The organism is Mesorhizobium sp. WSM4898 (assembly GCF_029625845.1).
GTDB lineage: Bacteria > Pseudomonadota > Alphaproteobacteria > Rhizobiales > Rhizobiaceae > Mesorhizobium.
The window spans coordinates 737820-852188 of sequence record NZ_JARTVQ010000002.1 but is presented as its reverse complement, the minus strand read 5'-3'; the positions used below and the strand labels follow the sequence as shown (position 1 = coordinate 852188).

At 62.1% G+C, this 114369-nt stretch carries 106 protein-coding genes, 1 tRNA gene, 4 pseudogenes and 1 riboswitch (2 of these 112 running past the window's edge); of the genes and pseudogenes, 54 read left to right on the top strand and 57 right to left on the bottom strand.

Annotation, left to right across the window (positions count from 1 at the left end):
- A protein-coding gene (locus tag P9228_RS11520; protein ID WP_278053494.1) for a PLP-dependent aminotransferase family protein crosses the window boundary here: on the top strand, positions 1-241 show its 3' portion. It extends 1100 nt beyond the left edge of the window; 241 of the gene's 1341 nt are visible here — the last part of the coding sequence; the start codon falls outside the window, past its left edge; the stop codon is at positions 239-241.
- Positions 242-266: 25 nt separating this feature from the next.
- On the opposite strand, the gene P9228_RS11515 is transcribed toward P9228_RS11520, so the two are convergent.
- Both P9228_RS11515 and P9228_RS11510 read right to left on the bottom strand, forming a co-directional pair.
- Positions 267-1448, bottom strand: coding sequence for an MFS transporter (locus P9228_RS11515; RefSeq protein ID WP_278053493.1), 1182 nt, complete (start codon positions 1446-1448; stop codon positions 267-269).
- Between the two features lie 256 nt (positions 1449-1704).
- Positions 1705-3369, bottom strand: coding sequence for a Na/Pi cotransporter family protein (locus P9228_RS11510; protein WP_095801609.1), 1665 nt, complete (start codon positions 3367-3369; stop codon positions 1705-1707).
- 362 nt (positions 3370-3731) lie between these two features.
- Between P9228_RS11510 and P9228_RS11505 the strand changes: the two genes are divergently transcribed.
- The 7 genes from P9228_RS11505 to P9228_RS11475 all read left to right on the top strand — a co-directional run bounded on the left by P9228_RS11505 (position 3732) and on the right by P9228_RS11475 (position 10874).
- A complete protein-coding gene (locus tag P9228_RS11505; RefSeq protein ID WP_278053492.1) occupies positions 3732-4094 on the top strand; it encodes an RcnB family protein in 363 nt (120 codons plus the stop codon).
- Between the two features lie 138 nt (positions 4095-4232).
- Positions 4233-6185 (top strand): DNA primase, encoded by a 1953-nt coding sequence (gene dnaG / locus P9228_RS11500; RefSeq protein ID WP_278053491.1) that lies wholly within the window; start codon positions 4233-4235, stop codon positions 6183-6185.
- A 422-nt stretch (positions 6186-6607) separates the two neighbouring features.
- On the top strand, positions 6608-8638 hold the full coding sequence (rpoD, locus tag P9228_RS11495) for an RNA polymerase sigma factor RpoD (RefSeq protein WP_066994612.1): 2031 nt from the start codon (positions 6608-6610) through the stop codon (positions 8636-8638).
- A gap of 203 nt (positions 8639-8841) precedes the next feature.
- Positions 8842-9135 (top strand): GYD domain-containing protein, encoded by a 294-nt coding sequence (locus P9228_RS11490; RefSeq protein ID WP_066994615.1) that lies wholly within the window; start codon positions 8842-8844, stop codon positions 9133-9135.
- 67 nt (positions 9136-9202) lie between these two features.
- Positions 9203-9583, top strand: coding sequence for a DCC1-like thiol-disulfide oxidoreductase family protein (locus tag P9228_RS11485; protein ID WP_278053489.1), 381 nt, complete (start codon positions 9203-9205; stop codon positions 9581-9583).
- Positions 9584-9729: 146 nt separating this feature from the next.
- On the top strand, positions 9730-10410 hold the full coding sequence (locus P9228_RS11480) for a PadR family transcriptional regulator (protein WP_127216050.1): 681 nt from the start codon (positions 9730-9732) through the stop codon (positions 10408-10410).
- A 170-nt stretch (positions 10411-10580) separates the two neighbouring features.
- Positions 10581-10874 (top strand): HlyU family transcriptional regulator, encoded by a 294-nt coding sequence (locus P9228_RS11475; protein ID WP_067326794.1) that lies wholly within the window; start codon positions 10581-10583, stop codon positions 10872-10874.
- A 26-nt stretch (positions 10875-10900) separates the two neighbouring features.
- On the opposite strand, the gene P9228_RS11470 is transcribed toward P9228_RS11475, so the two are convergent.
- On the bottom strand, positions 10901-11833 hold the full coding sequence (locus tag P9228_RS11470) for a 3-keto-5-aminohexanoate cleavage protein (protein WP_095801822.1): 933 nt from the start codon (positions 11831-11833) through the stop codon (positions 10901-10903).
- 363 nt (positions 11834-12196) lie between these two features.
- On the bottom strand, positions 12197-12841 hold the full coding sequence (locus P9228_RS11465) for an FMN-dependent NADH-azoreductase (protein ID WP_095801606.1): 645 nt from the start codon (positions 12839-12841) through the stop codon (positions 12197-12199).
- Positions 12842-12951: 110 nt separating this feature from the next.
- Between P9228_RS11465 and P9228_RS11460 the strand changes: the two genes are divergently transcribed.
- The gene (locus tag P9228_RS11460; RefSeq protein ID WP_067326806.1) at positions 12952-13899 is read left to right on the top strand and encodes a LysR family transcriptional regulator; all 948 of its coding nucleotides are present in this window, start codon (positions 12952-12954) and stop codon (positions 13897-13899) included.
- Here P9228_RS11460 and P9228_RS11455 read toward each other — a convergent pair.
- Positions 13841-14467 carry a TetR/AcrR family transcriptional regulator gene (locus tag P9228_RS11455; RefSeq protein WP_127216855.1) on the bottom strand — a complete coding sequence of 209 codons (627 nt, stop codon included), beginning with the start codon at positions 14465-14467 and terminating at the stop codon, positions 13841-13843. The genes P9228_RS11460 and P9228_RS11455 overlap by 59 nt on opposite strands.
- A 66-nt stretch (positions 14468-14533) precedes the next feature.
- Here P9228_RS11455 and P9228_RS11450 point away from each other — a divergent pair, with 66 nt between their 5' ends.
- On the top strand, positions 14534-14959 hold the full coding sequence (locus P9228_RS11450; RefSeq protein WP_095801821.1) for a VOC family protein: 426 nt from the start codon (positions 14534-14536) through the stop codon (positions 14957-14959).
- 15 nt (positions 14960-14974) lie between these two features.
- On the opposite strand, the gene P9228_RS11445 is transcribed toward P9228_RS11450, so the two are convergent.
- Positions 14975-15922 carry a trypsin-like peptidase domain-containing protein gene (locus tag P9228_RS11445; RefSeq protein WP_278053486.1) on the bottom strand — a complete coding sequence of 316 codons (948 nt, stop codon included), beginning with the start codon at positions 15920-15922 and terminating at the stop codon, positions 14975-14977.
- A 171-nt stretch (positions 15923-16093) separates the two neighbouring features.
- On the opposite strand from P9228_RS11445, the gene P9228_RS11440 reads away from it, so the two are divergent.
- The 3 genes from P9228_RS11440 (at position 16094) to P9228_RS11430 (ending at position 18592) form a co-directional block, all read left to right on the top strand.
- Positions 16094-16966, top strand: a complete 873-nt coding sequence (locus P9228_RS11440) for a S1C family serine protease (RefSeq protein ID WP_067326816.1) — start codon at positions 16094-16096, stop codon at positions 16964-16966.
- A gap of 7 nt (positions 16967-16973) precedes the next feature.
- Positions 16974-17621, top strand: coding sequence for a helix-turn-helix transcriptional regulator (locus tag P9228_RS11435; protein ID WP_278053483.1), 648 nt, complete (start codon positions 16974-16976; stop codon positions 17619-17621).
- Between the two features lie 104 nt (positions 17622-17725).
- On the top strand, positions 17726-18592 hold the full coding sequence (locus tag P9228_RS11430; protein ID WP_278053482.1) for an NAD(P)-dependent oxidoreductase: 867 nt from the start codon (positions 17726-17728) through the stop codon (positions 18590-18592).
- A 422-nt stretch (positions 18593-19014) separates the two neighbouring features.
- On the opposite strand, the gene P9228_RS11425 is transcribed toward P9228_RS11430, so the two are convergent.
- Positions 19015-21234: an OmpA family protein gene (locus tag P9228_RS11425; RefSeq protein ID WP_278053481.1), complete on the bottom strand. Its 2220-nt coding sequence runs from the start codon at positions 21232-21234 to the stop codon at positions 19015-19017.
- Between the two features lie 194 nt (positions 21235-21428).
- On the opposite strand from P9228_RS11425, the gene P9228_RS11420 reads away from it, so the two are divergent.
- On the top strand, positions 21429-21875 hold the full coding sequence (locus P9228_RS11420; RefSeq protein ID WP_066994651.1) for a YcgN family cysteine cluster protein: 447 nt from the start codon (positions 21429-21431) through the stop codon (positions 21873-21875).
- Positions 21876-22096: 221 nt separating this feature from the next.
- A complete protein-coding gene (locus tag P9228_RS11415) occupies positions 22097-22447 on the top strand; it encodes a hypothetical protein (protein ID WP_067326832.1) in 351 nt (116 codons plus the stop codon).
- Positions 22448-22658: 211 nt separating this feature from the next.
- Here the strand turns inward: P9228_RS11415 and P9228_RS11410 are convergent, their stop codons facing one another.
- Positions 22659-23369, bottom strand: a complete 711-nt coding sequence (locus tag P9228_RS11410; RefSeq protein WP_278053478.1) for an SIMPL domain-containing protein — start codon at positions 23367-23369, stop codon at positions 22659-22661.
- A 213-nt stretch (positions 23370-23582) separates the two neighbouring features.
- Between P9228_RS11410 and P9228_RS11405 the strand changes: the two genes are divergently transcribed.
- Positions 23583-23658: transfer RNA gene (locus tag P9228_RS11405), tRNA-Ile, on the top strand.
- A 191-nt stretch (positions 23659-23849) separates the two neighbouring features.
- Here the strand turns inward: P9228_RS11405 and P9228_RS11400 are convergent.
- Positions 23850-24233: pseudogene (locus P9228_RS11400) on the bottom strand (tyrosine-type recombinase/integrase); the annotation flags it as partial.
- On the opposite strand from P9228_RS11400, the gene P9228_RS11395 reads away from it, so the two are divergent.
- A complete protein-coding gene (locus P9228_RS11395; protein WP_278053477.1) occupies positions 24135-24920 on the top strand; it encodes a hypothetical protein in 786 nt (261 codons plus the stop codon). The pseudogene P9228_RS11400 and the gene P9228_RS11395 sit on opposite strands and share 99 nt — an antisense overlap.
- Here the strand turns inward: P9228_RS11395 and P9228_RS11390 are convergent.
- The 5 genes from P9228_RS11390 to P9228_RS11370 form a co-directional block, all read right to left on the bottom strand.
- Positions 24855-25100, bottom strand: a complete 246-nt coding sequence (locus tag P9228_RS11390; protein WP_278053475.1) for a hypothetical protein — start codon at positions 25098-25100, stop codon at positions 24855-24857. The genes P9228_RS11395 and P9228_RS11390 overlap by 66 nt on opposite strands.
- A 350-nt stretch (positions 25101-25450) precedes the next feature.
- The gene (locus P9228_RS11385; protein ID WP_278054054.1) at positions 25451-26731 is read right to left on the bottom strand and encodes a D-tagatose-bisphosphate aldolase, class II, non-catalytic subunit; all 1281 of its coding nucleotides are present in this window, start codon (positions 26729-26731) and stop codon (positions 25451-25453) included.
- Between the two features lie 55 nt (positions 26732-26786).
- Positions 26787-27740: an SIS domain-containing protein gene (locus P9228_RS11380; protein ID WP_278053473.1), complete on the bottom strand. Its 954-nt coding sequence runs from the start codon at positions 27738-27740 to the stop codon at positions 26787-26789.
- Positions 27741-27801: 61 nt separating this feature from the next.
- Entirely contained in the window at positions 27802-28755 is a 954-nt protein-coding gene (locus P9228_RS11375) for a BadF/BadG/BcrA/BcrD ATPase family protein (RefSeq protein WP_278053472.1), read from the bottom strand.
- Positions 28755-29546, bottom strand: a complete 792-nt coding sequence (locus tag P9228_RS11370) for a DeoR/GlpR family DNA-binding transcription regulator (protein WP_278053470.1) — start codon at positions 29544-29546, stop codon at positions 28755-28757. The genes P9228_RS11375 and P9228_RS11370 overlap by 1 nt, the downstream gene beginning before the upstream one ends.
- A 262-nt stretch (positions 29547-29808) precedes the next feature.
- Here P9228_RS11370 and P9228_RS11365 point away from each other — a divergent pair.
- From P9228_RS11365 to P9228_RS11350, 4 genes and pseudogenes are all read left to right on the top strand, one after another.
- Positions 29809-30981: pseudogene (locus P9228_RS11365) on the top strand (M20/M25/M40 family metallo-hydrolase); the annotation flags it as partial.
- 7 nt (positions 30982-30988) lie between these two features.
- Positions 30989-32617, top strand: a complete 1629-nt coding sequence (locus P9228_RS11360; protein ID WP_278053469.1) for a GMC family oxidoreductase N-terminal domain-containing protein — start codon at positions 30989-30991, stop codon at positions 32615-32617.
- A gap of 941 nt (positions 32618-33558) precedes the next feature.
- Positions 33559-33837, top strand: coding sequence for a hypothetical protein (locus tag P9228_RS11355; protein ID WP_245456985.1), 279 nt, complete (start codon positions 33559-33561; stop codon positions 33835-33837).
- 135 nt (positions 33838-33972) lie between these two features.
- A complete protein-coding gene (locus P9228_RS11350) occupies positions 33973-34095 on the top strand; it encodes a hypothetical protein (protein ID WP_259979830.1) in 123 nt (40 codons plus the stop codon).
- A 362-nt stretch (positions 34096-34457) separates the two neighbouring features.
- Here P9228_RS11350 and P9228_RS11345 read toward each other — a convergent pair whose 3' ends face one another.
- From P9228_RS11345 to P9228_RS11330, 4 genes and pseudogenes are all read right to left on the bottom strand, one after another.
- Positions 34458-34709 carry a hypothetical protein gene (locus P9228_RS11345; RefSeq protein ID WP_127215392.1) on the bottom strand — a complete coding sequence of 84 codons (252 nt, stop codon included), beginning with the start codon at positions 34707-34709 and terminating at the stop codon, positions 34458-34460.
- Positions 34710-35325: 616 nt separating this feature from the next.
- Positions 35326-36156 carry an alpha/beta hydrolase gene (locus P9228_RS11340; RefSeq protein ID WP_278054052.1) on the bottom strand — a complete coding sequence of 277 codons (831 nt, stop codon included), beginning with the start codon at positions 36154-36156 and terminating at the stop codon, positions 35326-35328.
- A gap of 16 nt (positions 36157-36172) precedes the next feature.
- Positions 36173-36381 (bottom strand): annotated as a pseudogene (locus P9228_RS11335) (aldehyde dehydrogenase family protein); the annotation flags it as partial.
- Between the two features lie 49 nt (positions 36382-36430).
- Positions 36431-37762 (bottom strand): sorbosone dehydrogenase family protein, encoded by a 1332-nt coding sequence (locus P9228_RS11330; RefSeq protein WP_278053468.1) that lies wholly within the window; start codon positions 37760-37762, stop codon positions 36431-36433.
- Between the two features lie 482 nt (positions 37763-38244).
- On the opposite strand from P9228_RS11330, the gene P9228_RS11325 reads away from it, so the two are divergent.
- From P9228_RS11325 to P9228_RS11310, 4 genes are all read left to right on the top strand, one after another.
- Positions 38245-38463, top strand: a complete 219-nt coding sequence (locus tag P9228_RS11325; RefSeq protein ID WP_127215396.1) for a hypothetical protein — start codon at positions 38245-38247, stop codon at positions 38461-38463.
- 543 nt (positions 38464-39006) lie between these two features.
- A complete protein-coding gene (locus P9228_RS11320) occupies positions 39007-39522 on the top strand; it encodes an Hsp20/alpha crystallin family protein (RefSeq protein WP_278053465.1) in 516 nt (171 codons plus the stop codon).
- 12 nt (positions 39523-39534) lie between these two features.
- Positions 39535-39939, top strand: a complete 405-nt coding sequence (locus tag P9228_RS11315; RefSeq protein ID WP_278053464.1) for an Hsp20/alpha crystallin family protein — start codon at positions 39535-39537, stop codon at positions 39937-39939.
- 427 nt (positions 39940-40366) lie between these two features.
- A complete protein-coding gene (locus P9228_RS11310; RefSeq protein ID WP_245322562.1) occupies positions 40367-40552 on the top strand; it encodes a hypothetical protein in 186 nt (61 codons plus the stop codon).
- 1087 nt (positions 40553-41639) lie between these two features.
- Here the strand turns inward: P9228_RS11310 and P9228_RS11305 are convergent.
- Together P9228_RS11305 and P9228_RS11300 are read right to left on the bottom strand one after the other, a co-directional pair.
- Positions 41640-43673: an RTX toxin gene (locus tag P9228_RS11305; protein WP_278053463.1), complete on the bottom strand. Its 2034-nt coding sequence runs from the start codon at positions 43671-43673 to the stop codon at positions 41640-41642.
- A gap of 1298 nt (positions 43674-44971) precedes the next feature.
- A complete protein-coding gene (locus tag P9228_RS11300) occupies positions 44972-45937 on the bottom strand; it encodes an HWE histidine kinase domain-containing protein (RefSeq protein WP_278053461.1) in 966 nt (321 codons plus the stop codon).
- A 571-nt stretch (positions 45938-46508) separates the two neighbouring features.
- Here P9228_RS11300 and P9228_RS11295 point away from each other — a divergent pair.
- Complete coding sequence (locus P9228_RS11295; RefSeq protein WP_095802744.1) at positions 46509-46889, top strand: cytochrome c family protein; 381 nt, start codon at positions 46509-46511, stop codon at positions 46887-46889.
- 1501 nt (positions 46890-48390) lie between these two features.
- Here P9228_RS11295 and P9228_RS11290 read toward each other — a convergent pair.
- Together P9228_RS11290 and P9228_RS11285 are read right to left on the bottom strand one after the other, a co-directional pair.
- Positions 48391-48528 carry a hypothetical protein gene (locus P9228_RS11290; RefSeq protein WP_278053460.1) on the bottom strand — a complete coding sequence of 46 codons (138 nt, stop codon included), beginning with the start codon at positions 48526-48528 and terminating at the stop codon, positions 48391-48393.
- A 297-nt stretch (positions 48529-48825) separates the two neighbouring features.
- A complete protein-coding gene (locus P9228_RS11285) occupies positions 48826-49116 on the bottom strand; it encodes a hypothetical protein (protein ID WP_128294375.1) in 291 nt (96 codons plus the stop codon).
- A gap of 370 nt (positions 49117-49486) precedes the next feature.
- Between P9228_RS11285 and P9228_RS11280 the strand changes: the two genes are divergently transcribed.
- Positions 49487-49666, top strand: a complete 180-nt coding sequence (locus tag P9228_RS11280; RefSeq protein ID WP_278053459.1) for a hypothetical protein — start codon at positions 49487-49489, stop codon at positions 49664-49666.
- A 370-nt stretch (positions 49667-50036) separates the two neighbouring features.
- Here P9228_RS11280 and P9228_RS11275 read toward each other — a convergent pair whose 3' ends face one another.
- From P9228_RS11275 to P9228_RS11260, 4 genes and pseudogenes are all read right to left on the bottom strand, one after another.
- Positions 50037-50417, bottom strand: coding sequence for a MucR family transcriptional regulator (locus P9228_RS11275; RefSeq protein WP_095802741.1), 381 nt, complete (start codon positions 50415-50417; stop codon positions 50037-50039).
- 281 nt (positions 50418-50698) lie between these two features.
- A pseudogene (locus tag P9228_RS11270) lies at positions 50699-50977 on the bottom strand (DUF763 domain-containing protein); the annotation flags it as partial.
- 77 nt (positions 50978-51054) lie between these two features.
- Complete coding sequence (locus P9228_RS11265; RefSeq protein ID WP_278053456.1) at positions 51055-51420, bottom strand: hypothetical protein; 366 nt, start codon at positions 51418-51420, stop codon at positions 51055-51057.
- Positions 51421-51588: 168 nt separating this feature from the next.
- Complete coding sequence (locus P9228_RS11260) at positions 51589-51906, bottom strand: hypothetical protein (protein ID WP_066999538.1); 318 nt, start codon at positions 51904-51906, stop codon at positions 51589-51591.
- A gap of 654 nt (positions 51907-52560) precedes the next feature.
- Here P9228_RS11260 and P9228_RS11255 point away from each other — a divergent pair.
- Positions 52561-52926, top strand: a complete 366-nt coding sequence (locus P9228_RS11255; protein ID WP_278053453.1) for a hypothetical protein — start codon at positions 52561-52563, stop codon at positions 52924-52926.
- Here P9228_RS11255 and P9228_RS11250 read toward each other — a convergent pair.
- From P9228_RS11250 to P9228_RS11240, 3 genes are all read right to left on the bottom strand, one after another.
- Positions 52869-54041, bottom strand: a complete 1173-nt coding sequence (locus P9228_RS11250; protein WP_278054051.1) for an MFS transporter — start codon at positions 54039-54041, stop codon at positions 52869-52871. The genes P9228_RS11255 and P9228_RS11250 overlap by 58 nt on opposite strands.
- Before the next feature lie 618 nt (positions 54042-54659).
- Entirely contained in the window at positions 54660-55778 is a 1119-nt protein-coding gene (locus P9228_RS11245; protein ID WP_127216139.1) for a DUF1501 domain-containing protein, read from the bottom strand.
- Positions 55769-57118, bottom strand: coding sequence for a S8 family serine peptidase (locus tag P9228_RS11240; RefSeq protein ID WP_278053451.1), 1350 nt, complete (start codon positions 57116-57118; stop codon positions 55769-55771). The genes P9228_RS11245 and P9228_RS11240 overlap by 10 nt, the downstream gene beginning before the upstream one ends.
- Positions 57119-57283: 165 nt before the next feature.
- On the opposite strand from P9228_RS11240, the gene P9228_RS11235 reads away from it, so the two are divergent.
- Positions 57284-57862 carry a hypothetical protein gene (locus tag P9228_RS11235; RefSeq protein WP_127403287.1) on the top strand — a complete coding sequence of 193 codons (579 nt, stop codon included), beginning with the start codon at positions 57284-57286 and terminating at the stop codon, positions 57860-57862.
- 12 nt (positions 57863-57874) lie between these two features.
- On the opposite strand, the gene P9228_RS11230 is transcribed toward P9228_RS11235, so the two are convergent.
- A complete protein-coding gene (locus P9228_RS11230; RefSeq protein ID WP_127403288.1) occupies positions 57875-59608 on the bottom strand; it encodes an adenylate/guanylate cyclase domain-containing protein in 1734 nt (577 codons plus the stop codon).
- Positions 59609-59760: 152 nt separating this feature from the next.
- Here P9228_RS11230 and P9228_RS11225 point away from each other — a divergent pair, with 152 nt between their 5' ends.
- Entirely contained in the window at positions 59761-60999 is a 1239-nt protein-coding gene (locus P9228_RS11225; protein ID WP_206618056.1) for a YcaO-like family protein, read from the top strand.
- 201 nt (positions 61000-61200) lie between these two features.
- Here P9228_RS11225 and P9228_RS11220 read toward each other — a convergent pair whose 3' ends face one another.
- Both P9228_RS11220 and ligD read right to left on the bottom strand, forming a co-directional pair.
- Positions 61201-62907, bottom strand: coding sequence for a DNA polymerase/3'-5' exonuclease PolX (locus P9228_RS11220; RefSeq protein WP_278053449.1), 1707 nt, complete (start codon positions 62905-62907; stop codon positions 61201-61203).
- 92 nt (positions 62908-62999) lie between these two features.
- Complete coding sequence (ligD, locus tag P9228_RS11215; RefSeq protein ID WP_278054049.1) at positions 63000-64994, bottom strand: DNA ligase D; 1995 nt, start codon at positions 64992-64994, stop codon at positions 63000-63002.
- Positions 64995-65300: 306 nt separating this feature from the next.
- Between ligD and P9228_RS11210 the strand changes: the two genes are divergently transcribed.
- Positions 65301-65522, top strand: coding sequence for a DUF768 domain-containing protein (locus tag P9228_RS11210; RefSeq protein ID WP_127847222.1), 222 nt, complete (start codon positions 65301-65303; stop codon positions 65520-65522).
- A gap of 1514 nt (positions 65523-67036) precedes the next feature.
- Here the strand turns inward: P9228_RS11210 and P9228_RS11205 are convergent.
- From P9228_RS11205 to P9228_RS11155, 11 genes are all read right to left on the bottom strand, one after another.
- On the bottom strand, positions 67037-67786 hold the full coding sequence (locus P9228_RS11205; protein ID WP_278054048.1) for a hydroxymethylpyrimidine/phosphomethylpyrimidine kinase: 750 nt from the start codon (positions 67784-67786) through the stop codon (positions 67037-67039).
- Positions 67777-68382, bottom strand: a complete 606-nt coding sequence (locus tag P9228_RS11200) for a thiamine phosphate synthase (protein ID WP_278053448.1) — start codon at positions 68380-68382, stop codon at positions 67777-67779. Before P9228_RS11200 ends, P9228_RS11205 begins: the two co-directional genes overlap by 10 nt.
- Positions 68379-69152 (bottom strand): thiazole synthase, encoded by a 774-nt coding sequence (locus P9228_RS11195; RefSeq protein WP_095802715.1) that lies wholly within the window; start codon positions 69150-69152, stop codon positions 68379-68381. Before P9228_RS11195 ends, P9228_RS11200 begins: the two co-directional genes overlap by 4 nt.
- Positions 69153-69156: 4 nt before the next feature.
- The gene (gene thiS, locus P9228_RS11190) at positions 69157-69354 is read right to left on the bottom strand and encodes a sulfur carrier protein ThiS (RefSeq protein ID WP_095802716.1); all 198 of its coding nucleotides are present in this window, start codon (positions 69352-69354) and stop codon (positions 69157-69159) included.
- Positions 69338-70321 carry a glycine oxidase ThiO gene (thiO, locus tag P9228_RS11185; RefSeq protein ID WP_278053445.1) on the bottom strand — a complete coding sequence of 328 codons (984 nt, stop codon included), beginning with the start codon at positions 70319-70321 and terminating at the stop codon, positions 69338-69340. Before thiO ends, thiS begins: the two co-directional genes overlap by 17 nt.
- Positions 70318-72138: a phosphomethylpyrimidine synthase ThiC gene (gene thiC, locus P9228_RS11180; protein ID WP_278053443.1), complete on the bottom strand. Its 1821-nt coding sequence runs from the start codon at positions 72136-72138 to the stop codon at positions 70318-70320. Before thiC ends, thiO begins: the two co-directional genes overlap by 4 nt.
- Positions 72139-72249: 111 nt before the next feature.
- Positions 72250-72362, bottom strand: a riboswitch (TPP riboswitch).
- A 281-nt stretch (positions 72363-72643) separates the two neighbouring features.
- Positions 72644-74779: a beta-galactosidase gene (locus P9228_RS11175; RefSeq protein WP_278053442.1), complete on the bottom strand. Its 2136-nt coding sequence runs from the start codon at positions 74777-74779 to the stop codon at positions 72644-72646.
- Between the two features lie 28 nt (positions 74780-74807).
- Positions 74808-75953 carry an ABC transporter ATP-binding protein gene (locus tag P9228_RS11170; RefSeq protein ID WP_067320467.1) on the bottom strand — a complete coding sequence of 382 codons (1146 nt, stop codon included), beginning with the start codon at positions 75951-75953 and terminating at the stop codon, positions 74808-74810.
- A 49-nt stretch (positions 75954-76002) separates the two neighbouring features.
- On the bottom strand, positions 76003-76854 hold the full coding sequence (locus P9228_RS11165) for a carbohydrate ABC transporter permease (RefSeq protein WP_127245915.1): 852 nt from the start codon (positions 76852-76854) through the stop codon (positions 76003-76005).
- Positions 76854-77738, bottom strand: coding sequence for a sugar ABC transporter permease (locus P9228_RS11160; protein WP_278053440.1), 885 nt, complete (start codon positions 77736-77738; stop codon positions 76854-76856). The genes P9228_RS11165 and P9228_RS11160 overlap by 1 nt, the downstream gene beginning before the upstream one ends.
- Positions 77739-77803: 65 nt before the next feature.
- Positions 77804-79072, bottom strand: a complete 1269-nt coding sequence (locus tag P9228_RS11155) for an ABC transporter substrate-binding protein (RefSeq protein WP_278053439.1) — start codon at positions 79070-79072, stop codon at positions 77804-77806.
- A gap of 114 nt (positions 79073-79186) precedes the next feature.
- On the opposite strand from P9228_RS11155, the gene P9228_RS11150 reads away from it, so the two are divergent.
- On the top strand, positions 79187-80386 hold the full coding sequence (locus P9228_RS11150; RefSeq protein ID WP_067320474.1) for an ROK family protein: 1200 nt from the start codon (positions 79187-79189) through the stop codon (positions 80384-80386).
- Positions 80387-80604: 218 nt separating this feature from the next.
- Here the strand turns inward: P9228_RS11150 and P9228_RS11145 are convergent, their stop codons facing one another.
- The 5 genes from P9228_RS11145 to P9228_RS11125 all read right to left on the bottom strand — a co-directional run bounded on the left by P9228_RS11145 (position 80605) and on the right by P9228_RS11125 (position 85810).
- On the bottom strand, positions 80605-81066 hold the full coding sequence (locus P9228_RS11145; RefSeq protein ID WP_278053438.1) for a phasin: 462 nt from the start codon (positions 81064-81066) through the stop codon (positions 80605-80607).
- A 326-nt stretch (positions 81067-81392) separates the two neighbouring features.
- Positions 81393-82670, bottom strand: coding sequence for a 3-oxo-tetronate kinase (otnK, locus tag P9228_RS11140; RefSeq protein ID WP_278053436.1), 1278 nt, complete (start codon positions 82668-82670; stop codon positions 81393-81395).
- On the bottom strand, positions 82667-83476 hold the full coding sequence (gene otnI / locus P9228_RS11135; protein WP_278053435.1) for a 2-oxo-tetronate isomerase: 810 nt from the start codon (positions 83474-83476) through the stop codon (positions 82667-82669). The genes otnK and otnI overlap by 4 nt, the downstream gene beginning before the upstream one ends.
- A gap of 16 nt (positions 83477-83492) precedes the next feature.
- Positions 83493-84464: an L-threonate dehydrogenase gene (gene ltnD, locus P9228_RS11130; RefSeq protein ID WP_095826164.1), complete on the bottom strand. Its 972-nt coding sequence runs from the start codon at positions 84462-84464 to the stop codon at positions 83493-83495.
- 32 nt (positions 84465-84496) lie between these two features.
- Positions 84497-85810 (bottom strand): MFS transporter, encoded by a 1314-nt coding sequence (locus tag P9228_RS11125; protein WP_067320488.1) that lies wholly within the window; start codon positions 85808-85810, stop codon positions 84497-84499.
- A gap of 220 nt (positions 85811-86030) precedes the next feature.
- On the opposite strand from P9228_RS11125, the gene P9228_RS11120 reads away from it, so the two are divergent.
- Together P9228_RS11120 and P9228_RS11115 are read left to right on the top strand one after the other, a co-directional pair.
- Complete coding sequence (locus P9228_RS11120; RefSeq protein WP_245322509.1) at positions 86031-87044, top strand: LacI family DNA-binding transcriptional regulator; 1014 nt, start codon at positions 86031-86033, stop codon at positions 87042-87044.
- Positions 87041-87706 (top strand): aldolase, encoded by a 666-nt coding sequence (locus P9228_RS11115; RefSeq protein ID WP_095826166.1) that lies wholly within the window; start codon positions 87041-87043, stop codon positions 87704-87706. The genes P9228_RS11120 and P9228_RS11115 overlap by 4 nt, the downstream gene beginning before the upstream one ends.
- 181 nt (positions 87707-87887) lie before the next feature.
- Here the strand turns inward: P9228_RS11115 and P9228_RS11110 are convergent, their stop codons facing one another.
- Positions 87888-88406 (bottom strand): MarR family transcriptional regulator, encoded by a 519-nt coding sequence (locus P9228_RS11110; protein ID WP_067320497.1) that lies wholly within the window; start codon positions 88404-88406, stop codon positions 87888-87890.
- A 92-nt stretch (positions 88407-88498) separates the two neighbouring features.
- Here P9228_RS11110 and P9228_RS11105 point away from each other — a divergent pair, with 92 nt between their 5' ends.
- The 3 genes from P9228_RS11105 to P9228_RS11095 all read left to right on the top strand — a co-directional run bounded on the left by P9228_RS11105 (position 88499) and on the right by P9228_RS11095 (position 91261).
- Complete coding sequence (locus P9228_RS11105; RefSeq protein WP_278053427.1) at positions 88499-89206, top strand: MFS transporter; 708 nt, start codon at positions 88499-88501, stop codon at positions 89204-89206.
- A 41-nt stretch (positions 89207-89247) separates the two neighbouring features.
- Complete coding sequence (locus P9228_RS11100; RefSeq protein ID WP_278053426.1) at positions 89248-89967, top strand: MFS transporter; 720 nt, start codon at positions 89248-89250, stop codon at positions 89965-89967.
- Between the two features lie 292 nt (positions 89968-90259).
- Positions 90260-91261 carry an MBL fold metallo-hydrolase gene (locus P9228_RS11095; RefSeq protein ID WP_278053424.1) on the top strand — a complete coding sequence of 334 codons (1002 nt, stop codon included), beginning with the start codon at positions 90260-90262 and terminating at the stop codon, positions 91259-91261.
- A gap of 72 nt (positions 91262-91333) precedes the next feature.
- Here the strand turns inward: P9228_RS11095 and P9228_RS11090 are convergent, their stop codons facing one another.
- A complete protein-coding gene (locus tag P9228_RS11090; protein ID WP_278053422.1) occupies positions 91334-92281 on the bottom strand; it encodes a LysR family transcriptional regulator in 948 nt (315 codons plus the stop codon).
- Positions 92282-92375: 94 nt separating this feature from the next.
- Here P9228_RS11090 and P9228_RS11085 point away from each other — a divergent pair, with 94 nt between their 5' ends.
- The 5 genes from P9228_RS11085 to P9228_RS11065 all read left to right on the top strand — a co-directional run bounded on the left by P9228_RS11085 (position 92376) and on the right by P9228_RS11065 (position 96739).
- Positions 92376-93122, top strand: coding sequence for an RraA family protein (locus tag P9228_RS11085; RefSeq protein ID WP_095802639.1), 747 nt, complete (start codon positions 92376-92378; stop codon positions 93120-93122).
- 58 nt (positions 93123-93180) lie between these two features.
- The gene (locus P9228_RS11080) at positions 93181-94125 is read left to right on the top strand and encodes a D-2-hydroxyacid dehydrogenase family protein (RefSeq protein ID WP_347404274.1); all 945 of its coding nucleotides are present in this window, start codon (positions 93181-93183) and stop codon (positions 94123-94125) included.
- 1 nt (position 94126) lies between these two features.
- Positions 94127-94915, top strand: a complete 789-nt coding sequence (locus tag P9228_RS11075; protein ID WP_278053420.1) for an SDR family oxidoreductase — start codon at positions 94127-94129, stop codon at positions 94913-94915.
- A gap of 32 nt (positions 94916-94947) precedes the next feature.
- Positions 94948-96264, top strand: a complete 1317-nt coding sequence (locus P9228_RS11070) for an MFS transporter (RefSeq protein ID WP_278053418.1) — start codon at positions 94948-94950, stop codon at positions 96262-96264.
- Positions 96265-96358: 94 nt separating this feature from the next.
- A complete protein-coding gene (locus P9228_RS11065; RefSeq protein WP_095802636.1) occupies positions 96359-96739 on the top strand; it encodes a RidA family protein in 381 nt (126 codons plus the stop codon).
- A 196-nt stretch (positions 96740-96935) separates the two neighbouring features.
- On the opposite strand, the gene nanR is transcribed toward P9228_RS11065, so the two are convergent.
- A complete protein-coding gene (gene nanR / locus P9228_RS11060; RefSeq protein ID WP_095779524.1) occupies positions 96936-97649 on the bottom strand; it encodes a transcriptional regulator NanR in 714 nt (237 codons plus the stop codon).
- A gap of 183 nt (positions 97650-97832) precedes the next feature.
- Between nanR and P9228_RS11055 the strand changes: the two genes are divergently transcribed.
- From P9228_RS11055 to P9228_RS11000, 12 genes are all read left to right on the top strand, one after another.
- Positions 97833-98768 (top strand): 2-dehydropantoate 2-reductase, encoded by a 936-nt coding sequence (locus tag P9228_RS11055; RefSeq protein WP_278053413.1) that lies wholly within the window; start codon positions 97833-97835, stop codon positions 98766-98768.
- A 36-nt stretch (positions 98769-98804) separates the two neighbouring features.
- Complete coding sequence (locus tag P9228_RS11050) at positions 98805-99665, top strand: ATP-binding cassette domain-containing protein (RefSeq protein WP_278053412.1); 861 nt, start codon at positions 98805-98807, stop codon at positions 99663-99665.
- Positions 99629-100330 carry an ATP-binding cassette domain-containing protein gene (locus P9228_RS11045; RefSeq protein WP_278053411.1) on the top strand — a complete coding sequence of 234 codons (702 nt, stop codon included), beginning with the start codon at positions 99629-99631 and terminating at the stop codon, positions 100328-100330. Before P9228_RS11050 ends, P9228_RS11045 begins: the two co-directional genes overlap by 37 nt.
- 2 nt (positions 100331-100332) lie before the next feature.
- Positions 100333-101346 (top strand): ABC transporter permease, encoded by a 1014-nt coding sequence (locus P9228_RS11040; RefSeq protein WP_245433337.1) that lies wholly within the window; start codon positions 100333-100335, stop codon positions 101344-101346.
- A gap of 81 nt (positions 101347-101427) precedes the next feature.
- A complete protein-coding gene (locus P9228_RS11035) occupies positions 101428-102447 on the top strand; it encodes a substrate-binding domain-containing protein (RefSeq protein ID WP_278053409.1) in 1020 nt (339 codons plus the stop codon).
- Positions 102448-102546: 99 nt separating this feature from the next.
- Positions 102547-103761, top strand: a complete 1215-nt coding sequence (locus tag P9228_RS11030) for a cytochrome P450 (protein WP_278053408.1) — start codon at positions 102547-102549, stop codon at positions 103759-103761.
- A gap of 2 nt (positions 103762-103763) precedes the next feature.
- Complete coding sequence (locus P9228_RS11025; RefSeq protein WP_095802630.1) at positions 103764-104579, top strand: MBL fold metallo-hydrolase; 816 nt, start codon at positions 103764-103766, stop codon at positions 104577-104579.
- Positions 104576-105598 (top strand): zinc-binding alcohol dehydrogenase family protein, encoded by a 1023-nt coding sequence (locus P9228_RS11020; RefSeq protein WP_245433335.1) that lies wholly within the window; start codon positions 104576-104578, stop codon positions 105596-105598. Before P9228_RS11025 ends, P9228_RS11020 begins: the two co-directional genes overlap by 4 nt.
- The gene (locus P9228_RS11015) at positions 105595-106449 is read left to right on the top strand and encodes a fumarylacetoacetate hydrolase family protein (RefSeq protein WP_278053407.1); all 855 of its coding nucleotides are present in this window, start codon (positions 105595-105597) and stop codon (positions 106447-106449) included. Before P9228_RS11020 ends, P9228_RS11015 begins: the two co-directional genes overlap by 4 nt.
- A 5-nt stretch (positions 106450-106454) precedes the next feature.
- On the top strand, positions 106455-107522 hold the full coding sequence (locus P9228_RS11010; RefSeq protein WP_278053406.1) for a Gfo/Idh/MocA family oxidoreductase: 1068 nt from the start codon (positions 106455-106457) through the stop codon (positions 107520-107522).
- Positions 107519-107857: an antibiotic biosynthesis monooxygenase gene (locus P9228_RS11005; RefSeq protein WP_278053405.1), complete on the top strand. Its 339-nt coding sequence runs from the start codon at positions 107519-107521 to the stop codon at positions 107855-107857. Before P9228_RS11010 ends, P9228_RS11005 begins: the two co-directional genes overlap by 4 nt.
- Complete coding sequence (locus P9228_RS11000) at positions 107854-109746, top strand: hypothetical protein (protein ID WP_278053404.1); 1893 nt, start codon at positions 107854-107856, stop codon at positions 109744-109746. Before P9228_RS11005 ends, P9228_RS11000 begins: the two co-directional genes overlap by 4 nt.
- A 194-nt stretch (positions 109747-109940) precedes the next feature.
- On the opposite strand, the gene P9228_RS10995 is transcribed toward P9228_RS11000, so the two are convergent.
- The 6 genes from P9228_RS10995 to P9228_RS10970 all read right to left on the bottom strand — a co-directional run.
- Complete coding sequence (locus P9228_RS10995; protein WP_278053403.1) at positions 109941-111311, bottom strand: TRAP transporter large permease subunit; 1371 nt, start codon at positions 111309-111311, stop codon at positions 109941-109943.
- Between the two features lie 3 nt (positions 111312-111314).
- Entirely contained in the window at positions 111315-112415 is a 1101-nt protein-coding gene (locus tag P9228_RS10990; RefSeq protein ID WP_278053402.1) for a TRAP transporter small permease subunit, read from the bottom strand.
- A gap of 60 nt (positions 112416-112475) precedes the next feature.
- The gene (dctP, locus tag P9228_RS10985) at positions 112476-113150 is read right to left on the bottom strand and encodes a TRAP transporter substrate-binding protein DctP (protein WP_278053401.1); all 675 of its coding nucleotides are present in this window, start codon (positions 113148-113150) and stop codon (positions 112476-112478) included.
- Positions 113056-113592: a twin-arginine translocation signal domain-containing protein gene (locus P9228_RS10980; RefSeq protein WP_278053399.1), complete on the bottom strand. Its 537-nt coding sequence runs from the start codon at positions 113590-113592 to the stop codon at positions 113056-113058. The genes dctP and P9228_RS10980 overlap by 95 nt, the downstream gene beginning before the upstream one ends.
- Positions 113593-113643: 51 nt before the next feature.
- Positions 113644-114018 (bottom strand): hypothetical protein, encoded by a 375-nt coding sequence (locus P9228_RS10975; protein ID WP_127323781.1) that lies wholly within the window; start codon positions 114016-114018, stop codon positions 113644-113646.
- A 212-nt stretch (positions 114019-114230) separates the two neighbouring features.
- Positions 114231-114369: the 3' portion of a DUF1003 domain-containing protein gene (locus P9228_RS10970; RefSeq protein WP_095827618.1), read on the bottom strand. 434 nt of this gene lie beyond the right edge of the window; the window shows 139 of its 573 coding nt (coding positions 435-573); the start codon falls outside the window, past its right edge; its stop codon occupies positions 114231-114233.

Genomic DNA, 114369 nt, shown 5'->3' with positions numbered 1-114369 from the left:
AAGCCTGCATCTTTGGTATCCGCTGGATGCGCGATTGCGTTCATCGGATATCGCCGAGATCGCACGCCGTCGCGGATTGGCCCTCAGCCCGGCGGAAGAGTTCTCCGTCGTGCCCAGTGCCGCTGATGGCTTGCGGCTGGCGTTGGGTGCCGCATCCAGCCACGAAAGGCTGGAGGAGGGGCTTCACAGTTTGGTGTCGATCCTGTCGGGCGGCTCTGGCTCCTTGCGTCCTCACGTCTGAGGCGGCAGAGCGGCACGCCAAGGCTCTATTCCGCCGCAGCCGGCAACGGCGGCGTCGCCCGGCTGCGCCATTCCCAAGCCTGCGAGGCAAGCGCGACCGCCAGGGCCACCAGCATGGCAAGCGCGCCGGCGACCGGCAGGCTGCGATAGCCAAGACCGGCATTGAGCATCGCAGCGCCCAGCGAGGCAGCGAGCGCGATGCCGACATTGAAGCCCGAGGGAATCAGCGACGAGGCAAGGTTCGAGGCGTCTGCCGTCCAGGCCAGGATCCGGGTCTGGATCGGCGCGCCGATGGCGAAGTTGAGGCCGCCCCATATGACGATCGCGACGATCATCGGCACCGGGTAGGGACTGACCGCATAGATGACGCCAAGCATTACCGCCTGCAGGAAAAGCATGGCGATCAGCGACGGCATCAGCTTCCAGTCGGCAAGCTTGCCGCCCAAGAGAACGCCGATCGTCGCGCCGACGCCGTTGAGCAGCAGCACAAACGGGATCAGGCTTTCGTGGAGGCCGGTGACTTCGAGCAGCGTCGGCGTGATGTAGGTGAAGAGGCCGAACTGGCCGATCATCAACATCAGCATCAGGATGAGCGAGGTCCAGACCTGCTGGCGCCCCAACACGCGCACCTCGCGCGCGAGGCCGGCGGGCCGGTTGGCGGCGCCTGCCGTGCGGGGCAGCAGCGCAAGCATGGCAACGATCGCGACGACGCCCAGCGCGCACATCACCCAGAAGGTCGCCCGCCAGCCCCAGAGACCGCCGATCGCGGTGCCGGCCGGAACGCCGATAACGTTGGAGACGGTCAATCCAGAGAGGATGACCGCGACCGCCCGGCCGCGCTGGTCCTCGCGCACCAGGCCGACCGCGACCACCATGGCGACGCCGAAATAGCAGCCATGCGCCACTGCGGTGGCAATGCGCAGGAGAAGCATCGAGGTGAAATCGGGCGCCAGCGCGCATGTGGCCTGGCCAAGAGTGAAGGCAACGGTCAGGGCGATGAGCAGCGACTTTCGCGAGACCCTGCTGGTTGCGAGCGCCAGGAGCGGACCACCAACGGCGATGCCGCAGGCATAGCCGGAGACGAGATAGCCGGCGGTGGGCACGGAAACACTCAGACCCTGCGCTACCTCCGGCAGCACGCCGGCGATGACGAATTCAGTCGTGCCGAAAGCGAAGGCGGCAATGAACAGGGCAATGAGGGGCAGCATGGCGCGGACAGCGATCCTGAATGAGCTGGCCTCAAACCATGGATGGACGCTACGGGCAATGCAGAAATTGTCGATGCCGCTTTAGGTTTTCTTGACCGGGTTGGGCAGTGGTCTCGACTGGCCCTCTTCGTGCCGTACGGGCGCTCAGTCGGAGCCGTCATCAATCTCACCGTCACCTAGCCGACGGATGCGAGGATTGAACGAAGGCTAATTGTGTGCGGGCCGGTCGGTCGATGCTAGCTCGCCTTCAGCGATGCTAGCTCGCCTTCAGCCGCGAGCCGCCGAGCAGCCCGCGCTCCTCCAGCACCGGGTAGGCCATGGAGGCGAGCAGCGAATTGATCTGCTTGAGGTCGCGGATGGTGTCGAGATGGATCGAACTGGTCTCGACGCTTTTCGCGGTCCCGTCGCGCAGCCGCACGAAGTGGCTGGCGCTGGTCTCTTTCTCGCGCTCGCGCAGCAGGTCCTTCTCGAGCACCAACTGGCGGGCGGTTTCCGGGTCGCGCGAGACCAGCACGTTGAAGGCAAGCCGCGCATTGGCCAGAACCGAGGCATGGAAAGCGCAAAGCTCGCGCCAGCCCTCGGGCGTGAATTCCAGCCCGCGCTCCAGCTTCTTCCTGACATGCACAAGCATGTTGCGCACGATGATGTCGCCGACCTGCTCCAGCTTAACGCAGGCGCCGATCAGTTCCTGGCAGCGCAGCGCCTCGTCCTCGCTCAGGGGGTTCTTGGTGACCTTGGCCAGATAGAGCTTGATCGCGGCGTGCTTCTGGTCGACCCGGTCGTCGAGCGCGGCCAGCGCCTTGATCTTGCCGGCGTCGGCGCTCTCATAGAGCTCGATGATCCGCTTCAGCATGATCTCGACCGTCTCGCAGACCCGGACCACCTCGCGCGTGGCGTTGGCCAAGGCCTGGCTTGGCGTGTCGAGCGCGCTCTCGTTCAGCGCGGACAATTCGACCACGTCGAGCGCTGCCGCCGGTTCGGGCTTAGTACCGAGCGCCACGATCTTCTCCGAAGCGCGATAGACGAGGCCGGCGAGTGGCAGCCCGGCAAGCAGGATGATCACGTTGAACAGGATGTGGGCGTTGACGATCTGGCCGGAGGCCGTCGTGCCGAGGAAGGAGAAGTGCGGCCTGAAAATCATGAACAGGATCAGCATCACGAGCGAGCCAAGCCCGCGCATCAGAAGATTGCCGATCGGCACGATGCGGACTTCCGCCGCTGCCGAGCGGGTGAGCATCGGCGCGATGATCGAGGAACCGAGATTGACGCCCAGGATCAGGACGACGCCGAGCTCCGGAGTGATCAAACCCCGGCCGGCTAGCGTGGCCATGAGCAGGACCGCCGCGATGCTCGACTGGAACAGCCAGGTGATCAGTGCCGCCAGCAGGTAGGAGCTGATCGCATCGCCGGAGAAGTAGTCGATGATGACCGGCATGAGCTGGCTGTCGCGCAACGGCTCGGAAGCTTGGCCGATCATCTCCAGCGAAAGGATCAGAAGGCCGATGCCGACAAGGATGCGGCCGGTCTGACGCCAATCGCGGCGCTCGGTGGCCATGAACATGATGGTTCCTGCGACCAGGCACAACGGCACCACGAGCGACAGATCAAAGGTAAGAAGCTTCGCGACCAAGGCCGAGCCGATCTCGGCGCCGCGCACGGCAAGCTGCCCGGCGGCGCCCGACACGATGCCGGCGCCGGCGAAGGAGCCGACCAGCAGCGTGACGGCGGTTGAACTCTGCAGCGCGATCGCGAGGCCACAGCCGGCCAGCACCGCCATCAGCGGCTTGCGCATGGTGGCGCGCAGCCTGTGACGCAGCACATCGCCATAGGCGCGCTCGACACCGGTTTTTACCATGCGGGTGGCGAACAGCATCAGCGCCACTGCGCCGGCAAGGTGCAGAAGGACAACGGATCCGCTCATGCCGAGCCTCGCAACGAGGCGGCCAGGAAGCGGAAAAAGGTGCGAATCGCAAGCATTTCGAAGGTCGAGACTAAAGCAGTTTACATTAGCCGGATAATAAATTTTACCCGATTCGGCCGACATTCGGCACACGACGGCGTGTGTCGGAAATGGATAGAAGGTGCTTTGGTTGCAGATCGCGGTCGGACAGGCGGCAAATGTCGCGTCGACGCGAAGCCTGGGCTTGAACCGGTTTCTGTAAATTGGTGAAGCTGCTTGCGTAACCAACGGAAATCATTACGGAATTGTAACCAAGGTGTTCAGTTTCGGTTCATGCCAGCCGGAATATCTCCTTGCCTATCGACAACCAAGGAGCACTGACCATGAAGCGTCTCATACTTTCCACCGTGACCGCCGCGATGCTGACCGCTTCGGCCTTTTCGGGCCAGGCCGCGCCGCTCGTTCAGCCGAGCCCGCCGCAGTCGACCTACACACAGGTCGACTGGCAGAAGCCGGGCCGGCATGTCGAGAAGCGCGTCGTGAAGAAGAAGGTCGTGGTGAAGCGCAGCCATTGGCGCAATGGGCAGAAGTATTCCAGCTGGAAGCGCCATCAGGCGGTTCGCGACTGGCACCGTTATGGGCTGCGCCGTCCCGGCCCCGGCCAGGAGTGGATTCGCGTCGGCAACGACTACCTTTTGGTCAGCATCGTCTCCGGTATCATCTTCGGCGCGATCGCCGCGCACTGAGCGGGGAATGGTCCGAAAGACGGGAAGGCGGCCGCGCGGCCGCCTTCTTTTTGTCTGTGAAAAGCGGGTACGATCGGGCTTATCGAGTCGTCGCGCCCAAGCGGCTTGATTATATGGAGGGTAAACGAGCCTTTCCCGATGCGCTTTCCACCCGCCTTCCTCGACGAGATACGCGACCGCGTGCCGATTTCTTCGGTGATCGGTCAACGCGTTTCCTGGGATAGGAAGAAGTCCAACGCATCGCGCGGCGATTATTGGGCGTGCTGCCCGTTTCACGGCGAAAAGAGCCCGTCGTTCCATTGCGAGGACAAGAAGGGGCGCTATCACTGTTTCGGCTGTTCGGTCTCGGGTGATCATTTCAAGTTCCTGACCGAGCTCGACGGCATGAGCTTTCCCGAAGCGGTCGAAAGGATCGCAGAGATGGCCGGCGTGCCGATGCCGGTGCGCGACGCCCAAGAAGAAAAGCGCGAGAAGGAACGCGCCAGCCTGACCGACGTCATGGAGATGGCGACGGTCTTCTTCCAGGAGCGCCTGCAGGGACCGGAAGGCGCCAAGGCCCGCGCCTATCTGCGCGACCGCGGTCTGACGCCGGCGACGCAGCAGTCCTTCCGGCTCGGCTATGCGCCGGACAGCCGCAACGCGCTCAAGGAATACCTCGCCGCCAAGGGGGTGCCGAAGGCCGATATCGAAGCCTGCGGACTGGTCCGGCATGGCGACGACATCCCGGTCTCCTATGACTGGTTCCGCGACCGCATCATGTTCCCGATCCCGGATTCGCGCGGCAGGATCATCGCCTTCGGCGGTCGGGCGCTGGCGCCGGACGCTTTGGCGAAATACATGAACTCGCCGGAGACCGAGCTCTTCCACAAGGGCAACGTGCTCTACAATTTCGCCCGCGCCCGCAAAGCGGTGGCCAAGGGCGGCACGGTGATCGCCGTCGAAGGCTATATGGATGTGATCGCGCTGGCACAGGCCGGCTTCGAGAATGCCGTGGCGCCTCTCGGCACGGCGCTCACCGAAAACCAGCTCGAGCTTTTGTGGCGCATGGCGCCGGAGCCGGTGCTTTGCTTCGACGGCGACCAGGCCGGGCTGAAGGCCGCCTGGCGCGCCGCCGACCTCGCGCTGCCGTCGGTGCAGCCCGGGCGCTCGGCACGCTTCGCGCTGCTGCCCGAAGGCAAGGACCCCGACGATCTGGTCAAAGCGGATGGGCCGGACGCGTTCCGCGCGGTGCTTTCGGAAGCGCGGCCGCTCGCCGATCTTCTGTGGATGCGCGAGACGGCCGGCGGCGTGTTCGATACGCCGGAGCGGCGGGCGGAGCTCGAGAAGACGCTGCGCGAGCTTACCGGCCGCATCCGCGACGAAAGCCTGCGCTACCACTATCAGCAGGAGATGCGCGAGCGCGTCCTAATCTTCTTCGGCTCGCAGCGCGGCGCGCGGCAAGGCCTACACGGGGGACGCCAGGACGGCCGGCCAGGCGAGCGCGGCAGAGGTTCGGCGCCAGGCGGGGCGTTTGGCCGGAGCGCTGCGGGCGCGCGCACCGCCATCACCGAAAGCCTCGGCCGCTCGGCGCTGGTCAAGCGCACGGGCGAGGCCATGTCGGTACGCGAGGCGACGATCATCGTGGCGCTGGTCAACCATCCGCCGCTGATCGACGAGAATTTCGCGCATGTCGAATTCCTCGATCTTGCCAATTCGGATCTCAGGCGGCTGCATGCAGCCATCCTCGACGCGATGGCGCATGACGCGGCCGACGACCGCGACGCAGTCATCGCCACCATCGAGCGCGCCGGATGCGGCGACATCTGGGAACGCGCGGTGGCGCTGATCAAGCGGGCGCGGCAGTGGCCGGCGCTCGAAACCGCGGGACTTGACGATGCCCGGGACGCCTTCAACCAAGCGCTGCACTTGCAGCGCAGCGCGCGCACCTTACATAGGGAGCTGAAACAGGCGCAGGCGGCGCTCGATGCAGACCCGTCGGACGAAAACTTTCGGCATCTCGTCGAGATTCAAGCGCAATTCAACGATGTACAGGCAACGGAAGCGCTGATCGAAGGGTTCGGCGTTTCGTCGGGCAGGGCTGGGCGTGCTTAGGCCCAGGTCGGCCCGAAATGAAGTGGAAATGCTCAAGGCGCGTCGATTCGACGCCTCTAAGTCGGGCAATTGATTCGCTTTTTTCATGCGAATCATGCCAGAGGCGCTTGACCTTCTGGCAGATTGGCGGAATCAGGACGATTCGAAACGTTAACCGTGCCCGGCGTCGGTGGGAAATTTTGAGCGATGTAAGGTTCTGGCGACTGGACAGGCAAGAGGCCTGCCACAGATACCAGGGTTAATCTGGACTTAATGCATGTCGCCCAAAAGTGGAACCGGTTTTGGGGCAACGACAGGCAGCAAACAAAAGAGATGATGCGGTCACTGGCCCGGTAAGAAGCGTTCTGGGGCGAGCGCATCCGGTTTGACCGGTCCGGCAGCTTACGCGGCTTCGATATTCGGCCGCTTGGAGACGACAAAGAATGGCGACAAAGGAAAAGGAAGAGGTCGAGACCGAACGTGAAGGCGCCACCGATGGCCCGCTGCTCGACCTTTCCGATGATGCTGTCAAGAAGATGATCAAGGCCGCCAAGAAGCGCGGCTATGTGACCATGGACGAACTGAACTCGGTGCTGCCCTCGGAGGAAGTGACATCCGAGCAGATCGAGGACACGATGGCCATGCTGTCCGACATGGGCATCAACGTCGTCGAGGACGACGAGCAGGGCGAGGAGGCGGAAGGCGGCGACGCGGGCGCCGACTCCGAGGAAGACGCCAACGAGCTTGCCGAGCAGACCGGCACCGCCGTTGCCACCACGACCACCAAGAAAGAGCCGACCGACCGCACCGACGACCCGGTGCGCATGTATCTGCGCGAGATGGGCTCGGTCGAGCTTCTGTCGCGCGAGGGCGAAATCGCGATCGCCAAGCGCATCGAGGCCGGCCGCGAGACGATGATCGCGGGCCTGTGCGAGAGCCCGCTCACCTTCCAGGCGATCATCATCTGGCGCGACGAGCTCAACGAATCGAAGATCCTGCTCCGCGAGATCATCGACCTCGAGGCGACCTATGCCGGCCCCGAGGCCAAGCAGGCGCCCGTTGTCGAACGCGTCGAGGAAGCGCCCAAGGCCGAAGAGAAGCCGCGCGGCCGCTCGGCGGCGCGCGAGGAAGAAGACGACATCACCAATGTCGGCGGCGACACGCGCGGGCTGGAAGAAGAGGAAGACGACGAGGACGAGGCAAGCCTGTCGCTGGCCGCGATGGAAGCGGAACTGCGCCCGCAGGTGATGGAGACGCTCGACGTCATCGCCGACACTTACAAGAAGCTTCGCAAGCTGCAGGACCAGCAGGTCGAGAACCGGCTGGCGGCTGCCGGCACGCTTTCGCCCAGCCAGGATCGCCGGCTGAAGGAGCTCAAGGAGCAGCTCATCAAGGCGGTGAAGTCGCTGTCGCTCAACACCGCGCGCATCGAAGCGCTGGTCGAGCAGCTCTACGACATCAACAAGCGCCTGGTGCAGAACGAGGGCAAGCTGCTTCGGCTCGCCGAAAGCTACGGCGTGCGCCGCGAGGAGTTCCTCAAGGAGTATCAGGGCTCGGAGCTCGATCCGAACTGGACCCGCTCGATCGCGAATCTCACCTCGCGCGGCTGGAAGGAGTTCACCAAGAACGAGAAGGACGCGATCAAGGAACTGCGCGCCGAGATCCAGAACCTCGCCACCGAGACGGCGATCTCGATTCTGGAATTCCGCAGGATCGTCAACCAGGTGCAGAAGGGCGAGCGCGAGGCCGCGATCGCCAAGAAGGAAATGGTGGAAGCGAACCTTCGGCTCGTCATCTCCATCGCCAAGAAATACACCAATCGCGGCCTGCAGTTCCTGGACCTGATCCAGGAAGGCAATATCGGCCTGATGAAGGCGGTCGACAAATTCGAGTATCGCCGCGGCTACAAGTTCTCGACCTACGCGACATGGTGGATCCGGCAGGCGATCACCCGCTCGATCGCCGATCAGGCGCGCACCATCCGCATTCCGGTGCACATGATCGAGACGATCAACAAGATCGTGCGTACCTCGCGCCAGATGCTGCATGAGATCGGCCGCGAGCCGACGCCGGAAGAGCTGGCAGAGAAGCTCGCAATGCCGCTCGAGAAAGTGCGCAAGGTGCTGAAGATCGCCAAGGAGCCGATCTCGCTCGAAACGCCGGTCGGCGACGAGGAGGATTCGCATCTCGGCGACTTCATCGAGGACAAGATGGCGATCCTGCCGATCGACGCGGCGATCCAGGCCAATCTGCGCGAGACAACCACGCGCGTGCTGGCTTCGCTCACCCCGCGCGAGGAGCGTGTTCTGCGCATGCGCTTCGGCATCGGCATGAACACCGACCACACGCTGGAAGAGGTCGGCCAGCAGTTCTCGGTCACCCGCGAGCGTATCCGTCAGATCGAGGCCAAGGCGCTGCGCAAGCTCAAGCACCCGAGCCGCTCGCGGAAGCTGAGAAGCTTCCTGGACAGCTGAGCGGAAACGCAACATACGAAAACGGGCGCCTCGGCGTCCTTTTTCATTTCCACCTATTTGTTATGCCGCCTTGCCGGGCTTGCTCAACAGGAGGATAATTTCAGGGTCGGATGCATTTGTGGGCGACAAGCCGGATGCCCGCCCCGGACGCCGGCCGCAACTGCCAGGCGTTGCGCTCCGTGGCTCCCGGTGGGAGGTGTGCCATGACAACCTACATCGTGCTTATCAACTGGACCGAATTGGGCGCCAAGAACGTGCGGGAGTCGCCGAAGCGGCTCGATGCCGCCAAGAAGCTGCTCGGTGAAATGGGCGGATCGTTCAAGGCATTCTATCTGACGATGGGCGAATGCGACATGGTCGCCATTGTCGAAGCGCCGGACGATGCCGTGCTTGCCCGTTTCGCGCTGATGTTGTCGTCGGGCGGCAATGTCAGGACGCGGACGATGAAGGCGTTTCCGGAATTCGCCTACCGCGAGATCATCAGTTCGCTGGGGTAGAGCGCCGGAAACAGCCCGGCTCGATGCTGATATTGCGGTGCCGCGCTCGGTCGCCGATAGTCGCGCGATGCCTGAGCCGTTGCTGACTGTCTGGTACAACACACGCTGCCCGGTCTGCGATGCCGGCATCAACCGCCAGAAACGGCGGCTGATTGAAGCGGTCAAGTCCGGCCGCGTCGAATTCCGCGACATTAATTTCGAACCGCAAGCGCTTTCAGCCTTCGGCGCCTCGCTCGAGGATGTCCGCCGGCGGCTGCATGCGACCGATGCCGAGGGCAAGCTGCTGGTCGGTGCCGATGTGGCGATCGCCGTCTGGCGGCTCACGCCTGGCGAGGGATGGCTCGCCACCCTGTTCGGCAATTCGGTCGTGCTGCGGCTGACGCGCTCTGTCTATGATCGGTTTGCCGATCTTCTCTACGCCTGGAACCGCCGCAAAGGCCGCTGGTAGCCGGTTTTCGCAGGGCGTGGCGTCGCATTTCGACCGCCTGGCGAGTTCACTTGGCGTGAACTAGATACATCGTAAGATATATCTTAACTTGACCCGAGCCGCCGCCTACTTAAGATATATCGTAAGATAGAACTCAAGGAGTCATGATGCACAAGCACAATCCCTTCGGGCACAACCATTTCGGTCAGCGCATGTTCATGCACATGGCCGGTCGTTTCGGCGGTCGCGGCGGCGGCTTTGGTCCCTTCGGGCAGGGCATGCGCGGCGGCGGCGGCGGCGGCCGCGGCGGTCCGGGCGACATGTTCCGCGCCGGCCGCATGCTGGCCGACGGCGATCTCAAGCTGATCACGCTGTCGCTTCTGGCCGAGGTGCCGCGGCACGGCTACGACATCATCAAGGCGCTGGAGGAACGCACCAGCGGCATCTACAGCCCGAGCCCGGGCGTGGTCTATCCGACGCTCACCTTTCTCGAGGAGGCCGGCTATGCCGTCTCGTCAAGCGAAGGCAACAAGAAGGTGTTCTCGATCACCGAGGCGGGCAGGGCGCATCTTGAGCAAAATCGCGAGATGATCGATCACGTGCTCGACCATCTCGAGCGGTTCGGCCGCAAGATGGCCAAGGCTCGCGACTGGTTCGGCTGGAACGACGAGGGCGAGGACGGCGGCCGGCGCGGCCGTCACGAAAAGCGCGACCGGTTCCGCGCGCTGCGCCACCGCCTACGTGCCGCGCTCAGCGATATCGTCGATGCGCCGGAGGACAAGCAGGCCGAGGCGATCAGCATTCTGGAAGACGCCGCCGCAGCGCTCGAAGCCCTCTCGCGTCGCTGAGCCGCCCTGGCACTGAAGGAGCTATTGCTGGCTCGATCGATGACCGTTTATCTTTGTGTGAGCATGATCTGCCTGAAAACCGCTGCACAGTTTTCGGGATCATGCTGTAGTGAAAATCGTCCTGCGGCACGCTATGTGATGCAGCACGATTTGCCGCTGGAGGATGCGCTATGTCTTTTCTGAAACGTCTTTTCGGCGGCGGCGGTGGTGAGGCGACGGACACCGGAGCCGCGAAGCCGGCAAAGCAGGTCGAGCACAAGGGATTCCTGATCAGCGCCACGCCCTACAAGGCGGATGGCCAGTACCAGACCTGCGGCGTCGTCTCCAAGGAAGTGGACGGCGTGATGAAGGAGCACCGCTTCATCCGCGCCGACCGTTTCGCCGGGCTGGACGATGCGGTCGACATCTCGATCAAAAAGGGCATCCAGCTCGTCGACGAGCAGGGCGAGCGGATGTTTGGATAGGGGCTACCGCAGTTCTTTTGCCGGGATCAGAACGCGACCTTATCACCGCCCTTGAGCTGCAGGATCTGCCGCGCCTCGTCGGGAGTGGCGATCGAGGCGCCGAGGCCCTCGATGATCTGGCGGACCTTCGTTACTTGTTCGGCGCTCGAGCGGGCAAGCTTGCCCTTGCCGATCCATAACGAGTCCTCCAGGCCAACCCGCACATTGCCGCCCAGCGCGATCGCCTGCGTGGCGATCGGCAGTTGGTGGCGGCCGGCGCCCAGCACCGACCAGTGATAGTCGTTGCCGAACAGCCGGTCGGCCGTGCGCTTCATATGGGCGACGTCCTCCGGATGCGTGCCGATGCCGCCGAGGATGCCGAACACGCTCTGGACGAAGAACGGTGCCTTCACCAGCCCGCGCTCGACGAAATGCGCCAGGGTATAGAGATGGCTGATGTCGTAGCACTCGATCTCGAAGCGAGTGCCGTTGTCGGCGCAGGTGCGCAATATGTGCTCGATATCGCCGAAAGTGTTGCGGAAGATCCGGTCGCGCGACGATTCGAGATAGGGCCGCTCCCACTCATGCTCGAACGTCTTGAAGCGCTCCAGCATCGGAAACAGCGCGAAGTTCATCGAGCCCATGTTGAGTGAAGCGATCTCGGGCGCGAAGACTTTCGCGGGCCTGACGCGTTCCTCCACGCTCATCGTCGCCGCACCACCGGTGGTGATGTTGACGACGCAGTTGGAGCGCTGCTTGATGACCTGCAGGAAAGGGGCGAACGCCTCGATCGACTGGTCGGGGCGTCCGTCGACCGGATTGCGGGCATGAAGGTGGACGATCGCGGCACCCGCCTCTGCCGCCTCGATAGCGGCGGTCGCGATCTCCTCGGCCGTGACCGGCAAGTGCGGCGACATTGACGGCGTGTGGATCGAGCCTGTGACCGCGCAGGTGATGATGATCTTGTTCTGACTTGCCACTTTTTGATGTCCTGATCTGATCTCTTCGCTGTTCGAGCGCGCCCTGTTCGAGCGCGCCCTGTCGACCGCGCCCTGTCGACCGCTTTGAGTGATGCCGGAAATGAACCGCTTCGACAGCACGACATAGAACAGGGTACTCGGCAGCGCCGCCAGTGTCAGCCCGGTGAACAGCTGGTCGGCGGTGAATCCGACGAACACCGTCAGCCCCTCGGGCAGTTTCCTCAAATTGTCGAAGGTGATCAGCACCAGCGGGAAGAAACAGTCGTTCCAGATCGGCACGGCTTGACGAACATGCAAAAAAGGCAGGCGCCGATCGGCGCCCGCCTTTTCATTCTCAGGGTTTCCTCATTCTCAGCGCAATGATTACGCGGCCACGGCGATCCCGTCCGCGTTAGCAGCCGCGGCCGCGATCGCATCCACCTTGGCAGTCGCCTTGGCAAGCGCGGCGGTAACCGCGTCGGCGCCCATGCCGACGCCTTCGACGCGGATCACTTCGACGTCCGTCATGCCTAGGAAGGCAAGCACGCCGCGCAGGTAGGGGATGGCGTGATCCATCTGCACCGCGGCACCCTCGGAATAGATGCCGCCCGAAGCAAGCACGATATAGACCTTTTTGCCGGTGACCAGGCCCTTCGGGCCATTCTCACCATAAGCAAAGGTCCTGCCCGAGCGTGCGACGTGGTCGATCCACGACTTCAGCGTCGAGGAAATGTTGAAGTTGATGAAACCGGTGGCGAGGATAATTTTGTCGGCCGCGAACAGCTCGTCCAGCACTGCATCGGACACGCCGACCACCTCGGCCTGACGCGGGCTGCGCGCCTCGGCCGGGGTGTAGATGCCGGTGGCATAGTCAGGATCGATATGCGGCAGCGGATCGGCGACCAAGTCGCGCACGACAAGTGTGTTGGACGGATCGGCGGCAACCAGCTTCTGAGCAAGATCGGTGGCGACTCGGGTCGAGTGCGAGGCGGCGCCGCGCGGGCTGGAGGTAACAAGCAGTATGGACATGGCGGTATCCCCTTTGGGTTGGATTGACTTTCCCGTCCAATATGGGGTTGCCGCTCTATCCGGAAAACTGGTATTATTTGCATAGTATCCATCGAGAATGTGGATTGATCATGCAGCCAAATCCGACGCTCGACCAATTGCAGATCCTGGTGGCGGTGGCCGACACCGGCAGCTTCTCGGCCGCGGGGCGCAAGCTAAACAGGGCGCAGTCGGTGGTGAGCTACGGCATCGCCAACCTGGAAGCGCAACTGGGCCTGAAACTGTTCGAGCGCGAAGGCCTGCGCGAGCCGCAACTGACCGATGTCGGAAAGGCCATGCTGGAGGACGCGCGGCGCATGATCGGTGTGCTGCAGCGCATCCGCTCGCGCGCCGACGGCTACAGGCAAGGGCTGGAGGCGGAAGTAAACCTGTCGGTCGACGTGGCGCTGCCTTCGCCGGCGCTCGTGCGGGTGCTCAAGGCCTTCGAGGCTCAGTTCCCGGCGGTGATGCTGCGCCTCTATATCGGTTCGCTCGGCCTGATCGTCGATCAGGTCGTCAACGGCCAGTCGGACCTCGGCTTTGGCGGCCTGCAAGGCGATGCGGACGTCAATCTGCTGCGCATCGGCTTCATCTCGCTGGTGCCGGCTGCCGCACCCGACCATCCGCTGGCGAAACTGCCGAAGCCAATTGCGATCGAAGATCTGCGCGACCACATCCAGCTTGTCGTCTCCGACCAGTCGGAGCGGACGCGGGGCCGCGACTATGGCGTGTTTGCCTATCGCACCTGGCGGCTGACGGACGTGCGCACCAAGCATGCCCTGATGCGTGAGGGTCTCGGCTGGGGAGGCTTGCCGCGCTGGCTGATTGCCGACGACATCGCCAGCGGGCGGCTGGTCGAGCTCGATCTCGAGCCTTATCGCGAGGTGCGTGCGCCGATGTACGCGATGCACCGCAACGACCGAAGCCCCAAGCCGGCGGCGTCGTGGCTCATCGACGAGTTCAAGCGGCAGCTCGGCTGCTTCAACGAGCTGGAGCCGGGCGTTTGGACGGAGGAGGAGCCGGAGACAAGCCGTCCATGAGCGCCATCAGCACGGCGCGATACTCCTCGGCCGATGCGCCGGCCTCGATGGCCAAAGCCGCGCGATCGAAGGCGGCGGCCAGCACCGCGGTCAGCGCCTCGGCCGGCAGCTTGACCATCGAGCGCGCGCGCATGGCTGCGATCAGGCCTTCGCGCAGCGAGCGGTTGCCGTGGCGGTTGTCGATCTCGTCCATCGCCGCGCGGCCAAGCACGGCCGGCCCATCGAGCAGCAAAAGCCGCGTGCGGCCGGGCGCGCGCATCGCGGCGAGATAGGCGCCGGAGCCGGAGATCAAGGCATCGCGGGCCGAGAGCGAGGCGGGCGAGGCGCGGTCGATCTCCGCTGCGACGGTCGCTGCCTCCTGTTCGACGACCGCGGCGAGCAACGCCTGCTTGTCGGCAAAATGATGATAGAGCGCCCCACGCGTCACGCCGGCGGCGGCCACGATCTCCGGCGTGCCCGTCTCCGCATAGGATTTTTCCGTGAACAATTTTCGCGCCGCGCGGATCAGATCGGCGCGCGTTGCCTCGGTGCGGTCGCGGTTGGAGCGGCGTCCAGACTCTGGTTGCATACATACAGCCTGTATGTTAATTGCACTTACATACAGACTGTATGTTGGATGGCAGGAGAAAGAAAGATGAAGACGACCAGCTATTATCCGGTGCTGATGACCGGCGACGTCGCCGCCACGGCGGCCTTTTATGTCGAGCATTTCCGCTTCAAGGCGGTGTTCGACAGCGACTGGTACGTCCATCTGCAGTCGGCCGAGGATCGCCGCGTCAATCTCGGCATCGTCGACGGGGACCATGAGACGATCCCTGAGGAGGGCCGGGGACGCACGTCCGGCCTGCTGATCAATTTCGAGGTCCGCGATCCCGACGCCGTCTATGAGCGCATCGTGGCCGCAGGCCTGCCGATCCTGCGCACCTTGCGCGACGAGCCCTTCGGCCAGCGCCATTTCATCACCAAGGACCCCAACGGCGTGCTGATCGACGTGATCAAGCCTATTGCGCCGAGCGAAGAATTCCTGGCGCAATACGCCAAAGGTGCGGCCGGGAGCTAGGCCGGACAGCGGGTCTCAGTTCGTCCGCGCCACCGGCGTCACGGCGACCTGGCTGACGCCGGTGCGGCGCACGACGGTGCAGAGCGTCTCGCGACCGATACGTTCGGCGTCGAGCATGCGCACGAGATCATCGACGCCGGTGACCGGTCGGCCGTCGAGAGCGGCGATGATGTCGCCTTCCTTCAGGCCAGCCCTCGCGGCGGGGCCGTTCTTCTCGACACTGCGCAGGCGCACGGCCGTGTTGGTCGTGACCTGCGAGAGAAGTGCGGCACGGCGCGGCAGGTTGGTCGTATCGGCAGAGACGCCGATGAAGGCGCGGCGCACGCGGCCGAAGCGGATGATCTCGGAAATGACGAAATTGGCGGTGTTGGAGGCGACCGCGAAGGCAATGCCTTGCGCGCCGTGGATCATGGCGGTGTTGACACCGACGACTTCGCCAGCCGACGACACCAGCGGTCCGCCGGAATTGCCGGGGTTGAGCGCGGCGTCCGTCTGAATGACGTCGTCGATCAGCCTGCCGGTCGAGGCGCGCATTGAGCGGCCGAGCGCCGAGACGACGCCGGCGGTGACGGTCCATTCGAAGCCGAGCGGATTGCCGATGGCGATCGCGATCTGGCCGCGCCTGAGGCGCTTGGAATCGCCGAGCGGGGCGATGTCGGCGAAGCTGCCGTCGGCGCGAACCAGCGCAATGTCGGTGTCGGGATCGCGGCCAAGCACGCGCCCCTCGCGCGAAGCGCCATCCGGCATCGTGACGCGAACGTCGCGGGCGTCGTTGACGACGTGGAAATTGGTGACGACCAGCCCGTCCTGAGCGATCACGAAGCCCGAGCCATGGCCGCCGGCACCAATGCGCTCGATGCGGCACACGGCCGGTCCGATTCGATCGACGGCGTCAGCGACCGTCGCCGAGTAGGCGTCGAGCAAGGCGTCATCGGATTGGAGTTTTTCGACGGCGAAGGCCATGGGTGGGGCTCCCGTGTGATCTGGCGCAAACGATGCCTATATGTGCGGAGCGGCAGCAATTGCCGCGACCTGACCACATGGCCAGTCAGGCACTCGACTAGCCGTCAGGCGAGTATTCGCGGCGGGGCCATGGAGCGATATCTGGGTCACAGAACCCAGGAGACCATCGATATGAGCAACTTCAACCTTAGTGCCTTTTCCGATGCCGTTGCCGATGTCGCGGCGGCCGCCGCGCCGGCGCTGGCAAGCTTCGCTACGCATCACCACCGCACCGCGAGCGCCTTCCACTGGCGCGACGGCTTCTTTGTTACCGCGGAAGAAGCGGTCGAAGCCGGAGAGGAGATCGAACTGACGCTGGCCTCGGGCGAAACTGTGAAGGCCGAGCTTGCCGGCCGAGATCCTTCGACGGGCGTTGCCCTGCTGAAGCCGGCTTCCGCCGCCGGTCTGCCGCAACTGGCTGAGGCCGCTGCCGTGCGCCCCGGCAACGTGGCGATCGCCGTCGGCAATAGCGAAGGGGCAGCACTTGCGGTCTTTGGCACGGTCGGCGAGGTCGGGCCCGCCTGGCGCTCGATGCGCGGCGGCGCGATCGAACGGCGCATCAATCTGGCCATCAACGCCGGCGGCCGCTTCGAGGGCGGTCCGGTGCTCGATGCCAAGGGCGGCCTGATCGGCATGCTCTTGTTCGGGCCGCGCCGGCGGGCGCTGGTCATGCCTTACGAGACGATCGAGCGGGCGGTTGCGACGCTGCGCGAGAAGGGACATGTCGCGCGCGGCTATCTCGGTGCCGGGCTGCACCCGATCCGCAACAGCGACACCCACGGCGCCATGGTGATGAGCCTCGACGACAGCGGCCCGGCGAAAGCCGCCGGCCTGCATGTCGGCGACATCATCGTCACCTGGAATGGCGAGGCCGTGCATGGGCCGCGCGAGCTGATCCGCAAGCTCGGGCCGGACAGCGCCGGCACCACCGTGACGCTCGGTATCTTGAGTGGCGGCGCTGAGCGCGATGTTTCGATCACCATCGGCGAAAAGCCGTTGAGCTGAGAGGCCGATGGCAAGCAGCGCGATACACACGATTGCTCGACCGGAACCGGCAAGCACCCGGCTGACGGTGCTGATCGCGCTCGGCGACGCGGCCCGCGCCGAGCAACTGGTCGATGCGCTTGCGGCGAGCGAGGACCTGCTGCCGATCCTCGCCGGGAGCGGCATGGGTCAAACGGCGGATGTCGCCTTGGTCGATGAGGCTGCTTCGGAAAGCCGGGCCGTGAGCCCGGCAACGCCATGTGTGCTGCTCTCGCGCCGCGCCGGCCATGAAAGGCCGGGCGGCAATGTGTTTGCGATGCTGCCGGGGTCCGCCGACGGCCTGCTGATTGCCGCCGCCTTGCGCTTGGCGGCGTCCGGCTATCGCATCAGCCGCGCAGGACCGTCAGATCTTGGTGCACATGGCGAGTTCCACGCGGGGGTGTCCGAGGACGAGACGCCCGACGACAACCAGCCCCGCGCGGCGTTGTCGCCGCGCGAGGCTGAAGTGCTCGCACTGCTGGCGGAAGGCGCGCCCAACAAGGTAATCGCCCGGCGGCTCAACATCTCCGTCCACACGGCGAAATTCCACGTCGCCGCGATCCTGATCAAGCTCGGCGCCGCCAACCGCACCGATGCGATCGCCATCGCGATGCGGCAAGGGCTGGTGCTGGTCTAGACCCTTTCAGCACGACGCTGCGTAACCTCCGACCGGTGCGTTGGGCCTTGCGCCACGGCTGCCCGCCGCGCAAGTTGCCTCACTGTTGCAGAGGGAGCCGAGACATGTCGCTCAAGGGAAAGACGCTATTCATCTCGGGCGGATCGCGCGGGATTGGGTTGGCGATCGCGCTGCGCGCGGCGCGCGACGGCGCCAATGTAACGATTGCAGCCAAAACCGCCGAGCCGCATCCGAAGCTGCCGGGCACGATCTACAGCGCGGCCGAAGAAATCGAGCAGGCCGGCGGCAAGGCGCTGCCGGTGCTTTGCGACATCCGCGACGAGGCTCAGGTCGGCGAGGCGGTGGCAAAGACCGTCGAGCGGTTCGGCGGCATCGACATCTGCGTCAACAATGCCAGCGCCATCCAGCTTACCGGCACGCTGGAGACCGACATGAGGCGCTACGATTTGATGCACCAGATCAACACGCGCGGCACGTTCCTGGTGTCCAAAATGTGCATTCCACACCTGAAGTTGGCAAAGAATCCTCACATCCTGAATCTGGCGCCGCCGCTCGACATGAAGGCCAAGTGGTTCAAGAACCACGTCGCCTACACGATGGCCAAGTTCGGCATGTCCATGTGCACGCTCGGCATGAGCGCCGAGTTCGCCAAAGACGGCATCGGCGTCAATTCGTTGTGGCCGATCTCGACCATCGACACGGCCGCCGTGCGCAATCTCCTGGGTGGCGCCACGGTGGCTGCGATGAGCCGCTCGCCCGACATCATGGCCGATGCCGCGTGCGCGATCTTCCTGCGGCCGGCGCGCGAGGCGACCGGCAATTTCTACATCGACGATGAGGTGCTGCGGGCCGAGGGCGTCACGGACTTTTCGGTCTATGCGCCAGGCGCGGCAGATCAGCTTGCCGGCGATTTCTTCGTGCCGGACGAAGTGTTCGCCAACTCGCCGACGAAGGTCAGAAGGATCTACTGACAGCCCGCGGCCGCCTCATTCCGCGGCGCCCTTCCTGCCTTTCGACGGATTCGACGCGAATTCGAGACGCTTCCTGAGATGTTCAGGGGCGGTTTCGTCCTGATCTACGCAAGTCCGAAAACCGCTGCGCATTCTCCTGGAATTGCTCTGTGGGGTTCCGCCGTATTTCGGGCAGGTGGACTTATTTTCAAGATAAAGCCCCGCCGGAGAGGGGCGCCGGCGGGGCTCATGTGTCCCGCTGGAGTCGGGACAGGGCAGGGAACGCCCTGACTGGAATCTGGGTGCCGCAATGCGGCGATTCAATGAGCACGGCGGGATGAGCGGGACAATTCTTCTTGAATTTCAAGAGAAAGGGCCCGTCCGGATCCGGACGGGCCCAATCTTGTCGCGCTGATTCCGAAAATCGGCTCAGGACCTTGAAGTCATTGCTCGTTGCTCGCCACAGGCGCCACCAGCGAGGTGATGCGGCGGATGGCGACACGACGGTTCTCGCGGTTCGGGCTAGACGTATTCACCTTGAGATATTCCTCGCCATAGCCCTGTGTCGTGAGGTTCTCGGCCGGGACGCCGAAAGCGTTGGTCAACGCTTCGGCGACCGCCTCGGCACGCCGATCCGACAGTGCGAGGTTCGCGTCAGGCGTACCGACGGCGTCGGTGTGGCCCTCGATCAGGAAGGTCTCGGCCGGGTTCTTCTTGAGAAGTTTGTCCATGGCGGTGGCCACGCCTTCGAGCTTCTGCACTTCGGTGTCGGAAAGAGTCGCCGAGCCGAAATCGAAGTTGAGCGTGTCGAGGTCGATACGACGGGCGATGTCGCGCACGCGGGCCGAGCGCTTGACCTCGTCGATCGAGTAGAGACGCTGGACCCTCTCTACCGGCGGCTGCTCGAGGAAGGTGTAATACTCGTCCGGATCCTCGACTTCTTCCGAATCCAGGATGTAGTCCCGACGCGATATGTCGAGACGCATCGGCGGCAGGTCGTCGCCTGGATCGCGCCAGTCGTCGACATCCTGGTAATAGCGCTCGTCGACATAGCTCAGCACATATTCGCGCCCGTCAGGCGTGATGCGCGAACGCTGGACGATGTCGCCATTGCGGTTGCGGATGGTGACGATCTTGACGCCATTCTCGCGCTCCACGGTCTCGCGGGTGCGGCCGCGCGGCAGATCCTCGTAGTAGACGTCCCTGGCGCCACGGGTGATGCGAGGAGCCTCGTTGCTTTCCACGAAAGTCTGGTTGTTGAACTGGAGGATCACGCGGTCGCCGAACTGCTTCACCACATCCGCGCCCTGGGGCCGGCGGCGCTCGCGGACCACCTGCTCGGGCGTAAGCTCGATCCGCTTGCCCTTTTCCTCGGTGACCGGAACAAGCTTCTCAGGCTTGATCGCCTGCTGGGCCGCCTTGTCGTCGGTGGGCGGCGGCCCCTGATCGACCGCGGCAGGCCGCTGCTCGGCCTGATTGCCGCCCTGCTGTCCAGCCTGGTTGCCGCCTTGCTCGACACCGGCCTGGCCATTCTCGTTCTGGCCGGCCGGCTGGCGGCCCTTGCGCTTGCGAACGACATCCTTCTGGCTGTCGAGGATGGGAGCCTCGTTCGCGTTGGCAGGGGCCTCGCCCTGTGCGGCAGCGCCGGCGTTCGTGCCGCCTTCAGCCGGCTGCTCACCCGTAGCGGGCCGGGTGGTTGCTTGGCCTTCGCTGGAGGGCTGCTTGGTCGAAGGTTGCTCTCCCGTCACCGCCTGACCGGTGCCGGGCTGCTCGCCGACCGTCTTTCTGCGCTTGGTCTTGTCCAGAGGCTGTTCGCCTTCGGCCGGTGCTGCTTGCTGATTGTTTTGCTGGGGCTCGGCCTGCTGTGCCTCGCCGGCAGGAGCTTCGGTCTTCGGCGCCTGCTCGGCCGGTGCGGTCTCGGTTTGCTGCTGATCCCGCTTCTTCCTGCGCAGCTTGTCCTGCGGCGTGTTGTCGTTGGCGGGCGCCGCCTGTTCGGCAGGCTGCTCGGCCGGTGCGGTTTCGGTTTGCTGCTGCTGGCGCTTCTTCCTGCGCGGCTGCTGTTCGTCGCTCGCCGGCGCCGCCTGTTCGGCGGGCTGCTCTGCCGGCGCCGTTTCGGTTTGCTGCTGCTGGCGCTTCTTCCTGCGCGGCTGCTGTTCGTCGCTCGCCGGCGCGGCCTGTTCGGCCGGCTGCTCGGCCGGTGCGGTTTCGGTCTGCTGCTGGCGCTTCTTCTTGCGCGGCTGCTGCTCGTCAGTCGCAGCCTGTCCGCCCTGATCGGCAGGGGCTGCCTCGATCTGCTGCTGTTGATCGCGTTTCTTGCGCGGTTTGAGCTGCTGCTCCGCCGGGGCCGCCTCTTCCGCCTGGCCGGACTGCTGCTGGTCCTGCCGCTTCCGGCGCGGCTTCTGCTCGGGCTCGGCGGACTGTTCGGTCGGCGCCGATTCCGTCTGCTGCTCGCGCTTCTTTTTCCTCGGCTGCTCGGCTTGCCCCTGCTGGCCTTGCGCACATTCCTCAGCCGATTGGCCTTCGGCGCAGTTCGACTGCGCTAGGATAAACGGCGTCCCCCGCGAAGGGCCGAGATCGGCCTGCAGCGGATACGCGCCCAACGGCGCGGATGCCATTAGCAGGCCGATTGCCGTACCTGCCAGAATCCGTGGTTGGCGTTTCATATCGATTTTCTCCTACTGGGGTCCCATCCCTGCCCAAACTTTCAACAGCATCAATTGGTTCCGCCGGGCATTGTTGTCAGCCAAGGATGCCCGGCCGGCCTTTTGAAGGCAATTTCGTGTTTTTCTAATGTTGATAATGGGTCCTGTGACAGCAGTGCTTGACCGAGAGGTCCCGGAGGGCCAAATCCAGCGGCATGAATGCGCCATTTTGGAAAACCAAGACTCTCGAGGCCATGACCCCGGCCGAATGGGAATCACTATGTGACGGCTGCGGCAAATGCTGCCTGTCCAAGCTCGAGGACGAGGATACCGGCGAAATCTATTGGACGAGCGTCGGCTGCCGGCTGTTCGACGCCGAAAAATGCCTTTGCTCGGATTATGCCAACCGGCTGGCGCGCGTGCCCGATTGCGTCGGGCTGACACCGCAGAATGTGCGCACCATCACCTGGCTGCCCAAGACATGCGCCTACCGGCTCATCGCCGAGGGACACGACCTCTATTGGTGGCACAAACTGGTTTCGGGAAGCGCGGAGACTGTGCATGAGGCCGGGATCTCGATCCGCGGCCGGGTGAAGGCCAAGGAAACGGATCTCGCCGAACCGGACGACTATTTTGATTATGTGCTTGATGACGAACCCTGACGGCTTCGCATCTTGAAACTCGAGGGAACTGGGGCCGCGGTGACGCGTTCCCCGCGTCAGATTTGGAAGTGCATTCGGGTGAGGGGTTTTGCCTTTCTTCCACATGAACCGGACATGAACGGCCGGTTCGCACAAAGTTCAGACACAAAAAGGCATTTTGTAATCATTGGTTCGCCAATCATCCGTTCAAGGGCGAGAGGCCCACAACAAGGAGAGAGACAATGTTCAACCAGATCAAGACGGCAGCCCTTTCGGCCCTTGTCGGGCTTTGCACGCTCGGCGCCATCCCGGCGGCGCATGCGGACAGCCTCTATCTCGGCTTCGGCAACAATCACGATCCGCGCTTCGGCGTCTACACCGGCGATGATGGCTATTACCGCCGCGATCGCGACTGGCGCCGCCGCGGCTGTTCGCCGGACCGCGCGCTCGACAAGGCCGAGCGTATGGGCCTGCACCGCGTCCGCATCGTCGACATCAGCCGGCGAACGGTGAAGGTGGCCGGCCGTCAGTATGGCGACCGCGTGGTGGTGGTCTTCGCCAACGAGCGTGGCTGCCCGATCATCTATCGCTGAGGCTTTTCTGGAGCCTGCGAGGACAGGTTGGGCATGATCCTCTGCAGGACCAGCTGACCTTCTGCGAGGTCGGGAGCAGGATGACTCTCGCCGATGTCACCTGTGAGTAGTGGAGCCCCTTCGGCCAGTGCTGAAGCGCGGCTCAGATAAACCCCGGAGGATCGGTCCTCCGGGGTTTTGTTTTTGTCGGATTACCAAAGCGGCGGGCAAGCTATTTCAGCTCGAACGTGACGGTCACCTGGACGGTGTAGGAATTCTCGCCGGCCTGCACCGGCACGGCGGCGCGGGCGGCATCGAAAGCCTTGGCGTTCAACGGCATCGGCGCCGGCGCGACGTTCTGGTCGGTGATCTCGATCACCTTGCCAAGGTTGACGCCGGCGGCCGCGGCGAGCGTCTTGGCCTTGGCGAGCGCGTCGGCAACCGCCTTCTTGCGCGCCTCGGTGATGGTGGCCTTCGGATCATCATTGGTGAAGGCGATGCCGCCGCCCTGGTTGACCCCGAGCGACACCGCCTTGTCGAGGATGTCGCCGGTCTTGTCGACGTCGCGCACGCGCACCGACAGTGTGTTCGTCACCTGGTAGGCAACGAGTTCGGCTTCCTGGCTGCCGTCCGCCTTGTTGGTGTAATTGTAGCGCGGATTGATCTGGATGCCGGCTGTCTGCAGGTCGCGATCGGCAATTCCGGCCGATTTCATCGCCGCGATCACGGCCGCCATGGCATCATTGTTGGCATCAAGCGCGGCGCGCGCGGTCTTTGCCTCACGCATGACGTTGAGCGTCAGGATCGCCATGTCCGGCGCGACAGTCGCTTCGCCTTCGCCCGAGACGACAATTCGCGGAGGCGGCTGGGTGTCGGCGGCGCTTGCCAGCGCCGGAAACGCGATCGCGGCAGCGAGCGCGACAGGCAAAAGATATTTGGTCATGAAAACTCCTCGAAATCTGCGATCCGGTATCACCTCTGCCCAGACTCGAAAAAGGCATCGATTCCCGGCGTTGCGGGCAGTCCGGACCAGTTCACGCGCCTGATGGCGCGCACACCGCTGTACGGAGCGAATATGAGCTGATTTTGGCATTTGCCGCCAGCGCTTTCGAAAGCCTTGTGCCGGGCGGCGAAAAACACTAAGCCAGCCCGCGTGGGGCCTGTAGCTCAATGGTTAGAGCCGGCGGCTCATAACCGCTTGGTTGGGGGTTCGAGTCCCTCCGGGCCCACCATTATCGTTATTTATCAATGCTTTATAGGGTGGTTCGCCACGAGGTTCGCCAACAGGTTCGCCAAGCATCGGCTTGCGCGTCACGAGCCGCACGACTCGATCCATCCCCTGTACCGCCAGCCGAACCTGCGATGCTTCGCGTGAATAGAGCTCGGCATGGTCGATGTCATCGTGTCCCAGCACGTCCATGAGCTGTCTGGTCGAGGCCTCTGCCTCCGCCAGATAAACACCGAGCGACTTCCTCAAACCATGCAGGGTCAGGCCCTTCGGAAGATCGGCAAGCTTGCACCAATGCGCCATCATTCCAGTCAGTGACTTGGCGGAGAAGGGCTCGCCATAGCCGTTCACCAGGACGGTCTCGCCGCGCCTGTCGGCAGCATCCAGGATCTCGGACAACATCGGTGTGATCGGCACGAAAAGCCGCTTGCCGCCAGTTCGTCCCTTGTTCTTGCCCTGAACGATGTCAAACCCGTCAAAGTGACGCTCGACACCATCGATGAAGACACGGCGGGTCACCCTCTGATCCCAGCGCAGGCCCGCGACATCGCCGCGACGGTTGCCCAGCCAAAGCGCCAAGCCGTAGCAAGTGCGTGCCGCGGTGCCGAGCTGCCAACGGTTTTCGAATTGCGCCATCGCTTCGCGCGACCAAGCTTTCCAACCGGCATAGGCGGGACGCCATTCGACCGCCGCTGTGGGATCGATTTCGATCCAGTCTTGCCGCAGCGCGACATAGACCAGCTTGCGTATGCCCACCAGCAGATGCTTGGCCTTGTGGGGCGTGGCGATGAAGCGGCCAAGAAGCTCTTCAATATGGATACGTCGAAGGTTCTTTACCGCTACATCCCGCCAGATGAGCGGGTGATCTGCGACCACCCGGAGTTCCAGGAACTCTTCAATCAGCTGCGTGTTCTTGCGCTTGCTGGCTTCGTCCAGCGCCAGCCACTTGACCGAGATCTTCAACCGTTGAAATGCCGCTCCAAACGTGCCGGGCAGGGCGGCTCCAGGCATACGGACGACGGGAGCCTTGGGGACTTTCCGGCCCTCGACCGCTGCTTGGTAGGCCTCCTTGAAACCCGCCTGATTGGGGGCCGGCAGACTAACCACACGCTCCTTCGTCCGATAGCGCCAGCGAACTTTGCCATGGCGGTCGGTGTAGGAGGAGAGGCCGGGATATTTGTCGGTCATGGCAGAATGAATCTATTCCCTGCGATGATTCCCTTGCAACAGGAAGTCGACGATATTTTCTTCATCGTCTCCAGGTAGTTCGAAGGCCGCTTCGAGTTTGAGCCGATCCCAAATCACGCGACCGTCAACTTTCTTCGGCTTCGGCATCCGGCGGTCAGCCACCATCTGGTCGAATTTGGTTATTCCCACGCCCACATATCGGGCGGCTTCCTCGCGTGAGAGGCCGCGAGGAGGGTAGGAGAGGCTGTCGCTTTTCATAACCTTAGCCGCCCGTATTTGCCGCAAACTCTATATTGGGCTTCCCTGCAGAAGTCCGGATCTAGATTGTTATGGCGATGGCCGAAAGGGACCTGAGCGGTCCATTCGGAGGATTGCGGTCTGGGGGTATGAACGGGATGGATCGGCAGCCTAACTGCCCCCGAGATCGAGCTCAGGATGCGTTATCGCCGATCCTTGAGGCGAGAGTGTCGATTTCGCAACCTTACGATCGACGCGATGGGCAGGAACTCGCCCACGGTGGATGGCATGAACTGGTGGTAAGATTTCAAAGCCGCTTAGCGGCGTCTACGGATGCGAACTGGCTGGTGTCCTAAGTTGCCCCATGCAAGCTAGAGCGCGGATGATTGCCAATGGCTAGCGCTGCCATACCCCTCCAGCGCATGCTGAACGCCGGATATTAGTAGCGATCGAGCGGTGGATTTCGCACGCCCTGAAATCACTTTCGGATAGATGGCGCCGAGATACTGACTGATTAGCGGTTTGGGAATCGTATGTCTGTCCAGAGCTTCGACGAGGCGCTGAACTGCGGTCTGGGCTATCGGGGAGTGCCAATAGTAGCGAATACGATCGCTGTAGCTAAAATGCCGTTGGATTTGCTGCCGGCTTGGCATTCCATGATAGTGTGCCGTCCAATCTGCCGGCCGATCTAGCATCAGACGTTCCATAACTACGCTGACGCGTTTAGCGGGCTCGAGTAGCCCAAGCTCGACCGCGATCGAATCAAGGCCGTACAGTGTTTCGCGCAACGCGAAAGTGAGACCCGGACCGACTTTCAAAATACCGAAGCCATCGCGGACCAGCGCTGCGAGCGCCTCCGGAGGCTGATAGTCGGTTGAGTGAGCCTCGAAGACGAAACCTGGGATTTGGCTGAGCGCTTCCGCAAGCGCGGCAGCCTTGTCCGGCTGGTAGATGGCCACATTGTCACTGTCGAATTCCACGCCTGGCTGAACGACGAGACCAACGCACCGCATGAATGCGTCGGCGATGCCCGCGGCCCGAAATGCGTGATTGTGTAGCTCAACTGTGCGGACAGCATCCTCCGGTCGGGTCACTTCAATAGCACCCAGGGTTTCGCGGGCGCCCCCAGGCACGGGCACTTCGGTCCCGATGATGTAGACCGGCTTGGGTAGGCCCGCCTCCCGAGTGGCTGCTTCAGCGATCGACGCCAAGCGCGCCGCGCGCGCGGCAACCACGTCCTCCTGCGGCGCAGGGCTTGCGTCGTCGCCTATGGCCATGCTCGTGTCCAAATGCAATTTGCTGAAGCCTGCCCGTGCGTAGCTTTCGATCATCGCATCAGCCTTCGCCATCGCGACTTCCGCCGGCAACGTCCTCCACGGATTGGGTCCGAGATGGTCGCCGCCCAGCATCAGGCGATCAATGGGGAAGCTGATCTTCTTAGCAATGGTCTCGACAAATTCGCGAAAAACGGCAGGTGTCATACCTGTGTAACCGCCATCCTGATTGACCTGGTTGCAGGTGGCTTCAATCAAGACTGGTTCATCGGTGGTGAGCCCGCTCAAGAGGGTTGCCTCGATCACCAATGGATGAGCCGAGCAAACTGACGTTATGGCCCGTGGCCGCCCATTCGCGACCTCGTTGGCTAGGAACATCAAAGGGTGTTCGCTCACGCGGCTTCTCTCAGTCGGAATGTAGAACGGAACGCCGTCAGGCGAGGACGACGACTTTGCTCAAGTGCCTTGGCGCAGACGTGTCTTGTCCGCGCATCTGCGCGATCCGTTCGCCAAGAAGCTGCAGCGTGGGCAAGTAGACAAGACTGACCGCATCTTTTGCCCCGTCGACGGCAAAGCTGAGATCGCCCTTGCCACCGAGGCCGATCACGAAAGCGCCCTTGGCGCGCAGTTCGTCGGCCAGTTGCTCTTCCTCGCCCCGCGTGGTGGGGTGATAGAGAATCGTGACGACGGAACGGTCGTCGATCAGACTGATAGGTCCGTGTCGGTATTCGAGCGGATGATAAGCCTGGGTGAAAGTGCAAGCCATTTCTTGCAGCTTGAGACCTCCCTCTGCCGCGAGGCCGTAGAGGGGGCCGCCGCCGAGGAAAACGAAATGTGAACGTGTCGATAAGGCGGAGAGATCGCTTAGGGCCATTTGGTCAAGCATATGTCGAGCTTCTGAGGTGGTCTCGGCACCAACTTGATATCCGGCGAATTTCATTCCCATAAGAAGCATCAAGCTTGCCGACGCGGTCATCACTATTCCCTCGCTCGGGTGAGTGGGAGAAGCAATGAGCTGGTCGGAATGGGAAACGAGTGAGCTTTTGTCGTTGCAGGTAATGCCTATTACCTCGAGGCCACGTGAACGCGCCGCCTGTGCGGCGCGCACCAACTCGGAGGATTCTCCACTTCGCGAAACTGCAATTACAACGGTGTCGTTGGGATTGGCGCAGTAGGACTGTGGCCTGCGGAACCACTCATTGCCTGGCACTGCAATTGCCTGATGACCGCGGTCATTCAGAAAAGCGGCGATGGTGAGAGCGAGGTTATAGGAGGTGCCGCAACCTAATACGACGTGAGTCTTCCCGAGGCGGGGACGGAGTTCTACATTGGCTAGCGCGTCCCAGTAAGGGAACTGCTCGTGGATGGAAGCTTCGGTCGCGTTCATATGATGCCTTTCGCGATTATGCGGAAGATGGAGGATGCGAGGGCGGGCTCTTGTGAGCCCGTCACTGGGGCGCAAATGCCCGCGCAAGGTCTGCGGTGAATGTTTCAACAAAGGTGTCCTTCGGTTGGATGCCTGCTGTTTGCAAAGCGCCCCAGACGGCGCCACCGACGGGCGTCAAGATTGCCGGTTGGCATGGCCCGTTCATCCGAGTCATGTGATCCAAGATCGTGGAGCTATCGAACACGCTTCCTGCAGGGCTCCACGCTTGGCCGATGTGACCTACCAAGCGTTGCGCCGTTTTGAGTTGACTCGTCAGCTCGGCTGCAGCTGCGGTCATGATCGTTACGGCGGTTTTATCGCCTTGCTCCGCTAGGCGGTCGACTAGGCGGGCTAGAGTTGCGATCTCAGACCGTTGATGCTTCCTCGAAAGGCACCAACCCATCATGGTGTCGTGCCAATCTCTCCCGTGCGAGCCAATTTCGCTCAGCAGAGCCGTGGCGAAGGCGGAGGCATCCAAGCGACCATCCAGGGCCTGACTGGCCTTCCTCAATGCAAGTTGGCCGATCCAGTAGGCGCCGCCTTCATCACTGAAAATCTCGCCCCAGCCGCCGGCTCTCGCAATCCGGCCGTCGCTGCCTTTTGCCAGGACCATCGCTCCGGTTCCGGCAAGAACGACCGTGCCTGGGCCATTCAAGAAGGCGCCATCCAGCGCGATGCGAACGTCGTTCTCGTTTCGATGGGGTATCGGCAAATATTCGGCGACTGCTTTTTCCATCGTGTCGGTGACGGTTCTGATTTCTCCATGACCCGGAAGGCCTAAAACGGCGAAGCGTATCGAGGAGTGCAGCGGCGATACGGGTCGCAGCAGTTCCCGAAGGTTCTCTCGCCACTTGGAATTGTCCATAGGATTGATGCCTGCACCGGCGGCGGCGAATTCAATACAGCCGTCAGCGTTGGCTACGACCAATTGAGTTTTGGTCCCGCCGCCATCCAGCCCGAGCACCAGCGTATCCATCAGGCAGCCGTCTCTTCTGCGGTCGCGTCGCCGCCGATCGTGAGATGTACCCCCATATTCCTGATACGCTGTTGCCAATCCGGCGGAACATCTCGATCTGTGATCGAGTGGGTGCACGCAGAGAGCGGCGCCACCAGGTAGGTTGCTGCTCGTGCGAACTTGCTATGATCGGCAAGGAGGATGCGCTCGGTTGAGCGACCCAACATACGGGCGTTGATGCTGGCTTCGGACAAATCGATGCTGTAGATGGCGCCATCGTCCTTGATAGCGCTCGCACCAAGAAAGAGTTGATCGAACCACAATCTGTCCAACATCGATTCAGCGAGGGGGCCGACAAGAGAGGCGTTCTCATTGCGCAGATTGCCCCCAAGGACGGTAACCTTGACTTTGGGCGTATTGAGTAGTGCCTGCGCGACGGCCAGGCCGTTGGTGAAGACCGTTAGCGGAAGTGGCTCGATGCGTAGCCGCTGCGCCAGCTGCAGCACGGTAGTGCCGGCATCAAGAAACACGGTCGAATGCGGCTTGAGCATCTTGTAAGCGGCGTCTGCGATTGCGCGCTTGGCGTCGGCGTTTTCGCTCTCGCGCTCATTGAAACTTACCTCGACATTAGACCCTGCCGCGAGACGGGCGCCGCCGTGCACCCGGTCGATCACGCCTTCCTCTTCCAGGACAACAAGGTCCCGTCGAAGCGTGGGTAGGGAGGCGCCGATCGCGCTTGCGAGATCATTGATGTTCGACGGACCATTCAAATACAAAAAGTGCCGGATCCTATTGAGGCGGTCGTCCTTCATGCAGGGCTCCTGCGCTGCCAAATTGCTTTCAAGCGAATAGCGCATGCCTTCGAAGGCAGTCAATCAGTTTTGTGATCGATTTTGATCTTTTATGGCATTTTTCTTGAGATAAGGGCCCGTGCCAAGGGAAACAAGCTATCTGAAATCGCAGAAAGCCGTGAAAATCATGCGGTTCCTAGATACGATCAGTTTCGATCAACTTTATGATTGACATTCCCGAAATCGCTCAGATACCATCTGTATACGACCAGGGAGGAATGGCATGACATTCGTGCAGGGGGCCAGTTCGGCTGCCATCAGGCGTTTTCTTGACGTACCGGCAGCTATCGAGCGCCTGAGAAATGCCGTTCAGATCGACACGATCACCGGCAACGAAGCGAACATCATTCCGTTCTTCAGATCAGAGTTTGAGAACCTGGGCCTTGAGAAGATCACCGTGCGTGACTTCCTGCCCGGCCGGCCCAACCTGTGGGGTACCCTTCGTGGTACTGGCGGCGGACGGAAGGTGCTCATCATCGGCCATACGGATACCGTCCATGTCAGAGGCTGGTCAGAGCGTTGGGCTGGTGACGAACGGGAAAGTCCGTTCAGCGGCGCTGTTGTCGACGGACAGATGTGGGGACGCGGCGCCTCTGATTTGAAGGCGGGCCTGTGTACCGGAATATCGGCACTGGCCACCCTCAACGCGGCCGGGACCGTTTTGAAGGGTGACGTGATGCTCGCATTCGTGGGCGACGAAGAAAGCGGTGAGCCCGGCAGCGGTATCAGCGCAGGCATGAGAGCGCTAATTGCCGCGATGAGATCGGGAGAAGTCGATCTTCCCGATTTCGCTATCTACGTCGAACCGACGACGCTCGACGTCTATCCCGCCCATATGGGCTTCATGATTGTCGGCATTACCGTGACCGGACGTACATCCTATGTGGGCGTACCGGAAAAAGGTGTCGACGCGCTCAAGGCGACGCACGCAGTTCTGAGCGCGCTTTGGCAGCTTTCAGACCGCCTGGATCGTGCCGGAGAACACGATCTTGTCGGTCGTTCGTTCATCCTCGTCACGTCGATCGAGGGCGGCGGCTACATAGCGGTTCCAGGTGAGTGCAAACTCAGCCTGCTGCGCAAACTTCGTCCAGGTGAATCGCTCGACGTTGCGCGCACGGAGATAGAGTCCGCCGTTGCAGCCGCGGATCTGCATCCTGAAATTCGCGTCACATTCGACTATCCGGCAGGCCGCAATCATCCCCTTGGCGGCACGCCTCTCGACGGCGATCCGACGCACCCGGCCGTGGTCCGTCTTGCTCAAGCAGTGCAATCGGTACGTCCAGACCGCGGTCGGATAGTCGGCGGGCCGTTCTGGTCCGAGGCTCCCTTTCTCGCGGAGCTTGGAATTCCGACAGCATATTTTGCACCAGGCGACATCCAGATCTGTCACGGCCTGGAGGAGCATGTCTCGCTGGAAGAATATCGCGATGGCATTGCAGCCCTGTCGGTCTTTCTGGCGGACAGTCGGCGCAGGCTCGTCCGGCTGCGTGCTCGCCAACCGGCTGAGCGCCGATCCGGCGAAACGCGTGCTGCTTCTGGAAGCTGGCGGATCGGACAACTATCCCTGGATCCACATCCCGGTCGGCTACCTCTATTGCATGGGCAATCCGCGGACCGACTGGGGCTATCGCACCACCGAAGAGCCTGGTCTGAATGGCCGCTCGCTTGCCTATCCACGCGGCAAGGTGATGGGCGGCTGCTCGTCGATCAACGGCATGATCTACATGCGGGGCCAGGCGGCCGACTACGACCACTGGCGCCAGCTCGGCAATCGCGGATGGGGCTGGGGCGATGTGTTGCCGCTGTTCAAGAGGTCCGAGGACCATCAACGGCTGAACGGGGCCTTTCATGGCCAGGGCGGAGAGCTTCGCGTCGAGCGCCAGCGGCTCTCCTGGCCGATCCTCGACGCGGTCCGCGAGGCGGCCGAGGAACTCGGCGTGCCCAAAGTCGACGACTTCAACGCTGGTGACAATTTCGGCTCGTCCTATTTTGAGGTGAACCAGAAAGCCGGCTTCCGCTTCAACGCAGTGCGCGCCTTCATCCGTCCGATCCGCAACCGCAGGAACCTGACCATCCTGGCCCAGGCGCACGCTGAACGAATTGTGCTCTCTGGCCGCAAGGCGACAGGCCTGGAATTTCGACACAACGGGACGCCATCATCGGTCGAGGTTTCCGGTGAACTGATCCTGTCGGCCGGCGCCATCGGCACGCCGCAGATACTGCAGCTGTCCGGCATCGGGCCGGGTTCGCTGCTGCAAGGGCATGGCATCCAAGTGCAGCACGACCTGCCGGGCGTTGGCGAGAACCTGCAGGACCATTTGCAGATTCGCACGGCCTTCAAGATCGCCGACGCTCAGACACTGAACGAGCGGCAGGCAAGCCTGTGGGGCAAGGTGCGGATCGCGTTGGAATACGCATTTTGGCGATCAGGTCCGATGTCGATGGCGCCAAGCCAGCTCGGCATCTTCATGAAATCCGATCCGCGCTTCGAGACAGCCAATATCGAGTTCCATGTCCAGCCGCTTTCGCTGGAGGCATTCGGCCAGCCGCTGCACAGCTTCCCGGCGATCACGGTCTCGGTGTGCAACCTCAGGCCCGAATCGCGTGGGACGGTGCGGATCGTCTCGCCGCGCTCGGAGGACCATCCGGCGATCGCGCCGAACTACCTCTCGACGGATGGGGACCGCGAAGTCGCCGCTGCCTCGATCACGGCGGCGCGCCGGCTCATGGCCACGAAGCGGATGGCGCGATATCGACCGGAGGAGTTCAAGCCGGGCGTCCACATCCAGGCGCCTGAGGAACTCGCGCGCGCCGCCGGCGACATCGCCACGACGATCTTCCATCCCGTCGGCACCGCCAGGATGGGTGCGGACGATGCCGCCGTCGTAGATCCCGAATTGAAGGTGCGCGGCTTCGAAAGCCTGCGTATTGCCGACTGTTCCATCATGCCCACCATTGTGTCAGGCAATACGCACGCCCCTGCGCTAATGATCGCGGAAAAGGCGGCTGAGTTGCTTTTGAGGGTTCGCTAGTATCGCAGACGCCCTATTGGGCAATTCCTATGGTGCGATTGTCCTGTGAGCGCAACGAGCGTTAGTCGACCCAGCGCTCCCGTCTGCATAAGACCGGAGCCAAGCTATGTCTCCCCTCGAAACCCATCGTGCCCTTCTGAATCATTCCTCCGCCATTACGGAGCGGGCAAGGGCCTTGCGTCTTGAATTCAGACAGAGCGTTGAGGATGCTCGCTCTCAATCGCAGGAACGCATAGCGCGTTCCCGTCATCTTCTGGCGACGACCAAGGTGCGCTCGTGGTGGCCCAAAAAAGTTCAAACTGAGACACGGATCATGCGGCTTGGTCTCGCGCGAGGGCACCTCAGGCTCGGCAGATGGCACCTTTGCCCTGCAGCGGGAGGGGATAGACAAACTACAACGCTTCGAACTGCCAGCCGCCAGGGCGGATTTAATATTTGGAAGCGACTTTAGGCATATCTAAACGGCCGTCGCTGCCAATAAGCGTAAGCGCCGGACTTTCTAGGTTGCCAGGTCTGTGGATGGTCAGATGCCGTGCTGAAGGGGCGGCGCTTATGTCGTTGTCGCGTAGCAGTCGCGTCTACGGGCCTGCTGATCTGGACATGCTCCAGCGGGTGTTTAACCGGTTGTACGATGAGCGACGCCTGGCCAAGAAGGATCGCGAACAGCGGGAATATCTGGCTAGGGAAGTTTTCCAAGCTTTTGGTGAGGCCACCACCGACGAAGCTGACCTACTGCGAGGGCTTTCGGCTCTCAAATGACGCAGCGAGGCGTGAAGGTATCAGCATAGGGACCAAAGTGTCGGTCTCTACGACTTCTGTCTGAATAGAACATCTCAACGGGCATGCGATCCTGCTTTCAGACGGCACCGGTCGACCTCGCATTCTATCCGTGCCGTCTGAAAGGCATGGAGCCCGCTCGTCCCCCTCTAACGAGGGGGCTCTTGCATGCGACGGATTTCGAGGAAGGACCTGAAGGTAGCGGCCAGATTTTCCTCAGCATGAGCGCGCGGGCTTTGAAATTTCTGAACCGATGGATGGCAGAACATCTGCCAAACGTGAGCACCGAAGACCCAGGGGCCATTGCCGATCTCGTCGTCGAACTCCTGGCTACTGCCGGGCGTCAGGGCATCGCGCCGCAAGAGATATACGAGGAGGTCGATAGCGTGTTTCACCTTCTGAAAGAAGCGATGCAGCGCCGTGGGGGCGGCTTGGCCGATTGACACGGCGAAGATGCCTGCGCAGGGACGTCCATCATTTTTAAATGACGGCGCGCTTCTGCCCTCGCCAGAAGACGAGCCAACCAAGTTTGGTGGCTTGTCGCCCACAGGCGGGCGCCTAGTTCAGGAGCGGAAAGCGTGAAAACCATGGCCGACAAAAAAATACTCAACGGCGGAAGCGGCTTTGAGATCGCCATGATGGCTGTCATCGTTGCGGCTGCGATGGGCCTCATCATAGTCGCAGCTACGGGAATGCAGTGAACGCCAGTTGCGCTCGCCCCCGACGCTCTTGACAACCGGCGATAGCACAGGCCAGTTTCGCCGCGTTTGAAGACCATAGGGGGAATTTTGTGAAGAAGACATACGAGAAGCCCACTCTCCGCAAGCGTGAACGTCTGGCTACGGTAGCGGCTGCCCCAATTTCGGGACCACCCGTCGAGCCGGCTTGAGTTCGCTGGTTTCGCATCGAAGCCCGTCGGCCCCGGTCGGCGGGCTTTTTGTTCCGCTGCAGTTCGGTTCCTGGTCGCAGCTCCCGGGAGACGGTCGAGCGCGCCCTGTCGGGTCGGTCCTGACGCAAAGAGCCCGCTCGCGGAGGAGGTGCGGCGGGCTCTTCTGCGGACTCGCTAAGTCAGTCTTGCGGCCAAGCCTGCCAGAACCTTAAAGGCGCCCGAGGCACGAGACTTGTAGGCATATTTGTAAACCGTGCGGTTTCCTTCATCGGTCACCCGCACCCAAAAGCGTTCATCTGTCCGTGCCGTGACGTCCTTGCCGGTGGCCTTTTTGGCGGCCTCCCAAGGAGTGTCTGCGCTGGCTACGCGATAGGATATCGGCATGTCGCCGACCATCTCTTCCACCCTGTAAAGCCTAACCGTCATCAGGCTCACTCCAACAAAGGAGCGTCCCAACTTGCACTCGATCAGCTTGTTCCCTCTCGGGCGCTCACCTTCTTTCGTTGGAAGGAGGAGCAATCGCGCCTGGAACGATGTCGGTGTTCTGAGCCACCTTTATCCGCCAGCCCGACGGTTCTTCCTTCACAACCAGAAGCAGAATGCCTTGCCGTGTTCCGGCGGGTGCGCCGTCCGGAGCTGATGCACCGGTTAGGATCCATGTGAAGTGCACCGAGGCAAGGCCGGGTGCTAATTCGACAACTGATGAGACAGCCCCCTCGAGCCGGCTGTTGCGAAACATGGTTTCATGAGTTGCGCGATGCGCCCTCGCGATTTCGGCGCCTATGCTGCTCCGCGGCGCCACGTGCTCCTGAGCGCCCTCGCGTTCACTCGTTGGACGGTAGCAACGCCGACCACCGATATGCCCAAGTCACCGGCTTCGCTTGACGGCGGGCCGGATGACTTGGCCGGTCATACGCCCAGCTCGCCCTGCCGGCCTCTGTGCAGGATGAGTTCCCCTTCGGTGCCGCGCAAACGGAGGCTGGCAGGGCCTTCATCGTGGTTCCCTGGCATCGCATGTCAAAGCCCGCGCGATTCCGCCGGATCAAGACACTCCCGAAACAGATGCCAGCAGATGTACCAAAGACCGGGCAGCATCTGTGTCGGGTATGCCCAGATCGCGGACGCTGCTCATATGGTTCACCCTCGCCAGGCTCGTTCGTGAAACACCCAGTCCTTGGTTTTTCAGATGCTCCGCAAAAGCCGCAGCCTGGCTATGAAAAGGCGGGGTTTCATCCGCCCCGACCGAGATCTGGACTGTCACCGACGGATCGAAACGATGGTCGATCGGCGAAAACCGCTCAACCTCTTCATCGGTGATGGCTATTTCAGGAGCGAGGAACGACTCTTGCAACGGCCTTAAATCGTAGATGCCACCGAGCAGGAGCGCTCCTTTGAGACCCGATGGTCGGCTGTCGTCGTCGAAAAGCATCGTCGCGAGGTGCGCGCCGGCGGAATGGCCGCTGACGGTCAACTTGCCGGGGTCGCCGCCGTGGCTTTCGATGTGTTCATCCACCCACCGCTTGGCGCGGCGTATCTGGTCGACGATCGTGGCCATCCTCACCGCCGGCATCAGCGCATAGCCCATAATGACCGCGATCGCTCCTGCTTTGGTTACACATCCCGCGACGTAAGAATAGTCTGTCTTGGAGAACATGCGCCAGTAGCCGCCATGGATGAAGATATGCACCGGCAGTCGATCGCGTCTGCCTTCAGGGAAAAAGAGGTCCAGAGTTTCAGCGTGGCCGGCTCCATAAGCGACATCAGCGATCATGGGGATTTTCGCCCTGGTCTCCGCACTTCTGCGGCGGATCTCGGCGACGATGTTGTCGAACTCGGGGACGTGATCGAGCGTGCGGAATGGGTCTTTCGCCATCTCTCTCATCAGATCATCACGGCGAGTATTTCGCCTCCATGAACTCGGCTTGTAATGCTTCTGGCCGCCCCTCGCGCCCAAGCCCGCTCTGCTTGACGCTTGCGGAGGGTCGGCAGGGTCGGACATCAGATCGCGATTGAGCGCGATCATAACGGGCTCGATCTTCGATGCCATGCGGGTGCCTTGCAAGACGCGTGCGTAGATATAGGCGGCAAGGCCATACTCGGCGCTGGAGATCGCGGTTGCGGAAAACGCGGCCAGAAAGGCACTGATGCTAACGCACCTTCGCTCGGGTGACCCGCCAGATGACATTACCAACATCGTCGGCGACGAGCAGCGCGCCGGCCCGATCGACAGCAACGCCGACCGGACGGCCCATCGCCTTGCCATCATGTCCGAGGAAGCCGGTGAGCACGTCCTTCGGCGGCCCGCTCGGTCTACCACCGCGGAACGGCACGAAGATCACCTTATAACCGCTGTGCACGCTTCTGTTCCATGAGCCGTGCTGGCCAACGAAAGCGCCGTTGCCATAGGCCGTGCCGAGCGACGCGCGTCTGGAGAAGGCAAGACCCAGAGAGGCGGTATGGGAGCCGAGCGCATAGTCGGGCTTGACCGCCGCCGCTACAAGATCAGGGCGCTGCGGCTTGACGCGTTCGTCCACGTTCTGCCCATAATAGCTGTAGGGCCAGCCATAGAAAGCGCCGTTGCGAACTGAAGTAATGTAATCAGGCACGAGATCGTCGCCAATCTCATCACGCTCGTTCACGGCGACCCAAAGCTCGCCGGTTTCAGGATTCCAGGAGAGCCCGTTTGGGTTGCGCAGCCCGGATGCGAAAACCCGGGTGCTGCGGCTGGACCGATCCACCTCAAGGACGGCGGCGCGGTTTTTCTCCGCGGCGATGCCATTTTCTCCAGCGTTGCTGTTGGAGCCAACCGTGACATAGAGTTTACGTCCGTCCGGACTTGCGATCACGTCCTTGGTCCAATGATGGTTGATGTCTCCGGCCGGCAAGTCGACGATCTTTTCCGGCCGCGCGGTTACTCGGGTCTGGCCGTTGGAGTAGGGGAAAGCGACGAGCGCGTCGGTGTCGGCGACATAGAGCTTGCCTTTGGAAAGCGTCATGCCGAAGGGCGAATTGAGGCCTTCCACGAAAATCCTGCGCACATCCGCAACGCCATCGCCATTGGTGTCGCGCAGGAGCGTGATGCGGTTAGCGCTGATGGTCGCGGCGCCGGCTCGCTTCATGGCCTGGTTCATGACGAGCTTTCTGAGGCTGAACCCATCGTCATGCTTCGCAGGGGCATTGGTTTCGGCCACAAGCACGTCGCCGTTCGGGAGCACGTGCAGCCAGCGCGGATGGTCGAGGCCGGTGGCGAACGCTGTCACCTTCAGCCCCTTCGCCGGGGTTGGCATACCACCTTTCTGCCAGCCGGTTGCCTCCGCGATGTTGACGGTTGGGATCAGTGTGGGTGTCGGTTTCGGCAGGGTAGGGTTAGGGCCATAGCCGGTTACTGCCACCATTTTCTGAGCTGGGACGCTAGCGCAGCTGACTATGAGGGCTCCCAATCCAGCTAGGATCAAGTTTTGTGGGAAGCCGGCATGCATCGAACGTCCTCCGTTCGGATTCGCCTCGTGCTCTTTGGTTAAACGCTAGTCAGCGGCATGGTATTCCAATTACGTCAAAACAGCAGCTCGTGATCCGTTGCCGATCCGCTTGAGAGCCAGGAGTTCGCGACGCTCTGCTCTCTGCCATAGATATGCCGCGAGGAGATTCCGGCAACGCCGGCGGCCCAAACTCGAGCGAACCAAGATAAGCCTGGTTGGATGACGCCTCGCCTGGTTGGCCTGTCGCAAGCCATACGCTCGCCGGCATCATCTATCTCGCCCAGATCAGCCCGGCGCCTTCGTTGGGAAGGTGGCAAGCGTGGGCACACCGCAAGAGCCAAAAGCAGAGAAGCCGAAGCGAGCGTTCAGGGGCTTCCATGTTGTATCGATAAAACATCTCGTCTCGTTACGGGCCTTTGGTCCGTGTCGACTCTCCGACTCCTCAGCGCGATACTTGGGGCTCGTGCTTCCAGGAGGGTGCCATGCGAGAATTGCCGCCCAACGTCGATGCGGATGTCGTGATTGAAGTGGGCCGATACCTGGATGATCATGCGAAGACCACAGCAGTTTCCATATCAGACGCGATACGTGTCGTCAGACGTCGCGCACCTGCTACTCGTGCCAGCGAGCTATGGCTGGAAGAACTGATTGTAGAAAGCGCCGGCACCAGACAGTTGGCCGTCTTGCTTGACAATCGCTAGCACCGCGAAATTTCGCCCCAGCACCACCTATGCAATTGGCGATCCTGTGCTCGTCGCGAAGCTAGGCGCTGCCCTGGCGGTGACCAACGGTAGGCGAGGCATAGATCCGAAAGTTGGTCACGCCCGGGCCGCTATGCCATCCGCGCTAAGCGGGCCTAGAACTCGAAGCCCGATGCCGCCTTGCTCTTTGCCGGTTTGACGGTTCCCGACGGCCTCTCTGCAATCGATGCAGCGCCGTCGAGCTTTGGGTTGGCGCTCCGTTACTAAGGCGCCGTGAGGCTCACGGTCACGGCCGAAGCGGCCCGGTGGGGGATCGCAGAGCGTCTCAAAGACCACCTCTTGAAACGCAATTTGGCCCTCCCTAACTCATTTTTGCCGGATGCCGCTATCGGGTCCTGGCACGGGAACAACGGTCCTATCAGGGACCGAGTTCGGTTCATGTCGCTCGCATGGAGGATATGTTCCGGCGTTTGCTCGAACTTCCCTCCTCGCGGTTGCGAGCTGGCTCCTGGCCGTCTCGATCTCTGCCTGATCGCCGCCCGATTGCCTTCGATCCAGTTCGCTTCCGGTGCACGCGTGCTTCGCGCGTTGCGGCGTCTGGTCGTCAATCGAAGGAGGATCCCTATGCTGTTATCGGATTTGGGCCGCGTCGGATTCGATCCGTTTCTGGAAATGCGGCGCATGCAACAGGAAGTGAATCAGCGTCTGGCCGGCGTGACGGCCAGTGCCGCCCAGGAGTTTCCCCCGGTCAATCTTTGGGTCGGCAACGATAGCGTAGCGCTGACCGCCGAATTGCCTGGGATCGCGCCCGACGAGGTCGAACTTACGGTGCGCGACAAAACACTAACATTGAAGGGCGAATGCGATTCTCGGGCGGAGGACGAGAAAGCCGTCTGGCATCGCCGCGAGCGCCCCTACGGAAGCTTCTCCCGGACGGTGCAACTGCCGTTCCGCGTCGATCCGGAACAGGTCGAGGCGCGTTTCGGCAACGGGGTGCTCGAGGTCGAACTGCATCGACCGGAGGCGGATCGGCCGAAGAAGATCCAGATCAAGGGATGAGAGGAGGGAACCATGGCTCAGGAACTAAAGACCACCGATCGCCAGGTCATCAGCCAGCCTGACGGCGGCGAACGGACCCGCTCGCGGTCCGTATTCGTGCCGCGCGCCGATATCTATGAGACGCAGGACAATGTCGTCCTTCTCGTCGATATGCCCGGCGTCGCCCCGGATGGAGTGGATATCACGCTTGAGAAACGGACACTGGCGATCCGCGGCTACGCGGCCGATCAACAGCATGAAAATTATCGTCAGGTCTATGCCGAATACAGCGCCGGCGATTATGAGCGCGTCTTCACGCTATCCGAGGACATCGACCGCGACGGCATCGAGGCGTCGCAGAAGAACGGCGTCCTGCGTCTAGTGCTGCCCAAGGCGGCGCCGGCCAAGGCCCGCAAAATCCAACTCAAGATGGCTTAGCCCTTGGAGATAGAGGACATTGACGATGCGAATCAGAGACCCGATCCCTTGAAGCAACCGATGCCCGTCACTCCAGGCACGGAATGGCGGGCCATCTATTCACTCTCTTCACTGCCGTCGAACGAAAGAACCCCATGCTCGCCGGCTCTATCAAATGATGCAGCACGGCGAAGGTTTCAGCATAGGGACCAAAGTGTGAGTCTCTACGACTTCTGTCCGAATAGAACATCTCAACGGGCATGCGATCATGGTCGCGGCGGCACGGGTCGTCCTCGCATCTACCCGTGACCGTCTGAAAGCACGGAGCCCGCTCGTCCCCCTCAAACGAGCGGGTTCTTGCATGCGACGATTTCGAGAAAGAATCCTAAGCAGCGGCTAGGTTTTCCTTCGCATGAGCGCGCGGGCTTTGAAATTTCTGGACCGGTGGATGGCAGAACATCTGCAAAACGTGAGCACCGAAGACTCAGGGGCCATTGCCGATCTTGTCCTTGAACTCCTGGCTACTGCCGGGCGGCAGGGCATCGCGCCCAAAGAGATATACGAGGAGGTCGATAGCGTGTTTCAGTTCGTGAGCGAAGCGATGCAGCACCGTGGGGGCGGCTTGGCGGGTTGAGAGACAGGTACCGGTCACTCACGCACGCGCGAGGTGGCAGCTAGGGGTGGCCTAGGTGGCAACCAGCCGCCGCGGTTTCCTCGCCAGCATCAGGTTCGGCTTAAGGGGCGCTTTTGAACCGAAAGAGGGTGGGGTATCCCAATAGAATATCCCACTCCCTTCACCAGATGGTCTTCACATGTCCGCGGTTCCCCGCATGACAGGTCGTAATCAGTTACTATTCCCCGGTCCGGTCGTCGTGGTCGACGTTGAGCAATTATTGCAGTCGGTCTTCCCGTTATTGATCTGCCCGCTCGGTCCGGTCGATGTCGTTGTCGTTGTCGTCCCATTATCGTTGTTGGGTGGGTTTCCGCTGTGTCCCTGTTCACTGGTGGTTGTCGTCGAGATGCCTTTAGGGTCAGCAAACGCGGGAGCGGAGACTGCGAATGCAAGCGCTGTCGTGACGATAAGGATCGTTTTCATTTCGTTCCTCCTGACATGCTACGCACGCCGCATCATTGGAACGCGGCACGGGCCTCCTAATGCCGCGCCGAAACGTTAAGTTTAGACATAACTAATATTCAAAGGCAATTCAGTCGCGGCATGCCTGCATCAGCATTTCGGGGGAGCGCGCGCGTCAAGTGACTCAGTCGCCGGATCTGTTCTACTTCAAGCGGCTTACTTCTCAATCGCGCCTACGGGGAGGCCGGGAACATTCTACCAGCCGTCCCGGTTGGGCTCGCGGCGATTGCAGAGACCCGCCTCGCTTGGGTTGCACAGACCCGGAGCCCGCTCGTCCGCTCAAGCCAGCGGGCTCTTGGCGGTCTCACATTTCGCGCCATATGACGGATGGGTGGCCCGGTAGCCTTTGGGTGTGGCTTTGGGGGCCGGCCCACCGGGCCTTAGCCGGCAGTGTAAGAGCCGGCGAGCCACTATATGCGCATCTGCTAATATTTGGAAATTAAGCTAAAGGTCGAACCCGCTTGAACCTCCAACATGGCGGGTGGACGTTACAACGGCACGTCAGCATCTCGGTCCCGGGCGGATGCCTCGACTGTCGCTGGCCGCTGATCTATTAGCCCGGTGACCAAAAGGCTGAGAAGTCAGATCAGGCGAGCAGCCAATCATTCAAATGGAATTCATAGATCTTGCCGTCGTTCTCGGTTGGATTCGAGTCGTTGTCCACGCCGCGATCGACGACGTAGAGGCTCATTTGGTGGCTCGGATCGTCGCTGCTCGGCGCCAGCGCAAGTCCCGCCGGCTTTTTCGCGTTGGCGGCGGAGATGTCGAGTGTGCCCAGCAGATCGCCGGTTGGCGTCACCATTGCCACGGAGGTGCGCGACACGATGACATAAAGCAGGTCGTGGACCGGATCATACGCGAGGCCGCCGTCGGAGGGTGTGCCGAGCGATTGTGTAGAAAAACTCGTCACGACATCATCGCCGCCCGTGCTTGGGACGCCGTCGAATTTGCCGTTCGGGCCCGGAGCGATGGTGTAAATGCTATGGGTGGTGCCATCCTCGAGATAGAGCACTCCGCGGTTTGTGTCGTAGGCAAGACTCTCCGAATCCGTACTGCCGAACGCAGCGGTCCTGAATGAGGTCACGATATCGTCGGACGTGTTGTAAAGCCTATCGTTGCCCGGGTTCAACTCGTAGACGCTCTTCGTGCCGGTATCGTCCGAGAAGAAGAGATGGTGGTTCGCCGGATTATAGGTGACCCCGGCCGGCTCATCGGAGAAATTGATGGTGGTGAGCGTGCCCGCCAGGGTGCCGTTCAGATTCATCTGGTAGAGATTCTTGCCGGTGAAAATCGACATTTCGTCGACTTCGCTGTCGGAAACGAGCAGCGTGCCGAGATGAGAAATATAGACGATATCGGTTGGATCGGGACTCGGCGGCGACCACTGCGAAGTCAGAATGGTATGCGCCAAGGTCACCGATGTCGGCAACTGGCTGCCGCCGGTGACGTCAACGGTGAAGGTGTGCGTGGCGACGCTGCCGTCCGACGAGGTGGCTGTGACGTGGAGATCGATCGTCGGCTCGGACTGAGCGTTGAGCGTGCCGCTGCTCGATCGCGTGATGACGCCGGTGCTGGAATTGATGGCAAAGCGCGTGTCGTCGATTGTGTAGATGACCGTCGAACCGGCATCGGGATCCTTGGCCGAGGCGGTGATGCCGACGGCAGTACCGGCGGCAGCGTTCTGGCCGATCTGATTGGCCGCGGTGTTGGCATCGGGCGGCGCGTTGAACTTTACAGGCTCCGGGCTGTCGAGGACAGCGAGGGTGAAGCTCTTGTTGGCGGTGCTGCCGTCGGAAGAGGTTGCCGTCACCGTCAGGTTGATCGACGACTGGGTTTCGAAGTCGAGTGTGCCAAGGGCCGAACGCGTGATGACACCGGTATTGGAGATAGCGAAGCGTGCATCGTTGAGGCTGTAGGTGACGGTCGCGCCGGCATCGGGATCCGTGGCCGAAGCGGTGATCCCGGTGGATGCTCCCGCCGCGGCGAGCTCGGCGATCTGGTTGGCGCCGGGATCGGCATCGGCCGGTGTGTTGAAGGCCACCGGATTCCCGGATCCCGGCAAGACATATTCGATGTGCAGCAGCGGCGCGCTGGCGGGATTGTATTCGTAGGAATCGGCGGTGCGCGTGCCGGTGCCGGTGATCAGGAAGGCCATGTCGTTGAGCGCCGCCCAGCCCGAGCGGCTGACGATCTCCTGGACGATAGCCGTAAGGTCTGGCGTGCGCTCGGCCAAGCCGTGTTCGCCCACCGTGGTCCACGGGGCCGGCGTCCAAGCCGTCGACGCGTCGGTCGTTGCCCGTGACGATACATTGAAGCTGGTGCTGGTGAAGACGCTTGCGTCGTCGGTGTCCTGGCCCTTGATCAGCAGCGAGGTCGCGCCTGTCTTCACTTCATTGGCCTGGAACTGGATGTAGGCGCTGGTGATGATCGCGCCTTGCGGGATGTCGATACCGGTGAAGCGGAGACCGACGGTCTGGCGGGTGCTGCTGTCAAAACCCAACTCCAGATCGTTGATATTGGTCGAAATCGAGCCGGAGCCTTTCTCCTCGACGTCGTCCCCTGCGGTCGCGACCCTCGTTTCGAACACCGGGTCGGCCCCCAAAGCATTGGCGGCGGTCAATGCGCTCGCCGTTGCGGTCGTGCCGGTGTTGGATGCGGCACCGGCACTGGTGTTTTCGTGGGTGGCATCTGGGAGGCCCGCACGATGCCATAAGCCCGAGGCATATCCTGTCGCGCTCTCAGGAAAGGTGCCGTCGAGATGAATACCAATTCTGGCTGCAGCTTCCGCAAGGCCGTTCAGGCCGGCATTGATCCCGCCTGTCGAAGTGCAGGCGGCAATGAGGGCATCGATTCTGGTCGCGGCTAAATCCGGGCCATCGCTATGAATGCTTTTGCCGATTCCGGCAGCAAGACTGCCGGAATCGGGAGTCGGTTCCTCGATCGCCGAAGCCCTTGGCCTGCTGTCAATATCGGCAGCCGGAGCGCCAGTTCCAGCGGTTGGGACCGGTCCGTCGCCGATCGTCTGAAGGCCTTTGAGGGAGGAGCAGAAGCCGAACCAAGTCGCGTCGTTTCCAAGGCTCCCGCCAATGCCCGGGATCCAAAGTAGTTCGGACATATAGTGTCTCCTTCACCGCACGTCACAAAAACACCTAGCGTCAGCCTGATCGCAGCAGCCTCGAACCGTCGTATTCGACCGCGCCATTCACGTGACTCGAGACGAATGGTGGGTGAGAATCGTACCGAGAGGCAGCGAAGAACCAGAGACCTCCAAACACAGGCGCAGCCGGTCTCACACATGCGCGTTCAATGCCGGTATTCCTAAGATGATGCGAGCCGACAGGCGCGACGGCCCTGCGCCAAGACGGCGTACGTGACAAGCTGGCAAAGCCGTGTTCGAGCTACTCCTTCCTGCCGGCCAATTGACCCCGATCCATTCGAAGCTGCCCGCGCCTAATTCGGGGCTCAAATTCAGCCTCGAGGCGCGACTTGGAGTTCTATAAACATTGGCACGCCTTCAGATAGCGCGTGCTATTATTTCAGAGAATTCTGCGTCATCACAACGGCTATTCGGTCAGACGAAGGGCTTAGAATTGGGCGGTGGTGCTGCAGGCTTTCGAGCGCGCAAGGAACTCGAGCGCCTTCGCGGGTGGTCAGTTCGAGCCGGTTGGTATCAGGCGCTGCGTTCGGCACCGGTGTGAAGCAGGGATACGCACCGCGGGATACTAATCAGCTGAAAGTTATTCGCCTATCGCCGGCCGAACGGCTGGCTCATAATAGAGACTTGCCTCGGGTGGCAGTTGGGCTGCTCTGTCCGGCCGGCGAAGCCCGAAACTGCTGCATGCCTGGCGGGGTGTAAAGGCAGAGCTGACGGCGACGCGTTGATTCTTGCGGCGTCTTCCGAAATTGTCGCTCCCCTGTTTAGTCCCTGCCAGTCAGCCTGAAGGCAATTTCAACGATGAGGCCTTCCGGCTGAGGGAGCCAGCTCACGCTCCCGCCTGCGCTTTGGAAGGCGTTGTCGAGCAAACGGGTGCCTGCCCCGTTTCGAGCTTTTCCAAGCACGATCGGGCCGCCACTTTCCTGCCACCGCATCCGAACCACGTCGCCCTGAATGTCCCAGCTGACGTGAACACGGCCCTCGCTCGCCGACCACGCACCGTACTTCGTGGCGTTGGTCGCTAATTCGTGCAGAACAAGTCCCAGCATTAGCGTCGTGTCTGGATGAGGGCTCGCATCAACACCCTCATAGGATAGGCGGTCATTGCCATATGTCGCCGCCATTGCTTCGAGAAGTCCATGTAACGAGATGCCCCTCGGGTTTACTGCCGCGCCGGACTGAACTTCCGAGAGCGCCTTCAGACGCTCCGTAAAATTGTGCATGAACTCATCTGTGGTGTCTGAGCTTTTTGCCGATAAGCGCGCGATCGATTGCACCAACTGGAAGAGGTTCGTGATCCGGTGGCGCATCTCGGCCGCGACCAGCGAGGCGCGTTCTTCGGCGTCCCGCAGCGCAAAAAGTAACGCGTGGGTTAGGCTGACAGCTCCGATCATAAGGCAACCGAACGTGAGAAACGCCAGCACGGCGACAAGCGTTCCCAGGCCCCATTCGGGCGATGTGATCGGTTCCAGCCAAAGGGAGCTTCCGACGGTCACGCCAAGACCCAGGACGAGGATCCCAGCCCAGGAGCCGCCGAACAGGCTGGCTATGAGGATGGCGGGATAGAACGTCAGGAAAGCCAGCCCCCGTATCCATGGCGCGAGACCGAGGCGGACCAGGAGCGCGACAGCGAAGGCCGCAAGGCCCATCGCTGTCGAACGCGCGAGGGGTACTCTGGCGCGAGGCAGATATGCCAAGGCAAATTTCTGAAGCTCAGCATTGAGCTGCATTGCGATCCCGGCGTCGCGGCCCCCCATGCCCTATGTTTGCCGACGGTCATGGTGAGGTCAAGAACCTTGCCGCCAAGCCGAAGATCGCGGAAGCTCGCGTTCCGCATTCAGCTTCCAGCCAGTGGGGGACGCCAGTGAGGCATCCTGAACAGCCCGTCGGGCTCGAGCTCTTTTGGCTTCTAGCCGGCCCTCTTGCCGTCGAACTCGTTGTCTTGATCACGGGGTTGGCGCTGCACTGAGCCGTGAGCCCTGCGCCAGATCCCAGGAAGCAATCCGGGGCACTTGCTTAACTGAATGTCCGGCCGCATCTTTCTCTTGGGGAGAGAGGGCTTGGACAAGGCTCGATATAACAACGACTTTAGCTGCCGCTCGGCCCGCTCTAGGGGTTTGTTGGAACCTCATCAGCCTCGGAAAGATTGGCGTTTCTACCCATCGGCTTGATATTGTGGTATGTAGATGCCGCAATTCCATTGGTGTGAGCACGGATATTCCGCTCTACCGTTCAGGCCACGCCAGCGCAGCTGGCGTTCGGATCGTCCGGCGCAAATGACGATCGTCAGGGAGGAATGCCATGCGCGCAATCGCACTTTTCATCGCCTCGTCGGCCACGATCTTCCTTGCAAGCCCCTCGCGGGCGCAGGATGCCGCCGCGGGCGAGAAGGTCTTCACCAAGTGCAAGGTCTGCCATATTGCCGACCAAGACCAGAACAAGGTTGGCCCCTCTCTGAACGGCGTCATCGGGCGCACCGCGGGCACGCATCCCGGTTTCACTTATTCCATGGCCATGACCGAGGCAGGCAAATCCGGCATCAAATGGGATGAGCCCACGCTGACGAAGTATCTTCATGACCCCAGGAGCATGATCAAAGGGACGAAGATGGCGTTTCCCGGCCTCAAGAACGATCAGGACGTAACCAACGTCATCGCTTACCTGAAACAGTTTTCCAAGTAAGGCCAGTCGCTTTCACGCTTACCGCGGCGCGGGAATGGTTTGCGCCCCCGCCTGTGAGGGAAAACCGGCGAAATCACATTTGACGGCGTTAGACGCCGAAATCCTGAAGGTTCCTAAACGAAATTCGCTGTAACAAGACGGCCCAAGCCGCGCGGCGAGAGCTGCCCGAAAATAATCCGGGCGTATACCGGCTCTCAGACCGTCGATCACAAATTTTGTCGATTGAATTGTCAGAGATGACTTGAGCGCATCTAAGCCGGAACAGGGAACATCGCGACACGCAAGCGGTTGTAGAGTCGGCGGCACGGTCTGTCCTCCGTTCTGCCGGCCGTCTGAAAGGCAACGACGGAGCCCGCTCGTGCGAGCGGGCTCCGACCAGTTTTGAGATCCTGCGACTGAAGTCCAATTTCCGTCGCATTGGTCTTACCGGCGAAACATGCCCCTCGACGTTCGTCGCTCCCATCCCAAAATTGTAATGATCGGCGAAATGCACCGGTGAGGATGCGTGGTAATAGTTGATTCAACCATTGCTGGTATCTATTGGGTGGCGGCTCCGACAGCTGGCAGGGTGGGCTGCTGGGTGTTGCCGGAGCCGCCTGCGCGGCCGATGGAAAGACCGCGCTGTCTCAGAATAGGACAGCGCGGTCTATAATCAGTTAAGGCTAACGTATTCGCCGCCTCCCTCCTTTGTATATGTGCGAGGTTTCAACGGAACGGACGCTCTCGGTGTCAGTTTCTGCAGGCGGTCATATCCAGCTGTCACTGGCGATTGCCGCTCAGCCCGTCGCCTGTTCCCCCCATAGCTGGCGACGGGCTGTCGCTATCATCAGCACTGCGAAAGCCTGTCGGTGAACAGAGAGATGCCCGCGGACCAAAATCTTTTAAATGACGGCGCTGCTGCCGCCGCTAGGTCACGGCCAACTTCAGCAAGGGGATTCGCGATGAAGCGCACATATGAAAAGCCGACACTGGTCAAGCGAGACGCCGTTACAGCCAACATCGCCGTCTCGCTCGCGAACGGCGGGGCATCCGGACAAGACGATGCCCGTCGGCATGGCGGGTATCTATCTTAGCTGACACCAACGGGGAAGGTGACGCATTTCCTCACCGGTTCTCTCAAATGCTGCAGTGAGGCTTAGGTTTCAGTCTAGGGACCAAAGCGACCTCGGTCGTATCGAGAATACTGGCGCTCCGGCGATGGGGATATCTCCGGCCGAAGATGAAATGCGCGGTGTGCGCGGCAAGCGCGTTACCCTGGCCTACGCGCCAGATACCTCTCCGAAGAAGCTGCCGCAGCACTAAAGACGGCCCGGCGGCCATCAGTGCTTCGGGGGAAGTGGTGACGATCTGCCGGGCCTGGTCCGGGATTGGGGCAACCAGACCCCGGACACGCCAACCATAGCGTCACGGCAGCCGATGGCAATTGTGTTGTTTTGGTCAGCCGGCGAAGGCGAGCACGATTGTTGGCGATCTGTGTAAGGCAACAACGGGGGCAACCGCTTCAGGCGCCGCCAGGCATTTCCGCAGCGATCTGTCTGAGTCCTCTCTCGACGTCGGCAATATAGGTGCTGTCATTGGCATAGTGGTCCCAAAGGACCAAGCCGACAATCAGCGCAATCACGACCAAAGTCCATCGCATCGGAACCTCCCTCAAAGCTCCTCGCACCAGGCATTATCTTCCTGTTTTGCTGTGTTTACAAGTGATCGCTAATATACGGGAGAACTCGCCGGGCGAGGCCCCCAACAACAGCCTCAAACCCGACGAGCTGCCGGCCCGGGAGCGGTACCGGCAACGTGTGCTGTGCAAGATCAATGCCGGCAGTCCCGTCCTGAAATGGAACGGCCGCGCGCTAGCGCCGCGGAAAAGCCCGGCTCTGTCCGCCTAGCGGCGGAGATCCCGCGCGGTGAACTCGCCTGTCACGGGGCGACGCGATTGTCAGTGGGCGTTGGCTGACGGTGCCGTCTTGCCCTGGGTGGCCGCAGGCATGGACCTTAGTGAGGCACCAGTCTGCGTGTCGGTGGCCGGGACGGTATGATCCTCCCCGGACAGCGGGCTACCCCCGCCCGGCACTTGCTCGGCAGTCGGCGCTTTGTTGTTTATGCCGTTCTGGAAAGGTTGGCTCGATGTCGTCAAGCCGCCTGCCGATGTGGCGGTGAAGAGGTGATCGGCCGCTGACGCGGGGCCAGCGAGCAGCGAAAACGCTGCAATGAAGATAAGTGTTCGCATGGTGGGTTCTCCAACGATTGTATGGTCCCTCCGATGCTGGGCAGGAACGCCGCCGTCCCCTTCACGTCTTCAACGCCGCTCCTCGTAGCTTTATTCCCGAAAAAGCGTCTCGACCGGAGGCGCCTTCTCGTCGGCGGGCTTGTAGGGCCTCTTGTACTCTTTCCGTTCTGGCATCTGAATGGCAGACAACTTACATAGCCAGGGCTATGGCGCGTCGACGGCCCGGCGTCCCATCGCTTCGGGGAAGTGGTGACAATCCGCCGGGCTTTATCCGGGTTAGGGGTAACAACGGGCTTGTGCAGAAACGAGACAGGGGCAGCCGGTTGTGGCTAGCCGTCGCCATTATAGGCTGCGGGTTGTGGGGGAACTCATGCTCAGGCCTAAACAAAAGCCGCCGAAAGTCTATTCGAACGCCGACCGCTTTGGCGAGGATGGCCGGCGCCTCTACAGCGCATACGCAGCTACGCTGCGCAAAGGCCGTCGCAAGAGCCTCATGATACCTGTGGTCGACCTTCTGGCCGGTGCGCTTGCCGCAGCCACCGGGCCTTAGCCGGCAGGGGTAAGAGCCGCGAGCTAGTATATGCGCGTCTGCTAATAAATGGAAATTCAGCCAAAAGGCGCTGACCCGTGATGCGCGGCAGCGTGGGCGCTTGCTTACGCCCCATCACGAGGACGCCAATATTCGGCAGAATCCTTTAACCCGCCGCTGGGTGTGCCCCCACACCCGCGCGGCGGGCTAAGGTGTGACCGGCGCCTTTTCTCGTGGGGAGAATTGCCTGAGTCCTGGCGCCGGCCTGGCGAACCGGCGGTCCGCCGCACATGCAAGATAGCTAATTTCTACCACAAAAGGACATGGCGTGATCGCGTACCTCTAGGTTCGTCCATCGATCAGGAATATAATCCTCGCTGGTGCGGCGACCTCATTTTCGGAGATCTGCAGGCTTCCGCTGAAAGCCCAACCCCTTCGCCAAGTCCGATCGCCGCTGCGCATAGTTCGGCGCCACCATCGGATACTCTGCCGGCAGGTTCCATTTCGCGCGATACTGCTTTGGTGTAAGACCGTGATCGGTCCTCAGGTGCCGCTTGAGCGACTTGAACTCCTTGCCGTCCTCCAGGCAGATGATGTGATCGGGGAAGACCGAGCGCTCCGGGTCGACGGCAGGCTCCTGCTTTGGCAGCAGGGCTGCGCCAGTGAGCGAGTAATACACCGACGCGATCAAATCCGCCAAGTCGGTTACCGAGACGAGATTATTGCTAACATAAGCGGAGACGATGTCGGCGGTGAGGTCCACTAGTGACATGCGAAATCTCTTTGTCTGACAAACCTCTCTATTTGAGCGCATCTGCTAATAAAATGAAATCCCGCTAAAAGGCCGAGCCGCCCTTGGATCGCCAGCATGACGGCTGGACTCTTCAAGAGCTTATCGACGCGGGCATGTCCGTCACGGGCGGCTGCCTAGACTGCCATCGTCATCAGAGCATCGATCTGCCGGCGCTCCGCGATCGCTTCGGCCCTGACGCTCCCGCCATGGAGTGGATCTGCGGCCGAAGATGAAGTGCGCCATCCCGCGCCCGCCACAGGGTGGATGCCAAGCTCACCGGCCGTCGGGTTGAGCCCGCGCTTCAGCGCGCCGATGACGGAAGTGGTGATGCCGGAGGAGTGCCAGTCCATGCCCATCACAGCGCCGAAGGACTGGAACCAGAAGGGATGGGCCAGGCGCCGTAAAAGCTCGTCGCGGCCATAATGATGGATGATGGCTTCGCACAGCACCGCGCCGAGCTTCGTCATGCGATCGCCCAGCCATTTCGGAACCCGCCCGCCATGCAGCGGCAGGTCGGCGCTGCCGCTTCGCTGCGTCACTTTTGCTTCCCTTATGAATGCCGGGCATTTAGCGGGAATTTGCAAGGCGGCGCAGCCGCAGCCAATGTTTGGCCGTGTCAGTAACGGCAAACCCGCACGCGTTCCAGCACCCGGCGATGATGATGCCAGTGCCGCACCCACTTTACGTGGCAATGGCGGTAGTGGCGGTGCCGGTAGTAGCGATGCGGATAGCGGGCCACGTAGCCAGGATAATAATCGCGATAATAGCGAGGGCCGTAATAGCGGCCGCCATAATCGTAAAACGGGCCGCCGCCGTAGAAAGGACCACCGTTGAATGGCCCACCGAATGGGCCACCGTAGAACGGGCTGAAGCCGCCGAATGGACCGAAACCGAGACCGAAGAACCCCTGCGCATCCGCAGGCGCGACCGTGGCTGCCGCGGTGGCAACGGCGATCACTGAAGCGAGTAGCAGTTTTCTCATGGCAACCTCCTCCTGAAGGCTGATCATCGGGTAAACGCGCCGTAGGAACCCATGTTCCCGGTCGCTAATATTCCCGGTGGCAAGAGCAGGTTGCGGCGAAGATGCTGAGGCGGACGCACTACGGCAACATCTCCCCTCGCCGCGGGGAGATGTCCGCTCGCTGGTCGGTCAGCGCCGGCAGATGCGGATCTTTTCGATGACGCGGTGGCCGTGGCGCCAGTGCTTCACGATCTTGATCCGGCAATGATCGCGATAATACCGGTTATGATAGCGCACCACATAACGCTCGCGATAGGGAGTGTAGTAGTCGTCATCGTAGACGTGTCGGTAATAGCGGTGAGGGTAATACCCGCCATAGTAGTCACCATAGTAATCGCCGTAGCTGGGGCCGACGCCGATGCCGAACTGAACGCTACCGGCACTCGCCGGCGCGATCGCAAACGCCGAGGCGATGGCGATCATCGAAGCAAGCAGAAGCTTTTTCATCGCTGCCTCCTTGAGGTCGATGGTTGCCCCTTCGAGGCACAAACGGTTTCGGGACGGGTGGTGTTCCGAGAAAGTTGGACGGCGATCCTGGGCCCGGCAAGGAGCGAAGCGGCGCCGAAGCTGTCGATCTTCGCCCTTGCGGGGGAGCCACGCTTTTCTTCGCCCCGCTGTCTTCGATCTTCGGAGTCGCCATACCCCCTGCGGCAATCACAACGGCGCCGAATTCCTAGGTGCTGACGGCCACCAAGCGCGATTTGTGATGGTGGCGGTTCGCTAACAGGCAACCCCGCGTTTGTGGCGTTCAACCGGCTTGCGGGATACAATGAGCCACACACCTGAACTCTCCAAGTTGGGGTTCTTTTTGGCCCGGCTGCCTCGGTGGCCGGGCTTTTTAGCAATCGCGGATGTGTTATGTGCGTTCGAACCGGATTCGGGGTGGGAGTGAGCATCACACCTGAACCTCTCCAAGTTCGGCTTTGGCCCGGCGGCTTCGGCTTCCGGGCTATTCTTTATGTGGAACAATGTACCTGACAGCGCTGCCGCCGTGCGCGACCGTGACTGTCGTATAGCCGGCCGGCAGGGCGCCCGTGGTAGTTGGATCGACTTCCTGGCCACGGCCGATCATTCCGCTAGGAGCGCGAGGCCGTCGGCTTCATGGCTGGCGTGATCCTGTGCCCGTTGACTCTTTTCGTCATGACCTTCGCGATGTCGAGGGGAGTTCCGGTAGCGGGTCTTCTCTTTGCCGTTACGATGATGACCGGCATTGCAGTGACCCTGTCCACGGTGGCGGTGTTGCCGATCCTGTTCCGCGAACGGCTTGTGCACATCTTTGAGAGCCGCGCCTGTTCGCTGCTGTCTCACGGCATCGAAGGCGCTGCGGGGATCGTGCTCGCCAGCGTCGCCGCAGATCGCAGCAGCTTGAGGGATGGGTTGACCGCAGTCGCACAGGGTCGTGCGCAGCTTCAGCTCTCTTCAGGCGGCTTGATGTGGCGGAAAGCCCAAAGCAAGGCCAAGTCGTAGAGGATCTTGAGGGCACCGCAGATCACCAGAGGCCAGGCTTCGAACCCCTCGGCAAATAGCGCGCCGGCGATCGCCGGGCTCGCAGCGGCCGCGAGGCTGCGTGGTACAGAGGTGACGCTCGCCGCCGCGGGCCGCTCCGGTGGCGTAACGACTGCCATCACATACGAGGAGCGAGTCGGCACGTCCATCTGGGACAGTGCTGCGCGTACAAGAAGAAATGCCAGAGAGACATAGAGATTCGGCACCAAGGCGGCCAGGATCAGGCAAATGCTTGACGGGATGTGCGTGAACACCATCGTGTTCACAAGCCCGATGCGCCTCGACAGCCATGCAGCGACCGGAAATGAAACCGCAGACAAAACACCCGACCAGAAAAAGAACACCCCGGCGGTCGATAGCGAAAGCCCGAACCTGCTGAACAGCCACAAAGCTATGAGCGATTGCACGGCAAAACCGCCGGCGAAGGCATCGATGCTGAACAGCGCCGCCAGCTTGTAGACAATAGCGCGCGACGGCCCAAGTGCCGCGGCGGGCCGGTCCTGTGGAGACGTTTTCGGACCAGCAGGAATGCGCGCGTACACCAGGCCGCCCGCCACGCCAAGAACGGCATAGAGGAAAAACATTGCCTTGAGAGCGGTGAGCCGTGCGATCCCAATCGTCACCAAGAAATCGGGACTGGTTGCAGCAAGGGCGCCAAACGCAGCCGCCAGCGCACCTAACAGGCTATGGCGTGCGAATGCCTCCGTGCGGTCCGTATCCGCGACAAGCCGAGACAAGACGGCGTGCTCGAGCGGAACGAAGATGCTGACGCTCCCGGACGAAGGATTGATCGTGCCCAGGAAAGCCACGAGCAGAACAGCTGCATAGGTGCTTGACTGCGTGTAGGCCACCCCGGTTGCGATCATCAGGCCGGACGCAGCCAAAAGCAGAGTGCGCCGGTCCGCCCGTACGGCCAGGAATCCAATGCCGAGCGTCAGAAGCGCCGAACCAAGGAGTGCGGCGGTGGCGACAACGCCGATCTCGAGCGGTCCAAACCCGATTGAAGCCAGGTATACCGGCAAGAGCACTGCGGCAAAGCCATCGCCAAAGTCTCGACAGGCCCGCGCCGCGTATATGTCCGCAGCGCGGCCGCCTTTCCCAAGGTGCTTGACCTCGCCAGGGCCAACGCAGTTGCCTTCGGAATTTCGAAGGGACTCTGTCAAAGATCAGCTACCCGTCTTGAGGTGTACTTGATCGAGGGCCAGGTTTAGTCCTTTGGCCAACTTCCCGACAGTCGTCATTCGCCCAGAGATCAATGGAGAACAGCCCGGGTTCGTCGTCGGGCTGATTGTGCATGGACGCGACCTCTATTCCGCTTTCCGGCAACGCTTTTAGCACTGAGTTCAGGTCGGAAGCGATCAAGACCAAGTCGCAAATCTGAGCCACGGCGAAAGGAACCAATTCGGCTGCTTTGCGCCGCATCTCGGTCGTACAAACGTTATGTGGTTGTTGCGCAAGAGCCGCCGTTTGAAGAGTGGGCATGTGGCTATTCGGGCGGGGCGGGGGGACGTCAATCGTCGTCAAGCGTCGCTGACGCCTGAGCTGCCGACCGTTCGAGTGTCGCCTCGAACAGCCCGGTCTTGTCGCCTACGGATGTGTGACGGAAAACTTCTGAAACTCCTTTCGGGCGCCGCACCCGACGTCTCGCGCCCCTGATGCGGGGTGTTGGCGTCGTGACTGTCGCAAAGGATGTATCAAACCAGAAACAATCCTTTGATTGCTTGAAGGCCCGATGCGTTGGGAGCGACCATCGCCATTGCCTGGCTTGACAGTCCAAGATGGTCTTTCAACACCGCGTTGACGATCGAGCGGGCATCGGTGGTGACTGCCAAGTCGGTCCCCTCGTGGAGCTGATCTGGCGCCAATCCGGGCCAGCGACCCGCGATCCGCCCTCCGGCTATCGCACCACCCATCAAGAACGCTACGCTGGCACTGCCATGGTCGGTGCCGCCTTGGTCGTTGAAGTGGGCAGAGCGCCCGAATTCCGTAATGCCGAGCACAACGGTTTGACGCCAGATTGCGGCTGCCGCTTCCGAGAACGCGACGACACCGCGCGCCAATGTCCCAAGGGTGGCCGAAAGACGCTCTCCCTGAGCAACGTGGGTATCGATACCGTCCAACTGCAGCAGGGCCACGCGCGGGCCGTCCGGCCCGGACAGCGCCTGCCCCGCGGAGGTCGCCGCTGCGACAAAGCTTGCAGCACTCAGCGCATGTCGCCGCGCAAGCAATGTCTGCACGGCGTCTCCGGCTGAACCGGACGCCTCGCCGAGCCAAAGGCGGGCGAGGTCAAGTCCCGGATTGCCCAACACAAGATCGAAAAGCGCGTCATTTGGCAGGCCGGCCGGCGCAGCACGCCAGATTGGTTGCCTTCCCTGCGACAGCACCGAAGCGGCTCTTCCCGGCCAGCCAAAATCGCCGCCGTCGAAATCGCCGTCGAACAGCACCCTCTGCGCGGCGTCATGCGATCTCCCGATATCCGGGATGCCCGTCGCGGGCAGGATCAGCAATTCGCCAGCCGAATAGAACCGAGCAAGAGGTTCCAGCGCCGGATGAAGTGCGAACAGCGGATCAAGCTTCACACCGAACGCGTCGTCGGAGGTGCCAAGTTCTCTCGCCCTGCCTCGTCCCCGCCGGAAATCCGGATCACCATGGGGCGGCAGCGCGGCCAGCGCATCAAGTCCGCCCCGAAGGTGGACGACCAGCAGCCGCGGGTGGATGTCGCCGGCAAAAACCGCCGAAGCAAAGCCTGCGCTGGTAGCAAAAAGCGAGGTAAGACCCAAACCCTGGAGGGCCGTGCGGCGCGTCAATTGCATTTCGGATAGTCCGGATCAGCGACGTCCGGCGTTCCGGCCGTCGAAAATCCAAGCTGATCGGCATTTGGGATCACGCCCTTTTTGATCGGGGCCTCTGGCAAACTCGCAGTGGTCCGAGCCAACAGTCCCGCCAGGACTGGAGCGGCAAGGGACGTCCCCGAACAGATATTCTGTCTTAGCTTGTGATTGTTTGTACTCCGCCAAAGCACCTGGACGCCAACGCCGGGCTCGGACATGGCCGCGCCAAAAGCGCCGCCATTCCAAAGCACATCACACCACCCGTTTGAAACGGTGCTGCACACGCCAGTGCCGGTGCCGGTCGGGATATAAGTGCTGTCGGATGCCGAGACACTTTGGATGAAGCCTTGCGTCGGGTTTGGAGAAAGATATTCCGACGCATTGGCCGGGAAAAAGGACTGTACCCACGACGCCTCGTCGTCTTCCCGCGCATTGCCCGCCGCAATCACGATGCGGACCTGCTTGTTTGCGATCTCAAACAGCAGCTTGTCCATCTGACCAAGCAGGTCCAATTGGCCACCCTTCTTCGCGGTCTCCATGAACTGCGTGCCCCAGCTGATGTTCAGGATTTGGCCGGCCGACGCATGATCACTGACATATTGTAGGGCGACAAGCGGCGGTCCGACGATCTTCGACTTTTCGCCTTCAAATGCCTTGACAATCTTGAGTGGCACCCCTGGGCTGACCCCAACGATGCCAAGGAATTGACCGCTTGTTGTACCTTGCACGCGCATTCCGCCAATGATGCCTGCGACCATCGTGCCGTGACCTTGAGTGTCTCGCGCGCCGGTGGTCGTGCTGCATGGGGTAACCATACAGTTGATCCGTTCCGAAATATTGAGAAGCCCTTTTGTGACGACGTCGTCGTCGACGCCGCTATCGATGATCCAGACCGCAGGCCCGCCGGTCACAGGACTGGGCGACCCGATGACTCTGCAAACGCTCGGCGGCACGAGCTTGTCACCCGTCACAGGCTCTAGCCGACTACGTGCTTCGCAACCGCCATCCGCGAACAGGCTTACTTCAAGTGAGTCCGGCTCCTGATACCCTTCCGAAAGAAGCTTGTTCGCTTCCTCGTCGGTAAAGCTTCCAGTGACCAGGCTAAACCCCAGATCCGGCATGTCGACAGCCTGCAGGGCGTCCCCCGACGGATTGATCTTGTTCAGGCTGGTGATAACCGATGCAAATCTGTCCTTGTCCGCAAGTGGCGCGATGAATGTGTGTTGCGTTACTTGCGGCCCGCCGGGGTCTTCGTCCGCGTGCACGATTGTGGACGCGGAAAGTGTGGTGGCGAGAGAAGTCACAAGCCAGGCGAACCTCATGGATCCCAACCGTCTGCTGGTCGACTGACTTGCAGCATGCTCCCAATAGCTCTTTCTGTCCACGGCAAAGCTTTGGAGGCGAACCGCTCGAGGGCTCTTCTTGCAGCCAAAGAAAAAGCAGCCTAGGTTGTTGTCGCACGCCTCAAAGCGCGGGGAGCAACGCTTGTGCCCAAGGTGAAACTCAAGCAGGGCCGACAGGCTCAGGAGATTGGCGCGGCACTCGTGGGAGCCTGGCTGAAGGCTTTGCCGCCCGCATTCACGGCGACTGTATCAGCGGTAGTCTCGACAAGTCCTTTGCGTATAACCGTCGACATACCGAACGCATTCACGCTCAACGATGTCATAGCTCTGCGCACTGGGGATAAAAGTGGCAGCCTTCGAAGTGTGAAGGTGGGACAGATCACAGGTGCTACGGGAAACACCTTACGTGTTGTTGATCTTGCTGGTGTCGATATCGACTATAAAGGCAAGAGCTTGCTGAATGGCGTAGTGTCGAAAGTAAAAGACCTGAATGACGTCATTTTTCGTAACGAACTTACTATTGTGTTGGAGCAGATCGTCGACGCGAAAGTGAAACTGGCGTGCGATGCGCCTACGGAGCTGACTGTGGTCCTGCCGGCCCTGCCGGAAGGCGTTGTCACGCGAGAGGACCTGATAGATTACCTCGGGGCGTACCACAAAAACGCGCAGGGTCGGCACTATCATGACGAGCTTGCGTCCGCGGTCCTTTTCGGCTGCCGATAGCAAACTTCAAGATCAGTTCGGCAGCCCTGCGGCGAGCAGCCCCTTCAACAGCGCGGCCCGATCCTCCTCCAGGCGATAGGGCTCCTTGGCCACGAATCGACTGCAGGAAAAGCTGGGTGTACCCGCCAACACGCGAGCCGCGTACGACTTTGCATCGCTGTCCCGGCCAAGCGCCGAGCTCGAAGCGGCCATGTAGGCCGTAACCCATGTCGGCATGGTCGACGAACGGCTCAAAGCGACCAATGCCGGCTCGGGCCGGCCCGCAATGAAGTGGACGATGCCGCGAAACGGCCAATACCAGGATGGTTCATAGAGCGGATCGAGCACCTGCGCCCGCTCGAACCATTGCATGGCGCGATCCGGTTCGCCGCAAAATGTGTAGAGGGTGCCGAGATAGGAAACCTGCTCGGGATCGTTCGGATTGAGGTAGAGGGCCCGTGCGTAGAGTTGCGCGGCGACGTCGAAGTCTCGCAGGTGCAGCAGCACCCAGCCGAGAATGTTGAGGCAGACCGGATCGTTGGCGGAGAGCGCCACCGCCTTCTTGGCAATTTCATGCGCCTCGTTGAGCAGGGCGTCGGAAGATCCCATGTCGCGAAACCATTCCAGCTGCTTGTAGTGAGCCAGCTTGGCATAGGCGCGCCCATAGGTCGGATCGAGGTCGATGGCGCGCTGATACCATTGCCTGGCTTCCGCTTCGCACGCGAGGTCGCCTAGCGGCAGGGCGTTGCCACGCAGCACGCACTCATAGGCAGCCAAGTTGGCCGGCGGCTTGCGCCGTGCCTTCTCCGCACCCGCCGCCTTGAGCCGGCCGATAACTGTGCCCACGATCTTGCGGACCAGTTCGTCCTGCACATCGAATATGTCCTGATCGTCGCTGTCATAATGCTCTGCCCAAACATCACCGCCGGACGTGGCATCGACCAGTTCGCACGACAGGCGGATACGCCTCCCCATCCTGCGGATTCGCCCCGCAAGCTCGAAATCGAGCCCGATATCCGAGACCAGCTTCGGCAGCTCCACATCCTTGAGCCGCATCGAGGTGTGATATGACGCGACGGAAAGCTGCGTGAACCGCGTCAGCTCGGTAATGACGTCTTCAGTGAACCCTTCGCTGAAGTACGGCTCCACGCCACCGGTGCTGACAAATGGGCGGACCAGGATCGACGGCGCGTTCGAGCTCGAAGTCTCGGCGCCGATCCTCGCAAAGGCGCCGTCGGGTCTGTGAATAAGCGAGTAGACGGCCACCGGTCGGGGAATGTTCTTGAGCAGAAAGTCACCGCAATATTCGAAGGGCAATTGGAGCCCTGCGCGGACCTCCTCATGCACTTTTGCCGAAAGGCAAATGCCTCCGGGAGCCGCGATCTGTTCAAGCCGTGCAGCCACGTTCACACCGTCGCCGAACACGTCTCCGTCGCCGTCGACGATAATGTCGCCGAAATTTATGCCCATCCGAAGCGACAGACCGGGCGACGACCGCTCGGGGCTTGCGAGATAGGCCTGAATAGCCACCCCGCACCGCACCGCTTCGACCGCGCTGAAGAACTCCGCCACCATACCGTCGCCAGTGTTCTTTACGACGCGGCCGTCATGCCGATGAACGTAGCCTGGGATCTCGTCGCGCATCAACGCTCGGACGCGGGTAAACGTGCCTTCCTCGTCTTCCGCCATTTGTTGCGAATAGCCGACCACGTCCGCGACCACGATCGCAGTCAGCCGTCGCTTCAGGGTGCCGTTGCTTGCGATCAATCTAGGCTTTGGGGTCAATCCATACCTCGGGTCGGACGTCCGAACCTACTTTAGCACATTTGCATGATGCTATCGCGCATGGCAGCGTGTAAACTGCTGCATGAAGAGCTTCGGGCGTGCGGCAGAGCGAAATCCGTTCAGAAACGCTCGCAATGCAAAAGATGCGCACATTCGAGGTCTGCGTGGGGTCTAGTCTCCTCTATGGCCCGGTGGTGATCTCGGATCCATTGCTCGGCTGTCCTCTCACTGTGGCGGCAGGCCGCGTTCGCGCCGCCAGGGATGGCGATGAGAGCATTTACTTCGCGTCCGGTTGGGGCACGACAGTCGAGCAGGCGCTGCAAGGCTGCCTTTATGAGGCGGACGAGACCTACTTCGCCCAGATCATTCCCGAGGGGCGAATTCTGCGGTCGCGTGCCGATGCGATTCATGGTCGGGTCGTCGAGCCGCCCGGCATCCTTCTTTTCAGCGAAGAGCAATATGACCGCCGAGAGGCCGCGAACCGACAGCCCCGCAATATGGTTCCGGCCCGCTGGGACAGATCCGCGCCCGAAGACTGGATCCTGAGTGACGACAGGCTCGGTACGGAGCAAGCCTGGGTGCCCGCGGGGCTGTGTTTTCTCGGCTATGATCCCGGTGGCAAGCAATCATCGTTGCCGGCTGCCGACTCGAACGGACTTGCGCTGGGCATCAACCCTGAGGCCGCTGCGATGAGCGCCCTTCTCGAGCTGATCGAGCGAGATGGGACCTCCATCTGGTGGTACAATCGGCTTGTTCTGCCTCGAATCGATCCGAAGTCGATGGCAAGCGATACTATATCTTCATACGAGGATTGGCTTCGGCGCCAAGGTCGCGAATTGCGCCTTCTGCGACTTACGTTGGATTTGGCGGTGCCGATAGTTGCGGCAATCTCCAGCGATAATTCCGGCCGGGGTCCGGCGATGGGGTTTGCGGCAGGCGCATCGTGGTCAGCGGCTGCCACAAGGGCGCTTGGAGAGCTTGCTCAATGCGAAGCGAACCTTGCTCTGCTCTCCCAACAGGCGCAGCAACAGGGAACGGCCCGCTTTACGCCCGGGGCGCGGCAACTTTATCGCTGGCATCAAGAGACGGATCTTGGGCTGTGTCCATATTTGCAGGGTGAAAATAGCGGCCCTGCCTGCGCGGATGAAGCGACACTCGACTACGCCTCATGCGTCAAACTCTGCCGCGAACGAAGCCTGGAAATACTCGCCGTCATCCTGATGCAGGATGAGCAGCGGTCCCTTGTCCGAATGTTCGCTCCGGGGTTGCGTTCGACCAAACCAAGGTTTGGTCCGGGCAGGCTCTATTCTGTTCCAGCCACGCTTGACCACGGGCCTGCGAGGTCAATATGCCGAGACCCTTTCCCGTTTTAGCGCGAAGCCAAAAGCTGCTGCAAAGTTCCAATTTGGGATCGAACACCGGAGGGCATACTCTACCGCTTCAGATTCCTTAAAGCGGCCATTCCGCTATCGGCCCCCTTCCGGCATTTACAGTGGCCCCTAATCGCCGAACCGGGCCAAAGCTGCCGACGTCACACTAAGCGCTAATCTATGCTGAAAGCTAGGACCTCGATTCTATGCGACAGCTTTCCGCGCAGGCGAGCGGCTGTTGCCGCCGGTCTTGGAATCGCGCTTGCGCTTTGAAAAGTGCGCAAGCAGAGCCGCCAAACCCATCGCGTTGAGAACCCGCGTCCTAGGAACGCCGCCCTTGCGGGCCATCTCGACACCCCAATGCATGTGGTCGAGTTCTCGGATCGAATGCGCGTCCGGATTGATGCTGAAGATGCAGCCGTAGTCGAGTGCCTTCTGATGCCACCGCCAGTCGAGATCGAGCCGCCACGGATGCGCGTTGATTTCGACAGCGACACCATATCTCGCGCACGCTCTGAGGACCTTGTCGACGTCGAGATCATAGCCGGGGCGACGCAACAACTGGCGACCGGTCATGTGCCCGATGATTGTCGTGAAGGGGTTCGCGATTGCCTCAATCATACGGTCCGTCTGCTCTTTCTTCGGCAACTTGAAGCGGCTGTGCACGCTCGCGACAACGAAATCGAACTGCTCCAAGACGTGGTCCGGATAGTCAAGCGAGCCGTCGGCCAGGATGTCCGCCTCGATGCCCTTGAGGATACGGAATTTTCCACCATACCTCTTGTTCAGCCGATCCGCTTGGCGGTGCTGCTCAGCAATCTCCTGCAATGTGAGGCCGCCCGCGTAGTGCGCAGACTGCGAATGGTCGGCGACACCATAGTACTCGAACCCGCGCTCACGGGTCGCTTCAGCCATTGCCTCAAGCGTCTCGGTGCCATCGGATGCGGTCGTGTGAGAATGCAGGATGCCATTGAGATCTTCATCCCGGACAAGGGTAGGGAGTTGCCGCCTCGCTGCCCGCTCAATCTCGTCCCTGCCTTCGCGCAGTTCGGGTTCGATGAACTGCAGGCCCAGCGCGTCGTAGATATCCTCCTCTGTCACTGATGCGATCAACTTCCTCCCGCGGTAGAGACCATCGGGTTTGAGGGCGAACCCTCTCTCGGCCGCAAACATCCTCAATTGCTCTAGATGGGCCGCGGAACCGGTTGCTTCGAGGAAGCTCGCGCCAAAGTGCTTCTTGTCCGTTACGACAAGCCTGAGGGTGGACTGCTCGATTTCGGTCCGTTTCTTCCCCTGCGCGACCAACGCGAGGTCGGCAACAAGTTCGCAACCACGTCGGAAATCACCGGCGATTTCCACGCGCGAAAACTCGGGATGCTCTTGCTTCACGGAAATGACCGCATGCTCAAGGAGAGCGGCGGCCTTGTGCAGGTGAAGCTGTGTTTCGCCGCCTCGAGCGATAGCCAGGTTCTGCAGGATTTTAGTCTGAAGTGAAGCGCCGAGGCCTTTGATTGGCCGGATGCGATCTGCCTTTGCCGCCGCTTCGAGCTCGGCCAACGACTTCACGCCGAGCGCCTGATGAAGCTTCAGTATCTTGTCGGGCCGAAGCCCCGGTATGGCAAACAGCTCCATTACACCCGCCGGCACCTCCTCGCGCAGCTTCTCAAGGCGTGGATGCGTGCCCGATTCGTAGAGCTTGCGTACAATGTCTGCGATAGCGTCACCGATGCCCGGGATTCTGGTGAGGGCGCCGGCGGCGATGATCCGGTCAAGCGGCTGCGACAGCGCAGTCAGACTATCGGCCGCGCGCAGGTAAGCCTTAGTGCGATAGGGATTGCCCCCGCGCAGCGACGAGCGATGTGCGTATTCCCTTAGGAGACTGGCGACGGTCCTTGAATCTGGTTTTGCCATTGTCGAGGCAAACGGGCCCAATCTCCGCAGGTTCCAATCAGGCAAGGGCAGCGAGCGCTCACTCCTTGCTGCCGTTTTCCCGGAGTGGGGCGCTACAGATTCGGCAACGATTGGTCGGCGCGACCCCATCCCGCCAGAGCTTTGGAGGCTGCGCGTTTCTTCAATTCAGGAGCGTCGCCGACGCGGAAATGCGAGGGCGTATCAATCGTCTTCATCTCCGCCCAGGTGATCGGCGCCGCGACGGGCGCGCCAGGTCGGGACCTTGCGCTATAGGGCATGATCGCGGTCGCCCCGCGCTGGTTGCGTAAATAGTCCACAAAGATGCGACCCTTCCGGCGCGCCTTCGACAGCGCGGCCGTAAAGTGGGCGGGATCGCTCTGAGCGACCGCTTGAGCGAGACGAAATGCGAAGTCTTTCACTTGCGGCCATTCAGCCTGAGGGGTGAGCGGGGCGACCACATGCACCCCTTTGCCTCCCGTCAGCATAGGGAAGGTCGTAAGTTCCAACGATTTCAGAATATCACGAAACTGGAAAGCAGCCGCACGGACAGCTTCGAAATCAAGACCCTCATCGGGGTCGAGGTCGAACACGAGGCGGTCGGGCTTTTCGACATCCTCGATCCGAGCTCCCCACCCATGCAGCTCGATCGTTCCCATCTGGACGCAAGTCATCAGCCCAGCGGCATCGTCGACATAAAGGTATGGCTCCTCGTGGCCGTCTTTTTCGGTGATACCCACTTGGTGGACTTTGTCGCCAAAGCTCCCGGCATCATGCTTCTGGAAAAAGCACTTCTTGGCCCGCCCCTGCGGACACCTAACAAGACTGATCGGCCGACTGCCGACCCAGGGAAGCATGATCTCCGCGACGGCCGCGTAGTGGTCGGCGAGCTGGCCCTTGGTGATATTGGACTCTGGATAGATCACACGGTCACGGTTGCTGATGGCAATGGTGTTCGCCGGCCACGTGGTCAGCTTGGTCGTGCGACGTTCCGTCTCCAGCACGACCGCCTCCGGCTTCTTGTCTTCGCGTAGACCGAGGTAGCTCGGATGTCTCAGCGTTCCTTCGTTGGTCATCTCGGTGAAGGCAATCTCTGCGACCAGCTTGGGGTAAAGCCAATGTGCTCCGCGAACTTCGGCTCGCGGCGCCTCGACGGTCGCGGCTTTCTGCTCGAGCGGTGCCATGATCTTCATGAGACGGAAGAGTTCAGCTGTATCGAAGCCGGTGCCGACTTTCCCGGCATAACGCAGCTTGCCGCCGTCATGCACCCCGAGGATCAATGACCGGAACGCGCGGACCTTATCGGACGGCGTCCAGCCGACAATTACGAATTCCTGCCGCTTGATGCACTTGATCTTGAGCCAGCTTCCGCCGCGGGCTGCCACATAGTGCGTATCGGCGAGCTTCGAAACAACTCCCTCGAGACCGGCTGCGCAAAAGCGTTCGAGCAGCTCTTCTCCGCGACCGAGGATGTGATCGGAATAGCGAAGGATCGCGTTCTTCGCGGGCAAGATTGCCTGGAGCTTCTCTTTGCGTTCAAGGAGCGGGCGCCTGGTAAGATCTTCGCCGTCGAGCTGAAGGAGATCGAAGGCATAAAAATCGATGGTGGCTGGCGCACCCTTTAATGCGTTCTGAAGCGCCTGGAAGTTTGATCTTCCGTTCGCATCGACAACGACGGCCTCGCCGTCGATCAGAGCGGAGCGGACCTTGAGCTTGCGGGCTTCCGAAAGAACGGAAGGAAAACGCTGCGACCAGTCCAGGCCAGATCGGGTATAGGCACGCGCTTCGCCGCCGCCGACGGCAACAAGAATGCGATAGCCGTCGTATTTCATTTCGTGGATCCAGCGGTCGCCGGCAGGGACGGTGTCTACGAGCGTTGCCAGCTGGACGGGCCGAAAAGTGGGAGGCGCTAATTTGGTCCGGTCACGAATAGGCGACTTCGCTTGAGGAGCGCTCCACCCAGGGATTGCCTTACGCGACGTTGGCTTGACCACTCTCACGCACCCCAAACCCGAGACGAAATGGCTTAATCGCGTCCAACGCGCGATTGCTTCTTTGGTTTCGTTCCGGGGGGTTGAGCTTGTCTCCATCATTGCTGAGTCCGTGTGCCTGCCTGCAAGCCCGCAGCGGTATCGTTGCCCGAGACGGCAAGTATGCGGACCGCCCATCACGCTTCGGAAGCAGCTCCGCGATCGCCAGCATCAGCTCGTGCAGAACACCAGAGTGGCCCCTCCCGCCGATCCCCCGGCCATCATCGACCCGACGGTTGAACGGGTGAAACCGGGCAGCATAACAGCCTGGGTCCGCCATCTTCGGAACAGCCAAAGCTACGGCATGGTGCCGTGCAGGGCATCAGCGAAGACGGAACCTAACGCCGCCTTCCGGCTTCTCTCGCCATGACCACGCGCGGGATCAATTTCTTAGACCGGTGGATGGCGGATCACCTGCCGAATGCGATCACGGACGATTCAATGGCCATCGTTTACCTCGTCGAAGAGGCCCTGAAAGCTGCTGAGCGAGAAGGCATTAGCCCCGACGAGATCAGCGAGGAGGTCGGCACAGTCTTCGAAGTGATCCTGGAGGCGATGCAGAACCGAGAAGAGGGCTTGGCGGTCTGAGCTCCGGTGGAGCTATGCGTTGCATTAGGAAATGTTAACTTCAGCCGCTGCAAAGGCGGCGCATAATGCCCACCTGCCCCGGCTCGCAACACGGGGTAAGAGGCCCGGCCTGTCCCGCTCTAATCGTCCCCCGAATTCCCGCTCGCAGGCCGGGTCGCCTCAGCTTCACCTGATGGGTAAACTGCAATCGGAGCGGCCCGCCAGGGTCAACAGCCCGTTAGACTCCACATGTCACTTGAACGCGTACCTGTTAACAGCCCCGTCCGCCTCATGCGTGACCCGGATCCAGCGCTGACGACCGCCGAGCGGGGCGGGGGACCAGGGTGTGTCGACGGGTCGTCCGAGGACAAGGGGCCATATGGTCAGCAAACTGCGTTGCGATAGGCCCTGGCTCATTGTGGCGTCGATCACCCCCATCCACATTCACATTTGTTATTCCCTCCGAGTCGGGCGCCTTGTATCGGCGCGCTACAAATCGGGGGTAGGCCAATCCTCGAAACCGCATGCATTCGCCACGGGGGCAGGGCAAGGACGCGCGCGAAGGCCTTCGCAGGTAGCGAGTGAAGGGCGGGGGTGTGAGACACCTCTGTACGGGGCTCTATTCCAATTCGCATCCAGATTGGCAACGATCCGGCAACAAAAACGGTGTAGCTCTCGGCCGACCGGTGTAGGCTTGAGCACGTGCCGAGCCCGTTTGGAACCACATTGGCAACATCGGGCCAAAACGGCGCAGGGTGTGAAAGGGGGCCGCTACGCCTTGCAATTCAAGGCGTCTGCGGTTATTCAGACGCCCGTTGCTGCGGTAGCTCAGTGGTAGAGCACTCCCTTGGTAAGGGAGAGGTCGAGGCTACAACCCCCTCGGGCTTCAATGGCAGCCATTCGATCTTCGATCGCCGAGAAGCGGACTGTCTGCAAACGGCCCCATTTCGGTCATTCACCAGGAGGAAGTGGCTGGCTACTTAGGGCTCCATCGTCGATATCTCGAAGCCAGTAACTATTCTCGTCCATCGTCTTTCGGTTCGCCAGACCATACGAGAGAATACGAGGGAAAAGGGTAGGCGAACCACCCGCTAACATATTGATTTCCTGTCGAAAACGACGACCCTCCGGGCCCACCATAACCTTTGATTTCGTTGCCGAAAATTGAGCGAGGCCAGAAACTTCCGGGCCCGTTGACGGGCTGGGGCAAAAGGCGATCCCCGCGTTTGCTCCCGTCAAGTTGGAGGCGCAGCACCATCGAGCGACTAACCACCATTGCCCGGACGACACAAGCCTACACTGCCGCTGCATGCCCATGCTGGAGGCCAAACTCGGGCCGCCACTTGTGACCGTTCGCTTCCGGCCGCTTCCAGATTGTTGGGGCAGCATCTTATGAAGCGAGGAATAGCAGACGGTAACGAGTTGATGTCCTTGATCTCCAAGGTTTATTAGACCGCCGGCTCGGACCTGGGGGGCATGCGCCTCTGACCTCCTGGGAATCGGTCAAGATGCGCATTGCGCTCGCCCGTTCAACGTCATCGCGCCCCACGAAGGAGCTCAAGAACATAGGTCTTGGCGCCCCGTACCGCCGCCTCCAACGGCAAACCTTGAGCTAACGATGCGGCGATGGCGCTGGACAGCACGCAGCCGGTGCCACGCATCCGCCGATGGACGCGAGGCGCTTCGACCCGAACGGCGCGACGCTCCGGCTGCATGAGAACGTCATTCGCTTGATCTCCGTGCGCGTGCCCACCCTTGACGAGCACGGCGGTCCGCACCGTCGCCGACAGGTCCTCGCCTTGAACGCAAGCGCCTTCTTCGTCCTTCGCAGGTTCTGATCCCACCAGCCTTGCGAGCTCAATCAGGTTGGGGGTCACGAGCCGGCAGAGCGGCATCAGATCACGGCACAACACGTCGACGGCATCGTCCTCCAGCAACACGCGTCCCGAGGTCGAGCCAAGCACAGGGTCGAGGACCACCGGCACCTTCGGATGGGCCGCCAGGACAGAGCCGACCGCCTCAATGGCTGCCGCCGTCCCCAGCATGCCGATCTTGACGGCTGCGACCGGATTGGCAGCAAAGGCAGCGCGCATTTGGGCGGCGATAAGCTGCGGCGGCATCTGCTCGATGTGTTCGACGGCCGAATGCGTCTGGACGGTCACGGCCGTGACGGCGAGGCAACTGCGCAGCCCAAAGGCGGATACGGTCTCGACGTCTCGGGCTGTTCCGGCGCCGCCACTTGAATCGCAGCCGGCGACGATCAGCACATGCGGCGTCAACGCCATTGGGCTGTCGCCGCCAGCCATTCAGCCGTCCGCGCCTCGGGGTGCGTGTTGCGGGTGATGTCGGTGACGACCGCCGCACTTTGGGCGCCGTGCGCGAAGACACCGGCTACGCGCTCGACGGTGAGCCCGCCGATGGCCACAAGCGGAATATCGCCTAAGCGCTGCTTCCAGGCGGCGATGCGGGCCAGCCCCTGCGGAGCCCATTTCATCGCCTTGAGAATGGTCGGGTAGATCGGTCCGAGCGCGACATAGTCCGGCTCGGCTTGGAGCGCTGTTTCGAGTTCGGCGCCGTCGTGGGTGCTGAGGCCCAGCCTCACGCCCGCCCTGCGGATCGCCTTCACATCAGCCTCCGCCAGATCTTCCTGGCCGAGGTGAACGAAATCGCAATTTTCCTCGATCGCAACACGCCAGTAATCGTTGACGATGAGCTGGCAGCCGTGGCTGTCACAGACTGCCTTCGAGGCGCGAATTTCTCGGCGCAGCGAAGCTTCGTCCTGGTCCTTAATGCGCAGCTGCACCAGCTTCACGCCGAGCGGCACCAGACGTTCGATCCAAGCGGCGGAATGGACGATCAGGTAAAACGGATCGAGCTTCATGAGAATGCTGCCATGCCGATGACGGGGGTGGAGGGAACGGCCATGTCGCGCGGCTCGAGCAGGCCGGCGCAATAGGCCTCGCGGCCGGCCTCGACCGCCTTGCCGAAGGCCGCCGCCATGGCAACGGGATCGCCGGCCCTGGCGACGGCGGTGTTGAGCAGCACCGCGTCGTAGCCGAGCTCCATCACGGCCGCGGCATGCGAGGGCCGGCCGATGCCAGCATCGACAATCAGCGGAATGCCGGGGAAATGGCCGCGCAGGCTTCGCAGCGCATCGGGGTTCTGCGGCCCGCGTGCGGAGCCGATCGGCGCGCACCAGGGCATCAAGAGCCTGCAGCCGGCGTCGAGCAGGCGCTCGGCAACGATGAGGTCGTCGGTCGTGTAGGGAAACACCTCGAAGCCTTCAGAGGCAAGGATCCTTGCGGCTTCCACCAATCCGAATACGTCGGGCTGCAGCGTATCGTGGTTGCCGATCACTTCGAGCTTGATCCAGTCAGTGCCGAACACCTCGCGCGCCATCCGCGCCGTGGTGACCGCTTCGCTCACCGAGTTGCAGCCGGCGGTGTTGGGCAGCACGCGAACGCCGAGCGACTGGACCAGCGACCAGAACTGGCCGCCGGCTTTGCCGCCCGATGTTTCGCGACGGAGCGACACGGTGACGATCTCCGTGCCGGACGCTTTCACCGCCTCCGCCATGACGGCAGGCGAGGGGTAAAGCGCGGTGCCCAGCAGAAGGCGGGACGCGAGTTTCTGTCCATAGAACTCGAGCATGGGATCAGCCTCCCTTCATCGGCGAGAGGATTTCGACGCGGTCGCCATCGGTGAGCCGGCAGCGGTCCCGTTCCTTGGCAGGCACGACATCGCCGTTCCTCGCCGTGGCGAGCCAGCTGCCCTGGAAGTCAAGTTCGCTGAGCAGCGCGGCAAGCGTTTCTGCCGCGACTTCATGGGCTTGGCCGTTAACAATGAGCTTCAAGGGCAAACTCCTTTGCGGCAGGATTTCCCCGGATGAGGTCGGCTGCCTGCCGCGCCATGGCCGGCGCAAGCAGGAAGCCGTGGCGGTAGAGGCCGTTGATGCGAATATTCCTCCCGTCGCGCTCGACGCGAGGCAAGTTGTCGACGAATGCGGGACGCACGCCGACGCCGGTTTCGACCAGCTCGGCTTCGCCGAAGGCCGGATGCAACGCATAGGCGGCGCCGAGCAGCTCCATGGTCGAGCGCGCGGTGATCGGGCCTTCGGCATCGCATTCGATCATCGTCGCGCCGACCATGAACAGGTTTTCCGCGCGGGGCACGACATAGACGGAGATGCGCGGATGCAGCAGCCGCACCGGGCGGGTCAGCGAGATCTCGTGCGTTCGCAGGATGAGCATCTCGCCGCGCACGCCGCGCAGTTCCGGTCGCCTGTCACCGCTGCCGGTGCAGTCCACCTCAATATCCTGAGATGCGGGCGCCGAGCTGCGGCCGAACTCGACGCGCGCGCCCATCCCGCGCAGCTTGTCGCGCAGGGAAAGCAGCGCCTTGCGTGGGTCGAGATGCGCTTCCTCAGCGAAGAACAGCCCGCGCCCAAACCGGCTCTCGAGCGCCGGCTCGAGTGCCGCGATTTGGCTGGCGTCCAAATGCCTGAAGCCGGACGTTCGGCGGCCGAAGCGGTCGAGTTCGCCGGCATCGCGGGCAGGAGCCAGCACCAGCGTGCCGCGGCGCGCGACATGACCGGGCAAGGCGGCGTCCCACCAGTCGGCTGCACCGCGTCCGAGCGTCAGCACGGTCTCTTCGGCGTTCTCGCGCTCGCACCAGGGCGCAAGCATGCCGCCGGCCTGCCAGGAGGCATTGCCGGCGATCTCGAGGCGTTTCTCGACCACGGTCACATCGGCGTCGCGCGTTGCCAGCTCGTGCGCGAGCGTCAATCCGGCGACGCCAGCGCCGCGAATGAGCACCTTCATGGCGTGTCCGTGCGCTCGGGGGTGCTGTCGACGGGCATGTAGAGATCGCCGCCGTCCCGGTACTTCGCAGCCATGGCCGCGAGCCCTTCCTTCTGCGCTTCCGCGCGGATGTCGTGCGAGATCCGCATCGAGCAGAATTTGGGACCGCACATGGAGCAGAAATGCGCCACCTTGTGCGCCTCCTTCGGCAGGGTTTCGTCGTGGAAGGCGCGCGCCGTCTCGGGATCGAGCGAGAGGTTGAACTGGTCCTCCCACCGGAACTCGAAGCGCGCTCGCGACAGCGCGTCGTCCCTGACCTTGGCGGCCGGATGGCCCTTGGCCAGATCTGCGGCATGGGCGGCGATCTTGTAGGTGATGACGCCGGTCTTGACGTCATCGCGGTCGGGCAGGCCGAGATGCTCCTTCGGCGTGACGTAGCAGAGCATCGCCGTTCCGAACCAGCCGATCATCGCCGCACCGATGCCCGATGTGATGTGGTCATAGCCGGGCGCGATGTCGGTGGTGAGCGGTCCAAGCGTGTAGAACGGCGCTTCGCCACAGACCGCGAGCTGCTTGTCCATGTTTTGCTTGATCTTGTGCATCGGCACGTGGCCGGGGCCCTCGATCATCACCTGGCAGTCCTTGGACCAGGCGATCTTGGTGAGCTCTCCGAGCGTTTCCAGCTCGGCGAACTGGGCCGCGTCATTGGCATCGGCGATCGAGCCGGGGCGAAGGCCGTCGCCGAGCGAGAACGCCACGTCATAGGCCCGGGCGATGTCGCAGATCTCCTCGAAATGCTCGTAGAGAAAACTCTCCTGGTGGTGATGCAGGCACCACTTGGCCATGATCGAGCCGCCGCGCGACACGATGCCGGTGACGCGGTCGACGGTCAGCGGGATATAGGGCAGGCGCACGCCGGCATGGATCGTGAAATAGTCCACGCCCTGCTCGGCCTGCTCGATGAGGGTGTCGCGGAACACCTCCCAGGTCAGTTCCTCGGCGACGCCGCCGACCTTCTCCAGCGCCTGGTAGATCGGCACGGTGCCGATCGGCACCGGCGAATTGCGCACGATCCATTCGCGGATGTTGTGGATGTTGCGCCCGGTCGAGAGGTCCATCACCGTATCGGCGCCCCAGCGGATCGCCCACACCATCTTCTCGACCTCTTCGGCCATCGACGAGGTGACGGCGGAGTTGCCGATATTGGCGTTGATCTTGACCAGGAAATTGCGGCCGATGATCATCGGCTCGCTTTCCGGGTGGTTGATGTTGGACGGGATGATGGCGCGGCCGCGCGCCACCTCGTCGCGCACGAATTCCGGCGTGACGAAGTCGGGGATCGCGGCGCCGAAGCTTTCGCCATCACGTTGAACTTTCGAACGCAACTGCTCACGGCCGAGGTTCTCGCGGATGGCGACGAACTCCATCTCAGGCGTGATGATGCCGGCGCGCGCATAGGCGAGCTGTGTGACGGCGCGGCCGCCGGCCGCGCGCAACGGTCTGTTGCGAACCGGGAATTCCGGCGTCAGGCGATCGGCTGAGACGAAGCCGTTGTCTTCCGGCTTGATCGTGCGGCCCTCGTAGCGCTCCACGTCTCTGCGCGCCTCGATCCATGCCTCGCGCAGCCGTGGCAAGCCACGCTCGATGTCGGTTTTCATCGCGGTGTCCGTGTAGGGACCGGACGAGTCATAGACCGTGACCGGCGGCTCGCCGGCGCTCGGGTGGACCGAGATCTCGCGCATCGGCACCCGCAGCTCCGGGTGGAGCTGACCGGGTTTGTGGACCTTCTTCGAAGCGGGCAATTCGCCGACGGTGACGGTCGGGGTGTGGGCATCCATGAGTGAGCCTCCTTGCTCGAGTGCACGGAGACCCAGTCCACGCGATGAGGAGGAAGTGACGCTTCGCTTAGGATGCGGGCACTGCCCGAATGCCGAAGCCGGATTGCCGACCCGCGAAACCTCGCACCGTCCCTACGCCAGTATGAACTGGATCAGGTTCAACGGGTCACTGCGCGCTATTAGCAGTATCTCAGCCCCTTGCCGGGACTCCCCTGGTGAGGCGCCTAGGTTGGACGATGCGACGCTATCCTGTCAACTCGACTTCATGACTTCTCCAGCCTCGAACAAGCGACGAGAAGGGGCGCAGCCACGCAGCTTTGATCGAGCAACTCTTACATCGACGCCCATTGAGCCACGACCTTGCGCGCGTCGAGCTGGCAGTCGGGGCCCACTTGTCATCCGCCAAGGAAACGCTTTTGCGATCCCTTGTGGCGGCGGATTGAAGAACGCATTTTTCGCCTCGAAGAGCATCTGTTCGGCGTCTACGGACGCTGGTTCGATTTGTTCAGGACCGAATTATTGCGCAGCCGTAAGGGTCGAGTTGCAGCGTTCCTTCAACGGCCTTGCCCGTCAGCAGGTCGAGGCCCTTTGGGACGTTGGTTACGATCACGGCGACTTCCGTGGTGTTCAGCACGAACATCAGCCGGCGGTCGTCGGCTTCCCTGACAGAGACCTCCACCCCGGCAGGCAGGTCGGGCAGCAAAGGCGCTATACCGGCTTTGGCCAGCACGACATCGACAAGCTTCTCCGTCAGTTGCGGCGTGAGATACGTGCCGACATAGACAACCCGACCTTGCCCAACCTTGCGGGCGGTAATTGCCGGAGAGCCGGCGGCGAAGCGGTTCGACCAGATGCCGAGCACCTCGGTGTCAGGCGCTACATCAAGCACCTCGTACAAATGCGCAGCCTGGAATTCTTCATTGCCAAGGGTGAACAGGTATTTGCGTTCCGCGGACGAGGCCGGGAGCGGCGGCGGTGCATAGGCGCCCATCGGAGCCGGACGAAACAGCGGAAACAGGCCGCTGCCGCCTTCGGGAACGACGCGGCCGAACTCCGCCACCCTGACGCCGCTCAGGGCTGCAAGGGCCTTGCCGGGCGCCTGCTCGCGAATGATGTGGTTGTTCTCGTCCCTCGTCCCGCTCAATGCCGATAGGATCAGCGTACCGCCGTTGCGGACGAATGTTTCAACAGCCTCGTTCCATTCATCCTTCCACATCACCCAATGCGGGACGTAGAGCGCCTTGAGCCGCGAAAGATCGTCTTCGGGATGAATGAACCCGCATGCAATGCCGTTCTGATAGCAGTGGCGATGAAGCAGCGTCGCGTCTTCGAGCGGACTGGGGAGGCCGATCGGATAGGTCTTGTGAGCCTCCTGGTTGTCGAAGTCCGCGCCGGCGATGCCGAGGTCCATGCGCACTGCGGTGCCAAGAATCTGCTCCTTCGCGGCGGCGATCTCATGGAAGAAGCGGCCTGCCTCGTCATAGCGGCGGCGCGGCACGTCGTCGTGATCGATGACGCCCATCCAGTAGATCTCGGCGCCGAAATGCGCGGGACGCCAACGAAAGAACATGACACCGTCGGCGCCGCGCGCCACCGAGGTCATGGCCATGCGACGCATCTCGCCGGGCTCCGGCGTCATCGTCGAGAAGCCGGGCTGGCTGCCGAAGCCTGAGGCCTGCTCCGGAACGATGAAGTTGCCGGAATAGGCGCGGCATATGTCGAGATGGAGGGCCTGGGTCGCCGCATGCCCGCCGGTTCGGCGCATCTCGTCATAGAGCATCGGATAGATGTCGAAGCCGATGAAATCGAGGTCCTGTCCGAACTGACCGCGGAAGTCGATGTCGGCAAGCTGGCCAAGATTGTGGAAGATGAACCAGTCCGGATTGGCGACACGCAGGATCTCGACCTGGTCGTGTTGGAAGGCCGCGGTCGCGGCGGCCAGAAAGCGATGGTAGTCCTGCACGTGGCCGGGGCTGGGGTAGGACGGCATGAGCGGTCTCGGCAGGTCGATCTGCGAGAAATCGTCGTAGGCCGTCGCCCAGAAGTGGCCGCCCCAGGCGAAGTTCAACGCCTCAATGGTGCCGTAGGCCTTCTGCAGGTATTTCTGGAACTCCAGCCTTGTCGAAGGCGCGAACGATTCCGACACCGTGGTGTTGAGCTCGTTGTCCGTCTGCCAGCCGATCACACGCGGGTTGTGCCGATAATGCTCGGCCATGGCGCGGGTGATGCGGCGGCTGTGGGCGCGGAATACCGGGCTTGTGGTGTCGGCATGCTGGCGCGATCCGTGGCTTGAGGCCCGCCCGTTCATGTCAACGCGCAGCACTTCGGGATAGTTGACGGTGAGCCAGCGGGGAGGGGTGGCTGTCGGCGTGCACATGATCGTGTCGATCCCCGCGCGGCCGAGAAGTTCGATCGCGCGATCGAACAGGCCGAACTCGAACTTGCCTTCGCGGGGCTCGAAAATGTGCCAGGCGAACTCTCCCATACGCACTGTGTTGACGCCGGCGGCGGCCATGCGCTCGGCGTCACGCTGCCAGCAGCCTTCGTCGACATGTTCGGGGTAATGAGGTGCTCCAAGCAGAAAGCGGTCAAGATTGAGGGGCCGCCATACGGATAGCGGAGCGGGCTCTTTGCGGTTCATGCGTATGGGACTTTCGAAATTTCGAGGTTCAGACTGAGGCGAGGGGTTTTCTTGGCGTGAGCGTGCGGCCATCGGGGCCGAAGAGGTAGGCGTCGCCGGCTTCGAAGCCGACCTGCAACGCGGCGCCGACGCCGAGGGTAGAAACCTTGTTGAGCTGAAGCGTGAAATTGCCGGTGCCGCTGTCGGAATTGGTCGTCTGAAGCGGAGAGCCGTCGACGTAGAGGACAGTTTCGCGCCCCAACTGCTCGACCAGACGGACCTGGCTGGAGAAGGCCGGCATTACGTCGTCGCTTGGCTCGACGACACGCAGGGCCTCCGGACGGATGCCGATGGTCACGGCGTCACCAGCCGAAAGGCCGCCGGCGTCGATGCCATCCAAGGTGATGGCAGGGAGGCCGGCGGCGGCTACCGAGACGCTGGATGCCTCGACGCTCACTGCTTTCGCTTCGATGAAATTCATGCGTGGCGCGCCGAGGAAGCCCGCGACGAAAATGTTGGCAGGGTTGGCGTAGAGCTCCAGCGGCGAGCCGACCTGCTCGATCCGGCCCTTGTTGAGGACCACGATTCGGTCGGCCATGGTCATCGCCTCGACCTGGTCGTGGGTGACGTAGATCATCGTCGATCCAAGCTGCGCGTGCAGGCTCGAAAGTTCCACTCGCATCTGAGTGCGCAGCGCGGCATCGAGGTTCGACAGCGGCTCGTCGAACAGGAACACCTCGGGAGAGCGGGTGATCGCGCGGCCGATCGCGACGCGCTGGCGCTGCCCGCCCGACAGTTGCTTCGGGCGCTTGTCGAGCTGCTCCTCCAGACGCAGGATCCGTGCTGCGCGTTTGACGGCGACGTCGATCTCGGTCCTGGGCCGGTGGGCCATCCGCAGGCCGAAGCCCATGTTCTCGGCCACGGTCATGTGTGGGTAGAGTGCATAGGACTGGAAGACCATTGCGATGCCGCGGTCGCCGGGTTCTTCCCTGGTGACGTCTCGCCCGTTGATCACGATGTGGCCGGAGTTGATGGTTTCCAACCCGGCGATCGTCTTCAGCAATGTCGACTTTCCGCAGCCGGAGGGGCCGACCATGACGACGAACTCGCCCTTTTCGATCGTCAGGTCGACCGTCTTCAGGGCATGGTAGCCGGCATAGTGCTTGTCGACTTTTCGCAATTCCACGCTGCTCATATCGAGGCGCCTTTCCGTGCGTGTCGGGTGCGGCAGGGTTCGCGGCGGATCATCCCTTGACGGCTCCCATGGTGAGGCCGGCGACAAAGTGCTTCTGCATCATGAAGAACATCACGACCGGGGGCAGGGCGACGAAGATCGTGGCCGCCGAGATGATGTTCCAGGCCGATGTCCATTCGCCGCGCAGATTGTTCAGGCCTGCGGTAACGGGTTTGACCGCATCACTCTGGGTAAGGACGATCGCCCAGAAATAGTCGTTCCAGACGAAGGTGAAGGTGAGGATCGCGAGTGCCGCCAGTGCAGGCCGGACCAGCGGAACAACCACGTGGCGCAATGTCTGGAACGGCGAGGCGCCTTCGGCGCGCGCCGCCTGGAACAGTTCGCCCGGGAGAGCGGCGATGAAGTTGCGCATGAAAAGCGTGGCGAAGCCGGTCTGGAAGGCAATGTGGAAAACGATCAGCGCATAGACGGTGTCGTAGAGACCCAGCCTCACCATCAGGTCGCGGACCGGGATCATCATGATCTGCGCCGGCAGGAAATTGCCGCCGACGAAGAGGGCGAAGATGAGGTTGGAGCCACGGAACGGGTAGCGCGACAAGACGAAGCCGGTCAGTGTCGACAGGATGAGAACGCCGATGACGGACGGAATGGTGATCAGCAGGCTGTTGAGGAAAAAGCGCAGCATGGCGGTCTGGTCGAAAACCGCCTTGTAGTTGTCGATCAGGCTGAATTTCTGCGGCCAGCCCCAATAGTTGCCGGCCATCAGCTCCTCGTTGGAACGGATCGAGGTCAGCATCACGGCGAGCAGAGGCAGCAGCCACAGGATCACGACCAGGGTTACACCACCTAGATAGAGGGCTCGCTGGATCCTGGCGTTTTCGGGAATGGGGCGCGGGTACATCAGGCGTTGCTCCGCTCGGCCTTGATGAGGCCACTGAGATACCAGGCGATGAAGACGATCATGATCACGAACAGCACGGTGGCGATCGCGGCGCCGTAGCCAAAGCGGTAGGAAAAGATCGACTCCTGATACATCTGGTAGGCGAGCACGGTGGACGAGCCATAGGGGCCGCCACTGGTCATGACCGCGATCATGTCGAAGGAGCGCAGCGCACCGATCACCGTCACCGCGATGGCGATGAAGCCGACCTGCGACAGTTGCGGCAGGACGACATGGCGCAACATGCGCCAGCCGCGCGCACCGTCGACGCGTCCGGCGGCGATCAGATCGTCGTTGAGGCTGTTCAGTCCCGCCAGGAACAGGATCATGCAGAACGCGATCTGTGGCCATAGACCGGCGGCGGCTACCGCGAAGGTGACGAAGGTCTCGTCTGAAAGCAGCGCCGGGGCGGTACTGCCAAAGGCGCCGAAGAGAAGCTGCAGCAGCCCGAAGTTTGGATCATAGACCCATCCGAACACGACACCGACGGTGACGGTCGCCAGCACAAGCGGCACGAAGAACAGCGACTTGAGGATGCGCATGCCTCGGATCTGCTGATTCACGATCAGCGCAAGCGCCAGGCCGATCGGCGGCGCCAGCATGAAGATCAGCAGCCAGATTACGTTGTTCTTGAGCGAGACGTAGAACTGCGGATCGTCGGCCAGTTCGACATAGTTGGCGAGCCCGACCCAGGTCTTGGCGCCAATCCCATCCCAGTCGTGCAGCGAAATCCAGACCGTCTCGATGGAGGCGGCAAGGATCACCGAGCCGAACAGGATGAGGCCCGGCAGCAGGAAAAGTACCGGCGTCAACCAATGACGATTTCTGCGCCAGACAGGAGGCATGGCGTTCCATCCGAAAAAAGAGAGACGGGAGCCGCCGAAAGGCGGCGCCCGTCAGCCAGGGAGGATCAACCGAAGATTCTCTTGCGGGTTTTTTCGAGGCGCTTGAGGATCTGCTCACGTCGCTCAGGCTTGACCATGAATTCCTGCAGCCCCGCCATCCCTTCCTGGGCCATGTCCGGATCGGTGTCGCGATCGTAATATTGCGATGTTCCAACCACTTTCTTCAGTTCCTCGACCGCAGCATTGACCAGCGGGTCCTTGCTTGGCGGGCAGTCGTTGCGAGGCGGGATGGCGCCTTCGGCGGCGAGGAATGCGCCCAGATTTTCCGGCTTGTAGAAATAGGCGAGGAAGTCGCGCGCACCCTGCTTGTTCTTCGCATTCGCCGGAACGTGGATGGAGTTGACCGAAAAATCCTCGTAGCGGGCGACCCCGGGAACGATCTCGGGAAATGGCGCGTAGGCAAGCTGAGGCAAATCCGCTTCCGGAAAAGCGGATCGAACGAAGCCGCCCAGGTCCATCATTGCCGCCTTCTTTTGCGCTAGGGCAGCACCCGCCTGCTCCCATCCGAACGAACTGTGGCTCGGCGAGAAGAAGCCCGCCTTGATCAGATCGTTCCATTTGTCGAAGACTGGCGTCAACATCGGATCGGTGTAGGGAACTTTGCCGTCCATCAGCGCTATGTGCTTGTCGAGCCCGTTGATGCGCAGGTTCATATGGTCGAACCAGCCGCCCGCCGGCCAAAGCTCCTTGGTGCCCATGCTGATCGGGATCATCTTCGCGGACTTTGCCGCCTCGCCGAAGGCTAGGAAGTCGTTCCAGGTCTTGGGCGGTGTCCAGTTGTGTTCGGCGAAGACGTCCTTGCGATAGAAGAGGCCCCAGAGAAGACCTCCCATCGGCAGGCCATACTGCTTTCCGTCGACGGTAACCGCGCTTGTGGTGGCGCCGAGAACGCTCTTGTAGTTCTCCTTGGCGAACAGATCGGAGATGTCGTCAAAAAGGCCCTTGTTGACGAAGGCCTTCATGCGGTTGCCGGAAAACCAGAAGCAGATATCCGGAGCGCCGACGACAAGATAGCTGCGGATTGCCGTCTTATGGGCCTCGTGGTCCATGTTGTTGATGACGATCTTGGCGCCTGATTTTGCCTCATACTCGCTCGCCAGCCGCTGCAGGATCTGTCGCTGCTCGACATTGCTGAGGTTGGAAATGATGGTGATTTCCTGCGCCTGGGCCAAGGCCGGGAGGCAAAGACCAGTCGCCGAAGCTGCGAGTGCCGCGCCAGTGCCCTTGAGGAAACGGCGCCTTGTTGTGGTGAACGCGGAAAAGTCGCTGGTCATGGCTTCTATCTCCTCCCTGAGAACAGCCGGATTCCAATTGAACCATGCGAATTCGTAGCGTATGGATGTCAGCATGGTCAATACTTAATTTACAAAATTAATTATGAGGCAGGAATGAAGCTCAAAGGCGATCAGCAAACGGCCCGCGCGATCAACCGGCGGCTGATCCTGAACCTGCTGCGAAGGCAAGGTGCTATAAGCCGCGCCGAAATCGCCTCTGTTACGGGCCTCAGCCCCGCGGCCGTGACGTTCGTCGTGTCTGAATTGCTCGAGGAAAATATTCTGGTGGAAGGGGAGGCGAGTCTTGGCGCGCCGGGACGTCGACCTATCCCGATCAACATAAACTACGCCGGCAGGCTTGTGGCCGGGCTCAAGCTGAAGGTAGGCGGCATCGATTGTGTGCTGACCGATCTTGCCACGACTCCACTTGTTACGAAGCAGGTCGTTGTCCCCGATCTTTCGCCACAAAGTACGGTGGAGGCCTGCGCCTCGGCAGTCGAGGAGCTGGTTTCCGACCGCAGGGCACCGACAGGCGCCCAGCTCAGCGGGATCGGCATCGCTGTACCAGGCGTCATCGATAACGGTGTCTGCCGGTTGAGCCACCGGTTCAATTGGGCCGATGTGCCGATCGCTGCGATGCTTGCCGAACGCGTGCGCGTACCCGTCTGGGCGGACGACGACACCAACGCATTTGCGCTCGCGCAACAATTGTTCGGACTTGGCCGGCATCATCGCACCGTCGGGGCCCTGGCCATCGGGGCCGGCATCAGCTGCGCGGTGGTCATCGATGGCTCTGTCCATCACGGCGCGAATGGCGCCGCGGGCAAGATGGGTCACTCGACATACGATCCGAACGGGCCGCCATGCGAGTGTGGCAGGCGCGGTTGCCTGCAGACCTTCTTCTCGGAACCGGCCCTGGTGCGGCGATGGAAGGAGGCCAGGCGACTCGCTGGTGAAGTGACGCGCCACGACATGCTGAACGCGGCCAAGACTGGAGACCGGGCAGCCATAGACCTGCTGCAGGAGGCAGGCGAGGGGATTGGACGATACCTGGGCGGTTTCTGCAATATCATCGATCCGGAAGTGATTGTCGGCGGGGGCGAAGCCGTCACCTTTGGCGACTATCTGTTCGGGCCAATGCGCGATGCATTGAAGCGTTATGCCATGTGGAACCCGCCACCGATTACACCCGATTGGGCAGACGATTCCTGGGCGCGTGGCGCCGCGGCGCTTGCGACCCAAAGGCTCTTCGACTTCGAAAGCAGCCCCGGAGAAATCGCCGGCACTGGGCTGCAACGATCAATGGTCAAGTAGCTGCAGGACCAAAGCGGCGTCCTCGTCCCGATTTCGAGCCTTCGTCTCTGCGCGCCTTTCCGTAGCCAACTGTTTGGAAAAGCGATGCTTGGCCGATGGATGAGGTTCGTGCAAAAGGACGCCGGCCGAATGGAAGAAGACCGGCGCGAAGGTGCCGGTCTTGATGTCGTAACGAGCAGAGGAGGTCGGCGACCTCCGGTCTCGGATTGCCTGAGCAGTCAAGCGGCCTTGAGGTTCTTCAAGGCCTTTTCGAAGGCATCCTTGACCGGCATGGATACGTCTTCGGTGGCTCTCAACATCACCGCCTGCAGGGTCTTGGCCTGCTCGACGGAAGTGTCGATCTGTTTGTTCACGAAAGCGGCCTGCAGCTCGAAGAACTCGGACGGCGACTTCACGGCAACCAGTGCTTCCAGGTGAGCGAAGCCGGCTTCGGCATTGGCTCGCAGAGCTGCAATCGTCTTCAGCGACACCTCGTTGCGGGTGGTCTTGGCCACCTCAAGGGTCGACTCAAAAGCCTTTTTAGTCGTCTCGGCGTTCGATTCCAATTTGGAAAATGCTTCCTTCGCCTGCTCAATGCCCTGTTCGGCGACAGCGCGAACCTGCTCGGTAACCTTGTACGGCTCGTAAGTAGCGGATTCCGCGTTTTCGATCGTTTCGGTCTTGCCGGGGATCTTGGACATTTTCCATCCTTTTCCAGAGAGTGGCATTACACAAAGCCCCCCTGTTTCATCTACGAAATCGACACTACGGATTTATGAAGGGGCGAATTGTCGCTCGAGGGCACCACTGCGGCGGCCGGCGCGCTGGCGGCAGCGATCGGTGCAGGTCGTAGTGGCTGCCGTCATTCGGCAGGTCCGCCGGGCGCGAGATTGTGCATCACCGTCTTCGACCAAAAATCAGTCATTCGGTTGTGGCGCAGGAGCGGCCTCTTCGCAATCCACCGCCGCCATTCGACCCTGGCGCAACCTTCTCAGTTATCCTTGGACAGCCAAGACCCCGTCACTCCTCATGCCAAAACGGCCAAGGCGTCCGCGAAGAAACGGTCGCCACCGAAATTGCCTGACTTCAGGGCAAGCAGCAGCTCGCCGTGCGGGCTGCCGAGTGCACGCAGCGCGGGGACACCCGCGGCGATTTCGGGGCCCAACTCGAAGGCGGGAATGGCAAGCTGGTCCACGACGGCGCCGGACGTCTCGCCTCCCGCCACGACCAACCTGCGCACGCCGAGTTCGACCAGACCTTCGGCGATCGTCGCCAGCGACTGCTCGATCGCATGACCGGCAGCCTCACGTCCATGCCGCGCCTGCAGCGCCGAAACCACCTCGGGCGATCCACTGCTGGCGATGAGCACGGGGCCATCGGCCAAGCGGGCGGCCGCCCATGCGAGCGCACGGTGCGTCTCCGCCGCTCCGCTCATCAGCCTTTCCGGATCGAGCCTCAGCACCGGCGTCGTCTCTTCGGCGCGGGCAATCTGCGTCAGGGTCGCCCGCGAACAGCTGCCGGCCAAGCACGCCGCGGGCCCCTTGGCCGGCCGATCCCGCAGCACCGTCCGTTGATGGCGCCGCGCGGTGCCGGCGGCGACCAGGCCGCGGGCGAGACCCAATCCCAGGCCGGACGCTCCGACCGACAGGCGTTGTGCCAAGGCTGCGGCGCCGATCGCTTCAAGATCGCTCTCAAAGACGGCGTCGGCGATTGCCGCTCCGGCTCCATCTTGGGAAAGCGCCGCGTTGCGCGCGCGGATCGCGTCTGCGCCGCGCGCGACCGTCGCGAGGTCGACCGACCCGACCGCTGCCATGCTCTGCCGGGCGAGTACGCGCACCAGATTGGCGTCGCGCATGGGATTGAGCGGGTGATCCTTGAGCGGACTCTCGTTGAGCGGCACCGCGCCGACGAAAAGATTCCCCTGGTAGACGGTTCGGCCGGTTTCCGGAAAGGCCGGCGTCACCAAAACCGATTTCTCATCCACGTCGTGACGCAAGGCGTCCAGCACCGGGCCGATATTGCCGGCATCGGTGGAATCGAAGGTCGAGCAGATCTTGTACATCACATGCGCTGCCCCGCGGGCGCGCAGCCATTGGTCGGCCGCGCGAGCGCGCTCCACCGCCTGCGCTGCCGCAACCGAACGGATCTTGAGCGAGACGACAACCGCGTCGACCTCGGGAAGATCGAGACCTGCGGCCGGAATGCCGATGGTTTGAACCGTGCGAAGACCTTCCTTGGCGAGCGTGTTGGCCAGGTCGGACGCGCCTGTGTAGTCGTCCGCAATTGCGCCGAGGGCGAGGCTCATGGCGAAACTCCGATGCCAGCCTGGGGAAGGGGCTCGCCGGCAAAGGGGGCGAACCAGCCGAGCCCCTCAAGTGTCGTGCCGCTGGGCCGATATTCGCAACCGACGAAACCATCATAGCCCAGCCGGTCCAGTTCCGCGAAGATGAACCGGTCGTTGAGCTCTTCCGAAGTCGGCTCATGGCGGGAGGGCACGCTTGCTATCTGGACATGGCCAATGATCGGCAGCAGCCGGCGCAACGCCATGACGACATCGCCATGCAGGATCTGGCGGTGGTAGACATCGAACTGCAGCTTGAGGTTGGGCAGCGCCAGTTCGCCGATGAGCTGTTCGGCAAAGTCGAAGTCATTGAGGAAATAGCCCGGCATGTCGCGACCATTGATCGGTTCGATCACCAGATCGATGCCGCGATCGGCAAGCTTGCCGGCGGTCCAGAGGATCGCTTTGCGATAGGCATCCATGGCCGCCCTGTCCCCGCGAGCGGCGAGCCCCGACATCAAATGCAGGCACTTCACGCCCGTGGCCTCCGCGTAGGGAAGGGCAGATGCCACGGCGGCCTGAAGCTCGGCGAACCGATCGGGCAAGGCGGCCAGTCCTCGCTCGCCGGCGGCCCAATCGCCAGGCGGCAAATTGAACAGAGCCTGGGTCAAACCGTATCTGCGAAGGCGCTCGCCGATCACCTCGGGCGTGTGCTCGTAAGGAAACAGGAATTCGACCGCACGGAAGCCGGCATCGGCGGCCGCCTGGAACCGATCCAGGAACGGCCACTCGCTGAACATCATTGTCAGGTTGGCGGCAAAGCGGGGCATGGGCGATCCAGTCTTCTCAGGCCGATGTCAGGCCGGTTTGGCTAGGTTTGCGGGTTGTAGGCAGTTCGGTGCCGGTGATCTTTGCGTAGAGCCGGGCGACGGATGCGTCGTCGTCCCGGCCCATTCCAGCCGCCGAGGTCGCCAGGAACATCTGTAGCGCGGCTGCGGCCACCGGCACCGGGAATTTGGCGCTGCGGGCCATATCCTGAATGATGCCGAGGTCCTTGACGAAGATGTCGACCGCGCTGCGCGGTGTGTAGTCGCCGTCCAGCACGTGCGGCACCCGGTTCTCGAACATCCACGAATTGCCTGCGGAGGCAGTTATCACCTCGTAGACCTTGCGGATGTCCAGCCCTTGCCGGGCGGCAAATGCGATGGCTTCGCTGGCCGCCGCGATATGCACGCCAGCAAGCAACTGGTTGATCATCTTGAAGGCTGCACCAACGCCCGGCTCGTCACCGAGTTCATAGACGTTGGCGGCTATTGCATCCAGTGCCGGCCGCGCTCTGGCGAAGGCGGCAGGGCTGCCGGAGGCCAGAATGGTGAGCGCACCCTCGGCGGCGCGCACCGACCCGCCGCTGATCGGCGCGTCGAGATAGAGCCGTCCCGTCGCTTCGAGCGGCGTGGCAAGGCGGCGCACCGCATCGGGATCGATCGTGGCCGAGGAGACGAAAACCGCGCCCTCGGCCATGGTTTCGGCGACGCCGTTCGTACCGAACAGGATGGCCTCCGTTTGCGCGGCGTTGACGACCACCGACACGACGACGTCGGCACCTTCAGCGGCCTCGGCGGGGCTTGCCGCGCCTCGGCCGCCCGCGTCGACGAGCCGGGCGATGGCCGCGGCGTCCACGTCGAAGCCAGCCACTTCAAACCCGGCCCGCCTGAGCGACATGGCCATGCCAAGTCCCATGGAACCGATGCCGATCAGGGCGGCCCGGTTCGTCCTTGCTCCGGCGGGGTTTTCCTTGCTTCGATCATAAACGGTCATCACGGAGATCCTTATTCGAAACGCAATCCGGTTTAGCGATTGACCAGCTTGGGTGGCGTCGTCAGCACCAGGACCGCGCCGAGCACCAGGATTGCGGCGAGCGCATACATGCCGACCTGCGTTGCGCCGGTCAAATCCTTCAGATAGCCGACGAGATACGGGCTAACAAAGCCGGCCAGATTGCCGACCGAATTGATGAGCGCAATGCCTGCCGCGGCACCTGTCCCGGCGAGAAATGACGTCGGCAGCGACCAGAACAGCGGCGCACAGGTGATCGCTCCGGCCGCTGCAACGGACAGGAAGGCGATGGCGATCGTCAGATTCGAGCTGGCGGCCGCGACGACGAAACCGACGGCCCCGAGCAGTGCCGGAACGACCAGGTGCCAACGGCGCTCGCGATGCCTGTCAGCGCTGCGTCCGAACAGATTCATGACCACGACGGCACAGATGAAGGGGATCGCGCTGATCAGTCCGATATTGAAGTTTCCGGTGATGCCGGTCGCCTTGACCAGGGTCGGCATCCAGAAAGTCAGCCCGTACTGGCCCATCACGAAGGTGAAGTAGATAAGGCACATCAGCCAAACTCGGCGATCGCGGAAGATACCGGCTACCGAATGCCCACTCTCCTTGTGACGCTCCTCGCGTGCGATCTCCTCTTCCAGGGCCTGCTTTTCCGTTTCGCTCAGCCACTTGGCTTGACGAATGCCGTTGTCGAGGAAGAACAAGACAGCGATGCCGAGCAGGACGGCTGGAACCGCCTCGATAAGAAACATCCATTGCCATCCGGCGAGGCCGTGGGCGCCATCGAACGAATCCATGATCCAGCCGGAAAGAGGATTGCCCAATATGCCCGAGACCGGGATCGCGGACATGAACACCGCGATGATCTTGGCCCGGCGATGCGAGGGATACCAGTAGGTGAGGAAAAGGATGATCCCCGGGTAGAACCCGGCTTCGGCGACGCCCAGCAGAAAGCGCAACAGGTAGAATGTCGGCGCGGACGTGACGAACATGAAGCCAGCTGAGATCAAACCCCAGGTGATCATGATGCGGGCGATCCACATGCGCGCGCCGACCTTGTGAAGAATGACGTTGCTTGGCACCTCGAAGAGAAAATAGCCGATGAAGAAGATGCCGGCGCCGAGGCCGTAGACGGTCTCGCTGAAGCCGAGGTCGGCCGACATCTGCAGCTTGGCGAAGCCGATATTGACGCGGTCGAGATAGGCAACGACGTAGCACAGCATCAGGAACGGCACGATGCGCCAGAAGACCTTGCTGTAGGCGGTCCTCCTCGTTTCGATTTCAGCTACGGCTTGCGCCGGTAGCGCAGGTGTAAGCACGGTCATTGGTTCCTCCCTTGACTGTGAATGGGGTGTCAGCGCGCCCCGCCGGTGGCGGTTTTGGCAGCGCTTGCGTAACCGGATAACATGCATTGGCAGCGCTGCCAACGAAAAAGTGGCAGCGCTGCCAACAATTGTTTGAAAAGGTTGCCGCGACATGGCAAAAGAGATGGACGGAAGCGAGGACGGTCGAGTGCGACGTCGCGCTCCAGCGGGGAGATCGAAAGTGGCCGACGAGCTGGCCGACGGCACGCCGACGGGGACGACGACCCTTACCGATGTCGCACGCGCGGCCGGCGTCGGCGAGAGCACCGCCTCGCGCGTGTTGCGTGGGCACGGTTCATTTTCGGCCAAGACACGCGAGAGCGTCCTCAATGCCGCGAGAAGCCTCGGCTATGTGCCGAACCGCATCGCCGGCACGCTGGCCTCGACCGGCTCCAAGCTGGTCGGGATCGTGATACCGTCGCTCAGCAACATCGTCTTTCCGGACATGCTGCGCGGCGCCAACACGGTGCTGGTGGGCGCCGGGTTCCAACCTGTCGTCGCGGTGACGGACTACGAACAGGGCCGCGAGGAAACCCTCGTCGAGTCGCTGCTTAGCTGGCGTCCGGCGGGCATGATGGTGGCCGGGCTCGAACACACCGAGCGTACCGTGGCCATGCTCAGGCACGCCCGCATCAGGGTCGCCGAACTGCTCGATTCCGATGGCGATGGCATCGACATCGTCGTCGGTTATTCCAACCGCGAGGCGGGAGGCGCGAGCGCGCGTCATCTGGTCTCGCGCGGCTATCGGCGCATCGGCTATGTGGGCCACGATCTCAGCCGCGATCTGCGCGCCGCCAAACGCTTCGCCGGATTTCGCTCGGCGCTCGCAGAGGCAGGCCTTGAAGTCGCCGCGGAAGAAATCATTCCCTCATCTTCGTCGATCGAGGCCGGGCGCGAGGGTCTCGGCCGGCTGCTCGGGCGCGCCCCCAATCTCGATGCCGTCTATTTCTCTAACGACGACATGGCGATTGGCGGTTATTTCCATTGCCTTGCCCGCGGCATCGCCATCCCCGGCCGGTTGGCGATTTTCGGCTATAACGGCCTGGACGTCGCCCGCGCGGCGCCGCAACCGCTTTCCACCATCCGGACGCCACGCGTCGCGGTCGGAGAGACCGGCGCCCGGCTGGTCTGCTCCGACGGGCCGCCGACGAAGATCGATCTCGGGTTCGAACTGATCGAGGGAGCCACAACATGAGCGAGGCCAAACTTCGCGAAGAGATATGCCGCTTCGGCCGTTCCCTATTCGAGCGCGGGCTGACACCGGGATCATCGGGCAATATCAGTCTGCGGCTCGATGACGGCGGCTGGCTTGTGACGCCGACCAACGCATCGCTGGGCTTTCTCGATCCGGCTCGCCTTGCCAGGCTCGATGCGCAAGGGCGGCTCGTCGCGGGCGATGCGCCGACCAAGGAAATCCCCCTGCATACCGCCCTCTACGAGACGCGGGCAGCAGCGCGTGCGATTGTGCACCTGCACTCAACCCATGCGGTGGCCGTCACCATGCTTCCCGAGATCGATCCCAAGTCGGTCCTGCCGCCAATGACGCCGTACTATCTCATGCGCGCCGGACAGACGGCTTTGGTGCCATATTTCCGTCCCGGAGACCCTGCGGTAGCCGATGCAATCAAAGGGCTCGCTGGACGCTACTCTTCGGTGCTGCTCGCCAACCATGGTCCCGTTGTCGCGGGCGAGACGCTTGAGGCGGCGGTATTCGCTACCGAAGAGCTGGAGGAAACGGCAAAGCTCTATCTGCTTCTGCGCGGCCTCAACCCCCGCTATCTGTCACCGGAGCAGGTCAGCGACCTGGTGCGGACTTTTGGGCTTTCGCTGCAGGAGCATGGTGCGCACGACCACTGAGACCCGATTTCGACCTTCGTGAGGCGCTCCTGGATTGCATAGGTTGGGGGGTGTTACCTGAGCATGTTGCTAAGGGCGTGCGCTTGTTGAAGATGTCCTGACGGCCGGCAGCCTTACGAGATACAGGGCTGGCTGCTACCGAGTTGCGGTCGAGATTGCTTCTCTCTCGCGCTGTTCGGCACTAGACGTTCCGGCGGCGGGCGGACATTCGCCCCGGACCGTCGCTGTCTATCGGTCGCGTTGCGGTCAGGCCGGCTTCGATGGATCTGAGAAGCTCAAGCGCGGCATTGAGCTTGCGTGTGTCGCCGCCGGCGGCCTCGGATACGGCAGTTGCCCACTCCTTGCGCACCAGGGCGTAATTGTGGGCTCCCCGCCGGGTGCGATGGACGCTGACGCCCCGGCGATCTTGCGGGTCGACATGGCGCTCGATCAGCCCCTTGCCTTCCAGGTCGCGCAGCACGGTGGAAACATTGGTGCGCTGCAGCCCGGTCGCCGTCGCGATCTGGCTGGGCGTTGCGGAAGCGTGCGCAACCAGGTGGCGCATCACCATGCCCTCCGATTGCGACAGCGACAGCGCTTTCTCGTCCCTGTAACCGCGAAACTGAATCTCACGGGCAATGATGAGGATGAGGTCGGCCAGGTCCGCCCAGCGAACAGCCGGGGGAGCTTTGCGTGCGGACGAGTCCGGATCGGTTTCCATGGGGCGCAGTTTACAGACTTCCAGCGTCTATGTATATGAGCATAATCGTTATGATAACATAACTATGGTTTCATACGCATCTGGAGGTTCGGATGACCAACTCGACAATCGCCGCCGGGCAAGCTTGGCACACACCTCGTTCCATGGCCCGCGCCGGCGGGCTGCACGGGATTGGCGTGTACGTTCTGCTCGCCGGCGCCTTCCTGCCGATCGCCGACTTTTTCATCGTCAACGTGGCGCTGCCGACCATCGCCACCTCGCTGCAGGCGACGCCGGCCGCACTTGAGCTGGTGGTTTCAGTCTATGGTGTGGCTTACGCCGCCATGCTCGTTCTCGGCGGCAGGCTGGGCGATCGTTTTGGACGCCATAGCCTGTTCTTGGTCGGGCTCTCCGGGTTTATCCTCGCCTCTCTCGCCTGTGGTCTGGCACCCACCATCGATCTCCTTATCGCCGCGCGCCTGGTCCAGGGCGCAATGGCGGCGATGCTCGTGCCGCAGGTGCTTGCGACCTTCCAGGCCACCCTGGAAGGCGAACGCAAGACCCGGGCCATCGCGCTTTACGGCGCCACCTCGGGCATCGCCGCGGTTGTCGGCCAACTCGCCGGCGGACTGCTGGTCAGCGCCAATCTGTTCGGCACGTCCTGGCGGCCGATCTTCCTGATCAACATCCCGCTCGGCGTCATGGTGTTCTTCGCCTCGCGGGCGGTCGTGCCAGCCAACCGCTCGCCGCACCCCGCGGGCATCGACGTCGCCGGCACTATACTTTTCGCCGCCACGCTGACGCTCTGCTGGTGCCGCTGACCGAAGGCCATTCGCTCGGCTGGCCGGCATGGACGTGGACAATGCTGGCTGCAGCCGTCTTGCTTGCCGTCGCGACGGTCACCGTCGAAAGGGCCGCCGAAGCGCGCGGCGAGATGCCGTTGCTGCCGCCGTCGCTGCTCAAGCTGCCCTCGATGTCGCGCGGCCTGGCCATGATCACGCTGTTCAGCGTCGGCTTCGGCGCCTTCATGTTCGTCTTCGCGCTCACCGTCCAGAACGGACTCGGCGCCAACCCGCTCGAAAGCGGCCTCGCCATCCTGCCGATGGCGGCGATGTTCTTCATCGGTTCAGTGGTCAGCCCGCGCATCATCGGCCGCTTCGGCCGCGGGGCGCTCGCGGCCGGCGGTCTGCTGCAGGCGCTTGGACTGGTCACGTTGATCGCAATCACCGTGTCCAGTTGGCCAACGGTGAGCCTCATCGAATTTGCTGTGCCGCTGGTCGTGATCGGGGCCGGACAATCGATGTTGTTCTCGGGCTTGTTCCGGGCCGTGCTTGCCGATGTCCCCAAGCATCTGGCGGGCGTCGGCAGCGGCGTCCTCATCACCCTACAGCAGTCGGGTCTGGCGCTCGGGGTCGCAACCCTGGGCACGCTCTACCTGGCACTGGAGCCGGCGAGCATTTCGCACGCCTTCGGCACGGTCATTGCATGTCAGTTCGTCATTGTCGTCATGCTGGTCCTGTGCACCGGGCTGCTGCCGCGGTTCAACAAGGATCAGGTCGACGGCCAGCCCGTGGAAATGTGATTTCTCAAACAGCGTGGGGACATCACGGCTCTGAGCCGCGAGGGCTGAAGGAAGAGGCCGATCGCGAGCTCTAAGTGGGTAATCATCATCAGTCGTTATTCAACCTGGTGATGATGCAGACGGCGAACTCTGAATTGGACGGCGTAGCCCATCTCGGGAACGCTATGCAAGCAAAACCGGCCTCGGCGCAAATGTTCTCCGCGACGAGAACGAGAGTACCGACGCCGGTCGTGGCCTCGACGAAAGCACATGGAGCTCTGGGATGACCGCCCCTCGCAAGATTCTCGATCACTTGTTCGACGCCACCGGAGGTGCGGAGCCCCGGCTGACCAGCGGCGACATCGTCAGTCCCAGCCGCCGCGCTTTTTTGGCCGCCGGCTGCTTTTGTCTGGCCTGCGGCCTGGCGACGCCGTTGTTCGCGGGCGCATCCATGGCCAAAAGCCAGGCGCCCCGGTTCCATCGTTTGACGCTCGGCGATTTTGAGGTAACGGCGCTGTCCGATGGCAGCAATATGCTCCCCGCGACGAAGTTGCTGCAGGGCGACCCGGCGCGGATCGAGGAAGCACTCAAACGCAGCTATCTCGCCGATGTCGTCGAGACGTCGCACAATTCCTTTCTCGTCAATACCGGAGCCAGGCTGGTGCTGATCGATGCCGGTGCCGGCTCCCTGTTAGGCCCTTGCACCGGCCAGCTGCTGAGCAATCTCAGCGCATCAGGCTATCGGCCGGAGCAGATCGATGAGATCTACCTCACGCATCTGCATACAGACCACGTCGGCGGTCTCATGGTCGACGGCCAGAGAGCCTTCCCCAACGCGGTCGTGCGTGTCGAAAAGCGCGACACCGACTACTGGCTGAGCGAGGCAAACATGCACGCGGCTCCCGCTGAAGCGAAGCGGTTTTTTCAGGCCGCCATGGCATCGATCGGGCCATATCTGCAAGCCGGCAAGCTCGCCGTATTCGATGGCAACACCGATCTTGTGCCTGGCGTGCGCGCACAAACCGCCTATGGCCACACACCCGGACATACAATGTATGTGGTCGAGAGCAAGGGCGAGAAGATCGTCCTGTGGGGCGACGTCGTGCATGTCGCCGCGGTACAATTCAAGGACCCGTCCGTCACGATCCAATATGACGCCGACGCATCGGAAGCCGAGCGCGTGCACGAGCGCGCCTTCGCCGATGCGGCTGACAGCGGCTATATCGTTGGCGGCGCCCACATATCGTTTCCTGGGCTTGGCCGTGTCCGGCGCGACGCCGCGAACGTCTACTCATATGTGCCCCTGAACGGTTAGAACTGGTGCCCAAGGGGGGAAGCCAGGTCCATCTGCGCCCACGGCCTCCCGGATGTCGCTTCCGCCGTAAGATCATGTCGTTCCCACGAGCGGCGCTTCTCCAACCAGTTGGCCATCGAAGGAGGAACCGCAGGCGTCTGTCACCAGGGCGCGAAACCATTGGTGGGCGGGGTGCTGCTGTAATCGTTCGTGCCAGATCAGCTTGTAGAGCAGTTTCTCGGTTTCGAACGGCAACTCGCACACCACCAAGTCACGTCCATCCGCAATGGTTCGCCACGGTCCATTGAAGAAGCCGAGCGGCACGCAGGTGATGAGGTCGCTACGCGAGACAATCTTCATCGCGTCGGCAAAGTGATTGACCACAACGGCGATCGTCCTTGTCCGTCCCGTCAGGCTGAGCCAGCCATCCACCAAGCCGCGTTCCAGAGCGGACGGGGTCGCCAAGACGTGCGCCGCGGCGGTGAATCGATCGAGCGTCAGGCAATCGGCCAGGTCATGTCCGCCGCGCATGACGCAAACGTAGCGATCTGTCTGCAGGCTCCGCACATGCATTTCTCTTGGCAGCGAGGCAAACATGCCCACGGCGCAGTCAAGGGTGCCGCGATCGATTCCTTCCAGCGAGCCTTCATGGGTATGCACCGCGAAGGAAACGCGGGCGCGCGGCGACGCGGCCTGCAATTTCAGCGTAATTTCGCTGACGCCTTCCATCGCGAGACTGTCGGTGACGGCAATGCGAAAACTGGTCGCATCCGACGCGGGATCGAACTCGTCGGGCGCGAAAGAAGCGCGAATTGCCGTGAGCGAGCGATGAAGGTCGGGCCACATCGCGACCATGCGAGCGGTGGGCTGGACCCCCGTTGCCGTCTTGAGGAAAAGTTGATCTTTGGTGAGGCGGCGGGCTCGACGCAACGCATTGCTGACCGCCGGCTGGCTCATCGCCAGGCTCGAGGCCGCACGTGTCACATTCCTCTCCAGCATGATGGCCTCAAGGACCGCAATCAGGTTCAGATCAAGGCGCACGTTATTCACTCAGCAAATGATGCATTGGTCGATTCTAAATTGGACGCATTGATGGCGGCAAGCCATCCTGATGCCGCTGATCGGAGGATAAGGCATGAATGATATAGCTCTCGCGGATGTGCTGCCGAAGCTCACCGGCAAGATCAGTCGCGACCGCATTCGACTGATGCGGGTACCGCGCCCGCCGAAGGATCTGATCGACGGCTTCAAGCGGATCGGCGACGCCACCAGCGTCATCTCGGACATCATGGATGAGCTCGGTATCACCGGCGCGGTTGGCGCATCGGTTCTGAAGCCGACCCTGCCTTCGGTGTCGATCGTCGGTCCGGCGCTTACGGTGCGCAACATCCTGCAACGCGAGCATGTCTACGAAACGGCGAAAAACCACGTCAACCGGATGGCCGAGTTCGAGGCCCACAACCTGGCGCTGCCGGGCGACGTTGTGGTGATCGAGGGCGTTGCCGGCGTTTCGAACATGGGCGGAATTTCGGCCCAAACCGGAAAACGGCAGGGCGAGGCCGGAGCAATCGTGGACGGAGGCGTTCGCGACCTCGGGCATTCGCGGCGGGTCGGATATCCGCTTTGGGCCACCGAGATAACGCCTGTCACCGGCAAATGGCGCATCGAGACCGTGGAGATCAACGGCGAAATCCAAGTCGCCGGCGTGCGCGTTGCTCCAGGCGATATCGTCGTTGCGGACGAAACCGGCGTCTGCTTCATCCCGATTGCCCGGGCCGCCGAAGTTCTGGCAAAGGCGCTGAGGAAGTCGGCGCTTGAAGAGGCCAAGTGCGAAGCAATCGACGCCGGTACCTCCGTTGCGGATCTGCCGGGCAATGCATGAGGCGATAGGTCACCCCGTGAGAAAGCTTCGCGTCGCCATCATCAACGACTACCAGGACGTGGTCCGCACGCTGGACTGCTTCTCCAGGCTGGACGGCCACGACGTCACGATCTGGACCGATATCATCGAGGATGTCGACATTCTGGCAGGTCGCCTGGCGGAGGCGGACGTCCTGGTGCTGATGCGCGAGCGCACCAAGATCGACGAAGCTTTGCTGAGCCGCCTTCCCAAGCTGAAACTCATCAGCCAGAACGGCCACATTCCCCACATCGATCTGGCGGCCTGCGACAGGCACGGTGTCGTCGTTTCGTCCGCTCTGACGTCGCGTCCGTCCTATTCGACCGTCGAACTCACCTGGGGGCTGATTCTTGCGGCGATGCGAAACATTCCTTTCGAGAGCGCGTCGCTGCGGCAAGGCCGTTGGCAGACCACCATAGGCCTCGGCCTGCGCGGCCGCGTCCTCGGCATCTATGGTTTCGGCCGCTTAGGCTCGATGGTCGCGCGGATCGGCAAGGCCTTCGGCATGGAGGTGCTGATCTGGGGGCGCCAAGCCTCGTTGGATCGCGCTAAGGCCGAGGGTTTCAGCGTGGCACAGGACATGGCGTCCCTGTTCAGGCTGTCGGATGTTCTCAGCTTGCATCTGCGGCTGAATGCCGAGACCACCGGCGCGATTGGGCCTGACGACCTGGCCTTAATGAAGCCGACGGCTTTGCTTGTGAACACCAGCCGTGCCGAGTTGATCCAGCCGGGGGCTTTGGTGGCGGCGCTGAAGAGCGGTCGCCCCGGCAACGCGGCGGTCGACGTGTTCGAACGCGAGCCGCTCACCAATCCGGATGACGCCCTGCTCAGGCTTCCAAACGCCCTGTGCACGCCACATCTCGGCTATGTCGAGCGCGACAACTACGAGTTCGCGTACGGCAATGCGTTCGACCAGATCGTAGCCTTCGCGGGGGGAACCCCGATCAATATCCACACCGCTGGCGGCCAGAAACAGGATCACTGAAATGAACCTCGAGCTCGACGGGAAAATTGTCCTGATAACCGGGGGCAGCAAGGGAATAGGGCTGGCCTGCGCACGCGCCTTTGCCAGGGAAGGGGCCCGCGTGGTGATTGTGTCACGCAGCCAGGAGAACCTCGACAACGCCAAGAAAAAGCTGGCCGCCGAGGGGCTGTCGGCAACGAGTTTCGCCGCCGATCTGTCGGACGGGCTTGCGGCAAAGGAAATGGTCGCCGCGCTCGAGGAGCAGGTGGGGCCGATCGCGTCCCTGGTCAATTCGGCCGGCGGCGCCAGGAGAGTTGCCCCCGACGAACTGACGCCGGACAAATGGCGTGACGCGATGGACGCGAAGTTCTTCACCTACATGAACGTCACCGACTACGTCCTGCCGCTGATGGTGGCGCGGGGCGCAGGCACGATCGTCAACATAGTCGGCACCGGCGGCAAGATCGCATCACCCATGCATTTGCCGGGAGGCGCCGCCAACGCGGCGCTGATGCTCGCCTCGGCGGGGCTGGCAGCGGCGTGGGGGCATGCAGGCGTCAGGGTGAACGTGATCAACCCGGCCGCCACCATGACCGAGCGCTTGCAATTGTCGCTTGAAGTCGAATCCAGGGTGACTGGCAAGACGCCGGAAGAATTGCTGCGGCTGAACGAGCAGCGGATTCCGCTGCGGCGCTACGCAAATCCTGAAGAGGTGGCCGATGCCGCGCTTTTCCTCGCCAGCGCAAGATCCTCCTACGTGACGGGCGCTTCGCTGACCATGGATGGAGGACTTACGCCACTGGTTGTCTAGCCGGCGTCGCATCGAGAAAACGGGAGGAAAAGATGTTCACTTGGTACAGGGAGTTGACGACGCGCGAGCGGAACACCTTCTGGGGCTGTTTCGCCGGCTGGGCCGTCGATGCGATGGATGCGCAGCTCTTCAGCTTCGTGCTGCCGATCCTCATCGCGGCCTGGGGAATGACGACGGCGCAGGCCGGCTATCTGGCCACCGCGACGCTGCTCTCCGCGGCGATCGGAGGGTGGCTCTGCGGCTATCTCGCCGACCGTTTCGGCCGTGCCCGCATCATGCAGTTCACGATCCTTTGGTTCTGCGCCTTCACTTTCCTTGCCGGGTTCGCCCAGGACTTCCAGCAACTGATGGTCTTGCGCATCATGCAGGGGCTGGGCTTCGGCGGCGAGTGGGCGGCCGGTGCGGTCCTCATGGGCGAGATCATCCGCGCCGAACATCGCGGAAAGGCCGTAGGCACCGTCCAGAGCGGATTCGGCATCGGCTGGAGCGCCGCCGCGATACTGGGGGGCGTGGTCCTGGCGCATTTGCCACAGGATTACGGATGGCGCGTGCTGCTGATGATCGGTGTGCTCCCCGGCGTGCTGGTCCTCTATCTGCGCCGCAAGATCGAGGAGCCGGAGATCTTCGTCAAAACGCGCGAGCTCGTCGAGAAGAGCGGCGTTCGGCCCGGGCTGGGTGCGATATTTCAGCCTGACGCCCTGCGCGTGACGATCCTTTCTTCATTGCTGGCATTCGGCGTGATCGGAGTCGGCGGTGCGATCGTCAACTGGCTGCCGACCTTCATGAAGACGGTGCGCGAACTGTCGCCGAGCGCATCTGGATATTACCTGTTCGTGGTGACCGGCGGCTCGTTTTTCGGATTTCTGGCCAGCGCATACCTGGCCGATCGTCTCGGGCGGCGGCGGACGTTTCAGCTTTTTCTCGTATGTTCCTGGCTGATCACCATCGCCTATATGTTCTTGCCGCTCTCCGGCTGGTCGCTGATCATCCTGGGTGCGCCGTTCGGCTTCTTCACCATCGGAAACTATGCCGCGCTCGGCCCATTCTTCACCGAGCTTTTCCCCTCCGCCATCCGCGCCAGCGGTCAGAGCTTCGCCTACAATTTCGGCAAGGCGGCCGGTGCGGCCGCCGTGTCCAGCATCGGAATACTGGGGCAACATATCAGCCTGGCGGAGGCGATCGGCCTTGTCGCGCTGTTGGGCTACAGCATCGCTTTCGTCGCGACCCTGATGCTGCCCGAGACGCGGGGAATCCAGCTGACGTCCGGCTATGAACCTCCCGCGCCGCGTCCCGACACCGGCGTTTCCTCGCCACCCGCGCAAGCCTCGGTTTTGCGCGCGAGACGATAGGTCCCTCCAGCCGCACTCGCGCGCTGTCTCCACTCACTCAGACCAGCCGTTCACGAATTTCCCATGGAACAGATCGCGAAGGATCAGCAGAACCATGCGCAAGAGTATTTCGGTGAAAGGACTGAGCCACAGGCATCCAGTTCCCAATGCCTGCCGGATCGGCAACATGGTGTTCTCGGGGGCAATTCATGGCGTCAGCCCGACCACGCAGGAATTGCCGGCCGGAATGGCGGCTCAGTCGGCCAATGTGTTCGCCAACATGCGTGCCGTCATCGAGGCCGCCGGCGGCAGCGCGGAGGACATCATCAAGGTGGATATCTATCTGCGCGACAGCAGCGACAGGGGCCCCGTCAATGAAGAATGGCTGCGGATGTTTCCAGATTCCGAGTCGCGTCCGGCCAGGCACGTTAGGCCGTTGACACCGGACAGCGCTTCCCTGGTGCAATGCGAATTCGTCGCAGTTATCGAGATCTAGATCCGTCTGCTGTACCCAAACGTTTGCAATTCCTGCGTGAGGTCAGTTCAGGTCGATGCATCCCGGCGCCTGCGGTTGCGCGAGAGCGTGGGGCGCGCCGATATGCTGCAGGTCCGTGCGCCAGCCTTCCCAAGCAGATTGGCGATGTCCCCCCAGCCGGTGAAGTCGTCACCGATGACGCCGATCCGCACAGCTTTCAATCGTGCGTGCGCTGCTGCCAGAAGGTGACGGCAAGCTGCTCGAGATGCGTGCGCATGGCCTGCTCGGCGCGATCGGGATCACGGGCCGCGATGCCGTCATAGATCGCCTTGTGCGCCTCGAACGCCGTCTTTTCCTGCCCCTTTGCCGCAAGGGTCACCGTGCGCTGTTCCTTCAGCCACTCCGAGATCTGGTCGTGCAGCGCGATGAAGACTGGATTGCGCGCCATCTTCGCCAGTTCGAAGTGGAAGGCGATGTCGGTTGAGGTGAAGCGCTCGCGGTCGCCGATCGCTTTCCTGTTGGCTTCGAGCGCAGTCGCCAGCGCCTCGAGGTCCGTGGCCGTCGCGTGCCGGGCGGCCTCGCGCGCCAGCCCAACTTCGAAGAACAGGCGCGCGCCCTGGAAGTAGCGATGTCCCTCCTCGGTCGAAAGCATCTGGCGCACGGCCGGCGCCATGCCGGTGAAGATATGTGAAGCCGTCGGCATCAGCACCTTGGCCCGCGCGCCGTTGGTGAGTTCGACCAGCCCGGCCTTCTGCAGCGAGATCAGCGCCTCGCGGATGGCGGGCCGGCCGACGCCGAAGCGCGTCTGCAGGTCGCGCTCGGGCGGCAGCTGGTCTCCGGGCTTCAGCTTGCCGGACAGGATCTGCGCCTCGAGATGCGAGGCCACGTGCTCGAAGAGCTTCTTGCGTTCTATAACGAGAGGGTCGACCATAGACCTTTCATACCATCATACTTGACAACCATGCAACTGCTTGCAAGGATGACCGCAACATAACCAGACAAGGCCGGATCGGCTAGCGGCTGCGCTCGCCGAAAGCGCGTTTCCACAAGATCCTGGAAGCGGCGCCCCCGGCTTTGCCGAAAACAACCCGTGGTGGGACAGGGAGCGAAAGACATGCGGATCGCCATTCTGGGCGGCGGCGGTGCCATGGGTGGCATTTTCGGCGGCTATCTTGCCCGAGCAGGCAATGACGTGACGCTGATCGACGTCTCGACGCCGGCCGTGCAAGCGATCAACGACAACGGCCTCACGATCGAGGAGAAGGACGGTTCCCAACCGGTTATCCGCGTTCCGGCAACAACGGAGCCGTCGAAGGTCGGACCGGTCGACCTGATCATCAATTTCGTCAAATGCTATCACACCGATGCGGCGGTCCGCGCGGCGGCGCCGATGATCTCGGGGCACACGGCGGTGCTCAGCCTGCAGAACGGCTGGGGCAACGCGCCGCGCATCGCCGGCATTGTGGGCGAAGACAAGGTCCTGGTCGGCCTGACTTACCACGGCGGCACGTTGCTCGGCCCCGGCAGGGTGAAGCATCCCGGCGTCGGGATGACCTACATCGGCGAACTGAGCGGCAAGGCGACACCTCGCCTGGACAAGGTGATCGAGACCTTCCGTGCCGCGCAGATCGAAACCGCCAGGTCCGAGCGCATCCTGGACGAGGTCTGGAAGAAGCTGGCGCTGAACGCCTGCACGCTGCCGGTCGCCGGCCTATTGCATTTCATGTCGCACGAACTGGTCGCCTTCGACGGCGCGAAGTCGCTGATGGCGGCAATCCTGAAGGAAGTCGTGGCGGTTGCCAAAGCGCAGGGCATTTCGCTCGACTATGACGAGCGCTGGGCCGCGATAACGGGGTTGCTGGAGAAGGCCGTGGGCGGCAAGGCCTCGATGCTCCAGGACGTCGAGGCGCGGCGCCAGACGGAGATCGAGGTCATCAACGGCGCCATCGTCGACGCCGGCAAGCGCACCGGCGTGGCCACGCCGGTGAATGAAACCATGGTCTGGATGATCCAGGCCAAGCAAGCTCACTACCTTCAGGCGAAGGCATAGCCATGCCGGCCGCACTTGTCAGCGCTTGAGGTCGACATGGCGCCGCGCCTGCAGATCTCGCAGCTTTGCAAGACGTTCCCCGGCGTTCGGGCACTCGACGACGTGTCGATAGCGGTCGAGCCCGGTGAAATCCGGGCACTGCTTGGCGAGAACGGCGCCGGCAAGTCCACGCTGGGAAAAATCGTTGCCGGCGTCTACAGCCGCACCAGCGGTGAGGTGCGGCTCGACGACGCCGTACTCGGCGACCTCGACGAGAAGGCCGCGGGCGAGCTGGGCATCGGCATCGTCCATCAGGAAGGCTCGCTGGTGCCGCAGCTGTCGGTCGCGGAAAACATCTTTGCCGGCCGTCAGCCGACAAAATGGTTCGGCCAGGTCGATATCCGGCTGATGCGCGAAAGAGCGCACGCTCTCATCGCCCAGCTCGGCGTCGCCATCGATCCGGCAATGAAAGTGGCATTCCTGTCGCCAGCCCAGGCGCAGATCGTCGAGATCGCCAAGGCATTGTCGCGCGAACTGAGGCTGCTGATCCTCGACGAGCCGACGGCGGCGCTGACGCTGACCGAAACCGAAAAGCTCTTCGAGATCGTGCGCCGGCTGGCCAGGGACGGCGTTTCGGTCATCTATGTCTCCCACCGCCTGGCCGAGATCTTCGCGCTCTGCGATTCCGTCGCGGTGCTCAAGGATGGGCGGCTCGCCGGTACGCGCAAGGTCGCCGAGACGACGACGGACGAGTTGATACGGCTGATGGTCGGGCGGGAGGTTCATCTCACCCGCGCGGCTTCGGCGCGGCAAGCGGATCCGGTCGTTTTTGAAGCCGACGGGTCTCCGCGCCGCCGCTTGTGCGCTCGGCTTCGATCACCGTGCGCGCCGGTGAGGTTGTCTGTCTTGCCGGATTGATCGGTTCCGGGCGGAGCGAATTCTGCGAGGCCATTTTTGGCGCCAGGCGCCGCACGGCTGGCGACATCCGGATCGGAGGCGCACCGGTCGACCCTCAGGGCCCGTGGGACGCCAAGCACGCCGGCATCGGCATGGTTCCGGAGGATCGCAAGACGTCGGGTCTCTTCCTCGGGATGGACCTCGTCAACAACATCGCCGCCACCGTGCTTTCGAAGGTCTCGTCCGGCGCCAACTTCTCCAACAGCAAGGCCGAACGGCTCGCAGGCGGTTTCGTCAAAGAGCTGCGCATCGCCACCCCCAGCGTGCGCAAGATCGTCGGCGAGCTTTCGGGCGGCAACCAGCAGAAAGTCCTGCTGGCGAAATGGCTGGCCATGGAGCCGCGCCTGCTCATCGTCGACGAGCCGACGCGCGGCGTCGATGTCGGCGCTCGTTCCGAAATTTACCGCCTGCTGCGCGGACTGGCGGAGAAGGGCGTGGCGCTTCTCGTCGTCTCGTCCGAGCTGCCCGAGGTGCTGGCGCTTGCGGACCGGATCGTCGTGATGGCCGAGGGCCGCACGGTCGGGGAATTGCCGGGCGAGGGGGCGACCGAAGAGCAGGTGCTGCGGCTGGCGACCCGGTTCACATCGTCGGTCGCGAACGTACGCGAGCAAGCGGTTGGAGCATGAGCGTGGCACAGATATCCCAGAACGAAGCGCAGGCCCCGGTCGAACAGCGCGAGGCCCTGCCGCTGCGCATTGTGCGCCGCCTGGCCAACTCGCGTGAGCTGACATTGTTCGTGCTCGTCGTGCTGCTCGCGCTGGCGATGACCATCGTCTATCCGCACAACTTCCCGACCGGGCCGAACATGCGCGCCGTGCTGCTCAATCTGGCACCCGTCGGCATTCTCGTCTGCGGCATGATGCTGCTGATGATCGCCGGCACTTTCGACCTGTCCGTCGGATCGACGCTCGCGCTTTCCGGGGTGTGGGCCGGTGTGGTTGCCGGGTGGTGGGGCTGGCCGGCGGAATCGGCTCTTCTCGTCGGCATTCTGGTTGGCGCGGTTGCCGGCTTGATCAACGGGCTGATCGTCACCCGCATCGGCATCAACGCGCTGATCGCGACGCTCGGCACGCTCACCATCTATCGCAGCCTGACCTATGTGACGGCCGGAACGGGCGTCACGCCGATCTCCGACAGCTTCGCCGAATATGGCCGCGCCGCCGATCCGATCCTGCGCATCCAGTCGCCGTTCTGGGCGATGCTGGTCCTCGTGCTGGTCGGCGGCTGGCTGGTCGCGCGCACCCGCTTCTTCCGCCAGTTCTATTTCGTCGGCGGCAACCCGCGCGCGGCCCAACTGTCCGGGATCCGCGTCGACAGGCTGATCCTCATCGGCTTCATCATAATGGGTGCGCTGGCGGGCATCGCCGGTGTGCTCGGGGCGGCGCGGCTCAACAGCGCTGTTGTCAATGCCGGCGTCGGCATCGAACTCAAGGTCATCACCGCAACGGTCCTTGGCGGCGCCAGCCTCAAGGGCGGCGAGGGCACCATTCTGGGCGGCATTCTCGGCGTGCTTTTTATCGCGCTGATCGAGAACGCCATGATCATCAACGCGGTTGGCGTTTTCTGGCAGGGACTGGTCGTGGGGCTTGTCCTGCTGTTCGCTGTTTCGCTCGACCGCTTCAAGACCGCGGGCCGCGGCTAGGCCCGCGGGAACCGAGGGGAATCCGGCAAGGCCGGTGGACTGCAAAAACTGGGAACAGAACCCAATCAGGAGGAAACGGGAATGCGCTTCATGCTGAAATCGACATTGGTCGCCTTGGGGATAACGACGCTCGCGGCAGCCGTGACGGCACCGGCGCGCGCGCAGGAATCGTCTTTCGGCCCGGCCGACGCGAAGGAAACCTATTACTGGATTTCCAACAAGGCCAACCTGCCGCTCTTCGTGCAATACGACTATGTCGGCATGAAGAAGATCGCCGAGGAGCTCGGCGTCAAGGTGGTTGTGGCCGGCCCGACTGATTTCGACCTGCCAGGCTTCATCGCCGCGGTCGATCAGGTCTGCGCCCAGAAGCCGAACGGCGTGTCCGTGGTGGGCGGCTGGGATCCGTCGCTGACGGAATCGGTCAAGAAGTGCCTGGAGCAGGGCGTCCCCACCGTCGTCGATGACGGCGACCTGCCGGACTCCGGTCGTCTCGCCTATATCGGCACGAACTGGACGCAGGTCGGTGTCGCTCAGGCCAAGAAGATGATGGAGAAGCTGCCCAATGGCGGCAAGCTCGCTATGATGTCGATCATCAACGCTGGTAACATGCGGGAGGCAGTCGCCGGCTTCAAGGCCTATATCGAGGCTAATGGCGGCGGCAAATACAACATCGTCTCCAACGAGGACGACGGCGGCGATGCGCAGAAGGTGGCGCAGGTGACGGCCGCGATCCTCGCTGCCCATCCCGACATCGCCGGCTTAGCGGGCTTCGATTCGGAGTCGGGCGCCGGCATCGTGACCGCGTTGCGCGAGGCCGGCAAGAATCCGGGCGACATCAAGGTAACGGCGATGGAGCAGACGCCGGACTTCTTCAAGACCGCCAAGGAAGGCTGGGTCGACGGCATAGTGGTGCAGAACCGCGAACTGTTCATCTACTACGCGGTCAAGATCCTGCACGACTACAACCACAACGGACTGAAGTCCGCCGGCCTCGGCGCCAGCGACGGTGGCCGCCCGGTTCCGGACACGCTCGACACCGGCGTGCTGCTCGTCACCAAGGACAATGTCGACAAGGTGACGGCCGCGCTCGGCGTCAAGTAATCGACCACCACGCTGAGGGTTCTGCCCTCTTGCCTCCGGCGTTTCATTCCTTGGCCGCCGGAGGCAACATCGAAGCCAGCCAACCCAGAAGTCGCGCCCATGGCCGCAATGGTGACAACGGACGAACCGAACATCCCGGACGAGGTGGACATCCACGATCCGGCGTTCGTTGCCGATCCATTCTCGGCTTTCGAGCATTTGCGCCGGGAGTGTCCGGTAGCACGCTCGAACAAATACGGGGGCTTTTGGTTGCTGAGCCGCTACGACGATGTGCGGAGCGCCGCAATCAATTGGCGCGACTACACGTCCAGCGTTCCCGGCGTGACGGCCATTCCCGTGATCACGCCGCGGACCGAACCCCAACTGCCGATCGAAATCGATCCGCCCCGGCATTCGCGTTATCGCGCCCTGGTCAACCCGGTCTTCGCGCCGCAGCGAATTGCCGCGATCACACCTCGCGTAAAAATGCTGGCCCGGTCGCTCTTCGAAAAGATGATCGCTGCGAGAAAGGCCGAGGCCGTTGCCGAATTCTGCGTGCCGGTTGCGATCACGTCGCTCGCGGCCTTCACCGACGTGCCGCTGCAAGACTCGGACAAGTGGGTCGGCTGGATCACCAGCATGTTCAACGTGAAGGACCCGAGCGCTGGAGCGACGGCAAGCCGCGAACTCAACACCTATATCGAGACCCTCATTGCGGCGCGACGCGCCAAGCCGACGGGCGATTTCGTCAGCATGCTGTTAGCGGCCGAGATTGACGGCGAAAGGCTCGACGACATTCAGATCCGCTCGTTCATGAGCGTCGTGTTCGGCGCGGGTTTCGAGACCACGGCGGACGCCCTTTCGGTCATGCTGCACTGGCTGGCCGGGCATCCGGAGGCGCTGGATCGGCTTGCAAGTGAACCGGAGCTTGTTCCGACCGCGGTGGAGGAGTTCCTGCGCTATTCCTCGCCGATCGAGATTTTCGGCCGCAATGCCTCGCATGATCTGTGCCTGCACGGTCGCGAAATAAGGCGGGGCGACATTGTGGCCCTTGGTTACGGCGGGGCGAACCGGGACCCGTCGGTATTCGATGTGCCGAACGAGATGCGCCTCGATCGCAGTCCCAACAAGCATCTCACCTTCGGAGCCGGCCCGCATCTGTGCGCCGGCGCGGGCGTGGCGCGCATGGAAATGGCGGTGACGCTCGAAACGCTGATCGGGACCGGCGCGAGGCTCGCACCGGGATCGGAGCAAGAGCTTCGCTGGAAGACACGCGGCGACCGGCGCGGGCTCGCTCGCCTGCCGCTCACAATCGACACGAGAAAGACGAACTGACGATGACGCTTCAACCCACCACCCGCATCCGCTTCCACGGCGTGGCCGCCTACGAGATCGTAACGAGCAACGGGCTGCGCATCCTTTGCGACCCGTTCCTCGACCAAAATCCTGGAGCCGCGACCAAATCCACCGACTTCGACCATGTCGATCTGGTGATCGTCAGCCATGCGGCGTTCGATCATCTCGGCGACACCGACAAGATCGCCGCGACCTACGGCTGTCCGGTTGTCTGCGGCGGCGAGGTGAAGGCCTGGCTGATGGATCGGGGAATCCCGGCCAGCCAGATCCGCGCGACGACCTGGGGCATCCGGGTCAAGGTGGCCGGCATTGAGATCCAGCCGCTGGAGTGCCATCACTGGTCGCAGATCAGGCTGAAGGACAACTCCTTCATCTCCGGCGTGCCGATGGCCTTCATCGTCTATGCCGACGGGCTGCGCTTCTATCACTATGGCGATACCGCCATTTTCTCCGACCTGAAACTGCAGGGCGAACTCTATAAACCCAATGTCGGCTGCATCGGCATCGCCAATCCGCAGGAGATCCTGCATCTCAATCCGATGCCGGGAGAAATGTTGACGGGCGAGATGAGTCCCTATGAAGGTGTGCTGGCGACCCAGTGGCTCGGACTCGAGACTGTCCTACCGTGCCACTACATCACGCTCGATGGCGACAAGGACGTCGCCGCCTACATGGAACATCACGGCGCGGCCAGGGCTCGCGGCGAGGCCATTGCCGATCCCTATCTGCTGCGGGCCGGCGACTGGATCGAATTCGATGCCGATGGCAGGGTCGTGCGCCCCGCGAAGGCGGCATGATGCGGGCCGCCATTTTCGACCAACCGCAGTCGATCCGCATCACCGATGCGCCGAAGCCCGTTCCTGGGCCGGGCGAAGTGCTGGTGCGCGTCAGGGCTGCGGGCCTTTGCGCCGGTGATCTCTATATCTATACCGGCAGGAACCCCTATGTGACTTATCCTCGGATCGGCTGTCACGAAATCGCCGGCAGGGTCGAGGCTTACGGGCCAGGAGCGGCCGGTCCGAAGGTCGGGACGCGTGTCGTCGTCGACCCCTTCATCGGTTGCGGCCATTGCTATCCCTGTCGGATCGGCAAACGCAATTGCTGCGCCAATCTCACCATCATCGGGGTGCATCGCGAAGGCGGCTTCGCTGAATTCGTCACCGCGCCCGCGGGCAATCTGAACGTCGTGCCGGAGGGGCTCTCCGACTTCGAGGCGGCATTCGCCGAGCCCGTCGCGATCGGCGTGCAGGGCTGCCGGCGCGGCATGGTCACGGGCGAGGACGCGGTTCTCGTCCTTGGCGCGGGTCCAATCGGGCTGGCGATCGTCGAGGTCGCGCGGGCCCATGGCGCAAAGGTTTATGCCGCGGATCTGTCGGCGGAGCGGCTGTCCACCGCCGCCGATCTGGGCGCAATCCCTGTGGCCGGCGGTGAAGGGCTGCTTGAACGGGTCAAGGAGATCACGAACGGCGAAGGCATGCCCGTGGTGCTGGAGGCTACGGGGGCGGCGCCGGCGATGGAGCAGACCATCGATCTCGTTGCCGCCGGCGGCCGCGTCGTCATTCTCGGTCTCGTCAAGAAAGGACAAGGCGTCACGCTGCCCGGGCTGGATTTCACCCGCAAGGAGGTCACCATCCTCGGTTCGCGCGCCTCCGTCGATTGCTTTCCCGAGGCGATCGACCTGCTTGCGTCGGGCAAGATTCATTATCCCAAAATCGCCAGCAGCTTTGCGCTGTCTGAGGCGCCCACCGTCTTCAAAACACTCGCTGACAATCCGATGGCTCTGCACAAGGCCGTCTTCATCCCGGAGGCCGCATGAAATTCGTCGCTTTCTCTCACAAGCAGGCCGGACATCGCCAGCACGCCGGCATTCTGGACGGCGAGCAGGTCGCCTGCCTGACCGAAGCCGGACTGGCAGCGTCGGTGCTCGAGGTCGTGCAAGGCGGCGAGGCGGCGCTGGAGAAAGTCCGCGCGGGACTTGCCAAGGCGCCGCGCTATGCGCTTGCCGATACTATCCTCGAAGCGCCTATTCGTCCCGGCAAAGTGCTCTGCTCCGGGATCAACTACAAAGGTCATGCCGAGGAAAACCCGAATGCCAAGATGCCGACCGAGCCATTCTTCTTCGCCAAGCTGCCGTCATCGGTGGTCGGGCCCGATGTGCGGGTCGAAAAGCCGGTCCGGACGGAGCAGATGGATTATGAGGTCGAATTCACGGCCGTGATCGGCAAACCTCTGCACAAGGCTTCCGAAGCCGACGTGATGCCGGCGATCTTCGGCTATACGCTGCTCAACGACATCTCGGCCCGCGACGTCCAATTCAAGGACAACCAGATCACCATCGGCAAGAATTTCGCGGGCTTCGCACCGATCGGCCCATGCATCGTCACCACTGATGAACTGACCAGGCCGGACGACGTGGCGCTCAAGACAAGGCTGAACGGCAAGCTTTTGCAGAACGGCAGCACCTCGGACTGGCTGTTCTCGCTGCCGCGGCTGATATCCTTCCTTTCGCACTACGTGCCGCTGGAACCAGGCGACCTCGTCTCGACCGGAACGCCGGCGGGCGTCGGCGCCTTCCAGAAGCCGCAGATATTCATGAAGGCTGGCGACGTCGTGGAAATCGAGGCCGCCGGCATCGGTGTGCTTAGAACCCCCATCGTGGCCGGATAGAGGGCATGGACCGGTCCCTGCGCATCGGCGTGATCGGCTGCGGCTTCTTCGCGCAGAACCATTTGCATTCCTGGAGCGACCTCGCCGAAAAGGGCGCCCAGCTTGCCGCCGTCTGCGACGTGGATGCCGCCAAGGCGCGCGCGGCCGGCGAGACATTCCGTGTGCCGTATTATTTGGACGCCGCAAAGATGCTCGAGGCCGAGCGCCTCGACGTGGCCGATATCGTGACACGCCACGACACGCACCGGCCGTTGGCGGAAATGGCGCTCGCGCGCGGCCTGGCCACAATCGTGCAGAAGCCCTTCGCATCGACATGGGAAGATTGCATCGCGATCGTCGAAGCTGCGCAGAAGGCAAATGCGTGGCTTGCCGTGCATGAGAACTTTCGGTTTCAGGCGCCGATGCGCGCCGTCCGCAAGGTAATCGACAGCGGCGCGATCGGAACACCGAGCTGGGCAAGGATACGCTTCAGGACCGGCTTCGACGTCTACAAGACCCAGCCCTATTTCTATGACGAGGAGCAGCTCGCGATTGCCGATGTCGGTATCCACATGCTGGACCTGTCCCGCTTCTTCCTCGGCGAGGTCGAGCACATCTCCTGCGAAACACAGAAGCGCAATCCACGCATCCGCGCCGAGGACACGGCGACCATGCTGCTCAGGCATCAAAGCGGCGCGGTGTCGGTCGTGGAATGCACCTACGAGTCGCGCCGATTGCCGGATCATTTCCCTGAAACGCTGCTCGTCATCGAAGGTCCGAGGGGGGCCATTTCGCTCGAAGCCGGTTGCAGCATGACGGTGACCAGCGATGGCGCGACGTGGACCGAAGACGCAAGCTCGCCGCTCCTGTCCTGGACCGCTTATCCCTGGCATGTCGCCCAGCAAGGCGTGATCGGTGCATGCGGCCATTTCCTCGACAGCCTGCAGCGCGGCGTTCCGCCCGAAACCAGCGGTGAGGACAATCTCAAGACATACGCGTTGGTCGATGCCGCCTATCGCGCCGCCGGCGAACGGCGCGCGGTCGAACCTAAGCGTTGGAACCATGGCTTAGCCAATGGCGGAGAGCGGCCATGAGCATTTCGCCTGCCGAAGCGGCCTTTGCCCTCACCGTCGTCTTCGATCTTGTCGAAGGGACCTTTCCCGAATTCTACCGGCTCGTGTCGGAGAACGCGTCTCTGTCGGTGGAACTCGAGCCGGGATGTCTGCGCTTCGATGTGCTGACCCCGTTAGGCACGCAAAAGCCGTCCCAGATATTCCTGTACGAGATCTATCGCGATCGGGCTGCCTTCGACCTGCACCTCGCTTCGGCTCACTATCTGAGCTTCGATGCCAGCACGCGTGACATGGTGAGCCGCAAGACTGTCGTCACCTACAGGGTGGACGAGAATTCCAAGCAGGCGGTGGCATGACCGCCAATGCCGATCTCCTTGCGCTTTACGGCACCGACGAGCCGCTTCCGCAACGGAGGCTTCTTGCCGCCGGACCGCTGACCGCCGTTCTCGAGGACGGCAATCTGCGGACGATCTGTTTTGCCGGCGTGGAGGTGGTGCGGGCGATCAACTATCTTGCGCGCGATGCGTCCTGGGGGACTTACAAGGCCGAACTGTCCAACATGCGCATTTCCGAGGACGGCACGTCGTTCGAGCTTCGCTATGACGGACTCTGCGCCGGCCCGCAGGGACGTTTCGCCTATCGCATGAAGATTCGTGGCGACGCTTCGGGCGAGCTGACCTTGCAAGCGGATGGCGTGGCGCTCACCGATTTTCCCACCAACCGCACCGGTTTCGTGGCGCTTCATCCTTCAGAGGCGGCGGGCAAAAGGCTGACCATCCGGCATAGCGACGGAAGCATCGAGGAGACGACATTTCCCAAATTGATCAGCCCGGACCAGCCTGCCTTCGACATTTCAGCGCTGACGCACGAGCCAGCACCCGGCCTGGTCTGCGCCGTCGCCATGGAAGGCGATGCCTTCGAGATGGAGGACCAGCGCAACTGGACGGACGCCTCGTTCAAGACTTATGTGCGGCCGCTCTCAAAGCCCCGACCTTATGTCATCGGCAAAGGTGTGAAGGACATACAGCGCGTCACGGTTTCCGTGCGCGCCGAGACATCGGCGCCTGGACCGGCTATCAGCAGTCCAGCAACCCTGACCCTTGGCGGACCTGCCGGGCGGATGTCGTCGATAGCGCTGTTCGTCGATCCCGACCAACTGCCGGCAGCCATCGCCGGCGCGGCTTCGCTTGGCCCGGTGCCGGAGATCATACTGCGCTTCGACAGCGCGCGCGGGCATGATCAACGCGTGCTGGAAAAGGCGGCCGAGCTTGCGAGCGCGCTTGGCGGCGGGCTGGCGGTCGAGGCGATCTTTGATGCGATCCACCCCGGGGTCGAGGCCCAGGGTCTTGCAGCTATGGTTCGCTTGGCGGGCGTCGAACCGAGCGCCATTCTGGTTTCACCACGGCGCGAATTCAAGACACGCCCCTCGAACTATTTGCCGAACGGTGAGCGACCGATTGACGAGATCGTGCAGGCATTGCGGGCTGTCGGTCTCGCTTGTCCGATTGGGGCTGGTACGCCCTCCCTATTCACCGAATTCAACCGCAACCCGCCGACCGGCGATGCGGATTTCGTCTTCTTCGGCAACAGCGCCATCGTGCATGCCGCCGATGAGCAGTCGGTCATGGAGACCCTGACCGTTTATCCTGCAGTCATGGAGACAGCACGGCAATTGTGTCCCGGAAAGCCGATCTGGCTTGGGCCTTGCACGATCGGCTTGCGCCACAATCCCTATGGTGAGGCGGTCGCAGCCAATCCCGGAAATACCCGGGTGCCCGCCGCCGGCACCGACCCGCGTCAGCGTGCATTGTTCGGTGCCGCCTTTGCCGTCGGCATCGCGGCCCGGGCCGCTGAGACCGCCGCCGAGCAATTCATATTGGCAGCACCGACTGGACCCTTCGGGCTCTTGAACGAGGACGGCTCCCGACGACCTTTGCAAGCCGTCCATGCCCAGATCGCTGAGGCCGCCGGCGTCGAACGCTATGGGATTTCGAGTGATTGGCCAGGCGTGGCAGCGATTGCCTTTCGTCTCGGCACAACTATCCGCGTGCTGGCGGCCAACCTGACCCCAGTGCCGATCGATATCGCGCTATCCTGGGATGCTAAACTGCTCTGCGTTGCAGATGAGGACACGAAGCCGGCGAAACCCCCGCTGACCACCCATACATTGGGACCGTACAACTGTGTCGCTCTTCAGTTTGTCCAGACACCCAGTCGACCGGACGGCAGGCCCAGGAAAAGCTGAACGTCAAGATACGCAATCCAAAGCGGGATGTCTCGTCTCTCAGCTATTTGCGCGGGCGGGGTGATGGCGCCCGGCAGGAGCATGGAGTGCGCGGACAGGCCTCAAGATCAGCAGCTTCTGCAGGCGAGCGGCGCCTCCGAAGCGCTGAACCTTCGATTGTTGCGTCGGCGTCGAGCCGCCAAAGACGTGTGCGGTCAACAGCCTCCGTACATGAGCTTCGGCAGCCAAATAACGATCGAGGGGAACACGATGCACAACCCTACTCCGATCGCCTGCAGGCATAAGAAGGGAACGGCGGATCGGAAGATCGTCGCCATCGATATCTCCGGTGGCGCGACACTCTTCAAGTAAAACAGTGAATAGCCGAACGGTGGGCTCAGGAACGCCATCTGCATGTTGACCATGAAAATGACGCCATACCACAGCGGCACGTCTTCAGGAGCCACACCGGCTAAGCCGAACGTACCGCCGAATTCGAGGGACTTAAGGATGGGCAGAAATATCGGTACGGTGAGAAGGAGAATGCCCACCCAGTCCAGAAACATGCCCAGGACGAACAGGATGATCATCATCAGAACAAGAATGCCGTAAGGCGCGAATCCAGTTCCGAGAATGGATTCGGCGACGAAGCTCTGCCCGCCCTTCAGGATGAAGAAGCCGACGAACATGGTGGCTCCGAAGAATATCCACATCACCATCGCAGTCGCCTTGAGGGTCGCCACGCCGGCTTCCCGGATCGTGTCCCAAGTCAGGCGGCGATGGGCGGCGCAGACGATGAAAGCACCGAATGTGCCGATGCCGGCGGCTTCAACAGGCGTTGCTATGCCAAGGAAGATGACTCCGAGCACAAGCAGGATGAGCAGAATGGGCATGAACGTGCGGCGCAGAAGCCTCAGCTTCTCCCCAAAGCCGATGCGCTCGCTCGGCGGCAAAGCCGGGCCGAGCTTGGGGTTGACGTAGCAGCGCGCCGTGACATAGACGACATACATCCCAGACAGCAGCAGCCCTGGGAATACCGACCCGATCAAAAGCTCGCCTAACGACTGTTGCGCGACGACGGCGTAGACGATCGCCATCACCGAAGGCGGTATGAGGATGCCAAGCGTTCCTCCGGCGAGCAGCGAACCGCAGGCGAGCTTTGCGTCGTAGTTGCGGCGGAGCATCGCTGGCAGAGCGATCATGCCCATTGTCACTTCCGTCGCACCGACGACCCCAACCATTGCTGCGAGCAGGGTGCACGAGATTATGGTGGCCGAGGCAAGTCCGCCTTTCAGCCCACCCAGCCATTTATAGACGACGTCAAACAGCTCCTCGATGATCCCCGCTTTCTGAAGGATCGCGGCCATGAAGATAAAAAGCGGCACCGCCGAGAGCTGATAATCCGTCATGAAGGGAAAAATCCGCGACGGCAGCATGTTCAGCATGGCCGCATTACCGAATAAGAAGAGGAAGAGAACGGCGAGGCTGCCCGTGCAGAAGGCCATTGGCAGCCCGAGCAATAAAAGAACGCCCAGTCCGCCGAACATGAGGATGCTCAGCCACAGGATTGGAAGCTCGAGACCCATGGCTTAGCGGAGCCTTCTTGTTGCGGTCGCGATGTCACGCATCAGGCGAGACACGCCTTGAAGCAGCAGCAGCGCGGCGCCAACAGGAATCGCCAGCTTCACCGGCCAATACTGAATACCCCACTCGGTGAAAGAACTCTCGCCCACCGCCATCGCGTCGCTGGCAAAACGCCAGCCGGCAACGAGCATTGTACCCACGAACAGGAAAAAGAATGCCGAGGTGATGATATCGCAGATCGCCCGGCCACGTTCGGAGAGGTGGCTGTACACGATGTCGACCCTGACATGGGTCTCATCGCGATAGGCATAGGCCCCAGCCAGCATGTATTGCATACCGAACATCAGAAACATGCTCTCGTGCACCCAGTTGGTCGGGGAGTTGAAAACGAAGCGGGCGACCACCTCGTAATAGTACGCCATGACCGCGAGGACCGACCAATAGGCGACGAACTCGCCTGTCACTCTTACAAGCCAGTCGACCGGCCTAAATGGCGCAAGAGGCTGTTTGACGGGCGTCGCGGGCACATCGACGACGATCTCATGGTGGGTTGCGGCGCGCCCAGTCTCACGGGCGCGGGCGCGCCGCACAAGACCGGGTATGAGAAGGGCGTCGCCGACAATAATGAGACCGAGCAGAAGTCCCGCAATCCGGCTGATGCTGCTGTCCCACTCGAGCCCGTGAACGGCCGCCGTCAGATTGTTGCGCGCCGCCGCGGCCTCAGCCTCAGCTTTTGCAAGTCGATCGGCAGCCCCCTGCTTGTTGGCTGCCGTATCTGCCTTGGCACGCGGCAACAGTCTCTCGGCGTGCTCGCTCTGGGATCGCGCGAGTGAAACTGCCTCGCGTCCATCGCGCACCTGGGTGCTTGTCCAAAGTACCGCGATGAAGAACGGGATAAAAATGAATCCCCAACTGCTCTTCAGATAGAAGCGGTGCATGCCGAGGAAGCCGGCTGTGACCAGGAACAGATAGGCAAGAAACAGGTTTGGACGGCCGGGATCACGCTGTGCCCGTTCTCGATGGACAAAATGAACGGCGGCCAGCGGAAAGACCGCGAGGGTTAACCAGTAGAGCCAGTGCGGCAGCACAAATGTTAGGGAAGGCATCGGCGAACGCCTGCTGCAGGAGCGAGCGCCCGTCCGGCTCAGGACGGGCGAAAAGAGGGTTCACAGGTTGATGGTCAGCCCCTGGTACATGTCCGGAGTGACATAACCGACTGTCGGGTTCTCCATGACCTCGAGCTGCAACTTGAAGATGCGCGCTGCGTCCTTGTCCTTGTTGGCCCACTCGAACCAGATGGGCACCGCGATTTCCTGGAACTTCTGGAGGTCCTCCGGTCCAAGCCGATTGATTTCAATGCCGGCATCAAGGAATTTTTGCCAAGCCTCCATGTCGGCCTTCTGGATCGAGCCGAAATGGGCATTGGAATAGACTTGGATCTCGTCTTCCACGAACTTCTTGAGGTTGTCCGGGAGTTGGTTCCAGACATTCATGTTGACGGCAAAGTCCATCAGGTCGACGGGCTGGTATACGGACATCAGACCGGCTGGACCCATGGAAATGTACTTGGTCACCTGCTGGAAACCGAGGGCCCAGTTTACGGCCGGACCGGTGTAGTCGGCGGCATCGATCGTGCCCTTTTCCAGCGCGGAGAACACCTCGCCGCCCGGCAGCAACGTCGTCTTGGCACCGGCTTTCGCAAAGGTTTCGGCGATCATGCCGCCCGGTACGCGCAGTTTCAGATCCCTAAAATCCTCGATTGAGCGGATCGGTGTCTTTGAGTGGATGATGTTCGGGCCGTGATGAAGTGCGGTTGACGTAGTAAAGGCCTTGTTTCGCATAAAGGTCGCGCGCGGCCTGCAGACCCCCTTTTGAATAGAAAAAGATATCCCATTCGTGCGGATAGCGTAGCCCCAACGTGTAAGAGGACAGGAACGCCGTAGCGGGAAGCTTGCCGGCCCAATAAAGTGAAAACGAGTTCATCGCTTCCAGTACGCCGTTCTTCACCCCGTCGAGGAGTTCGAAGTCACCAACGATATCCTTTGCCTTGAACGGCTGAAATTCGAGTTGGCCTCCGGTTTTTTCCTTGATGGTGCCACACCAGTTTTGGAAGGTTTCAAGTCCGACACCCGCCGGCCACGAGGTTTGGATTTTCCAGGTGATTGCGTCTGCGGCTCCGGCCCTTCGAACCCAGGGCGCGGTGACCGCCGTCGCCGTTAGCCCAGCGAGTCCACTCGTCTTCAGAAACTTTCGCCTTGATTGGGAACGCGATTCTCCGTCCATTGCTTTCCTCCCTGTTCGGCAAGCGGGCAAATGATGGGCCCGTCGCCGGTCTCAAATCGCAAAATCAATGACGCAAAGGATGTCCCGTTCTTGTGGGACCAGAGCTGCCTCCTTTTTCGCAGTCGTTTCCAGCCGGATGCCAACGCCATAAACGATAGCGACAGGGACCGGCGCAGCCTGTAAATAACATAACGCGGCGCAATCATTTTCAACCACTGCGCGCCCGATCCATAGTATGCCTGTGCGGCTGTAATAAATCCATTGGTGAGTCACGCCCAATGACGCGCTCGGGGCGTCGATCTGATGCTTCAGAATTGGGATTGGGGTAAGAGCCATCGGCTCGTACTGAGCGAGTCCTTGCAGGCCCGCGAGGTCAGTCAGATGTAGGACGCGCGAGTTGCTGGTGATGAGCTGTTCGACACGCAATGCTGAATTGCGCGATTGAGATGGGGCACACTCAGTCCGAGCGCGTCCGCCATGACTTCCCCATGCGGTATAAACCAGCTCTGGCAAATGGCGTTCGGGCGTCTTCCAGTATTTGCGCAGGCGGGATGATGGCGGCGCCCGGCGGGAGCATGGAGTGCGTGATAGGCCTCAAGATCAGCAGCTTCTGCTGGCGTCCGGTGGATACGGATCGGTCAGTCGACCGTCGCTTGACCCGTTGCCTCCTTAATCTTGTCCAAGACCGCTTCAGGCGCCACGTCGCGCTTCAGCTCCTTCAACTCATTGTCTGCTTCCGTCGGAACATCCAGGCGCTTCGCGATCTCCTCGACCAGT

Bases quoted from the DNA above. Each gene is read 5' to 3' on its own strand.
- P9228_RS11515 (WP_278053493.1), bottom strand. From the start codon at position 1,448: ATGCTGCCCCTCATTGCCCTGTTCATTGCCGCCTTCGCTTTCGGCACG.
- P9228_RS11510 (WP_095801609.1), bottom strand. From the start codon at position 3,369: ATGAGCGGATCCGTTGTCCTTCTGCACCTTGCCGGCGCAGTGGCGCTG.
- P9228_RS11505 (WP_278053492.1), top strand. From the start codon at position 3,732: ATGAAGCGTCTCATACTTTCCACCGTGACCGCCGCGATGCTGACCGCT.
- dnaG (WP_278053491.1), top strand. From the start codon at position 4,233: ATGCGCTTTCCACCCGCCTTCCTCGACGAGATACGCGACCGCGTGCCG.
- rpoD (WP_066994612.1), top strand. From the start codon at position 6,608: ATGGCGACAAAGGAAAAGGAAGAGGTCGAGACCGAACGTGAAGGCGCC.
- P9228_RS11490 (WP_066994615.1), top strand. From the start codon at position 8,842: ATGACAACCTACATCGTGCTTATCAACTGGACCGAATTGGGCGCCAAG.
- P9228_RS11485 (WP_278053489.1), top strand. From the start codon at position 9,203: ATGCCTGAGCCGTTGCTGACTGTCTGGTACAACACACGCTGCCCGGTC.
- P9228_RS11480 (WP_127216050.1), top strand. From the start codon at position 9,730: ATGCACAAGCACAATCCCTTCGGGCACAACCATTTCGGTCAGCGCATG.
- P9228_RS11475 (WP_067326794.1), top strand. From the start codon at position 10,581: ATGTCTTTTCTGAAACGTCTTTTCGGCGGCGGCGGTGGTGAGGCGACG.
- P9228_RS11465 (WP_095801606.1), bottom strand. From the start codon at position 12,841: ATGTCCATACTGCTTGTTACCTCCAGCCCGCGCGGCGCCGCCTCGCAC.
- P9228_RS11460 (WP_067326806.1), top strand. From the start codon at position 12,952: ATGCAGCCAAATCCGACGCTCGACCAATTGCAGATCCTGGTGGCGGTG.
- P9228_RS11455 (WP_127216855.1), bottom strand. From the start codon at position 14,467: ATGCAACCAGAGTCTGGACGCCGCTCCAACCGCGACCGCACCGAGGCA.
- P9228_RS11450 (WP_095801821.1), top strand. From the start codon at position 14,534: ATGAAGACGACCAGCTATTATCCGGTGCTGATGACCGGCGACGTCGCC.
- P9228_RS11445 (WP_278053486.1), bottom strand. From the start codon at position 15,922: ATGGCCTTCGCCGTCGAAAAACTCCAATCCGATGACGCCTTGCTCGAC.
- P9228_RS11440 (WP_067326816.1), top strand. From the start codon at position 16,094: ATGAGCAACTTCAACCTTAGTGCCTTTTCCGATGCCGTTGCCGATGTC.
- P9228_RS11435 (WP_278053483.1), top strand. From the start codon at position 16,974: ATGGCAAGCAGCGCGATACACACGATTGCTCGACCGGAACCGGCAAGC.
- P9228_RS11430 (WP_278053482.1), top strand. From the start codon at position 17,726: ATGTCGCTCAAGGGAAAGACGCTATTCATCTCGGGCGGATCGCGCGGG.
- P9228_RS11425 (WP_278053481.1), bottom strand. From the start codon at position 21,234: ATGAAACGCCAACCACGGATTCTGGCAGGTACGGCAATCGGCCTGCTA.
- P9228_RS11420 (WP_066994651.1), top strand. From the start codon at position 21,429: ATGAATGCGCCATTTTGGAAAACCAAGACTCTCGAGGCCATGACCCCG.
- P9228_RS11415 (WP_067326832.1), top strand. From the start codon at position 22,097: ATGTTCAACCAGATCAAGACGGCAGCCCTTTCGGCCCTTGTCGGGCTT.
- P9228_RS11410 (WP_278053478.1), bottom strand. From the start codon at position 23,369: ATGACCAAATATCTTTTGCCTGTCGCGCTCGCTGCCGCGATCGCGTTT.
- P9228_RS11390 (WP_278053475.1), bottom strand. From the start codon at position 25,100: ATGAAAAGCGACAGCCTCTCCTACCCTCCTCGCGGCCTCTCACGCGAG.
- P9228_RS11385 (WP_278054054.1), bottom strand. From the start codon at position 26,731: ATGTTCCTAGCCAACGAGGTCGCGAATGGGCGGCCACGGGCCATAACG.
- P9228_RS11380 (WP_278053473.1), bottom strand. From the start codon at position 27,740: ATGAACGCGACCGAAGCTTCCATCCACGAGCAGTTCCCTTACTGGGAC.
- P9228_RS11375 (WP_278053472.1), bottom strand. From the start codon at position 28,755: ATGGATACGCTGGTGCTCGGGCTGGATGGCGGCGGGACCAAAACTCAA.
- P9228_RS11370 (WP_278053470.1), bottom strand. From the start codon at position 29,546: ATGAAGGACGACCGCCTCAATAGGATCCGGCACTTTTTGTATTTGAAT.
- P9228_RS11360 (WP_278053469.1), top strand. From the start codon at position 30,989: ATGTCTCGCTGGAAGAATATCGCGATGGCATTGCAGCCCTGTCGGTCT.
- P9228_RS11345 (WP_127215392.1), bottom strand. From the start codon at position 34,709: ATGACGGTTAGGCTTTACAGGGTGGAAGAGATGGTCGGCGACATGCCG.
- P9228_RS11340 (WP_278054052.1), bottom strand. From the start codon at position 36,156: ATGGCGAAAGACCCATTCCGCACGCTCGATCACGTCCCCGAGTTCGAC.
- P9228_RS11330 (WP_278053468.1), bottom strand. From the start codon at position 37,762: ATGCATGCCGGCTTCCCACAAAACTTGATCCTAGCTGGATTGGGAGCC.
- P9228_RS11325 (WP_127215396.1), top strand. From the start codon at position 38,245: ATGCGAGAATTGCCGCCCAACGTCGATGCGGATGTCGTGATTGAAGTG.
- P9228_RS11315 (WP_278053464.1), top strand. From the start codon at position 39,535: ATGGCTCAGGAACTAAAGACCACCGATCGCCAGGTCATCAGCCAGCCT.
- P9228_RS11310 (WP_245322562.1), top strand. From the start codon at position 40,367: ATGGCAGAACATCTGCAAAACGTGAGCACCGAAGACTCAGGGGCCATT.
- P9228_RS11300 (WP_278053461.1), bottom strand. From the start codon at position 45,937: ATGCAGCTCAATGCTGAGCTTCAGAAATTTGCCTTGGCATATCTGCCT.
- P9228_RS11295 (WP_095802744.1), top strand. From the start codon at position 46,509: ATGCGCGCAATCGCACTTTTCATCGCCTCGTCGGCCACGATCTTCCTT.
- P9228_RS11290 (WP_278053460.1), bottom strand. From the start codon at position 48,528: ATGCGATGGACTTTGGTCGTGATTGCGCTGATTGTCGGCTTGGTCCTT.
- P9228_RS11285 (WP_128294375.1), bottom strand. From the start codon at position 49,116: ATGCGAACACTTATCTTCATTGCAGCGTTTTCGCTGCTCGCTGGCCCC.
- P9228_RS11280 (WP_278053459.1), top strand. From the start codon at position 49,487: ATGCTCAGGCCTAAACAAAAGCCGCCGAAAGTCTATTCGAACGCCGAC.
- P9228_RS11275 (WP_095802741.1), bottom strand. From the start codon at position 50,417: ATGTCACTAGTGGACCTCACCGCCGACATCGTCTCCGCTTATGTTAGC.
- P9228_RS11265 (WP_278053456.1), bottom strand. From the start codon at position 51,420: ATGAGAAAACTGCTACTCGCTTCAGTGATCGCCGTTGCCACCGCGGCA.
- P9228_RS11260 (WP_066999538.1), bottom strand. From the start codon at position 51,906: ATGAAAAAGCTTCTGCTTGCTTCGATGATCGCCATCGCCTCGGCGTTT.
- P9228_RS11255 (WP_278053453.1), top strand. From the start codon at position 52,561: ATGGCTGGCGTGATCCTGTGCCCGTTGACTCTTTTCGTCATGACCTTC.
- P9228_RS11245 (WP_127216139.1), bottom strand. From the start codon at position 55,778: ATGCAATTGACGCGCCGCACGGCCCTCCAGGGTTTGGGTCTTACCTCG.
- P9228_RS11240 (WP_278053451.1), bottom strand. From the start codon at position 57,118: ATGAGGTTCGCCTGGCTTGTGACTTCTCTCGCCACCACACTTTCCGCG.
- P9228_RS11225 (WP_206618056.1), top strand. From the start codon at position 59,761: ATGCAAAAGATGCGCACATTCGAGGTCTGCGTGGGGTCTAGTCTCCTC.
- P9228_RS11220 (WP_278053449.1), bottom strand. From the start codon at position 62,907: ATGGCAAAACCAGATTCAAGGACCGTCGCCAGTCTCCTAAGGGAATAC.
- ligD (WP_278054049.1), bottom strand. From the start codon at position 64,994: ATGGAGACAAGCTCAACCCCCCGGAACGAAACCAAAGAAGCAATCGCG.
- P9228_RS11210 (WP_127847222.1), top strand. From the start codon at position 65,301: ATGACCACGCGCGGGATCAATTTCTTAGACCGGTGGATGGCGGATCAC.
- P9228_RS11205 (WP_278054048.1), bottom strand. From the start codon at position 67,786: ATGGCGTTGACGCCGCATGTGCTGATCGTCGCCGGCTGCGATTCAAGT.
- P9228_RS11200 (WP_278053448.1), bottom strand. From the start codon at position 68,382: ATGAAGCTCGATCCGTTTTACCTGATCGTCCATTCCGCCGCTTGGATC.
- P9228_RS11195 (WP_095802715.1), bottom strand. From the start codon at position 69,152: ATGCTCGAGTTCTATGGACAGAAACTCGCGTCCCGCCTTCTGCTGGGC.
- thiO (WP_278053445.1), bottom strand. From the start codon at position 70,321: ATGAAGGTGCTCATTCGCGGCGCTGGCGTCGCCGGATTGACGCTCGCG.
- thiC (WP_278053443.1), bottom strand. From the start codon at position 72,138: ATGGATGCCCACACCCCGACCGTCACCGTCGGCGAATTGCCCGCTTCG.
- P9228_RS11175 (WP_278053442.1), bottom strand. From the start codon at position 74,779: ATGAACCGCAAAGAGCCCGCTCCGCTATCCGTATGGCGGCCCCTCAAT.
- P9228_RS11170 (WP_067320467.1), bottom strand. From the start codon at position 75,953: ATGAGCAGCGTGGAATTGCGAAAAGTCGACAAGCACTATGCCGGCTAC.
- P9228_RS11165 (WP_127245915.1), bottom strand. From the start codon at position 76,854: ATGTACCCGCGCCCCATTCCCGAAAACGCCAGGATCCAGCGAGCCCTC.
- P9228_RS11160 (WP_278053440.1), bottom strand. From the start codon at position 77,738: ATGCCTCCTGTCTGGCGCAGAAATCGTCATTGGTTGACGCCGGTACTT.
- P9228_RS11155 (WP_278053439.1), bottom strand. From the start codon at position 79,072: ATGACCAGCGACTTTTCCGCGTTCACCACAACAAGGCGCCGTTTCCTC.
- P9228_RS11150 (WP_067320474.1), top strand. From the start codon at position 79,187: ATGAAGCTCAAAGGCGATCAGCAAACGGCCCGCGCGATCAACCGGCGG.
- P9228_RS11145 (WP_278053438.1), bottom strand. From the start codon at position 81,066: ATGTCCAAGATCCCCGGCAAGACCGAAACGATCGAAAACGCGGAATCC.
- otnK (WP_278053436.1), bottom strand. From the start codon at position 82,670: ATGAGCCTCGCCCTCGGCGCAATTGCGGACGACTACACAGGCGCGTCC.
- otnI (WP_278053435.1), bottom strand. From the start codon at position 83,476: ATGCCCCGCTTTGCCGCCAACCTGACAATGATGTTCAGCGAGTGGCCG.
- ltnD (WP_095826164.1), bottom strand. From the start codon at position 84,464: ATGACCGTTTATGATCGAAGCAAGGAAAACCCCGCCGGAGCAAGGACG.
- P9228_RS11125 (WP_067320488.1), bottom strand. From the start codon at position 85,810: ATGACCGTGCTTACACCTGCGCTACCGGCGCAAGCCGTAGCTGAAATC.
- P9228_RS11115 (WP_095826166.1), top strand. From the start codon at position 87,041: ATGAGCGAGGCCAAACTTCGCGAAGAGATATGCCGCTTCGGCCGTTCC.
- P9228_RS11110 (WP_067320497.1), bottom strand. From the start codon at position 88,406: ATGGAAACCGATCCGGACTCGTCCGCACGCAAAGCTCCCCCGGCTGTT.
- P9228_RS11105 (WP_278053427.1), top strand. From the start codon at position 88,499: ATGACCAACTCGACAATCGCCGCCGGGCAAGCTTGGCACACACCTCGT.
- P9228_RS11100 (WP_278053426.1), top strand. From the start codon at position 89,248: ATGCTGGCTGCAGCCGTCTTGCTTGCCGTCGCGACGGTCACCGTCGAA.
- P9228_RS11085 (WP_095802639.1), top strand. From the start codon at position 92,376: ATGAATGATATAGCTCTCGCGGATGTGCTGCCGAAGCTCACCGGCAAG.
- P9228_RS11075 (WP_278053420.1), top strand. From the start codon at position 94,127: ATGAACCTCGAGCTCGACGGGAAAATTGTCCTGATAACCGGGGGCAGC.
- P9228_RS11070 (WP_278053418.1), top strand. From the start codon at position 94,948: ATGTTCACTTGGTACAGGGAGTTGACGACGCGCGAGCGGAACACCTTC.
- P9228_RS11065 (WP_095802636.1), top strand. From the start codon at position 96,359: ATGCGCAAGAGTATTTCGGTGAAAGGACTGAGCCACAGGCATCCAGTT.
- nanR (WP_095779524.1), bottom strand. From the start codon at position 97,649: ATGGTCGACCCTCTCGTTATAGAACGCAAGAAGCTCTTCGAGCACGTG.
- P9228_RS11055 (WP_278053413.1), top strand. From the start codon at position 97,833: ATGCGGATCGCCATTCTGGGCGGCGGCGGTGCCATGGGTGGCATTTTC.
- P9228_RS11050 (WP_278053412.1), top strand. From the start codon at position 98,805: ATGGCGCCGCGCCTGCAGATCTCGCAGCTTTGCAAGACGTTCCCCGGC.
- P9228_RS11035 (WP_278053409.1), top strand. From the start codon at position 101,428: ATGCGCTTCATGCTGAAATCGACATTGGTCGCCTTGGGGATAACGACG.
- P9228_RS11030 (WP_278053408.1), top strand. From the start codon at position 102,547: ATGGCCGCAATGGTGACAACGGACGAACCGAACATCCCGGACGAGGTG.
- P9228_RS11025 (WP_095802630.1), top strand. From the start codon at position 103,764: ATGACGCTTCAACCCACCACCCGCATCCGCTTCCACGGCGTGGCCGCC.
- P9228_RS11020 (WP_245433335.1), top strand. From the start codon at position 104,576: ATGATGCGGGCCGCCATTTTCGACCAACCGCAGTCGATCCGCATCACC.
- P9228_RS11015 (WP_278053407.1), top strand. From the start codon at position 105,595: ATGAAATTCGTCGCTTTCTCTCACAAGCAGGCCGGACATCGCCAGCAC.
- P9228_RS11010 (WP_278053406.1), top strand. From the start codon at position 106,455: ATGGACCGGTCCCTGCGCATCGGCGTGATCGGCTGCGGCTTCTTCGCG.
- P9228_RS11005 (WP_278053405.1), top strand. From the start codon at position 107,519: ATGAGCATTTCGCCTGCCGAAGCGGCCTTTGCCCTCACCGTCGTCTTC.
- P9228_RS11000 (WP_278053404.1), top strand. From the start codon at position 107,854: ATGACCGCCAATGCCGATCTCCTTGCGCTTTACGGCACCGACGAGCCG.
- P9228_RS10995 (WP_278053403.1), bottom strand. From the start codon at position 111,311: ATGGGTCTCGAGCTTCCAATCCTGTGGCTGAGCATCCTCATGTTCGGC.
- P9228_RS10990 (WP_278053402.1), bottom strand. From the start codon at position 112,415: ATGCCTTCCCTAACATTTGTGCTGCCGCACTGGCTCTACTGGTTAACC.
- dctP (WP_278053401.1), bottom strand. From the start codon at position 113,150: ATGCGAAACAAGGCCTTTACTACGTCAACCGCACTTCATCACGGCCCG.
- P9228_RS10980 (WP_278053399.1), bottom strand. From the start codon at position 113,592: ATGGACGGAGAATCGCGTTCCCAATCAAGGCGAAAGTTTCTGAAGACG.